The sequence below is a fragment of the Shewanella sp. S23-S33 genome (assembly GCF_043359565.1).
GTDB classification, from domain to species: Bacteria; Pseudomonadota; Gammaproteobacteria; order Enterobacterales; family Shewanellaceae; genus Shewanella; species Shewanella oncorhynchi.
Genome location: NZ_JBHFFD010000021.1, coordinates 1 through 115343, shown reverse-complemented (window position 1 = coordinate 115343; position 115343 = coordinate 1). Strand labels below are relative to the sequence as shown.

Sequence of the window (115343 nt, the reverse complement as noted above, 5' to 3'; positions counted from 1 at the left end):
TGTTCGAGCCGTTAGCGGCGGGGATGGATTATGAAGCGACCTTGACCGACAACAAAACGGTATTGGTCGTCGACGTTGGCGGCGGTACAACGGACTGCTCTGTGGTAAAAATGGGACCCGCCCATAAACAAAAAGCGGATCGCAGTGAAGATTTCCTCGGTCACAGCGGCCAGCGGATCGGCGGTAACGATCTTGATATCGCCCTTGCAATGAATGCCTTTATGCCGCACTTTGGTTTAGGTTCCTTGATGATCAATGGCAAACCTATGCCCAGTAAAACCTTTTGGAATGCGGTTGCAGTGAATGATATTAGCGCCCAGCGAGAATTCAGTACCTTAAGTAGCCGTAAATTGATTGATGAATTGGTTAAAGAAGCCGAGCAGCCACAGTTACTGAAGCGATTGTTAAAGGTGCAACAGCAGCAGTTAAGTTATCAACTGGTTCGCCAAGCCGAGCGTGCGAAAATTGCACTGTCAGATACCGATAATACTGATGTTAATCTGGATTTCATCGAAGCTGCGCTGCACGCGGGTGTGAGTCGTGAATTGTTTGAAAATGCCATTGAGCCGTCGCTGACGAAAGTGGAAGCCCTGATGCACCAAGCGCTCGCGCAAGCGGCAAAAACTTTGGCAGCAACAAATGTCGCGGTAAACCGCTCAGCAACAGAGGATTTATCCGCTGAAGCAGAGTGCAAACCCGATGTGATTTACGTGACGGGGGGGACGGCACGAAGCCCTGCGATTTATGCGAAAATCGCTGGTATCTATCCCGATATTCCGGTCGTGGTCGGCGATCACTTTGGCTCAGTGACAGCCGGATTAACCCGCTGGGCACAAAAGCTATTCGCTACGCATTAATATATAAGCGCTAACATATCAGCACTAATGTAAAAGGATGTATGAATGAAAACTCTGTTGAAGTGTGCGTTTGCGGCCTCTGTAGGTCTATTGCTTGCGGGTTGTGGTGACGATGTGGGTAAGGTGAGCTTAGGGCTTTTTACCACTAAAGATGTGATTATTGATGCTAAAAACGATCCTAAAATACCTGGGGTGACTTGCCATATCAGTCGTATCGAAGCCAATTTAGATTTTGCTGATCCGTCCGATATGGGGATCAGTTGCCGTCAAACTGGGCCAATTACTGCGGCCGATCTGGCGAAGATAGACATGGGGAAACACGGCGAAGTGATTTTCACTGAATCCCTGAGTATTTTATTTAAGTCATTAAAAGTGCGCCGGATTTATGATGCACAAAATCAGACTCTGTTGTATTTGTCCTATTCGACGAAAGAGACCAATGGCAGCCATAAACATGCGCTCTCAACAGTGCCGCTTTATGGCTCTGCGGCTTGGGTCGATCCTGCATTAAGTATTGGAACGAAAGCGCATTAATCGCCCTAGAGTTTATGATTTAGCGGTTTATTTGCTATAAGCATAATGATATTGCAGTAAACATTCGTATTTGTGTCAGTATCGATAAGAGAAGGGGCGGAATATTTATTCCGCCCCTTTTTTATATTCAGCTAGCACTTAGCACATTAAATATCGTTACTTAGCTTTGGCCGCCAATACAGCGTTAAAACGTTCAAACCCAGCACTGAGATCGGCGATTAAATCAGCGGGATCTTCTAAACCAATATGTAAACGGATCAAAGGTTTGCTCGCATCCCATTGCGTTGCTGAGCGGATTTTTTCAATACCGAAAATGCCGAGGATTAAACTCTCGTAGCCGCCCCAAGAAAAGCCCATCTTAAAGTGACTCATATTTTCAACCAGTGCGGTGACCGCATCGCCATCGCCCTGTTTTAAGATAAAGGAGAACAAGCCGTTGGAGGCACTAAAGTCGCGTTTAAAGAATTCGTGCCCAGGGCATGTATCAAACGCTGGATGACGTAGATGATCGACTTCTGGCCGGGTTTTCAACCAGTTGGCCACTTGCAGGGCATTTTTTTCATGTTGCGCCATACGCACGCCTAAGGTACGTAGGCCGCGGGCAGCAAGGTACACATCGTCTGGCGATGTGGTTTGTCCCATCAAATAGCTGTGTTCACGTAATTGTGGCCAGTATTTTTCGTTGGCCGTGGCCGTGCCTATCATCACATCCGAGTGACCGACGATATATTTGGTCGCCGCTTGAATTGAGATATCTACACCCATTTCAAAGGGTTTGCTATTGATGGGCGAGGCCCAAGTGTTGTCCAGCATAGTGATCAACCCATGTTCGTGGGCGATGCGGCACAAGGTCGGTACATCTTGCACTTCCATGGTGATGGAGCCCGGAGACTCTAAAAACAGAACCTTAGTATTGGGGCGAATGAGGTCGCGAATGCCTGCGCCAATCAGCGGATCGTAGTAAGTGGTTTCGATACCAAAACCGCCGAGAATATGGGTGCACAGATCCCGCGTTGGCTCATACACGCTATCAACCATTAACAGGTGATCGCCCGTTTTTAAAAATGACAGTAGCGCCGCACTGATCGCCGCAGCGCCAGAAGGATACAGCGCCGTACCGACGCCGCCTTCTAGTTCGGCAATCGCGGCCTGAAAGGCAAAATGGGTTGGGGTGCCACGGCGGCCATAAAACATCTCGCCATTGGTTTTATTTTTTGCGGCGTGGCGCATTTCATCCATGGTTTCGAAGACGATAGTCGAAGCGCGAAAGACGGGCGGATTGATCACGCCTTTGGTCCATTTTTTGTCTCGACCTAAGCTGACGATTTGGGTGGCTTGATGATGTTTATCTGTCATTGGATCATTACCTTGGCATTTAGGTTGAACGAAGAGGTTGAACAATTTGGAGAATAATTGGCGTTTCTTATCGATTGTTATGACGGTCATCTTAGCATCTGCCCGCATAAATGACAGGAGGCGCGTGATGAGTTTGGCTCATGTTATTGGCCTCCTGTATTTTAGCTGTTGAGATTATGACGCAGGGCTTAAAAGCTGTAACACGCTTAATTTAAAGGTAAGGTAACAAGGATATCCACACCATTATGTTCGCTGCGATTACGGGCAAGGATTTGTCCTTGGTGGAACTCGGCGACCAATCGCGCGATATACAGACCTAAGCCTAGGTGGGGTTTATCTTGGGCTTGATTAATCCGCACCGACACCATGGAATCGAAAATCTGCTCCGACATATCAATGGGCAGTTCAGGCCCTAAGTTACTGATAAGCAGAGTTGCTTGCTTACCCACTTGGGTGAGTGTGACTTCGATAGCACTGTCTTTATGGCAAAACTCAATGGCGTTGGCGATAAGTTTGTCCATTAACTGGGCGATATATTCTGGCACCCCTTGCATCATCAGTGGTTGTTCGGGCACTTTCACACTAAAGCCTTGTTCTGGATAGGTCATTTGATAACCTTGCATACAACCGCTGACCACTTGGGAGAGTGGGAACTTGGTGATATCGGCCTGCGTTAAACTCTGTTCTAAGCGTGTTGCCTCGCTCATGTTGTTTAAAATCATGCTTAAGCGGCTGACACCTTCTTGGGCGCGGTCGACATATTTTTGCGTGTCTTTATCTAAGGTCTGCAGGTTTAAATGCTCAAGGGATGAACGCACCACAGCCACGGGCGTGCGCAACTCATGGGACAGGCGCGACGACATGTTTTCTAGATAGTGAGTGTACTGCCCCAGTCGCCCCACAATGCTAGAGAAGCTACGGGACAGATCGCCAATTTCATCCCGAGCCTTCGACGGTTTGAGGTGATTACGCACACGGCCTTGGCTATCGATGGCATTTTCGGCTTCATCGCGCAATTTACGAATGCGGTTAGAAATACTCGAGGCGAAGAAGAACAGCGCCAAGGTGCCCATACTCATTATGGTCAAAATCACGTTAAAGAGTTTTTCCAGCGCTCGGTTGCGTAGGGTTCGAATTCCGTGGGTGGTTTCTTCGGCGACGACGGCACCCATCACATTGTTATCAATCCAAATGGGGCTCGCAGCGGCGAGTACCACAGCTTTGTTGTCTGGGGTTAACCGCCAAGTCGAACTTTGCTGACCTGCGAGGGCTTTTTGGATATGACTACCGTCAAGCTCGGTGGAATCTTGTAAGGAATCAATAAAGTCTTTGGGCGGTTTTGTGAGAATTTTATAGTACAGCGGATGCAGATAATCACGCTTGAAGGTATCCCACAGCGCGGTGCTCTTTTCATCTTCTAAGGTGCGGGTCCATACACTGTCATTCGCGCGAATGTCACCGGATTTTGCCAGTACGCGGCCGTGTTTATCGACCACCCAAATACGTGAGCTATAGTGGCTCATACCTTTGATAATACTTTCAATTTCCGGTGATGGTACCAGCACAGTGCCGAGATTGTCGACCGTATCTAAGGCCGAGGTGCCGACAACTGCAGCCACATCACGGTATTTGCTGTCGTTGACATCGGCAATGGCAAATCCGAGTTTGCTGCCGACCATGTCTAAGGGAATACGCAGCTCGACATTGTAGCCCACATCTGTCGTCGCCCATTGTCCTTGGATGCGCACCTCAGGTGTGACGGGTACAGTTTGCTTAGGATTAGCGGGTAATTCGAAGGCGCTGATCCAGCCGGGTTGAGTCGTGGCAACGATATAGCGTTTGAATTTATTGTCGGGCGCGAGTGTTGCAATCGAGAGATGATCGTTTCTATCGACACTTAGGGCATTTTTACCCCGCAGTACCACTGTTGGATCAATGACTTGAAAAAAAGCATACAGATAACCATCGTATTGTCCGACCATGTGGGTAAAGCTTAAGGTCAGAGGGGCGTTCGGATCGGCACGCATAATTTGGTGCGCCTCACCGTATTGGATAAATCTGTGCTGATATTCCTGCCATTCGTTGAGTTTGCCGTCGAGTAGAATCGCCCCCGCCAGTGGATAGGCGTATAGATCGCGGCTTTTTTCCACTTGCTTTAAAAAACTCGCTTGCCCATCGAACAATTTTGGCCGCTCGTGCAGCGCTGTGGCCAGTGCTTGAGTGGTGCCTTCTAAGGTGCGTTCTTGGCCGTGGCGAAGATACTTTTCCATTTCCCACACATATTGATACCCCAGCCAAGGTAGGCAGAGCAAGAACAGGCTAAGGCCGATGACTTTAGTGCGTAGACCAAAGGGGAAACGTGTCATAAGTTAGGGATCAGCATTAATGGGTTTAAAAGTTCATTTATCCAAGGTTATCTGGTTCAACGCCGCGCGCTTAAAGGTTGGTTAAGCCATAGATCAGGCTAAGCTGTCCCAGCGATAACCCATACCATAGACAGTATCAATACAATCAAACTCTGGCGCGGTAGCGATAAACTTTTTTCGAATGCGTTTCACATGGGAGGTGATCGTGCTGTCATCGACAAAGATTTTAGCCTCTTGCATTAATTCATGGCGACTGCGTACATGGCCTGGATGTTTGGCTAACGCATGCACCATCCAAAATTCGGTCACAGTAAGTTCGATTGGTAACTGGTTCCAATAGACTTGCATGCGGTTGGCATCAATGGTCAGTGGGCCACGTTCGAGCAGGTTTTCCTGCGCCGTTTGGCCGGCCGCAAGTTCAGAGCGTCGAAATAATGCGGCTAAGCGTGCGGTTAAATGCGGAAAACTCACTTCTTTACTCAAGTAATCATCGGCGCCTAAACGCAGACCACACACAGTATCAAAGTCACTGTCACGGGCGGTTAAAAAGATGATCGGCAGCGTGCTCGACATGGCGCGCAATGACTGACATAGCATAAAGCCGCCGTCAATTTCATTACCTAAGCCGATGTCGATAATGGCTAAATCCGGTAAACGGGTATTAAAGGCTAGCATGGCCGATGGTCTGTCGGCGTAGGTTTGCACGCTGTAACCGTGTTGTTGCAGCACGTCCTTGTAATTCTCGCGAATGGCCGCTTCATCTTCCACTATGGCGATACGCTTCATAGAGCCGTATTCCTATTGACTTGGGGGAGTAAGTTTTCGTGACTATACAGGATTTTACCCGAGAAAAAAGGCCACAAATGCAATTGCCATTTTGTTGCCACAATTGATAGTTGTATTGCCATTTTCCATCCCTGCTCATGCCATTCCACTTGTGTTTAATAGTCCCATTCAGTTTTGTACCCGTTTGACCTGATGTGGTGTTGAGTGGATTGCTTCAGGTACGAGTCCAAGCTCAGCTAATAATCAAAAAGGAATGAGATGATGAAAAAGACACTAATTAATCTATTGGTTTTGAGTTTATTAAGCGCACCTATAGCCAGTGTGTCCGCGCGGGTTTCACTGCAAAACCAAGTGATAGGACAAGACCTCACCCTAGAAAATGATGTCTATGCTAGCGGTATAGCGATGGATGACGAATACGCAAGCGAGGACGAACAACCGGAAGCCCTCATTGGCCTCGGTGGTGGAGCCTTAGTGGGGGCGTTAGTCGGTGGTCCAGTGGGGGCTATTATTGGTGCGTTCACTGGCACCTTAATTGGCAAATCAGTCAGCGATACAGACACTCTGCACGTTCAGCAAAGACAGATCCATTTGCAAGAGTCCCAGTTATCCGAGTGGAGTGTAAAACAGCAAGCCGCCGAAAAACGGGCGAGCGAATATACCAAGGCGCAGCAAGAGCTGGATGAGTTGCTATCCGCGCAACGTCAATTGCTCAGTGAACTCGCCTTGGGGCTTAGCGTACAGTTTCGTACCGGTTCCTCTGAGGTTGAATCGCATTTTTTGCCTCAATTAGATGATGTGGCTGAGGTGATGAATTTGTCACCAGAACTCAATCTTGAGCTGAAGGGCTATGCCGACCGCCGTGGTGATGAGAGTTACAACCAAGCCCTTTCTGAGCAGCGTCTACTGGAGGTGCGTGGCTACCTGATTAAGCAAGGCGTCACTGCCGAGCGTATGACCACTCAAGCCTTTGGCGCTTTATCGCCTTTGCAAGCCGACCAAGACAGAGAATCGGATGTGTTCGACCGCCGCGTGACATTAACACTACAGCCTCATTTGGCCTTGACGGCCAGGCACGCTGCTGACTAGCGGTCAATTTAAGCTGTCCATTTTACGTCGTTCATATTAACGACAACCAACATCAGTTCATATTTGTTAATAGAGGAAGCCTTTGTGATGATCACAGGGAAAAGGGTAAAAGAAGTGAGTGAAGCGGTAGCGGTATTGCTGATCAGTGCCGCCGTGTGTTGGGGTTTGCCCTTTGTGGCATTAGCTTCGCCGAATAGTACCAGCACATTGTCTGCGCCACAGAATATGGCTTCGGCATTGGTCGGGCAACATAGTGCTCACAGAACGGCAGAGTCACACATCATTAATTACGATGATATCACGCAGGGGCTGTTGCTTTATCGCCAGCCGAGCGGTGCTTGGGTGCCATCTTTGCCGCTCGATACACAAGTGTCGATGCAAGTCTCTGGCTTAAGTAATCGCGTGAGCGTGAAACAGGTTTTTCGCAACAATACTGAATTTGTGTTGAATGGGCAATATTTGTTCCCGCTGCCCAATGAGGCTGCGGTGGATTCGTTGCGATTACATATAGGCCAGAGAGTGATCGAAGGGCAAATTCATCCTAAGGCCGATGCCAAGCAGATTTTTGAGCAAGCGAAAGCTGAAGGCAAACGTGCCAGCTTAGTGAGCCAAGAGCGGCCTAATATGTTTACGACCGAAGTCGCAAACCTAGCACCTCAAGAGGAGCTGATTGTAGAAATCAGCTATCAGGAGACCATTAAATATGAAGATGGTTTGTTTAGTTTACGTTTTCCGCTGGTGGTCGCGCCCCGTTATATTCCGGGATTAACATCGGATTCAAGTGCTAGCGATTCACATGATCCTATGGCACAGGTGCGCCAATCAAGCCGAGTGACAAGTTCGCAGGTGTTTGATGCTGACCGGATTGTGGCACCAGTGCGGCATACGGCCAGTGGACGCGATCCTGTGCTGAAGGCAGACATTCAAGTTTTACTCGCAAAGGGGGTTGATAGAGCGTCCATTGAGAGTCCTTACCATGACATCAAACTCAAGCAAGACAACAGCGGCGCGGTCGATGTATCGCTGGCGCAACGTGTGCCTGCTAATCGGGATTTTGTGTTGCAATGGCGAGTACAGCAGGGCACTAGCCCAATGGCTTGGGTGTTTAATCAGCAAGGTAAAACCCATAAGCTCGATGGCGAAAATCTGTCTCAGGATACACTTGAGACAAGTAAAACCAGCGGCGTAAATGATGATAATTACAGTCTCGTCATGGTGTTGCCTCCTAAGGTTGAAAAGAGTACTCAGCCGAGTTTGCCCCGTGAATTAATTTTAGTGATTGATACTTCGGGCTCTATGGCGGGGGATTCTATCGTTCAAGCTAAAAATGCACTGTTATACGCGTTAAAAGGACTGAAGCCGGAGGACAGTTTTAACATTATCGAATTTAACTCCAGTTTGTCTCAGTTCTCAGCAGTGCCATTACCGGCGACCTCGTCGAATTTGTCACGGGCCCGTCAGTTTGTGAGCCGTTTACAGGCCGATGGTGGCACTGAAATGGCGTTGGCACTGGATGCTGCCTTGCCAAAATCCTTGGGCAGTGTATCGCTTGATGCAACGCAGCCTTTGCGCCAAGTGATCTTTATGACCGACGGCTCTGTGGGCAATGAACAAGCGTTATTTGATTTGATCCGTTATCAAATAGGTGAAAGCCGCCTCTTTACTGTCGGCATAGGCTCGGCACCTAATTCTCACTTTATGCAAAGGGCGGCTGAACTCGGTCGTGGCACTTTTACCTATATTGGCAAAGTGGATGAAGTCGATGAAAAGATCAGCGCCTTACTCAGCAAAATTCAATATCCAGTGTTAACCGATATTCAAGTGCGTTTTGATGATGGCAGTGTGCCCGATTACTGGCCATCACCGATTGCCGATCTGTACCGCGGTGAGCCAGTGCTCGTGAGTCTAAAGCGCAGCGCCCGTGAGCCACAGGAGTTAGTGATTTCAGGACGCCAAGGGCATCAAAACTGGCAACAGTCGCTCTCGCTGCAGGACAACTCCGCAGGATTGATGACCCATCAAGGTGCGGGTTTAGATTTGCTGTGGGCGCGTAAACAGATTGGTGCATTGGAGTTGAGTAAAAATGGCGCGAATGATGACAAGGTCAAACAGCAAGTGACGGCCTTATCAATGAATTATCACTTAGTCAGCGACTATACCAGCTTAGTGGCGGTGGACTTAACCCCAATTGATTCAACTGCAATGAGCCGTGATGCCGTGGTTCGTCAGCACTTGCCCTTAGGTTGGCAACCTTTTGGAGCCTTGCCGCAAACCGCGACTTCAAGCCGTTTGGATATGTTATTAGGTGCGCTGACCTTGCTACTCGCTTTGATTCTTACAGGATCGATTCTTCGACAAAGACGTGAAGAGAACGCGGCCTTGGTGGCACTTGCCAGTGAACGATGAGCGACGAGTTAAGCGCGATGAGCAAACGCAGAACACAGCGATTTTTAGTGGTGGGATTATTTTTAATTGGCGCAACATTGTTAGGAAAGGGACTCTATATGCAAGCTAAAGCACACTTTGCCCAGTATTTGATTGAACAGGCGTGGACTAAAACCTTGGCTGATGGCCAATCCCATAAACCTTGGTCATGGGCGGATACCTATCCCGTGGCAAAGCTGTCTATTCATCGTGAGCAAGTGGCGGCGAACAACAATATTGAAGCAGAGCTTAATGACAGTTTATATGTTCTTGCGGGGGCTTCTGGGCGAAATTTGGCCTTTGGTCCGAGTCTGGTGTTGTCCAGTGCGCCAGCGGGGCAAAAAGGCAATACTGTGATTGCCGGCCACAGGGATACGCATTTTGCGATACTCAATGGCATGGCGGTGGGGCGTCGATTATCGTTACAAACGCTTAAAGGTAATCACATTATTTATGAAGTGGTGGCGACTCAGGTCGTACATGAAACAGAAACTCACTTTATGGCGCCATCCGATGATAATCGCTTAACGTTAATTACGTGTTATCCCTTCGATTCACTTCAAGGCGGTGCTGAACTGCGGTTTGTGGTGCAGGCGATCCCCGTCGAAAATGAGTCGATGGAAACACTCGGTACGAATGTATCCGTTTCAATAGGGAGTGGCGTACAAGGGAATATTGGAACTGTTTCTCGCAGTTTCAAACATTAATCTGAAATCTCATTTAAATCCTTCATGTAGCTTTCAAAAAATGCTCTTTTGTTAATCATCTTAGCCTGAAGCTGAATTATCGGCTTCAGGCTAAGTTATAACCATCAGTTACTGATAGGCAGCACACGATTTCGTCCTAAGCGTTTGGCTTCATAAAGTAATTTGTCTGCCGCTTCAATCAATTGCATACCCGTTTGTTTTTCTTGCCATTGGGCGACACCAAAGGAAGCACTGATATTATTAATGCGTTCGTCTTTGCGTCTGTCTTTTAAACTGAGTTTTTCGAGTCCACGGCGCATAGCTTCGGCCAGTTGCCTTGCGATACGTAGCTGACTTTTAGGGACAATAATCGCAAATTCTTCACCGCCAAACCGATACAGTTTCGTGCCATCGCGGCAGGATTCCTGTAGTCGTTTCGCCACGGCGCGTAACACTTGGTCGCCGAGCTGGTGGCCATAGGTGTCGTTAAACACTTTAAAATGGTCGATATCGGCCAAGATCACACAAGTGCCTAAGGGGGCTTGGGCTATCATTCCTGCAAAATCAGTGTCAAAGGCGCGGCGATTAAAGCAGCCCGTCAGTGCATCGTAGAGAACGTCTTTTTCTGTTTGTTCAAGTTTTTTCTTTAGTGCGTCTATTTCGGTTTGAGCCTTCTGCAGCTGACCGGTAAAGAACTCTGTGCTCGAGCGAATATTGTCCGACTCTTTCACTAAGCTGCGGACCAGATCGAGTACTTGCTCAACGCTAAAGCCTTCGTCTTCGATGCGGTTGAGCTTTTCAAAATTACTTTCGATACGTGACTGGAAGTCATTGGCATCTAGATTGGTATCTTTGAGTGATTGGGAAAGCTCAGTCACCATAGCATCCAGATTTTGGCGCATTTCTCTGACATCGAGTTCAACTGGGTCGGCAACATATTGGCGATACAAGATTTCGCTACTGACAGGAGGGCAAGTATTGTATTGGGCAATAACAGTATCGAGTTGTTGATTTAACTCCGGATTTTGTTCACCAACATAAGTGTACCAAAGCGCATAGTTAACGGGGGTGGTCGGAATTTTATGTTTGAGCATCAGAGGCACTGCTTTTTTGAGGTTCAGTGCAGCGGCTTGTAATAACTCTAGCGACATATTGTTACCTTACTCAATGAAAATACACGGATATTTTAAAATTTCGCTATTTTTTATTCTGTTGCAGTCAGATTTAGGTCAACGACAAGAATATCGGTTAGATGGAGACATGATTACCGTTAACTCCTGGATGCAGCGACTCCGTTTGCGCTAAGACTTCCATCATAAATTAAAGGTGATATGGTAAAGTCTATCCTTAAAACCAAATAATGATAATAACTTGGGAGAAAGTTGTGAAAAATTTAATCATAACCACAAGTCTGTTGGCCACTATCTCATTACCTGTCTTTGCTGAAACGGCATTTGTGAAAAGTCTCGATCTCGTGCAATACCGAACCGATGTGAAAACCTTAGCGAGCGATGCTTTTGGGGGACGCGCGCCCTTATCTGAAGGAGAGACGTTAACTTTAGACTATTTAGTGACAGCATTTAAAGATATGGGTCTCAAACCCGGATTTGGCGATAGCTATTTACAGGCGGTTCCTTTGGCGCAAATTAGTGCCGATCAAAACATGCAGCTTGATATCGGCGGACTTAAATTTGCCAATGGCAGTGAATTTACCGCGAGAACCCAAAGAATCGCTGAAACCGTGAGCCTGAATAAAAGCGATGTGGTATTTGTTGGCTATGGTATCAATGCACCCGAATATGGCTGGAATGATTATCAAGGGTTAGATGTAAAAGGCAAAACGGTCATCGTACTCGTGAATGACCCCGGCTTTGCGACCCAAGATCCAACAATATTTAAAGGCAATGCTATGACCTATTATGGTCGCTGGACTTATAAATATGAGGAAGCGGCGCGTCAAGGCGCTGAGGCCGTGTTTATTGTTCACGAAACAGCGCCTGCCGCCTATGGCTGGGGAGTGGTGCAAAACTCCAACACGGGCACTAAGTTTACTCTGGTCGATGCCAATAATAACCAAGGTCAAGTGGGCGTGATGGGCTGGGTTCAGCACGAAACCGCACAAAAAATCTTTGCCAAAGCGGGATTGGATTTCGATACCTTAAAACGGCAAGCAGCCAAGCCAGACTTTAAACCAATCCCCCTTAAGTTGACGGCACAACTCACGTTAAACAATAAAATTGAACGCGCCGAGTCCCATAACGTTGCGGCTTTACTACCCGGTAAAACGCGCCCAAATGAAGTGGTGATGATGCATGCCCATTGGGATCACCTCGGTACTGTGATTGAAGACGGTAAGTCAGAGATTTTAAACGGTGCGGTCGATAATGCCAGCGGTGTGGCGGGGGGTTTAGCGTTAGCGCGTTACTTCAAACAGCAAGCTAGCACGGCGCCACTGGATCGCTCGGTGCTCTTCAGTGCCTTTACTGCAGAAGAAACGGGTCTGATTGGTGCACAGCATTTTGCTCAGCATCCCAGTGTGCCAACCAAAAATATCGTCGCCTTTTTAAATATCGATGGCATGAATGTAAATAAAGGCGTGGATTACATTTTGCGCTATGGGGAAGGGGTATCTGAGTTGGAGCAATACTTAGATAAAGCTGCCAAAGCCCAAGACCGTTCGGTAAAAGCGGATCCAAGACCACAGAATGGATTGATGTTTAGATCAGACCATTTTGCGCTGGCCCAGCAAGGTGTACCAGGATTGTTATTTATGAGTCTTGGGGATACAGATCCTGACTATATTGCACATAAATATCACCAAGGAGCCGATGATTATGATCCAAATTGGACGTTGGAGGGCGTGAGTCAAGACCTAGACTTGATCGCCAGTATGATAACCACTTTAGCGAATGGTTCAGATTGGCCCCATTGGCTTGAATCATCAGACTTTAAAGCCAAACGTGAGCAGGATGGCCGTAAATAGGTTTAATGGGTTGGATCATGAGGGCGTCCAGTAGGCGCCCTTATTTTTTAGCACTAATTTGGGCCAGGGTTCGGGCAACTGTTTGAGCTAGAAGGGGTGTTTAATACAATATGGGAAGAGATTTTTTATAGAATTAAAATTAAAAGGAATAGCTGATAGAAAGCATAGGGCCAATAAAATTGTAATAGATGTTGTAATCGGCGATTTGAGTATCTTTATTCGGCGAATTTTGGGCGATATCAACGTCAACTTTATAGTAGTTATAGGCCACGCTCATACGCCAGTTTGGGGTGATTTGTGCATTAACCCCCACTTTAATATCAACCAGTTCGCCTTTGACATCATTGAGTTTGATGTAAAAATACTGTGCATGGCTGGTGATTTGCCAACCAGGAACAAATTCATACTGACCATATATGCCAATGTCGGGCAGTGGCGCAGTGACATTTTCGTCAACAATGCGCGGAATTGCTTGGCTACCGCAGACATTATTGAGTAATTCCGATGAAGCGCAAACACCAATCACCCCTTCAAAACCTGTCTTGATAAACATAGTATGTAAACCAAGTGATAGACCGACATCATAGTTACTGCCTTGAAATACATCATAGCCATAGCCGAAGCGCAGTACATCAATGTTTAAGGTTGAATTTAGATTACCGCCTGCTTTGATATCGTAAATGGTGTCGTTAATCTCGAGCTGGAAGGGTTTCGTTAAGGCTTGGGTTTCGGCGTTACGATGAAGCTGTTTCCAGTCTAGGTAGATATTGTGCCGTTCGTTAAAGTGATAATTTAACTCGATAAAGGGTAAAAATTCGTTTTCTGCAAGTTGTAGATCGGACTCATAATCTAAGGTGAAATTATTACCCGAAATAGGGTTAGTGACTTCCATATTGGTGTCTGATTGCGAATAAAAGCCGCCTAACTGAATAGTAAAATCATCGGCTTGCACTTGAGTGCTGAGCAGTGACGCTATGATTAGGGGTAATAGGCGGATCGACATGTTAAGGAGTGACTCCTGCATTATTCTTATTATGTTTAGCGATAAGGTCAGAATTTAGTGCCATAAAAAAACAACATTTGGAGTTTAACAGCAAATTTTTTAATGTGAACAAAATGTTTTAAAAAATGCAAAAAATTGTGATTCAAAACAAAAGTAGAGCTGGTTCTCGTGAGGTTGAATGAAATTTGAGTGAGCGATCACATCAATTGTGGATTGAAAGACTAAGGGCAAGTGCTTCCTGAACGGCTTTAGGATTGTTGTGTTGGATGGGGCGAGATACAAATGGATATAGACACAAACATGGTGGAGAATCATCGATATTGAGAATATCTAGCGGTACGATCCCGCTAGATATTGATATGTCCTAGTACTTCTATTTCGTCTCGATAGAGGACGATAGAGGTGACGGGGTAGAAGTCTCAGCCTCTACGCTATCAGCCACGATTTTTGGGCTACTTGGTTCATCTTTATTAAACATGCCTAAACGGATGCGAATAAAATGCAAAATTTGCGCGGCAATATCCACATTCAAACAGGACTCTAAGCCCTCAAACCCAGGAGATGAGTTAGCCTCACAAATTTTGTAATGGCCGTTATCAAACAATAAATCGATACCTGCAACATCAAGATCGAGAATATTGGCTGTTTGGGTGGCAAGCCATTCAATTTCAGGAGTGATCTGAAATGGACGCGCTGAACCACCGGCACTGACATTGGCTTTGAAGCTGTCTTCTTGACCACGTCTTTCATAGCAACCCGCCACACGACCACCAATAGTGAATACGCGTAGATCGCGCCCATGACTGTTAGCGATAAACTCTTGCAGAATGATGTTAGCGTTTTTATTGGTCGCTTCAATCAACTGCATTAAATCGTCAAATTCACGCGCCTTATGGGATAAAAACACACCACTGCCCTGTGAGCCTGAAAGTGTTTTTATCACCACAGGAAAACCGAGATGGCGTTCTACGAGGGCGATATCGACGGGGAATTTAACCAACATGGTTTTAGGCGTAGGCAGATTCTTCTCGGCCAACAATTGTTGGGAGAATAACTTGTCTTTAACGATTTCAATGGCTTTAGATGGATTGAGGCAATATACCCCTAATCTTTCTAAGTGACGAATAATGGCTAAAGCAAAGTAGGTCGTGCCTGAGCCCATTCGCGGAATGATAAAATCGGGCAGCTCGACGGCTTGCCCATTCAATAAAATACTCTTGTTATCTTCTCTGGTGACAGTCAGATCAAATTCATCAGGTGCGTAAACTTCCAACTCTATGTTATCGGCTTTTGCTGCCGCCAGTAGACGCTCAATTTCATACCATTCAGGTTTTAGCTGAGTCGCGGTTTCTTTATATAAAATCCAACCACGCATTTAGTAGCAAACCTTAATCTTCATTCTTTATCCTCGGGTTCAGGTTCATCCTGAACATCATCTTCAATATCAAATACAGCCTCAGCCTCTATTTCTATCTCGGGTTTGGTTGCAGGCAAATGCACTGTACCAACCACGGCATAAAAGGGTTTCCCCATGGCGAGCCTGCGATACTTTACCCAGATCTGCTCTAACAAGCTACTGGGGGCGATATTTCCTTTGGCGACTTCCACAAATTGGGCTTCATCAGAGGTGCAAGGCAGCGTTTTCCCTTCCGCTAAATTCTTCATCGCATGACCATGCAATTCAAGGAGTTCAGCTTCTTTATTGGTAAAATCGCCGCTTCGTTTAAAGCCTTTGGGGAAATTAGCGTCGTCGTAGAAACGTTTTTGAGAGACAAAACTGGCAGCAACTGAGCCGTTAAACGTCTCAGAACCCTTGTTAGCGTTAAAAAAAGACTGTTCAGACATGGCAGATACCCTCTAGTTTTTGATATACAAAGATTTGCAACTGGAGTATTGGCTAGTATTATTGATTTATAAATCAAAAAAATTTGCCTATGTTGGTCAAGAATTTTTATGGATACCGATTTACTAAAAACCTTTCTCGAAGTCTCCCGTACTCGCCATTTTGGTAAAGCGGCTGAGAATCTTTACCTCACCCGAAGCGCTGTGAGCTTTAGGGTGAAACAGCTTGAGAGCATTTTGGGTGTCGCCTTATTTGAACGGCAACGTAATAATATTCAGCCCACGCCAGCAGGCGAACGTATGCTTGGTCATGCCGAGGCGGTGTTAACAGCATGGGAGCGGGCTAAGCAAGATGTTTCCCTCAGCCAGTTACAGTCGACTCAGCTTGCCATTGGTGCAGGGCCGAATATTTGGGACGCTTACTTGCAAGGTTATTTACAGGGACTGCATGTCGGTTTACCTGGCGTGGCGTTGCGCACCGAAGTGCTACCCGCGAATGCAATGACGCGTCAGCTAATGGACCGTACCCTAGATATTGCGATTTCATTCGATCCGCCAAAGCTTGATCAATTTGAGATAGTGCAACTGGGGCAAATTAATTTGTTGTTGGTGTCGAGCTTAAAAGGTCAAACGGTAAAAGCGGTTGTGCCGGGGCAATATGTAAAAGTCGATTGGGGTACGGCGTTCAATATTGTTCACGCACAGGAATATGCCTCGCTGCCAGTGCCAACGCTGCACACGAGTTCAGCACGTATTGCGTTAGATTTCATCTTGAATAATGGCGGCTGCGCATTTTTACCTGAGCATCTAGTGCAACATGCATTGCGCGGCGGCGAATTGCATCTCGTCAGCGGCGCGAATGCCATTTCACGAAATGTGTATCTTGCGTATTGGGCTGAGAATGACCGCTTAGCCCAGATCAAACAAGCCATCGACTTTTTAAGGGACGATGGCTCAATGGTTGTTCATGCGACGGTTTAGAAACTAAGAATTAAAGCACTAGCGGCGTTAATACAACCAGCCAAGTTAATCCACAAAGCGCAAGACTCATAAAGACGGCAGCCGAGGCAATGTCCTTGGCTTGGCCACTTAACGGGTGTATTTCACTGCCGACACGGTCAACCACAGCTTCAATCGCCGAGTTTAATAGCTCAACAATCAACACGATAAACAACGTGAAAATCAGCATAAGGCGTTCAATAGTGCTGATATCAACCCATAAGGCTACGGGTAACATGACTATCGTTAAGATTAATTCCTGTCTGAAGGCGGCTTCGTGGATCCAAGCGGCCTTTAGGCCCTTCATCGAAAATCCCGTCGCTCTGAATATGCGCTTAATACCGTGATTATTGGCTGGTTTCATAGTGTTTCCAATTGACGTTAGCGACAAAGCGCTGAGGTTCTGCTCATTCAAAACAGGGGGGAATAAACCCTACTGTTGTCTTTGTTAACATTTGACTGAGTCATAAATTTGGCCGCAGTATAGCCTGAGATGAAAAGTGCATAAACAATTAACTGAGCAAATTTGATCATCAACATTCGTTGTTAACTTAGGGAGTTAGTGACTTTTGCGGTTATTTTAGTGCAACTTTAGCCGTGCGGCCTAAGCTTGATGAAGGATATATTGCAGCGTGGGCAAGGGAATGACTCATACAAACCCGTTACGAAATTTAACATTTAATCATTTCATCCGTTTTAGTGCTTTTAAGCTCAGCTTGCTCATACTTTGCGGTTTAGCTCTTTCGGTTAACGCACAAACCTCACCACCTGCGATACAACTTGCTACCGAGTTTGATGCGACTCGAACTTCGCAAGATATTAATATTCAAAATTTTTTGATTAGTGAGAAACTCGACGGGGTTCGAGGTTACTGGAATGGCAAGGAATTATTCACTCGGCAGGGAAATGCCATCGCTACACCTATTTGGTTTACTGTAAATTTTCCGAATTATCCTCTCGATGGTGAATTATGGCTTGGGCGAGGTCAGTTTGAAGCTATGTCGAGTTTAGTTCGACAAGCCTCAGCGAAGGATGATGATTGGCGCAAAGTGCGATTTATGGTGTTCGATGTCCCTAAGGCGAGTGGCGACTTTCAGCATCGCTATCAATTTGCGCTGACTGAACTGAGTGGCAAATCGAATTATCTTGAAGTCATAGTGCAGTTCCAAGTAGAAAGCCTTGAAGCCCTGTATCAAAAACTCGATGCCTTAGTTGCAAAAGGCGCCGAAGGCTTGATGCTGCATCGCAGTTCCGCGACTTATATTAGTGGCCGCAATCCTCATCTGATGAAGTTAAAACCTTATTATGATGCTGAAGCTACTGTTATCGCTTATATCCCTGGTAAAGGTCAATTTGTAGGGCAGATGGGCGCATTAAAAGTGCAAACCCCAGACGGCCGAATTTTTAGTATTGGCACAGGTTTTAGTCTCGCAGAGCGCCAACATCCCCCTGCAGTGGGCACTATCATCACCTATAAATACCTTGGGCTTACCGTTAACGGTTTACCGCGGTTTGCCAGTTTTTTACGGGTAAGAACCGATGTTGAAACTGAGTAGCCGTTCCTAGTAAATCAAATTGCGCATAAGTCTTTACGCTGAGTAATGCGCAATTGATATTTTGATAGTATTATTCGTAATAGGCGACTGTCGATAATAGTTGTTCACTGAAATTAAAAATATCATCTACAGAGTTAATAGGATGACGAGTTTCATTTTTATTTTCATCCACTAATCCTAGATACTTTTGTTTAGCATTGAAGTGTAAGCGGCATAAGGGTTTTCGGTTATTATCATCCAATAGTATGCCAAAGTAACTTTGGGTATCCCTTGCGATGATTCGATTAACTTCTATTTTTTGCCTCAATATAGCTTTTATCACATTGAAACCGTCAATTTCTTCTTCAGTAGTAACTACTTTAATTTTTTCATCATTGGATGGGATTGGGGTATCGATTAAATTTTTGTTTTCATCAGTTGGTTTATCATTGCCAATAGCGGATTTTAAACGTTCATTAATGCTGTCGTTGAGAAATTGCCTTAGTGCTTTATGAGTAATTTCAGCAAATTGATGTTTTACTTTAGGTGTAAGAACCCCATCATAAGCCCTTGAGGCAAAAAAGCGAATAAACTCTTCTTCAGGTTCTTTAAATTGCTCACTAATAATACGTTTTATCTGACTCAAGTATTTTAGTTCTCCTGCCGCGCTGACTATTGAGTTAACGTCGAACGAGTTTTTAGTCAGCTTTTTAACTTCAGGAATTAAGTGTTCATCAATATTTTCAAGATCTAAGATCAGAAATGGTTTTTCATCCATTTTGTTAGGAGCATCAAGATCGGTATAAAATTGATATTCAGTACCGTTTGTAAGAATAGCTAAGCGTGCGTTTGTGACAGAAAAATAACGAAATAGTTGTGACGCATGCTTTATGGACAGCTTTTCATTGTACTTTTTGCATTCAATAAGGATTTGCACTTCACCTTCCTTAATTAATGCGTAGTCAACTTTCTCACCTTTTTTACCTATAGTATCTGCCGTAAATTCTGGGACAACTTCGCTAGGATTAAAAACATCATATCCTAGAACTGTATGCAAAAATGGCATGACTAAGGCATTCTTAGTCGCTTCCTCAGTTTGAAGGCTATTAGCAATTTGAGGGATGCGTTTTGATAGAACATCGATTCGTTCAATAAAATCCATTTTACTTTTCCTCTTCTTGTACTTTGTGGTGTATTTTTTATTTGAGCGAGTATGCGGTGAACATTCAGTTTTATTTTAAACCGTACTCTGACATATAAACCTAGTCGATAAAAAATCCTTAGCAAGGAGGCTAATTTGTTTCTGTGCTGTTTATCGTATATTTTACGGGTTAGGTTAAATTTTGTGCGTGCTTGGTATGTATATGGCTCAAGGGGAATATTTTAGCTGAGGTGACACCCTTAACTTTCGGATCGTAGCGCGCATTTTATTTTTGATAATGGTTTGGCGTAAGAATATTTTTGTATTTATAGGTTTAACATGTTGTATTTATAGGTAAATAATTAATTTATTAAGCTGCTTATCATATTAAGTTTACATCTAGGTTTAAGCACATTAGATAACTTATTGATAATACTAAGCTATAAGGTATTCATGTTAAAAAATCAAAGTGTACGGCGAATATTGATGGTTTGTATGGGTAATATTTGTCGCTCACCGACGGCAGAGGCGGTTTGTCGTTTTAAGATTGCTGAGCGCAGGCTTAATATTGAGGTGGATTCGGCGGGTACTATTGGTTATCACCAAGGGGATAAGCCCGATAGCCGCGCTATTGAGGCTGGTAAAAAGCGGGGTTTTAGTTTCGAGGGCATGCGGGCGCGGCAGGTGGTGAATGATGATTTTGAGCATTTTGATTTAATTCTAGCTGCGGATAATGCCAATTTGGCGGATCTGCTTAGCCGTTGTCCGGTTGAGTATCAACACAAGTTACAGTTAATGTTGTCCTATGCTGATACGCAAATAACGGAAGTACCAGATCCTTACTATGGCGGCGCACAGGGTTTTGAACTAGTGCTCGATCTCCTCGAGCAGAGTATGGAAGCTTTATTAGATCAATTGACCGAAAAGTTCCGTTGAGATGCGTATTTCCATTTACGGTTTGGGTTTTATGATAAGTTCGGGTAAATCCCCTTATGCGAGATAACGATGAAAGTAATGGATTCTGAAAACCGAGTATGGTTCCTTTTGGAGCATGAAGGTCGCTTGTACTTGAATGCAAATTGCAACATGAGTGCATTTGGCTATAGCTATATGATCCAGCTCAATGGTCAGGAACTGCAAAATTATGAAGGTGGTGGCCGCGAGTATCTAAATAATCTTGCTCACGATATTCATTATTCTGTTCCAATCGCAAAAGACACAACGTCAATTTACAAAGGTCGTGAAGTTTCAAAACAGCTAGCTGGTTTAGCAACAGAAGCGATTAAAGCGTGGTGTGCTTAAAATCGGTTAACTCTAAAATGCCCCAAAGCTTGTTTCAAAGTTTAAAATGCAAGTAGGGCGAATAAAGTTGTGGCTATAAAAAAGCTAATGTGATGAGGTTACTTTCAACCTAGAAGTCATGCCAGTCCGAACTTTCAATAAAGCCACAGCAAAGTAAACATCATCATAAAGTCATTAATAGATATCAGTATAGTTTGACTACAAACATCAATGGTTGTGGGCTGCTTGCCTTACAAGGTTAAGTTGGTAAGATGTTGTTCATAAAGAAAATGAAATCGTTGTACATCTAAGGACATATATGGAAATTTCATTACTTGCCGATAATCCCTCTGCGATAGGCACGGTAGCTAGTTGGTATTTCAACGAATGGTGCCAAGACAATGGTAGCTATACCAAGGAGGAAGTCGTTGAAAAAGTCTCTGCATCAATAAATCGTGATACCGCGCCTATTCTGATCATTGGAAAAGTAAATGGTGTTCTTGCTGGTTCAGCAGAGCTAAAAATTCGAGAAATGGACATATACCCAGAATTTGAATTTTGGCTTGGTGGTGTTTACGTCACTCAGCAGGCTAGGGGACAGGGTGTCGCCTCAAAACTTGTGAAAGAGATAATATCGCTAGCACATAAAATAGGCGTGAAAAAATTATATCTTCAAACAGAAGATTTAACTGGAGGTTTATACTTACATCATGGGTTTAAGCCTATAGAACAAGTGAATTATAAAGGTATAAATGTATTGGTTATGGGCACAAACATCGGTGAATAACAAGTTTGTGAAGGTACTCTGCGGCTCAATTGAGGGAAGCAAGTGGAACGACATGGTCATATTTCACAGGGCTACCTAAGTAGGTCAAAGCATCCCCAAATGGCATCATTTTTAATCTTAGAATTTTAGTCAGTACAAGAAAATAGATTTCCTGTTTCAACAGTAAGAACCAGTTGTGTTCTGTTTCAGTCAAAGTGTTTATAAAGTCATTAGCAAGGCCATATAATCAGATGCTGAGTGACTCTTTACAGAATCTAATGATGAAAATGAGTCGAAATCTTCCAAATTTTGACAGTTATTGTTGAATCAATGGCTACCAAATAAGAATAGGCCGCGTGTAGTTGCGACCGATTTTACGATCGCTTAGTTAGTTCCTGTCCACGCTTGGTCCTCGCAGACTTCAGATCAATGTTGAACTCTTGATATCACATTATGCTTTTTACCGCTGTTATCGTCGTGTCGTGCGGCGAGCTTTTTTGCAAATAAAATAAACCTCCTGCCTCACGCTTGACAATAAGTGAAACGTAAACAATCTTTTAACATGGAATATTTTCAGAAGGTTACTTTTCTTTCTGCAGAATAGAATTATTTTCACTACGGGAACACAGGAGTGTTTAACCCTTCCACTGAGATAACTAGGTTTCATTTGAGGTGATCCTCAATGAATAATCTAGACTCAAGGTATCGTGATAAAACGCAATCATGAAAAGGAATTTCAATGAAAGACGTTAATATTTATCCGTATCAATCAATCTGTTCAGACCTGCTCAGTAAGCCAGAGACTGCGATCAAAACAGCAAACTTCAATTTTAATATCGAAACCCATTTATTTGGATTTGGTTGAGGTCAAGTCTTGTACGCTATTTGTATCGTGACATCACGCCTGCAGTGGCGGGTGTTGTGAAAGCCCTGATTTTAAGTCGTTAAAGAAAGTGGAGTTGTAAACGTTTTAAGCATTGAATAAGTCCCAATAACAAGGAGAGTTAATTTCATGTCTATCAAATCTTTTAGCTACAGTACGCTTTTTTTGTGTATGAGTGCTGCTGTACATGCAGAAGCACCAGTAGAGACAAAAGCAGCTATAACGCTACCCACGTTAAGCCCTGTTATGCCGCTGGAAATTACAGCAAAATCCCCGGTCTCACTCGAAAGCCTGCAACATGATTTTGATGATTTTTCTTGGCAATCGTTTATTGCACTTAACTGGCCAGCAAATGCCGATGGCACACCCAATACTATGTCCACCATTGGGCAAAAAACTAACCAGCCAGTCGTGTGGCTGCATTGGAAGGAAAGCCGGGAGATTTTTTTACCCGATGGCGTAAAACCACCTGGGTGGGATCAGTCCAATAATGTGCCGGATGTTTGCAAAAGTATTGATCCAAAGTCCATTCCTGAAGGGACTATTTATTTAACGCAAGTGGGGAAGACCCCGAATGTGTTGGATGAAAGCGGTGAGCCTTTTACAACGGGTCCATTGATTGACCAAAACGGGCTTTATACCCGTTATGAAATATTAACCAATGAAACTATGTTCAATTTTATTTTGAACAATAACCTTTACAGCAAAAAAGGACAGAAACAGTTTAATGCCGATGTCGACTTTACCGCGAGCGACAGTAAAACCGGGCAGGTAGGTTCTATTATGCTTAAAGCCTCATGGATAAAAATGGGCGGCAAGTTTGATTCGACGAATTACTATACAACTTACGCGCTAGTTTATAACAATCCCGAAGAGCAACACGGGGTTAAGCCAGCTTGTGCGCTTGAGCAAGTCGGGTTAGTGGGTTTTCACATTGCCCACAAAACCGCAGACGAACCACAATGGATTTGGTCTACCTTTGAGCATGTCGCTAATGCGCCAACACAAGGTGAGTCAGCATCATTGTCGGCATATAATTTTTACGATGCTAAATGTACTGACTGCAAAGTGAATGAACCACCAGCACGCCCGTGGGATCCGGCAAACCCGCACACTAAACCAACTCAAGTGGAACGCGTCATTCCTATCACTGCCGATGCTAAAGCCTTAAATGCCAGTTATCACGCAGCACTCGACGCTGTAGTGCCGGGATCGGTATGGAAGAACTACGAATTGATCAGTACGCAATGGCCTACCGATGCCAAAAATCCCACCGATCCAACGGGCGTGCCTGCTCCCTCATTTTTAGCGAACACCACGCTCGAAACTTATATCCAAGGTTCGGTAAAGCAAACATCAAGCAGCTGTATGGCTTGTCACAATAATGCGGCAACCACTAACGGTAATTTTGCAGATTTCACTTACTTGCTGCAACGCGCGCAATAATTTACGAAAGGAACTCATCATGACTGATATTACAGGCGCGACTGCCGACTCTATGAATCATTTTATTGGGTTGAGCGCGGTATTAACCGGCTTTGCTACCAGTATTATTGCCCCGACATTGGATCCCGTGGATATTAAATCTGAATACTTAGCCGTGTTTATGCAAAAAATAACTGAAGAATCGAAGGACCCAACTTTAGTTACAACTATTCTGCAAAAATTTGCGGCGTTAAAAGCGCAGCAATTATCAGATCAACAAATTGGTACGCAAATGCTGGCGCCAGACAACGGAGCTAATTTTGTGTTGGCCTGTCGTAAATTGATTTTTATGTGGTACTCAGGTGCATGGCCAACCATTATTCCCGCGACGGATAAAGATCCGGAGACCACAGTTAGCGATATGATTTCGGCAAAAAGCTATACCACAGGTTTAGTCTGGCAAGTTATGCAGGCTCATCCGATGGGGGATTCAAATTATCGCTATGGCTATTGGGCGAAACCACCTGCTGTACTGTCGGCATATACGGGTCATCAAGGAGGTGCAGTATGAGCACTCAAACCAATTACGATGTCATTATTGTGGGATCAGGTATTGCCGGCTCTATCATGGCTTATCAATTGGGGATGGCGGGGAAAAAAGTATTAATCCTCGAAGCAGGGCAGGAAGTGCCTGTTGACCGCAGTGGTTACATGGAAACCTTCTTTAAAGCCAATGCCAAAACACCTGAGTCACCTTATCCTCCAACCACACAAAATCCAGCGGCATCGACGGCGGATAACCCACTCGGATTGCCTGATCCTGCGAAGGAGAATGTGCCGCGTTATACCGTGTTGCAAATTGGCGCATGGCGTAATCCAAAGCAATGTTATTTTGATTACACGCCGCAGCCTGAACATTTGAAACCTGACAGCCCTGAAGCAAAGTTTGCTTTTGCGAGTTCCTATGAGCGTATTGGCGGCGGCACAACTTGGCATTGGCTAGGAACCAGTTTGCATTTATTGCCTAATGATTTTGAGTTGCAAACCCAGTATAAGCAGGGCGTGGATTGGCCCGGTGGAAAACAATTTTACCAAGCGCTGGTTCCTTATTATGAACAGGCGACCAATGAGATTGGCGTCGCCGGTGACAAAGAGGCGATGGATCAGCTTTATCGCGGATTTCATGTTTCACCGGATGGTGTTTATGGGCCGAATTACGATTACCCAATGCCTGGCATTGTTTCATCTTTAGTTGATCAACAATATGAACAAGCTGTGAGCGATATGGTGTACGACAATATTCAATTGTCAGTCACGCCAACCCCTCAGGGGCGCAATTCATTACCGGGTGAACGCCGTCAATGTGCGGGGAATACAAATTGTATTCCTATTTGCCCAATACAAGCCAAATACGATGCCACTGTGACGCTCGGGCGAGCATTGCAAACCGGCAATGTTGATGTGTTTTATCGGCACGTCGCGACAAATGTTCAAGTGGATGAAAATACAAAGGATGTTGTTGGTATTGATTATGTGACCTATCAAACTCACGGAGGGATAGCGACGGGCGGCGGTACCGTTACGGGTAAAAAATATGTGATTGCAGCTCACGCGATTGAGACGCCTAAATTATTGCTCATGTCTAAACGTAATAAAGCCTGTCCGAACGGCGTCGCCAACCATAGCGATCAAGTGGGGCGTAATTTGATGGATCACATTATGTATTTGGCCTGGGGTCTGGCGAAAGATCCTGTCTATGGTTTTCGGGGGCCTTTATCTACTGCGGGTATCGAAAGTTTACGCGATGGCGCCTTTCGTAAAGACCGTGCCGCCTATCGTATTGAAATCGGCAATGAAGGTTGGCAGTGGGCAGCAAATGATCCATTCACGACCTTAGCTGATTTTGTATTTGGGCAAAATAATTCGCAATTAAATGGGGATTCTGTCAATCAGCAGGGGATTCCATTACGGTTTGATCCCGCCATGTCTGCGAATAGCGCCTTATTTGGTGCCTCACTGGTGAATACCTTGAATGGTATTTACACACGGCAAATTCGTATGGGCTATTTAATTGAACAATTACCTGATCCGGAAAACCGTGTCGAGTTGTCGGAGACGCTGAAAGATAACTTAGGTTTGCCGCGCCCCAAATTAACCTATCGTGTACGCGAGGATTATGTGCGCAATGCGTTCGTGTCGGCTAAAGATATTTCGACCAAACTCTTTGACGCCCTTGATGCGCGGGAATATACCAAGGCTCCGCCTGCGCCGGTATTTTATGGTGATAAGAGTCAAGTAACGTCGAATAATTTTGAATATCAGGGCCATAATTTTACGTTTTACGGTGCTGGACACATTGTGGGGACGTATCGAATGGGGGACTGCAGAGATACGTCGGTGGTGAATCCTCGTCAGCAATCTTGGGATCATAGCAATCTGTTTTTAGTCGGTAGCGGAGTGTTTCCTACGGTTGCAACGGGTAATCCAACCCTCACTTTGGCTGCGTTGGCATTCCAGGCTGCAGATCATGTTTTGGAAGACCTTAAAATAAGTTAAAAAAAGTTGTAATTATTTATTAGCTTGCTGTTAATTTCCATTGAAAACCGCGTGCAAATTGGCGCGGTTTTTGGCTAACTGAATATACCTTCATATTACGCTAACTGGCATTTTCCTACTCATAATGCAGTTTATTGTCATCGTATTTAAAATCAAAATATTACAGTTTTTTATGTTGATAATTAGTTTGAAAACTGTGTATGCGTGTGTTGTCGGATAGTATGTCTGATAGAAAACTGATAAGTTTCACTCAAACTGAGCGTTAATTGGGCGTGCTTTAATAAGCGAATAAAGTTAATTTTTATGATTACTTATCAAAAGGTTAGATGAAAAAATGACTGCTAAGAAATATATCGTTGTCAATCCACATGAAAGCGAGTTTCCTAACCCCATTACGTTCAAAAAAGGTGATTCTCTTACCGTTGGAGACAAATATGCAGGCCCTGAAGGCTGGGATCTCTGGTTCCTTTGCACTACGCCAGGGCAAGATGCTGGTTGGGTTCCTGGTCAAGTGATTCAGCGCCTAAAAAATGCCAACGGGCTGGCGCTTGAGGACTATACGGCAAGAGAACTTAATGTGCATGAAGGTGAACAACTCATTGGCACACGAATGTTGAATGGCTGGGTATGGTGTATAAAAGCTGTCAGTGAAGAATCAGGGTGGGTACCATTAGAAAACTTGAAAGAAGTGGTAGATCCATCCCGCGACTAAAGCACCTTTGCTGTGCCGTCAAACCCAAGATGGCTCCTTGGTGTATTGTGCCAAGAGGATGATGACTGGCTGATATTGAGATCTTATATCAGGCACGCAGAAGTCATTGGCGTAAAAGTTTTTTTTAACGCGAAAGTTTCGTTTCTGATAATAAAAAAGCCAGTATATTCAATATACTGGCTTTAACTTTAAACTTGATGAATGAGCGCCATAAGCTGGAATATAAAAGTCATCAGCATCTTGTCTTTAACAAACTATGCGCCTTATATTCCAAATGCAGAGTGACAGGCTGACTAGTCGTTATGACGTTTGCCTGAACGTTTAAGTCTCTCTGCTGCCAGTTTGGTTTCTTTCTCTGCTTCTTTTTCGGCCATGATACGGGCGACTTCAATCTTTTCAAGCTCTGCCATCGCAGGCGTTTCTAGCGAGAGTAAGCCTATTTTCCCCGAGCGATATTCATGCAGTAATAACTCTGATGCCTTGTGCATATCGATGCGACCACCGGGACGCAGCGCACCACGTTTACGGCCGATTTCCTCGAGAAGTGCGACATCATCCTTGGGTAATTCACTTAAGTTATAGCGCTCACAAATCTCTTTTGGATAAGCGGTTAAGAAATACTTGGCGGCGAACAGGGCCACATCTTCATATTCCATCGCCGTATCTTTAATCGCGCCAGTGACGGCAAGGCGATAGCTGCTCGCTTCGTTATCCACTTTGGGCCATAAAATACCTGGGGTATCCGACAGCACGATACCGTTACGTAAATTGATCCGTTGCTGGGTTTTGGTTACCGCAGGTTCGTTACCAGTTTTGGCGATAACACGGCCAGCTAAGGTATTGATAATGGTAGATTTCCCAACATTGGGTATCCCCATGATCATAGTGCGAATGTCTTTTTCGGTTTTATCGCGACTTGGCACTAGCTTACGGCAGAGATCAGGGATTTTTTTCACCATTGCCGCTTGCAGTGTCGTGATCGCTGTGGCTTTGACGCCTTGCTCACGCTCTAAGTATTCAATCCATTGTGCGGTGATCTCTGGATCGGCCAGATCAGATTTATTGAGCAGTTTGATACAAGGTTTGTCGCCTCGAAGCTGAGCCACCATGGGGTTTTCGCTACTGTAGGGAATACGCGCGTCCAGCACTTCAATAACAAGATCGACCTGAGGCATTGCCTCTTCAATCTCCTTGCGTGCCTTGTGCATATGCCCCGGATACCACTGAATTGCCATGATAACGCCTTGTCCTAAATAACTTAAAGAACGGCTATTCTACCTTGAAGGTGGCGAATGTCATAAAAAAAGCGCCCTAAGGCGCTTTAATCGCTTAATCCTTGACTGTCTCTTGCGATTGTTACTTGTATTAATAGGCTGAATTAAGGCTTAGATCACCCCGAGTTCGCGCAATCTTTCCATCAGATAACTGTCAGCGGTATAGCGATCCGATAGCACGACTGCAGGGTTTGGATGTAAAAATAACGGTAAAGAGATCCGTGACTTGGTTTTATCCGTACCTTCAGGATTGATGACGCGGTGTGATGTCGATGGGAAATAGCCGCCAGAGGCTTCCTGTAACATGTCACCGATATTGATAATAATGTTGCCAAAATCGCTTGGGACATCTAACCAAGTGCCATCTTTGGCTTTCACTTGTAACCCAGGCTCATTGGCTGCAGGTAACACTGTGATAAGGTTAATATCTTCGTGGGCCGCGGCGCGAATGGCGCCCATTTCTTCACTGCCCGTCATCGGCGGGTAATGCAGAATGCGCAGCAAGGTTTTTTGGCTGTTGGCGATCATTTCTGGCAATGGCATCGAAAACTTGGCTTTTACGTCTTCTGGTGAGTAGGTTTCGATCCACTCTAATAGTTCTGCAGCCAGTGCGTTGGCTTTATCGTAATAGGCGAGAATATTGGCACGCAGTGAATCGGGGATACGGCCCCAAGGGTACACGTGGTAGTACTCTTTAATGTCTTTGACTGTGTTGCCTTTGGCGGTTTCAGAAATCGACGCAGGGAAGAAACCGTCGTGGGTTTCTTTTTTAAACATATAGTCGTTTTTGGCTTCTGAATTAAAAAAGGCTTGCCACTCGGTGTAGATGTCTTCAACTAAGCGCTTATCAATCGGATGATTAGATAAAACACCAAAGCCAGTTTCCCGAAGTGATTCAACGAATTGCTGGGCACTGTTTTCAGCGCGATAATCAATGGTTTCTAATTTCATTTTGGTTTCTACTTGTTATATTTAGTTGTAATTTGACCCGCTGCAAGTGTAGCCGTGCGCTGATGTGGGTGCAAATACTCAGCGACTGTGATCTGGATCAACTGCCGTATTTTCCGTCATTTATGCAGTTGCTTATATGAGTACTTAATATGAACACTTATATTAGTACTTACTTGAGTGGTAAGATTTTAGTCACCAAATCCGTTAGTATGAGTATTAGATTTGTTGTGATTGGATTGATGTCAGCTGCATTTTGAAGCCGAGTGCAAGAAATCTTGCTTGGAGTGGGTCTTATGTTGGCTTCCTTATAAATCAGCTTCTTAATCAAAGAATATTGAAATACACAACGACGTGAGTCGAAAGGGCATTAATATGAATAAACTGACCGATTTTGAACGCTATGTTATCGAAGAGAAAGGCACTGAACGCCCCTTTAGTGGTGAGTATTATGAGCACGATGCTAAGGGTTTGTATTTATGCAAAAAATGCCATGCCCCCTTGTATCGCTCTGAGCATAAATTTAATGCCCATTGTGGCTGGCCTGCCTTCGATGATGAAATTGCCGGCGCTGTAACCCGCCATATAGACGCTGACGGCCGCAGAACCGAGATTGTTTGTAGCCAGTGCGGCGGTCACTTGGGGCATGTCTTTGAAGGTGAAATGTTAACACCTAACAATATCCGTCACTGTGTTAACTCCGTATCTATGGTGTTCAAAGGGATGGATGATGCTGTTGAACCAGCACCTAATCACTTTGCGACTTTTGGTGCTGGGTGTTTTTGGTGCGTCGAAGCGATTTTTAAAAGCCTAAAGGGCGTGGTGAATGTCACTTCTGGCTATGCTGGCGGTGATGCCCATGATGCCGATTATAAATCTGTTTGCTCGGGCCAAACCGGCCATGCAGAGGTTGTGCATATCGAGTTCAACCCTGAGGAAATTGATTTTACGACGTTATTACAGGTCTTTTTTGAGAGCCATGATCCGACCACGCTTAATCGCCAAGGTAATGATAAGGGGCCACAATATCGCTCAGTGGTGTTTACCCATAATGCTGAGCAGATAGAGCAAACTACCGCTATGCTGACTCAGTTAGCAGCAGCCAAGGTTTTTGATGCGCCGATAGTGACCCAAGTTTCAGCATTTGATACTTTTTATCCCGCTGAAAATTATCACAACGACTACTTCGCTTTACACGGTGAGCAGCCCTATTGTCAGATGGTCGTGCGTCCTAAAGTCGAAAAAGTGAAAGCCTTGTTTACAAGATTGCAGAAGGCTTAAGCGATTTAGCACAGGGTGTTAAATACAAAGACGCCACCGATAAAGGTGGCGTTTTTTTATGGGTTTTCTAAAGTGCAAAACCTAGTTGTTCTCTTAACAAGCAGCTTAGCTATGGGTTTAACGATTAGCGTAACTTTTGATTAGCTACTGACGCAACTATCGGCTTTCAGTTAACCATTGGGCGTATTGTTTGGTGTAATAGCTGACAATCAAATCTGCACCCGCCCGCTTTAAGCCGATAAACGTTTCAGTCACCACCGCACGCTCATCCAACGCGCCCGCAAGGGCGGCAAATTTAATGCCCGCATATTCACCGCCGACTTGATAGGCGGCGAGTGGCAAGTGGGTTTCTTGTCTTAAACGGCTGAGCACATCTAAGTAGGGTGTGCCGGGTTTAACCATCAGGATATCGGCGCCTTCGGCTTCATCTAATGAGGCTTCTAACAGGGCTTGACGACCATTAGCATAATCCAGTTGATATCCCTTGCGATTTCCACTGAGTTCACAATCGACCGCGGCTCTAAAAGGACCGTAGAAGGAAGAGGCGAATTTTGCCGAGTGGGCCAGAATCGCCACATGTTCAAAACCTGCGGCATCGAGCCCTTGGCGAATGGCTTTCACTTGACCGTCCATCATGGCCGATGGTGCTAACATATCAGCGCCCGCTTTGGCGGCTGTTATCGATTGCTTAACTAAATTTTCGACTGTGAGATCGTTGCAGACTTCATTATTGTGCACCACGCCGCAATGGCCGTGATCTGTGTATTCACAAAAACAAATGTCGGGGATCACCATCATCTCAGGCACGGTAGCTTTAATGGTGCGCACCATACGGGCGAGTAAACCATTGTCGTCCCATGTATCGCTGCCCTTATCATCTTTAGTGTGGGAAATCCCAAAGGGCATCACATAGCGGATCCCGAGGGCGTAAAGCTCGCGAACTTCATCCGCCAGTGCGCTCTCAGGTAAACGGCTGATGCCAGGTAGCGTGGAGATAGGCACTGCATGGGTGATGTGCTCTTCAATGAACAGGGGATGGATAAGATCGCTCAGCGAAATATGGGTTTCGCGCAGCAGATCGCGCATTGCTTCTGAATTACGTAAGCGTCTTAAGCGACGCAATGGAGGCGTGTTTAACATGAAATGTCCTTATCGAAGGCGGGTTAAAGCAATCGTACAATACTAAGGGAATGGCAAGGGATAAATTCGCCCCTTACTTTTCTGCTCTGACAATCAAAGTTGAAAAAGTTTCCCCAAGCGAGCTATATTCATTAATGAGTTTATTGATCATTGACTTAGATCACATAAATTCATCTCGTCCAGATTTGCGACTGAATATCATGAGGGCGCTATTTTAGCTGAGTTGCTTGCTTAGCCCTTTGTTTTCGGACATTTGATGTTATTATTTGCGCCAGTTTTCTCATGGCATATTCGCGCAATACAGATTATGTAAATTTGATGCGAAATCTTGCCCGCTAATCCGGTTTTGAAATGACAATAACACATGAACACTCTGCTTGTATTCTTGCCTTAGACACTTGTACCGAATCCTGCTCAGCTGCGCTGCAATACCAAGGTCAGATTTATGCTGAACTTGCCGATGCACCGCGTGAACACAGTCAACGTCTGCTGCCTATGGTCGATTCAGTGCTCAAGCAAGCGGGCATTCGCTTAGATAAAGTGACTGCGATTGCTTACGGACGAGGCCCTGGCAGTTTTACGGGGATCCGCATCTGCACTAGCATGACGCAAGGTCTGGCACTGGGGTTAGATTTGCCTGTGATTGGTATTTCAACCTTAGCGGCAATGGCACAAATGGCGATTAGCGAGCATCAAGCCGAGCAAGTTTTGTGCACCATTGATGCGCGCATGGGCGAAGTGTATTGGGGCCAGTTTGTGGCCGTTGACGGTATTGCAACGCTTGTCGGTAAAGAAGTGGTCAGTTCACCTGCGGACGTACAACTTCAGCTCGATACTCAAGCGCCAATTGTGGGCTGCGGCACAGGTTTTGATGCTTATCCCGATTTGCTGGCACTCGGCAAGGGGATTTTAGCTCTCGAGGCCGTGAAATATCCCGATGCAAAGGCTATGCTGATATTGGCTGAAGCAGGCATAAAAGCTGGACTGACAACCTCGGTCGATCAGCTTGAACCTGTGTACTTACGTGATACAGTCACATGGAAAAAGTTACCCGGTCGTGAATAAGCTGTTCTTTGCCTGAGTATCTGCGATAGAATCTCAGGCAATTAATGCTAAGCATTCTTTACGATGAATGGCTTAACGATGAATAGTGCAAACTTAAGGCTTCTTGATGCAAGTTAATGTGAATCAAATGAGTTTGACGAATGCTGTAGCGAGTAATAGACCCGCTATCGCTCAGGGGCTGACTGCGCCTGAATCGTCACGCCCAGTGATTGAGCAAGATGCCGTCGAAGCCCTTAGTTTAGAAACTCAGCCTAAAAGTAAAAGCGCAGCAGGAAATTTACAGTCAAGGCTTGGTGCGCACCTCGAGTATGAGCAAGATACTCGCGGCCATCAGGGAGCGATTGCCCAATATTTACAAACCCAACATGCCGCCAAACGCGATGAAATTCAGCAAATGGTGGGTGTGGACTTGTATGCTTGAGCATCAAAAAACGTCTTCTAGTTCAACCTCGCGATTTTCCTCTTCTAAACTGACAGGCTTAGCCACAAGCGGTGTGCCAAGCCGTGGTTTGTTTATTATCGAGCTAGTTTTAGCTTTATTGATAACTCGAATTCCCTATTTGAGCGTGCCGTTTAAATGGCTTGAAAGCTATTTTCATGAACTGTCCCATGGCATTGCAACGATTTTAAGCTCGGGCGTGGTCAGCCATATTCAGTTGTTTCCAAACGGCGCAGGATTTTGTTTTAGCCAAGGCGGCTCGCCGATGTTTATTGGCTTTGCTGGGTATTTTGGTGCAGCCTGCTGGGGATATTTAATCTATTTATTAGCGACTTGGCCAAAGGGGATCCGCGTGAGTTTTGCCTTGCTAGGTGCCTTAGTTGTGCTAAGCGGCTTGCTTTGGGGCAGGGATATTCTCACGTTAGCGATTTTAGCTGTGCTGACTATTATTTTGTTGTTACCGCTTAAACTCAGTCAAAACAAAATGTTGACTCAGTTTTTGCGTATTATTGGCTTGATTATCATGCTTAATGCACTTGCGAGTCCGACAGTGTTGCTCGGGCTTGATGGTCAAGGTGATGCAGTGATGTTGGCCGAGCGTTCTTGGATCCCCGCGTGGATTTGGGTGGGATTATGGTTATTAACCAGTGCCTGCGCTTTGTATTTTGCGTGGCGCCGCGTAGATAATGCCGCAAGTCGTTAGTTCTCAAGCTTGTTTAATGCCTCAGTCGTCTAGTGTTTTACTCATCTTTTTTCTGCTTTGAACTTTGTTGATTTAGGTAAAGGTGATTTTGCTCATCACTTTGAGCTATAAACACTTATGTCGCTTAAAGCTTAGTTTTCCGACTTCTATTCCTTGGATTTTTGGCCATTGGCTGCTAGGTTAAGCCTTCGGTATCCATGGAGAATTACAATGAAAAAAGTCACCTTAGTTGCCAGTCTGCTGCTTGCTGGTTTATGTTCGAGTGTTACCTATGCCGATGAAAGCTTAGATAAAGTCTTAAAAAGCGATTTTCGTCAGGCTAAAAATGCCAGCCGTGACGTTTATCGTCATCCCGCTGAAACCTTAACTTTTTTTGGCATTACCCCAAAACAGACTGTGATTGAACTCTGGCCGGGTAATGGCTGGTACAGTGAAATATTAGGGCCTTATCTTGCTAAAGAGGGCCAATATATCGCAGCCAGTTTCGAAACGGCTCCTGCGACAGATACTCCCGGAAATCGTTATCGCGCGAACGCGGGTACTAAGTATGCTGCGTGGATGACGGCCAATAAAGACGTCATGGGCAATGCTAAGATTGTTACCTTCGATCCTCCACATAAGATGGATTTAGGCGCTGACGGTAGTGCTGATCTGGTATTAACCTTCCGAAATCTACATAACTGGGCATCGACAGAACAGTTGGAAAACGTGTTTGCCGCGTCTTATAAAGTGTTGAAGGACGGCGGTATCTTTGGCGTGGTAGAGCATAGAGCCAACGAAGGAATGAACTTCAGCACTGGCTATATGGATCAAGCAGCTATGGTTGCTTTAGCCAAAAAAGCAGGTTTTACCTTAGTTGAAAGTGCAGAAATCAATGCGAACCCCAAAGATACGAAAGATTACGCCAAAGGTGTTTGGACGCTACCGCCCTCTTTTGCCTTGGGTGATACCGATAAAGAAAAATACCAAGCGATCGGTGAAAGTGACCGTATGACACTTAAATTTGTCAAAAAATCATCTTAATTACCTGACATCAGAGGCATTATGTGGCAATCTTTCGCCCCCAAAAATCAAATCGAATTTGTATTACCTCATATTAAGGTCGCGGGTCGATTATGGGGGGCGAAGGATAAACCTTTATTGCTTGCCTTACATGGTTGGTTAGATAACGCCAACAGTTTTGAACCCTTAGCAGCACATTTACTTGATTATCAAGTGCTTGCCATTGATTGGCCAGGACACGGCTTTTCTGCACATAGGCCGGGACACTATCCGCTGCATTGGATTGATTATTTGTATGATTTAGACGCGTTGTTAACGGCATTACCGCAAAAGCCAGCGGCAATGATTGGGCATTCGCTCGGCGGTATAATCGCCTCAGCTTACACGGCGACGTTTCCCGAAAAGGTTAACAAGCTGGTATTGATCGAAGCGTTAAGCCCCTTGTCTGAGTTGCCAACGCAAGCTAAGGCGCGATTGAAAAAAAGCTTCTATCAGCATGAGAAGTATTTAACTCAGAAGCATGGGCAGGCAAAGATTTACGACAGTATAGATACTGCGGTGCGGGCGAGGACACATTTAACAGGACTTGCCGAACCTTGGTGTCGTTTGTTGCTCGATCGTAATATGAAGCCCGAAGGTGATGGCATAGGTTGGCGTAGTGATCCTCGATTAAGATTAGATTCACCCCAACGATTAACCTTCGCCCAAGTTGATGCCTTGATGCAGGACATCAATGTTGAAACCTTATTAATTTGTGGCAAACAGGGATTTAGCCAGTTGCAGAGCGCGATACCTAAGGCCAGAACGTGGTTCAAGTATTTGTCTGAGCACATAATTGAGGGCGATCATCATGTGCATATGGACAATGCCGAAGGCGTTGCACGTTTGATCCGCAAATTCGTTTAATAGGTTGCTCATATGGGTATAAAAAAGACGCTAGGTTTTTTGTTTTTTTTATGTGATGATGATCAAAATTAAAACGCTCGTATGATTTATGACGAGTAAATCAATAACTATAAAATGTAAGCCGGTATTTTAACTCGGTATTTATCGAGTCTTGACGCTTGTATGGATATTGTTTCCGCAGTTGTGGGGATTTAGGAGAGAGTAGTGGATCAGCCTTGGATTAATCATTTGCCAGAAGATGTGCCTGCTGAAATTAATGTGGAACAATACTCATCGCTTGTCGATATGTTCGAGACAGCGGTGGCTAAGTATGAAGATCAACCTGCATTTATCAACATGGGTGCCACGCTAACCTATCGTAAATTGGAAGAACGCAGCCGAGCATTCGCTGCGTATTTACAAAATGAATTAAAGCTTGAAAAGGGCGACCGTGTCGCTTTGATGATGCCAAACCTGTTGCAGTATCCCATTGCACTGTTTGGTGTTTTGCGTGCAGGTATGGTGGTTGTTAACGTTAACCCACTTTATACACCGCGCGAACTTAAACATCAGTTGATTGACTCTGGCGCTAAAGCCATTGTGGTGGTGTCAAACTTCGCCCGCACTTTAGAAGAAGTGGTCGATCAAACTCCCGTTGAAAGCGTGATTATCACCAGTTTAGGTGATCAATTAAGTGCACCAAAACGTACCTTAGTGAACTTTGTTGTGAAGTACATCAAGAAGTTAGTGCCAAAATACGATTTACCCCATGCCTTATCAATGCGCGATACCTTATCAACGGGTCGTCGCATGCAATACATCAAACCTGAAGTTACTAACGATGACTTAGCATTTTTACAATACACTGGTGGCACCACTGGGGTCTCTAAAGGCGCTATGTTGACCCATGGTAATATTGTCGCAAACGTATTGCAGGCCGATGGTGCATATTCTCCCGCTTTAAACGATGGCAGTGAGTTTGTGGTAACGGCCTTGCCGTTGTATCACATCTTCGCCTTGACCGTGAATTGCCTGCTGTTTTTGCACAAAGGTAGTCAGAATTTACTCATCACCAATCCTCGCGATATCCCAGGATTTGTGGCTGAGTTGAAAAAGTATCCTTTTACCGCATTAACTGGGGTGAATACCTTATTTAACGCTTTAGTGAACAGTGATGATTTTTCCCAGTTGGATTTCTCTCGCTTAAAACTCTCTATCGGTGGCGGCATGGCGGTACAGAAAGCCGTGGCGGATAAATGGCAAACCATTACTAAAACCCGTTTACTTGAAGGTTATGGTCTGACGGAAGCCTCACCCTTATTAACCTGTTGTCCATATAACTTAGACGGTTATAACGGTTCAATTGGTTTTCCTGCACCTTCGACACTGATCCAAATCCGTAATGATGACGGCAAGGTATTAGCCCAAGGCGAAACCGGCGAGCTGTTTGGTAAAGGTCCTCAGGTGATGAAAGGCTATTGGCAACGTCCTGAAGAAACCGCCAAAGTGATCGACACTGACGGTTGGTTAGCCACGGGTGATATTGGTTATATGGATGAGAAAGGTTTCTTCTATATTGTCGACCGTAAGAAGGATATGATCTTAGTATCAGGCTTTAACGTATTCCCTAACGAAGTCGAAGAAGTGGTCGCACTTCATCCAAAAGTGATTGAAGTGGCTGCCGTTGGTGTGCCAAACGACGCCAGTGGCGAGTTAGTGAAGGTATTTGTGGTGGCAAAAGATAAATCTTTAACCGCTGAAGACATCATTAAGCACTGCCGTATTCATTTAACGGGATATAAAGTGCCGAAGCTGGTAGAATTTAGGGACGAGTTACCTAAAACCAACGTGGGTAAAATCTTGCGACGAGAGCTTAGAGACGAAGCTAAGCGCGCGTAAGATTGAAGCCGGCATTTGCCGGCTTTTGTTTTTATGGACTGTGATTGACCCACAGGATCTGGAGAAGAATTTGTCAGCGTTTCAATATGTGAGTGATGAAGCAAGCCTTAATGCCCTCGTTGCCCAATATAAACAGAGTAAGATACTCGTGTTAGATACCGAGTTTGTTCGTACTCGTACTTATTATGCCAAGTTAGGTTTGATCCAAGCCTATGATGGTAAAACCTTAGCTTTGATTGATCCGGTGGCTTTACCTGATTTAGCCCAGTTTTGGGCGCTGTTATCGGACCCGAATATCGTTAAGCTAGTGCATTCCTGCAGTGAAGACTTAGAAGTTTTTGCCCACTATGGCAAATGTCAGCCTACGCCTTTGTTTGATAGCCAAATTGCCGCCTCTTTGTGTGGTATGGGTCATGGGGTGGGTTATGCCAAGTTAGTTGAAACTTGCCTTGGTGAAGTGATCGATAAAGGTGAGTCGCGTACAGATTGGATCCGTCGTCCTTTAACGGAAGCCCAGTTAAGCTACGCCGCCAATGACGTCCTGTATTTGTATCAGCTCTATCCTCAACTGGAAGCGAAACTCAGCGCCCAAGGGCGTTTAGCTTGGTTATACGAGGAAGGGGAAAGGATGACTCAGGGCAGGCTTGCCGATCCTGATCTCGATACAGCCTATTTGAAAGTGAAAAATGCTTTTCAACTCACTGAAATTCAATTGGCTTACCTTAAAGTGCTCGCCAAATGGCGCCTTGAAAAAGCCTTAGTCCGTGATTTAGCCTTAGGTTTTGTGATCAAAGATCATGGTCTTATTGCATTAGCGAAGAAGCAACCTAAAACTTCGGCTGATTTGTTTAAGCTCAATGACTTGACCGAACAGGAAAAACGCATTCACGGCAAAGATTTATTACGTGTGCTACAAACTGCGGATTTGGTTAATTTACCCGAGTTAGTGGATGTATTGGCGTTAAAATCAGGCTACAAATCGGCCTTTAAAGCGATTAAAAGCTGTTTGGTCGAATTATGCGAAAAGCATGATGTGCCGCAGGAAATGCTCGGTTCTAAACGTCATATCCATGAGTTTTTGCAATGGCGTTGGGATAAGCAACAAGGGGATTTACCGGCAGTGTTATGCGGTTGGCGAGGGGAATTGGCAACTGAGGCTTTAGCAAAGCTTGAGGTCTAGTGCTTAATATTTCGTACTTGAAGCTATCGCTGAAAAACATCCACATCAAAATGTCATCTTCAATTGAAGATGACATTTTTTGTGTCATCGACTTATCTGTCAGGCAAAGTGACGTTAAGCTCGAGTACCGACAGGTTGGCGTCGTTTTGATCTAACTGCACAGAAACTTGATCATCAGAAATCGGCACATATTTGCGAATAACGGCAATGATCTCTTGTTTCATCTGTGGGAAATAATCGGGAGTGTCCCTTTGTCCACGTTGATGAGCCACGATGATCTGTAGGCGCTCTTTTGCCATTACCGCAGTGCTAGGCTTTTTCTTGCTTTTGAAATAGTCGAGTAAAGACATAATTAGCTACCAAATATCCGTTGTAAGAAACCTTTCTTTTCTTCCGTAATAAAGCGCACTGGTACATCTTCACCCAGTAAGCGTGCGACTGTATCACTGTAGGCTAAACCTGCATCACTTTCTTGGTCAATAATCACTGGTACGCCTGAGTTAGAGGCTTTCAGTACAGATTGTGACTCAGGAATAACGCCGAGTAACTCAATGGCCAGAATTTCTTGAACATCGTCGACACTTAACATTTCGCCCGATTTTACACGGCTCGGTGAATAACGAGTCAAGAGTAAATATTCTTTTATCGGCTCTAGATTCAGTTCTGCGCGGCGTGATTTGCTTTGCAACATACCTAAAATACGGTCTGAATCGCGCACTGAACTGACTTCTGGGTTAGTAGTCACAATGGCGATATCGGCAAAATACAATGCCATCATAGCGCCTTGCTCAATCCCTGCGGGAGAGTCACACAGAATAAACTCAAAGTCTTTGGCCAAATCGTCTAGAACACGGCCGACGCCTTCTTTGGTCAGTGCATCTTTATCACGGGTCTGTGAAGCGGGTAAAACGAATAACTTATCGCAGCGTTTATCTTTGATCAGCGCTTGATTTAAATTGGCTTCACCATTGATCACATTAACGAAGTCATAAACAACACGACGCTCGCAACCCATGATCAAGTCTAAGTTTCGTAAACCTATATCGAAATCAATAACGACTGTCTTGTGTCCTTGCATGGCAAGACCGGTCGCAATTGCAGCACTCGATGTGGTTTTACCTACGCCGCCTTTACCTGAAGTGACAACAATAATTTGTGCCATGTTTCTCTCTATCCTTTGTTCTGCCATTTAGAGGGGCAATGATTCAACCATAAGCGACTCACCGTTTAGGCGAATGCAGCCGCTTTTATCTGAGCTATGTTGTTGTAGATTTTCAGCGAGCCAATATTGCCCTGCTATTGAAACGAGTTCGGCCTCCAGAGAGTGGGCAATGATAACGGCGCTGGTATCGCCCGCGGCGCCTGCCATGGCTTTCCCTCGTAATGCGCCATAGATATGAATGCTACCATCTGCGATGACTTCTGCGCCATTGCCTACCGCACCAAATATGATTAAATCACCATTTTTTGCATAGACTTGTTGGCCTGAACGAATATTTTGCTTCACTATTTTAGTTTGGCGCGGGGCCGGCGGCGGGGTACTGCTCTGTTTTCCCGCTTTGACTATGGCAAGGCCTAAGTCTTTTGCTTGTTTACTGAGTACGGTTGTCGCGCCCGTTATGCCAACAATCACTAATTGACGTGAGATCAGCAGATCCTTTAACGCACTTAAATTCAAGCTGTCGTGCTGAATGGCACTCAGATTGACGACTAAAGGAGCACCCAGAAAAAACTGAGGAGCCTGTGCCAATTTATGGTCTAATTCAGTCATGACAGCTTGTAAATCGCTGCTATTAATATGAAGCACTGAAAGAGTAAAAGAAGCGCCTTTTAACTCTAAGCTAGGTTTTGACATCCCGGCACTATTCTCCAGAAATCATCAGTCGGTTCGCTGATTTTACAATTAAATTACTAGGCGACCATGTTATAGTGTGCCCCATTGACTGGCAAGTTTGAACTATTGGATATTTGATTCTTATGCTATGTGCCGTTTATAAAAGTAGCCGAAAGGCTGATACTTATTTATTTGTGAAGAAAAGAGATTGTTTTGACGATGTTCCAGTGCCTTTGATGGAAATGTTTGGCGTGCCAAAGTTGGTGATGGTGTTTCCTATCGCTAAACGCGACGCGTTAGGTATGGCAGATATACATAAAGTCAGAGCGGCCATGGCAGAAAATGGCTTTTATTTACAAATTCCGCCACCTCAGGTGAATTTATTGGCTGAGCATAAGCTGAGCCTTGGGATCAAAGATTAACTAGGCAGCATCAAGACGCTGCTAATGAGCTCTGGCGCGTCAAACCACACTCGTTAATCTCAGTGGCATTGCGTATCTGACGACAAATTAGTGTAAAATAGCCCGCATTGAGCGGGTTTTTTATTAAGAAGATACAGTTAATCATGGCATTTTGGCAGAGTAAAACATTAGCGCAGATGAGCACAACCGAGTGGGAATCCCTGTGTGACGGTTGTGGTAAATGTTGTTTAAACAAGTTGATAGATGATGAAACCGAAGACTTGTATTACACCAATGCAGCTTGCCTTTTGCTCGATCATCAAACGGCAGGCTGTCTGCATTACAGTGACCGTTTCACCCATGTCCCCCAATGTACAGTGATCACGATTGATAATATCCATGAGCTAACTTGGTTGCCCGACAGTTGTGCCTATCGCCGTCTAGCGGCAGGGCGTGAGCTACCGAGCTGGCATCCGCTGCTCACAGGCTCCAAAGAAGCGATGCATTTAGCGGGTATGTCGATCCAAGGCAAGGTGGTGGATGAAAGACGCGTGAAGGATATTGAAGATCATATCGTGCTATGGCCACTTAAAGACGTGGATTAACAGACGTGAATTCATTTTGCCGTAGCGTTATCGATTGAAAATTAACTTATTAATTGAAACGACACTTGTTGATTGGAAAGTGATCGTCAGAATGAAAACAACAAGGGAGCGATTATCGCTCCCTTGTGCATTTTGGGTGTTAAGTGAATTTAAATTCCATCAAATAATGCTCGACTAGATTTTTAATCCCACCATCAACTGATCAAGTTGACCAGCTGTTGCTTGCAGCTCATCACAACCTGAAACCGACTGGTTGGCCGATTGCTCCACATCGTGTGATTGGTTGCGAATTTCCATTAAGTTAGTCGCAATCTCGTTGGCCACTGCCGATTGCTCTTCGGCCGAGGTCGCAATTAGCACACTCATTTCAAACACTTTGTTGCTGTGGTGGGCGATAAACTCTAAGTCTTTACCCGTTTGCAGTACGTGTTGTTTTCCTTCATTGGCTTGATTCACAGTACGCGACATCACTTGTGTCAGATTGCGAGTACCCGATTGCAGTGATTCGATCATGGTTTTGATTTCAACCGTTGCGGCCTGAGTTCTCCCCGCTAAAGTACGTACCTCATCGGCCACCACGGCAAAGCCACGACCTTGTTCACCTGCGCGTGCCGCTTCAATCGCCGCGTTGAGGGCCAGTAGGTTGGTTTGCTGGGAAATCGCATTAATGGTTGATACCACTTCATCAATTTTACTGGCGTTGTCATTGAGTACACCCACCGCATTTGAGGCCGCAGAGATTTCATCCGATAACACGTCAATAGCTTTGACTGTGGTTTCAATATCTTTCCCGCCCGCGCTAACCTGTTGATTGGCTTCTTGGGTTTCAGCTGAGGATTGTTCGGCATTGCGGGCAACTTCTTTCACTGCGGCAGTCATTTCTTCCATTGCCGTCGCTAAGGAGTCCAGATGTTGTCTCTGGTTTACCGCCAAGGATTGACCTTGTTGCGCTGTGCTACGAAACGATGATACAATTTCGCGTATTTTAGCGGTCGATTCTGCGATTTGCTTTACTAAGGTATGTTGACGTTCTACTAAGGTATCTATGCTGATGGCTAAGATACTGAACTCGTCTTTTACTTCGAAGAAGTTTAAACGCCCCGTTAAATCACCCGATGCGGCCCGTTTTAATGCCATCACCGTCGTATAAAGTGCGCCGCCTACGAAGGTTGAAATGTAATAGCTGAACAAAAATAGCACAAATAAGAGTGCCGCCATTAGGCCATAAACCAGTAGGTTATCGTTGGCGAGCAAGGCATCAATTTCTTTGCTGTCTAGGGGAATAATCGTGATCAGGTTTTGATCGTTAACCCGACTCACAGCTCTAGGTTGCTTACCGCTATCATCGATACCACCGCCACTGCGAGCGATGGATTGGGCTTTGCTATCGGCTTCATTTACCGAAACAATGCTGACATTACCTTCAATTTCGCGACTAAGTTGATTAAGGATAGTTTGGCGTTCTTGCTCTGGTAGTTTGTTATATAAGCTGCCAGTGACTTGGTTGATTTGTTGTGAAGCATTTTGCAAACTGTTGAGCTGTCCTTGAATTAAGGTTTGCTGGGATTGGTTATCTAGGAAAAGCGCCAGTCCGACAATCATTAACATGGGAACGATAGAGAGAATAGCGAATTTAGTTTTTAAGGTCATATGGATAAGATATTGATCTATCCAGCGAAATTTTACTTCTTTCATGAGTGCCTCGATAAAATGGGCCATGAACCGAATTTATATCGGTCAGTTTGCCATAGACTTTATAGTTTTCTGTTTTGTAATGATTTATATGGTTAATGTAGTCTAATTGCAGTCGTTATTGTGTTGTTTGCTGCAATTTTGGCAAGGTACAGGTGTTAGTTTACAGTTTAGTTACAAATGCTGCTAGTGGCTGAAAGCGGAAGTTGTTTACGTCAGAATCGAGGTTTGGGTTTCCCCTTGAGCAAAACTCAGGTTCCAAACTGGGGTAACACATGAATTTGCATGATAAAAACCCCCAATAAGCCCTAGTAATATGCCGCTCGCTCGCGTAAAATTTCTATCCTTTTATTTCGTTATAGCTAGCAAAGCGTCTGGCATTAACGCCCGATAACCTGAGCACCCAAATAGCCTGAAAGTTTGGCGCCCATAGCACTTGTTTATCAAGCGCGACTATGCAGTGGAAGAGAAAATGCAGCAGTTAACTGAGATCGTAGAACAAGCCTTAGTCATTATTGACCAGGCCAGTGATCTAAAAGCACTGGATGATATCCGTGTCGATTACCTTGGTAAGAAAGGTAAGATCACCGACATGATGAAAATGATGGGTAGCTTAAGCCCTGAAGAAAAGCCAGCCTTTGGCCAAGCGGTCAATGATGCTAAACAGGCGATTCAACAAAAATTAACTGAGCGCATCGATGGTCTGAAAAGTTCGGAATTGGAAGCCAAATTAATCGCCGAAAAGATTGATGTGACTTTGCCAGGCCGCACCCAAGAGATCGGTGGCTTACATCCTGTGACTCGAACCATTGAGCGCATCGAAACCTTTTTCGGGGAATTAGGGTTCTCGGTAAAGCAGGGGCCTGAAATTGAAGATGATTTCCACAATTTCGACGCACTGAATATCTCTGAGCACCATCCTGCGCGTGCTGATCATGATACCTTTTATTTCAATCCTAAACTGATGCTGCGTACCCAAACTTCGGGCGTGCAAATCCGTACTATGGAAACTGAAAAGCCACCATTACGCATTATTTCTCCTGGTCGTGTTTATCGTAACGATTACGACCAAACTCACACGCCTATGTTCCACCAAGTGGAAGGGTTGTTGGTTGATGAGCATGTTAACTTTGCTGAATTGAAAGGCATTTTGCATGACTTCCTGCGTAATTTCTTCGAAGAAGATCTGCAAGTGCGTTTCCGTCCATCTTACTTCCCATTCACTGAACCTTCAGCGGAAGTGGACGTGATGGGCAAAAATGGTAAATGGCTAGAAGTGCTTGGCTGCGGTATGGTACATCCGAATGTACTGCGCAGCGTTGGCATAGATCCAGAAAAATACTCTGGTTTTGCTTTTGGTATGGGTGTCGAGCGCTTAACTATGTTGCGTTACGGCGTAAACGATTTACGTGCGTTTTTTGAAAACGACCTACGTTTCCTGAAGCAATTTAAATAACGGAGCTGTAATAGCATGAAATTTAGCGAATCTTGGCTTCGTGAATGGGTAAACCCTTCAGTCAGCCGTGAAGCATTATCCCACCAGATCACTATGGCTGGTCTCGAAGTCGATGACGTTGAAGCCGTAGCTGCCGACTTTAGCGGTGTCGTGATTGGTGAAGTGGTTGAGTGTGGTCAGCATCCCGATGCCGATAAACTGCGCGTGACCAAAATCAACGTCGGTGGTAGCGAACTAATCGATATCGTCTGCGGTGCACCAAACTGCCGTCAGGGTCTTAAAGTGGCCGTGGCTATGGTTGGCGCCGTATTACCTGGCGATTTCAAAATCAAGAAAGCCAAGCTGCGTGGCATGCCATCAGAAGGTATGTTGTGTTCATACAGCGAGCTTGGCATCAACGTCGAAAGTGATGGCATCATCGAATTGCCATTGGACGCGCCACTCGGCACTGACATCCGCGATTATCTGCAACTGAATGATGCCGTTATCGATGTAGACTTAACGGCTAACCGTGCCGATTGCTTAGGTATGGCAGGTCTTGCCCGTGAAGTGGGCGTGTTAAACCGCCAAACAGTAGTTGAGCCACAGTGGCAAGCCGTCACGCCAACGACAGATGCAAAGGTCACGATTAACGTTAACGCGCCTGCAGCGTGTCCACGTTACTTAGGCCGTGTGGTTAAAAACGTCAATGTGAAAGCGCCTACGCCATTATGGATGCAGGAAAAACTGCGCCGGAGCGGTATTCGCTCTATCGATCCTATCGTTGATATCACTAACTTTGTGTTGATTGAATTCGGTCAACCTATGCACGCTTTCGATCTTGCCAAATTAACAGGCGATATCCAAGTGCGTTTAGGCACTGGCGAAGAGAAAATCACTCTGCTTGATGGCAGCGAGGTCACGATTCCATGCGATACCTTAGTGATCGCCGATGATGTGCGTCCATTAGCCCTTGCAGGCGTGTTTGGCGGCGAATACTCAGGCGTGAGCGACACGACCCAAGACATACTGCTTGAATGTGCCTTCTTCGCGCCGCTTGCCATTATGGGGAAGTCACGTCGTTTAGGTTTGCACACAGATTCATCACACCGCTTTGAGCGTGGTGTTGACCCTGAGATGCAACACAAGGTTATCGACCGTGCTACGCGTTTAGTACTGGATATCTGTGGTGGTGAAGCTGGCCCTATCGTTGAGGCTAAATCAGAGGCTGATTTACCCAAACCTGCACAAATCGTTTTACGTCGTAGCAAGTTAGATCGAATTTTAGGCCACCATGTACCAGACACAGATGTGGTCGAAATTCTACAACGTCTCGGCTTCAGTGTGGTTGTGGGCCAAGATAGTTGGCAGGTCACTACCGCGACTTATCGTTTTGATATGGCGATTGAAGAAGATTTGATCGAAGAAGTTGCCCGTATTTACGGTTATAACAATATCCCGAATACGGCGCCTGTTGCTGCGCTGCGTATGTCAGATCATAAAGAATCTGACTTAAGCCTAAAACGCGTGCGTGCCTTATTGGTCGCTCGTGGTTTCCAAGAAGCGGTAACCTACAGCTTTGTCGATCCAAAACTGCAAAATCTGGTTCATCCTGGTTTAGACGCTATGGTGTTACCAAACCCAATTTCCAGTGAAATGTCGGCCATGCGCCTGTCAATGTTCACCGGTTTATTGGCCGCCGTTGGCTACAACCAAAGTCGTCAACAGAGTCGCGTGAGACTTTTTGAAACTGGCCTGCGCTTTGTTCCTGATATCAATGCAGAATCCGGTGTAAGACAGCAAGCAATGCTCGCTTGTGTCATTACTGGGCTCCAAAATGATGAACATTGGGCTATGGAATCGAAAACTGTTGATTTTTTCGACCTTAAAGGTGATTTAGAAGCAATTATCGGCTTGACAGTTTCCGCATCAGAATTTAGCTTTAGAGGAGCGACGCATTCTGCTCTCCATCCGGGGCAATGTGCTGAAATATTGAGAAATGATCGAGTGATCGGTCATATAGGTGCTATCCATCCTAGTTTGGAGAAGCCTTTTGGACTCAATGGTAAAACCATCGTTTTTGAGTTGGAATTGGATGCTTTATTGCATACCAGTTTGCCGCTAGCCCAAGCTGTATCTAAGTTTCCAGCTAATCGTCGTGACATCGCAGTCGTAGTAGATGAGAGTGTATCTGCAGGTGATGTAATGAAATTGATAAGAAAAGTTGGCGAAAATCAGTTGGTTGGCATAAACTTGTTCGATGTATACTTAGGTAAAGGTGTTGAACCTGGCAAGAAGAGCCTGGCGATAGCACTTACATTACAAGACACTACTCGTACGCTTGAGGAAAAAGAGATTGCTGAGACCGTTGGTTCAGTCGTTTCTGCCCTTAAGTCCGAGTTCAACGCATCGTTGAGGGATTAAAGTATGGCACTTACCAAAGCCGAAATGGCAGAACATCTTTTTGAAACACTCGGAATGAACAAACGTGTCGCCAAAGAGATGGTTGAGTCGTTCTTTGAAGAGATTCGGGGCGCACTTGAAAGTGGTGAGCAGGTCAAGTTATCTGGCTTTGGCAACTTTGACCTTAGGGACAAGAATCAAAGACCGGGAAGGAACCCAAAAACAGGCGAAGATATCCCAATTTCTGCTCGTCGTGTCGTGACTTTCCGTCCCGGCCAAAAGCTGAAAACTCGTGTAGAAGCAGCAAACACGGGTAAGTAATTTCGTTTGTTTGATGGGAAAGCCACTCCTTAGAGAGTGGCTTTCCTGTTTATTTTTTTGTGTAATATCTCCATTATTTCTATCCACTGTCTGAGGTGAATTCTTTGTCAAGACAGCCCAAACATTTTGACCGTCGTTTTAAACTCGCCTTATTACACCCTAGATACTGGGCCACTTGGTTAGTGATTGGTCTATTAGTGATTTTCGGACTCATGGCCGCATGGCTGCGTGATCCTATTGCAAGATTATTGGCAAAAATAGTGATGCCAATTGCCAAAAAGCCCATTAGCGTTGCGAGAGCCAACTTAAGGGCGTGCTTTCCTGAACAATCTTCCGCCGAGATTGAAGTGTTAATCCGTGAGAACGTGCAAAACTTCGTTTTGGTGTTGTTAGCACAGGGCGAATTGCTGGTGCGCTCAAAAGCGCATTTACGTCGTAGAGTCAATTTAATCGGCTTTGAGCATGTGACTAAAGCGCAGGCTGCGGGGCAGCCGATCATTTTTATCATGCCCCATGTGTGGCCAATTGATTATGCTGGTTTACGCCTTAACCTTGAGTTGCCTATGGTGACTATGGCCAAAGCCCATAAAAACGGCTTATTCAATTGGTTTAGTAATCGTGTACGCAGCAGTTGTGGTGGCCATGTGTATATGCGCGAGGCGGGCATTCGGGCGTTATTGGCTGAGCTTAAGCGCGGTAACAGTTTCTTTTATCTGCCCGATGAAGACTTAGGTCCTGAACAAAGCGTGTTTGCGCCTTTTTTAGGCACAGTGAAGGCAACGCTACCTGTTGTTGGGCGTTTAGCGCAGGCGGGGAATGCCCAAGTGCTGCCAGTAAAGATTGGCTACAATCAAACGTCACGCCAATTTGATCTCACTGTGATGACGGCCGTTGCGCCTGAAGACATGGTGGGCAAAGAAAATGAGGCGTTGGCACTGAACAAAGTGGTCGAGCAAGTTATCTTAGCTTACCCAGAGCAGTATATGTGGTTCCTGCGCGTTCTCAAGACGCGCCCAGAGGGTGAAGCTTCTATCTACAGCTGATGTAGCGTGACTGAAATAGTGTGGTTTAAAATGGCTTTGAGCTCTGTGTGCTCGAAGCCATTTTTGTGTTGAAGAGCGTTCTTTATTGATAGCATTCTTTATTTATAGAGCGTTTTATCAATAGCGTTGTCGTTAACAATGCGTATCGTGGATGATTAATCCTCGTTCTGCTCCATCTCAAGTTGCATCAGTAACATATCTTCGCCATCGAGTACGCGAGTACGAAAGCTTTGACATGCAGGGCAGACGACCGTGCGCTCACTCAGTACGGATTCAGTCTGGCAGTCTTGGCAAAGTATCACTAGCGGCTGAATTTGCATATTGAGTAGGGCTTCTTTGCAAATCCCATCGAGCTTGAACGTATCGAAGGCCGTTTGTAGCAGGCTAGGTTCAACCCCGCTCATGACTCCCAGTTTGATATCCACTCGGGTGATTTTATCGGCATGATTGGCCAGCGCGTGCTGTTCGCATTGCTCAATCAGGGCACTCACAATCGAATATTCGTGCATCAGCAAATCCTTGGCAGCAGTTCACCTTGGGGAAGATCGAGATAACGTTTAGTATTCCAAGGTGTTCTTAGCACGACTTTCCCCACTAAATCATCACTCACAGTGCCGATTATCGCTGCATGCTCACAGCGCCCAAAGCGTTGCATGATCTCGAGCGCACCTAAGGCGATGTCGTTGGGAACGGCGAGGATGAAAGTGCCTTCGTTGGCAAGATCCATGGCTTCGAAACCATAGAGTTCGCACAGACCTTTGACTTCATCGCTGACGGGAATACTGGTTTCATTCACTGTGATGCCAACATTGGAGGCAACAGCCCATTCGTTGAGCACCGCCGATAAGCCGCCGCGAGTCGCATCGCGCATCGCATGAATGGGAATATTGGCGGCGATCAATTGCTCGACTATCGGCCAGAGCGTCGCGCAGTCACTTTGCAATGCCGATTCGAGTGTGAGTCCTTCTCGCGCCATTAAAATCGCTGCACCGTGGCAGCCAATATCACGGGAGACAATAATGGCATCGCCCACGGTGACATTCGCCGCGGAAATATTGGGACGCAAGATACGACCAATGCCTGAGGTATTAATAAATAAACCATCGGCGCACCCCTTGGGTACGACTTTAGTGTCGCCGCAGACAATCCGTGCACCACTGTGTTTTAATTCTTTCGCCATACTGCGGACAATCGTAGTTAAATCCTTGATAGAAAAGCCTTCTTCGATGATCACACTACAACTCAAATACTGAGGTTCTGCGCCCATCATAGCAAGATCGTTGACTGTGCCTGCGATGGCGAGTTTGCCGATATCACCACCGGCAAAAAATAAAGGGGATACGGTGAAAGAGTCTGTGGTAAAGGCGTTGGCACCGTGCAAATCGAGTTTGGCAGCGTCTTCTTCGCTGCGAAGGATTGGGTTATCAAACTCGGCAAAAAACAGATCACGGATCAGTTTATTCATTTCTTTGCCGCCACCGCCGTGGCTGAGTTGAATGGATTTATCTTTAAGCGTATCAGCCATGATGTAGTTCCTTGATATCGATACCTTGATAGCGGTAATAGGCATTGCAAGCACCTTCGGAGCTGACCATGCAACTGCCTAAGGGTGTTTCGGGATTGCAGCCGCGGCCAAAAACTTTACAGTCCTTTGGTTTAGCAAGCCCACGAAGTATATCGCCGCACTGGCAGGCTTTATGATCGTCAATTTCCTTCACAGGTAGGCGGTCTTTAAAGCGCAGTTCGGCGTCCCTGTGGGCATATTCGGGTTTAAGCTGCAGCGCTGAATTGGGGATTGGGCCTAGTCCACGCCAGCGAAATTGCGGTCTGACATTGAAGAATTGATTTACTTTGGCCTGCGCCGTGAGGTTGCCGTCCTGTGAAACTGCGCGGCTGTATTGGATATCGAGCTCAGCTTTACCCGCGGCTTTTTGGCGCACAATCCGTAAAATCGACTCCATCACATCGACGGGCTCAAATCCTGCGACCACTACGGGCGTGCCATAGTTTTCGACTGTGCTGCGATAGATTTTTGCGCCACTGATCACGCTCACATGGGCTGGGCCGATAAAGGCGTTGACCCTCGCTTTTGGGTCGTGCATCACGGCATCAATTGCGGGGGGCACTAATACATGATTGATATGAAATAGTAGATTTTCGAGTTTTTCTTGTTCGGCCAGTTGTAACAAAATTGCTGTCATTGGGGTTGAGGTTTCAAAGCCAATGGCGAAGAACACTACGGTTTTATCGGGATTATCGCGGGCAATTTTGAGCGTATCTAAGGGATCGTAAATTGGGCGAATATCGCAGCCCTTGGCCCTAAAACTGGCTAAAGAGCCTTGAGAACCAGGCACGCGGATCATATCACCCAGCGTCACAAGAATAACATTTTCTTGGGAGGCAAGCGCCGCGGCTTGGTCAATGCGCTCTTTAGGCATAATGCACACTGGGCAGCCAGGACCATGGATAAATTCAATATTATCCGGCAGTAAATCTAGCAAGCCGTATTTCATAATCGTATGAGTATGGCCACCACAGACTTCCATGATATTGATTTGTTGCTTAACCAATTTAGCGGTTAACTGAATATCCCGTGCTAAATTGGCAATCGTTTGGGGATCGCGAAAGCCTTGATAGAGGTGTTTTAGTTCAAGCATGCTTTTTCCTCGGTGCACTCGATAGGGGTGCGCCTTGCGATTTAATCCTGCACTGCTGATGGTCAGTGTATGGCTTCATTTTCAAGCTTAGTGACGATTTCTTTGTATAGATCAATGCTTTGCTGCGCATCTTTCTTATCAATTTTGTTCATCACAAAACCAATATGGATAAGTACATAGTCGCCAATTTCCAGTGGCTCATTCATTAAATGACTGCTGACATCGCGGCGCACACCTAAGGTGTCGACTGTGACGCTCTGGCGCTCAATATCGACCGCCACGACTTGGGAAGGTATGGACAAGCACATTATTGTGCACCTCGAATGTTGTCTTTAAGCCAAGCGGCTACAGCCTGCATGGAGTCGCCATCTTTAATTGAGACTTCAATAATTTGAGTTGCTGGATTGAGTTTTTTAAGCTGCGCTCTGGCTTCGTCCATCTTGAAATCAAAATAGGGCAGTAGATCGCACTTAGTGATAAAAACTACATCGGCGCGGCGGAACATCACAGGATATTTTTCAATCTTATCATCGCCTTCTGGCACTGATAGCAGCACGATATTTTTGTGAGTGCCCACATCATAACTGGCTGGGCAGACGAGATTACCGACGTTTTCGACAAAGCAAATATCGAGTCCTTCAAGCGGCAGATGATGTAGGGCACCGTGCACCATAAAGGCGTCGAGGTGACAGGCGCTGCCCGTTTGAATTTGATAGGCCTTAATGCCTTTAGCGATGAGGCGGTCGGCATCGCGGGAGGTTTCTAAGTCGCCCTCGATCACCGCATAGTTGAGCTTAGTGTATTCTTTGAGATTTTCTAATAGGGTGGTTTTGCCACTGCCCGGGCTACTCATGATGTTGAAGGCAGTAATGTTATGTGCCTCAAAGTGGGCGCGGTTATGACCTGCTTCGACATCATTTTTATCTAAAATTTTGTGGATGACTGACAAGGTTTTTTTATCGTTTAACTGAGGATTTGTGTGTAACTCTTGATGGCTATGCTCATGAGTATGTGAATGGTCATGATTATGCTCATGGCTATGGGCATGCGCGCCTAGATGATCATGGTCGTGGCGGGTAAGGGAGCAGCCGCAGTCTTTACACATTTTACCTCTCCTTGTATCGGCAGAGTACAAGGACTTTGCCTGACAAATAATGATTGATGTACGAATCGTTAATTTGGTTACGCTAATGTTGAGTGTGATACAAATTGCGCTACGGATCTTTGATGTTCGTCAGGTTTATGGGGATAAAAATGGCGAGCGAACATCAGGGGTTATCAAATAAGTAAGGTTATTGACTCTGATGAATGCCATACCAAAGTTGGCCTAGGGCGATGCCGCCATCATTGATGGGGATCTGTTGACTGGATAACACTTTATTTCCTTGGGCGCTGAGCTTGCTCAGGCAGTATTCCAATAGATATTTATTTTGAAATACGCCACCGCAGAGCACGGTTGGGAGGTGTTGATACTGGGCAGTATAATCACAGATAGCATCACCTAATGTGTGTAAAAAGGCGCGGGCGATGGCATAGCATCTATTGTCTGTTAGCGGTTGTGCTGTAATCAATTCAACAATTTGCTTGAACATCTCACTGCTGCGCCACTGGTCGATGTCAAGAGGTAAGTTAAGCGAAATGACTTCAAGGGCTAATGCATCGGCGCGATTGGCCGCGGCTTCTATCGCCATGCCCGCTTGACCTTCAAACAGTGTGGTTTCGATTAAGCCTAAGGCGCAGGCGAGGGCATCGAACAGTCGTCCGACAGAGGAGGTTTTTATCGCACTGCCGTTCTGCCAGATCTTATGTAAGTTAGTCAGAGTGTTTGGGTGCATGTTGTTTAATATAGGTAATTGCAATGCGAGTACAGCATTGAGGCTCATTTGCTCGAATAATAATGCCAGTAACAACCTCACGGGGTGCTTAATGGCTTGCTCGCCACCTAGCAGCGCTATGGGCTCAAAATGGGCCAGTCGCTGCGCTTTATCGAGCGTAGTTAATAGCACTTCACCGCCCCATAAACTGCCATCGTCGCCAAGCCCAGTACCGTCAAAACTAAAGCCCAATACGGGATCTCTATATTGATTAACCGCCATTACGCTGAGCACATGGGCATGGTGGTGTTGCACTGATAAACATTGATTTTGACGGGTATCGCTGAGTTGTACAGTCGAGTTTGAGTGCATTTCAGCCCAGCGTGACGGGGCATAATCTGGGTGTTTATCGCGAATAATAAGATTTGGCGTAAAGTGATACAACCGAGCAAAAGTGGCTAAGGTGCGCTCAAAATAGTGCTCGGCGCTGACACTGAACAGGTCGCCAATATGGGGACTTAAAAACACATTATTGCCAAAGCCTAAGGCGATGGCATTTTTTTGCTGTGCGCCCACGGCTAAAATTGATTGGGTTAGCGGTGTATCAAGTGGAAAACTTAAGGGCGCATAGCCGCGGGCGAGACGCAGCACTTGTACCTCTGCGGAGGAATCCATGTGCGGCTGGATCACTTGCACCACACTGTCATCACAGCCATTAATAATCGGCCGATTATGATCGACTATCGCATCCACCACATGGCTTAAGTGACTAATAAGCTCATCACAATCAGTGATGATAGGTTCACCGGAAACATTGGCGCTGGTTGCAATTAATGGCCCTTTGAAGAGACCTAATAGCAAATGATGTAGCGGTGTGTAGGGTAAAAATACCCCGAGTTTATTCAGATTGGGGGCGACAGCTAAGCTGAGATCATGTTCGGCTCGGCTGCTCATCAGCACTATGGGCCTTTCCTGCGAACTCAGCACTCGCCACTCGGCATCCGTCCCTGTGACATAGTGCTGCGCCATGGTGATATCCGCCATCATCACCGCTAGCGGCTTGGCTTGGCGCTGTTTTCGCAGCCTGAGTGCGTTGACGGCATTGTCACTTCGGGCATCACAGATTAAGTGAAATCCACCCAATCCTTTAATTGCCAGAATCTGCCCTTGGCGTAATCTGTCAGCCGCTGCTGTCAGTACCGCAAGGTCCGTACTCAATTCAGGTGCGCTGAGATTTGAGGCATTGGGAAGGATGTATTCCCCTTGCGGTGTTTTTAAACTGAGTCTGGGGCCACAGGCGGGGCAACTTATGGGCTGAGCATGGTAGCGACGGTCGAGTGGGTTTTGATATTCTTTGGCGCACTCGGGACACATGTCAAAATCGGCCATGGCGGTGTGGTGTCTATCATAGGGTAAAGCATTGATAATCGTGTATCGAGGGCCACAGTTAGTGCAGTTGGTAAAGGCATAGCCAAAGTGACGGTTATCAGGATTATGCATATCGTTCAAGCAATCTTGGCAGGTGCTTTTATCCGCCGATACCGCCACCAGTGCACCTATCGGTGAACTTGGGTCATCGTCCTCATGGCTGTCGCTTTTTATAATCTCAAACGTGGTTTCGCTTAATAAAATCGGCAGTGGTATTTGGCTGATATTGTCGATACGGGCGAGTGGCGGCGGGGTGGTATTGAGTACTGCGATAAAGCGAGTGAGGTTTTCATCATTACCTTGCAGCTCAATGGTCACGCCCTTGGCATTGTTGAGCACTGTGCCCGTCAGTTGAAACTCAAGGGCATAACGATAGACAAAGGGGCGAAATCCCACCCCTTGTACTATGCCAGTGATCTGCAACTGACAACGCTTTAACGTGGCTCCCTTGTGGACAAGGTATTCCAACGCGAGCCTTCGTTTTATCTGCAGGTCACTGTGCTTTTTGTGGCGACTATTATGCCTATGTGGCTTCATGCGTTGTGACTTAACTTTTGGCCTCCTAATCATGGGCATTCAGTTGGCGCTGCTTAACGTAAAGTGCCCCAACGGCTAAGTTATCGCCGTCTAAATCTAGGCTGCGATTGATCACCAATGGAAAGTTTTTGCCTAAGCGTAAGCTGATGCGTTTGCACAGGGTTTCATTGATTAATTCATTGCCCGCTAAGGCTATATTGTGCACGCCGATATTTAAGTCGATATGCTCGATCCAGTTAGATAAATAGTCCGCCAGCGAGTCTTGCATCGCAAAGGCGAGCTGACTCGGATCGTCATTACCCGCAATACGAAAACTTAAGACAGTGCCTAAGGTTTTACACCAATTTAGGCTGCGGTGGGCTTCACCTTTGGTCAGCGGATAATCGATACGCGGTGCATTAGCACCGTGGTAGCGCATGGCGGCGGCCATGAGTGCATCGCTGAGCCTTGCTTGGCTTTGCGTTTCATCTTGGGGATTGAGGCCAATTAAAATGGCGGCAATTGCCCACAAACTTTGCAAGTTGTCCCGTTTGCCGTGAAGCTTTAGGCTTAAAAGTTTTAGGTAATCTTCGGGGAACAGGCTCTTAAATTTTTGCGCTACGGCTTTTTGCGGACTGCTGTCCAGTTGATGGAAGATTTCGTAACCGTTATCGGGCAGCTCGGGCAGGGCAAAGAAGAGTTCGGTGTCGCCCTTATTATCGCAGGTGACAATTTGACTGGCGTGGGTATGGCTTAAGTAAATGACCGCGGCATTTTTTGCCTGTTTATGACTGGTAAATTTACCGTTGAGCAGCGCACTAAATAGCGCAGCGTCTGCAAGGGTGTGATTTTCTGTGTTGACTGTATTTTGATTATTATCGCTTAGCATACTAGTGCAATGAATATCACTGTCTTCACTTGACGGTACTTGAGTCAATACTGCCACACTCAGTTCGCCTTGGTGCGATCGTGAACGTTTCGCCGCTTGCCATTGGGCTTGATAGCCGTGAAAACTGACTTTTCCCCTTAAGGGTTCTGGAGCGATAAAGTGCTTGGTTTGAAACTGTGTTGAGCTTAAATCGTGACTGGCGATTTGTGCCCAAGCACCATCGACCCACGCTAGCTTCGGCCTATTATGCGGCCCTTTAATGTAAACCCAATCGATCCCTTTTTGTCGTAATACTTCCCCGAGCACTAAGATCACTCGGCTGTAGGCAAAGCAAATGTCGTACAGTGGCGCACTGAGTTTGTCGTGTTCTTGCGTGGGTCTCGCGCAGATAAGTGGCTTTTCAATACTCGAAAGCGCGAGCACTTGCGCATCGTTCAGGCAGAAATGGGCGTTTAGCGTATTGGGATTACAAATTAACAGTTGTGGCCGCTCGCCTAAGGGCTGAGCAAACGGTGTCAGACTAAGTTGCAGATTATCGGCGGCCGCTAATGTCAGTGGGCCTTGTGTCAGCAGTCCCTGTGCCATGGCTTTAATATCTGACAAGGTTAACGCTTTTTGTGCGGACGTTAATTGTGTTTCGCCCTTGCAGCAAGGGCAAATTAAATCGAGTGTGCCAAACTTAGCCGACTGATTATCGCCAATCAACGGATAACAATGCTGGCAAAAAGGCACTATGGCAGGGCTTGATCCAGACTGTGGAAAGGGCAGTAAGGTTTTACTGCCTTGGGGCTCGTCGATGACTTTAATACTAGAGTCAATCAACCAAGCGGAAATCAAAAAGTCCGCGGCAATGGCATCGGCCAATTGTTCTAGTTGGTTTTGCTCGCCCTGAGCTTCAATAAAATAGCTTTGGGGGCCAAAGTCATGTTGGCCACTATATTGACCTGAGCTATGTTGACCATCACAGCCTATGCTGATATTTAGTTCATCATAATTTAGGTATTGATTACATAAATGTGCGTACAAAGGCACCTGACGTGAGCAGGTAAAATCAAATCTGATGTTTTTCATCTTCTATATACTTTCACCAGTAGTAACGCCACGTTTATAAGAGTCAGGGATCAGCGAGTCGATACTATGCTCGGCAACACGCGTCGCAGTGAACCCAAGGGAGGCTAAGTGGGATAACAAGCTTGATTCCATTAAAGGTACCGCGGCGGCGACTTTAGGGGTCAAGCCTAGCACCATAGGTTCGAGCACGGTTGGGGTGACGCCCAGCACAAAGGTTTTAGGCCTGTCGCCAACCATTTCCATCATATTGAGGGTTTGCAGCATTTCGACTTCATGGGCGCTGCCTTGCCAGTCGATTTCCTTGGGTGCCTTATCAAAATCGAAGAAGTAGACTTCGCCCGCTTCTACGCCATTGGCGTTAACAGTATCGACCACGATTAAATAATCGTATTGGCAAATAATAGGGATAAGTCCCTGAGCCAAGGTGCCGCCGTCGAGCAGCTTTAGCTGGTGGGACTCATGGGTAAACTGATAATTATCAGCTATATAATTGACAAAATGTACGCCGATGCCTTCATCGGCGTACAGGACATTGCCAATACCGAGTAGCAATATCTTCATTGGACTCCTAGTGGTGTGAGTCTGGCTTTGGGTAGTCATAGCCAGAGACAATCGAGTCAACTGAGTTATGTTTGAAGCGTATCCCTGACCAAACCGCCATATAGACGTGGATAACCACAAAGATAACAAATGCCCAAGTAAGGTAGTGATGCCAAATCCTAACTTGTGCTAGCCCACCCATTTGTGCCGTGATCCAAGCGGCGCTGCCCCAAAGCATGCCACCTAAACCTTGGTGATACACATTGGCATACAACACCAGACCCGTTATACATATCACAAGAGCGACCAGTGAGATTGCTACATAAGTCACAAATTGCAGCGGTCCATAGACACCGGCTTTATGTAAGTGCCCCATCCATAAGTAAGATTTCAGCTGAGTGATCCAGCTTTTTACACTCATCACATCGCGAAATGAGCGCCGCTCAATGTCGCTTCGGCTGAAAAAATACAGGTAGAAGCGGACTAAGGTGATTGCGGTTAGTACAAAACCGCAAATCAGATGAGCGAAGCGGATCCAGCCTTGTACGAGTACGTCCGTACTTTCAGGCGCCACCAGAAACGGCCAAGCAATATAGAATCCGGTGATCACTAGCACCAGAATTGACAGTGCCCTGAGCCAGTGAAAAATCCGTATTGCCGGACTAAAAATCAGTGTCCGAATGCGGGTTGCAGAATGGTTCATTTTGCGTTCCCTCCCTCGATTATTGACCATTGGGACTGACACGGAACTCGCTCAATGCTTGGCCTTTGAAATCCATCACGTGTACAGAACACGCCATGCAAGGGTCAAATGAGTGAATAATACGTATCACCTCAAGGGGCTTAGTAGGATCTTCCAGTTTCAAGCCAATTAAAGAGGCTTCATAGGGACCCATTTTTCCGTTGGCATCCACAGGACCTGCGTTCCAGGTCGTCGGTACCACGGCTTGATAGTTCTCAATCACTCCATTTTTAATGCGGATCCAGTGGCTTAACATGCCGCGTGGCGCCTCGATCATAGCGTGACCTACATACTCTTTATTTGGATCAATATTGGGTTTTACATAGGTAGATTCATCGGACTGGATATTCGTCAGCAGCGCATCAAAGGTTTTTAACCCTTCTTGGGCGACGATGACTGTCTGCAACATACGGGCTGCAGTGCGACCTAAAGTGGTAAATAGAGCCGCTACGGGTAGACCTGTGCGAGCGAGCAGGCCATTGACCGAATCCACGACCACCTTGTTACCGCGGGCATAACTCACCAATAGGCAGGCGAGTGGACCCACTTCGACAGGCTCACCTTGATAACGGGGAGATTTCACCCATGAGTATTTGCCATCACCATCCAGTGTTGGCAATTTGCCGTAGACAGTGTCGCGTTCAACAAAACCAGTGTAATTAGGAATCGTTGTACCGTCATAGGGATGTTGCGGTGCATCGGCGCTATACCAAGCGTGGCTGACGTCTTCGGCAATCAGATCTGGATTCACATCACTGACGCCAGCAAGGTCGCCATTCATGATCACGCCTTGATTAAACATGTATTCGCCATTGGCTAACACAAAGTCATCGGTCGCCATGAAGTTTTTCACGTTTACGCCGCCCAACACGCTAGGTTCAGTACCAAAGGCTTCGGCCGCCATCACGATATCTGCTTGATAGGCACGCAGAATAAAGTCAGTTACTGTCGCATGTTTTTGCTTCCATTCCTGTAGGCGAGCAGGGCTGAGCATGTCGCGCACCGAAGTTACACCACCGACAACAACGGATTGTGGATGTGGTGATTTACCACCAAATATGGCTAGCATTTCTGCCGCAACACGTTGTACTTCAAGCGCTTTAAGGTAGTGAGATAGCGCGATAAGGTTTTGCTCTGGGGTAAATTTATAGGTGCCGTTGCCCCAATAAGCGTTGGCAAATGGACCTAATTTTCCCGTTTCGACAAAGCCTTTAACTCTTTCTTGTACCGCTTTTAAATCACCTTCACCCGCCGCTATGGGATGGTCTGTGTATTTCAGGGCAACTTGTGCCGCTTTAGCAGGATCGGCGCTCAGTGCAGAAACCACATCAACCCAATCTAAGCCGTGTAGATGGTAAAAATGGACAATATGGTCGTGCATGTATAAAGAGGTTTGCATTAATGAACGTAAGTATCTTGCGTTCAATGGAATTTGAATTCCTAACGCATTTTCAACCGCTTCAGTACCGCAGCGGTAGTGGGAATAGGTACATACGCCACAGATACGTTGCACAATAAGGCCAACATCCATAGGCGTGCGGCCTTTGAGAATGACTTCAATACCGCGCCAAAGTGTGGAGGATGACCAAGCCTTGTTGATGACGTTATTTTCATCAACTTCGACTTCGATACGTAAGTGACCCTCGATACGTGTGATAGGGTCGATAACAACGCGCTTGCTCATGGGTTATTCCTCCAGCGGTTTGGCAAAAATACTGGCAACGGCATGGGCTCCAATGCCCACCACAGTCGCGCCTAAAATCACCGCACCAATAGTATCTGCGGTCGCATCCAATCCATGGAGGAGTTGACGGCCAAGGGGTTTTTCAAAGTCAGCCATATCGTCCCAGAAGTTAGGTTCTGAGCAACCCATACAACCGTGTCCAGCGAGTACTGGCCAGCTAGTGTGATGGTTAAAGCGCTCGGTTGGGCAGTTGTTGTAGGTGTAAGGACCTTTACAACCGACTTTATAAAGGCAGTAGCCTTCTTTCGCACCGTGATCGCCAAATTCTTCAACAAACTCACCGGCATCGAAGCGGCCGCGGCGTTCACAGTTATCGTGTACCCGTGCGCCGTAAGCCCATTTAGGTCTATTAAACATATCCAGCGCAGGTAATTTTCCGAACATGATGAAGTACATCAAAGTGCCGACTATGTTCTTTTCACTCGGTGGGCAACCGCCTAAGTTAATCACGGGTTTACTGACCACTTCATGCACGCCTTTAGCCCCCGTTGGGTTTGGATAAGCGGCTTGCACCCCACCAAACGCCGCACAAGTGCCAACAGAGATAATCGCGGCGGCGCCTTCTGCAGCATGCTTGATGATTTCTAATCCCGTGTGGCCTTTACAACCCACAGTTAAGAAACTGCCGTTATTTGCAGTCGGAATCGCCCCTTCAACGGCCAGTAAATAGCGGCCCTTGTAGGTTTCGAGTGCATGTTCGAGGTTTTCTTCGGCTTGCCAACCCGCTGCAGCCATTAAGGTTTCGTGATATTCCAAGGAAATATGATCGAAAATCAGTGAGTCTAGATTGGGGGTATCGGTACGAATTAAAGATTCGGAGCAGCCAGTACATTCGGCCATATGTAACCAGATTAAGGGTACACGATCGGCTAATTCTGCAGCTTCGGCTACTAAGTTACTAAAGGGGAGGGGTAATGCGAGCATGCTCGTCACCATGGCACTCCACTTCATAAAATCACGGCGACTAATGCCGTGCTGTTGCATTTTCTCAATCAGCGATTGTTGTTGACGGGGAGCGAATTGGCGTAACGCATCTAAGCGCGCCTTTCCCTGTTCATATAGGGCTGCATGTGTGTCCATGGGTCAACCTTTTTTGTTATTTAAATGTAAATTGGTAAGGGTTTACATAATTGACAGTGCCAGTTTAGGCCGTTGGAGTGTAAAGATTATTGATGTATATCAAGAATTTTTAAGAGATGTGACCGAACTGATTTTGACATTTAATTAACATGACACAGATCTGATTTCACTTTTTCTAATGGGACAAAATGTCTCACATTTGCCATTTTGGATGAAATCGGTCACTTAATCAGCGCTCATGTGATTAAGGCGATGCAGATGACTATGGTTCATTCGCGTGGTGAGTCTGGGCGAGCAGGTTAATTAAACTTATATAAGCTTGTTTAAGAAAACCTTAAGATTCAGTTAATAGATTCGAACGTAATCGTTAATGCGGAATATGCTATGAAGAAAATATTATTGTTACTCAGTTTATTGGCCGCAGGCGTACAAGCCGCGCCATCGCTGGACTATCAAGTGTTTAACGCGCAAAACCAAGCTGTTTCCCTGAGTGAGTTTAAAGGCAAAGTCGTCTATGTCGATTTTTGGGCATCCTGGTGTGGCCCTTGCCGTAAATCGTTTCCTTGGATGAATGAGATCCAAAAAAAGTATCAAGATCAAGGTTTGGCCGTCGTGGCAATCAATCTAGATACAGATAACGAGTTAGCCCAAGAATTCTTAAAACAAGTCCCTGCCAATTTTTCAGTGCGTTTCAATTCAGAAGGTGATGTCGCGCGCAGTTTCGATTTGCTGGGCATGCCGAGCAGTTTTATGTTCAATCGACAAGGTCAGTTAGTACAGCATCATGTTGGCTTTTATGCCGATAAAACCGCTGAATACGAGCAAGAGCTCGTCAATTTACTGAAGGAGTAATTTATGCTTAAACCCGCATTAGTCGCAGTAACGCTCATCATAGGTTTGAGTGGATGTTCAAGTTTAGGAGTGCAGCCGTGGGAGAAAGGCCAGTTGGCCCGCAGCGATATGGCGCTCGACAGTGAGAAGCTCGATCTTGCACTCGATGATCATATTTATTTTAGTAAAGAAGGCAGTAGCGGCGGTCGTGCATTTGCCGGTGGCGGATGTGGCTGTAACTAAACTCTCCGTTGGTGTTATTTGCCTTTAGATGTTACGAATAAATGTAACGCACAGATGTAATGAACAGACGTACTAAAACAAATGTGACGAGCAGATGTTCTAAAATCTGGGGCGAAATCCCGCGGTATTGAATAGATGGAAGTGACCTACAGGTGTTGTCAGCTATGACCCAAAAAAAGAACCAAATAAATACAAGACAATCGAAGCAGATAGCGGGTGCTCTCGCATTAGCCAGTTGTGGACTGTTTGCAACAAGTGGCCATGCGACTGAATTATCTAAAAAAGCTGACGACTGGAAGATCGATGCTGCGTTAATGTATTACGGTGAGCAAGATAGAGTACAAGCCATCGAAGCCATAGGTACAGCGCAAAAAGCCTTTGGCGATGACAGTGTGCTGGATCTCAAACTCGTGGTTGACAGTCTAACGGGACCTTCAGCATCGGGCGCTGTGGCCCAAAGTACCAGCCAAACGTTTACTCGACCATCTGGTAATGGTCAATATCATGTTTCAGCGGGGGAAACGCCGTTAGATGACACCTTTCACGATACTCGCGTACAAGCCAATGTCGGTTGGAGTGAAGTGCTAACACCAGATTGGAAACTCAATGTTGGCGCATATGGCTCGAAAGAGTTTGATTATATGTCAATGGGCATCAATGCCGGAATTGAGCGAGGGTTTAATAAAGACAACACCACTTTATTTTTAGGTACGGCTTATAGTTTCGATGTGGTTGACCCCGTTGGCGGTCGTCCGGTGGATTTATCTTCGATGGTCATTCGCGATAACTTCACCAGTGAGGAAGCTTATCGAAGCGCATTCGATGCGACTCGTCAAGGTGGCAGTGATAATAAGCAGACCGCGGATGTGATGTTAGGTATCACCCAAGTGCTTAGTCAGCGCTGGTTGTTGCAGGCCAATTACGGCTTGTCGAGTGTGAATGGCTATTTAACGGATCCCTACAAGGTGCTCAGTGTGGTGGATAACAACGGCATTACTCAGGATTTATTGTATGAGAGCCGCCCCGATTCGCGCTTGAAGCACAGTTTTTACGTGATGACCAAAGGCGCATTAGATGCGGGTGTGGTGGATTTTTCCTATCGTTATAATACCGATGACTGGGACCTCACATCACATACCTTAGAAACCCATTACCGTTATTACTTTACGGGCAACTTCTATGGACAATTACATCTGCGCTATTACAAACAAACTGCGGCTAACTTCTATCAACCTTTCTTGATGGCGGATACGCCACTGCCTGAGTTTGCTAGTGCCGATTATCGTATCGGTGATATGTCGGCATATACGATTGGGGTTAAATTTGGCCATAGATTATCAGGCGGTCATGAGATGTCGTATCGCTTAGAGTATTACCAACAGGACCCGAAAAATAACGGCGCTACGATTCCTGGAGAGCTGCAAAACTTCGATCTGTTTCCGACTCAGAAGGCAATTACAGCACAGTTTAGTTATTCTTTTTAATACGAAATAATGCTACTGGCTCAGGTAGCAAGGCGTTAAACTGTATGGGTAGCTTAGCTACCCATACTCAATTTGCGCCTGAACTTATTCAATCGGAATCCCAGTGGGATGCCATGTGAAGAGGTGATTTATGATGTCGACATCGTCCCTAAAGACCGCACCTTATTCGTTGCAACGCCGTGATTGGGGTTATGTGGGTGAATTTAGGGCCATGGCGAGTCCCTGTGAAATACTCATTGGGTGCGATCAACTTGATATTGTAGACGATATGTTGGACATGGCTGTCACTGAGGCGCTGCGTATCGAACATAAGTACAGTCGCTTTATCGCGCAGAATTGTCTGTGGCAATTAAACCATGCCAATGGTCATAAGCAGCTTATCGATGAAGAAACCTGGCAGTTATTGGCTTTTGCTAAACAATGTTTTCAGCTCAGTGATGGACTCTTTGATATTTCTGCTGGGCCGTTAATGGAACTGTGGCGCTTTGATCCCAAAGCCCAATTGCCCGAACATGGCCGCATACTTGCCGCGAAAGCCTTAGTGGGGTTTGAGCGCATCGAGTTTGATTCGCGTCATATTGAGATGCCAACAGGTATGAAATTGGATTTTGGTGGTATCGCAAAAGAATATGCGGTCGACAGAGTCGCCTATGAGTTAGCCGAATGTTATCCAGACATTCCAGTGTTAGTGAATTTTGGCGGTGATATCGCTTGTCCCGTGTCCAAAGTGACGCCATGGCAAGTGGGAATTGAAGATCCACGACACCTTGACCACGCTGCGAGTGTACTGGCGATTAGTCAGGGTGCATTAGCGACCAGTGGCGATACGCGGCGCTTTTTTGAAGTCGATGGCAAGCGTTACGGCCATATTGTCGACCCACGCACTGGCTATCCCGTTATCCATGCGCCGCGCTCTGTGACTGTGTTAGGGCCAAACTGCGTGACTGCAGGTATGCTCGCCACTATGGCTATGCTGCAGGGGCGAGACGCGGAAGATTTTTTACAGCAACAAGATGTTAAGTTCAGTATTTTCCGTTAGGGCTCAGTTAAGGACATTGAATGCGTATTATGTTGGTTGAAGACAATGAGTTATTAGCCCAAGGGATTTGCTTGAGTTTGGCAAAGCTGGGTATGCAAGTTGATCACCTTAATAGTTATCAGCAAGCCTTGCTGGGGGTTAAAAATGAAAGCTTCAGTGCCATAGTGCTCGATCTGGGATTGCCTGACGGTAATGGTAAAGAGTTACTTAAAGCTTGGCGCCAGCAGGGAGTGTCAATTCCCACAATAGTTCTGACCGCTAATACGGATTTTGACACTAAGCTCGAATGTTTAGACATGGGCGCCGATGATTATCTCGGTAAACCTTTTGATGTGCGTGAATTAGCCGCGCGCATTCGTGCTATCGTCAGGCGTCAGTATGGGCTCGATCACAACAGTTTGATTATTGGTGCTTTGTGTATCGATTTAAATACCCGTGAAGTGACATTTCGCGATCAAAATGTGCTGCTTTCACGGCGTGAATTTCAATTACTGCTCGAACTCGCTCAGTCGGCAGGGCGTGTATTGACCCGCAGCCAGTTAGAACAGTTAACCTATGGCTGGGATGAAGTCGGCAGTAATTCAATAGAAGTGCATATCCACCATCTGCGCAAAAAACTTGCCAATGAATTAATCAAAACCGTGCGTGGAATTGGCTATACCTTGATTGAAATAAATTAATTTTAAGCGTTAAGTGACAAGCTCCACGTTTGTGGGTACTGATAACGCAGTGATGACTTGAAGCATAGTCGTTAGGAAAAAGAAGTGATTCGATTAAAGGGGCTAGATGTGTATTCACTGCGTTTGGTACTGACATTATTAATTTTGTCAGGTATTTCAGTATCCGTCGCTGTGTCTAGCTGGTTGAGCACTCGGGATTCTAAGCATCAAATCGAAGAACTCTTCGATGCGCAAATGCTCCAAACCGCTAAAATGTTGGAGTTGTTCTATCATACTGAGCCCAATGCAACAGCTCAGGATCTCGTCATACCCCAAGTGCTCCACGTTCCCGATAGCCAGATCAGTTCCTTTGCCGAAAAGGCCGATGCGCTGAAACTGGCCTATGAGCATAAATTGGCGTTTCAAATCTGGAGTGAGGCGGGTGAAGCCTTAGTTTTATCGGATAATATTGGTCATCAACCTATCAGTCGATTCGTACAGGGTTATCATAAGAAAGTGTTCGAAGGAGAACTCTGGCATGTGTTCAGTTTTTTTTCGGTTAAAAATCATGTTTGGATTGTCACAGCTCAACAGGATGAAGTACGCCAAGAGCTCGTATCGCAAATCATGCATAACGCCGTTATTGTGCCTTTAATGGTAGTGCCTTTAACATTAATTATTGTTAGCTTCTTGTTTTATCTCTTGTTTCGCCCATTAAAAACCTTTGAAAGAGAATTAATTGGACGGGCGCCCAACGATTTGACCCCGTTGACTATGTCATTGCCTAAAGAATTAGTCCCTGTTCGGCGCGCATTGAACTTATATATCAATAGTATCGCGCGATTTATCGCCCGTGAGCGTCGTTTTAGCGCCGATGCGGCCCATGAGCTTAAAACGCCATTATCTGTGATTAAATTACATCAACATGGCTTAGAGAGTCTGATTGATGATGATCCGCAGCAGAAATTCCATTTAGCTGCGATAGATGCTGGCGTAGTGCACATGAGTCATACCGTTGAACAATTACTCGTATTAGCAAGGGTGGACTCGATTAATGAGCTTAATGTGTCATCCCACGCCATTTTGCCTATGGTCGAAGATGCGCTTAATCAATTAATGCCACAAATCACAGATTATGAATGGAATATCGATATCGCATCCAATCTAACGGTGACCTGTGATCGTTTTTATTTGCTACTTGTACTGAAGAATATTATCGAAAATGCCTGTAAATACAGTCCACAGGAATCGGAGATTTCAGTGTCGGCCCATGCTTTGGATGATGAAATCTGTATTTGTGTCGCGGATCGAGGCCAAGGCATGACAGAGCCGCAGATTGCCAATGCGACAGAACGTTTTTATCGTGTGAATGAAAATGAAGGCATAGGCGCGGGATTAGGTTTGTCTATCTGCTATCACATCATAGAATTGCACCAAGGTCGTTTAGTGATTGCGCCTAGGGATCAAGGTGGATTATCTGTGACACTTTTTCTGCCAAAATAGTTCAGGCAATGAAATGTTAAAATAGATCCGCAGTTTCAGTGACATCAGCTCAGTTGTTTTGATACATTTAAGCGGGTAAAATTTTGAATTTTCCTGCTGTCTTAGTGTTAATCCTTAGGCTTACCAACGGATTGATTCGCTTATTGTGATATTTCATCTATGATCATCAACACTTAGTTGAGGTGTAAAAAGGCTCATTTTACTTTCAATAATGTAGCATTTGGATCACTTAATTTGTTTTTGTAACTTTGAAAACAGAAATAAGCATGATAATGTTATTTTAATATTCATTTTTGGTATAAGCTTATTCTCAAATAGTATTGTGTAGAAGGGGTTAACTGCATCTTTATTTATGAGTTTTTTTCTCCTTCTGATATCTTTCGCGATATGTAAGCAACTGTTTTTTTTCATCCCTAAATCAGAGTGAAAAAAATTCACTGTATACATAAAAAACATTGATTTCTTAGTTTATTTTTTAGGTTACCTATCTATGGTTAGCTTGTTGCGTTGCCCATCGTCCAAACCTTATTCGTCACTCATATGTTCACTGACGCTAGGCGCTGTAGTCGCCCTGTCTGGTGTCGCGTACGCTGAAGAGACAAAACCCGCCGAGGCAGTTCCTGTGGTTACTCCACCGAAAGTGATTTCTCAGCCCAGTACAAAAAATCAAATCAGATTCACTAAGACAGGCGCTTTTGATAGCGAAACTGTCGTGAAGATTGCAAAACGTTTGGCAGCGAAACCTTATGTGACCCTCAAAGATCCTTTGCCAGCTGGCCTTGCTAAACTGTCATACGATGAGTACAGAGATATTCGTTTTAACCCGACTGCGTCTATTTGGCGTGATCAGGGCGTGCCATTTCAAATGCAAATGTTCCACCGTGGTTTCTATTTTCAAGATCTGATCGAGATTGCGATTGTAGAAGGTCAGAATGCAACGCACTTAGCCTATGAGCCTAAATATTTCACCGCGGGTGAAGTGATTACTCAAGCGCTGCCGAATGACGACATTGGCTACTCAGGATTTCGTATTCATAACCAATTGAATACGAATGGTGTATTTGACGAGCTTATGGTATTCCAAGGTGCGAGTTATTTCCGCGCTTTAGGTAAAGGTAACGCCTATGGCTTATCTTCCCGTGGTTTGGCGTTAAAAACGGCTGACGCTGAAGGGGAAGAATTCCCGATATTTCGCGCCTTCTGGGTTGAGCGTCCACACAATGACAGCAACTTGATTGTTGTGCATGCCTTGCTAGATAGCCCAAGCGTAGCAGGTGCTTATACTTTTTCTGTCCGTCCCGGTGATAACACCTTGATTGATGTAGAAGCGACACTGTTTCCTCGAGTTGAGCTGAGCAAAGTTGGTTTAGCACCCAGCACTAGCATGTTCTTACATTCACTCAATGGTCGTCACGACACCGATGATTTTAGACCTGAAGTACATGATTCTGATGGTTTATTGATGTTAAATGGTCGTGGTGAGCATTTATGGCGCCCATTGGCTAATCCACGTCAGTTACAAGTCAGTGCGTTTTCTGACAACTCGCCTCAGGGATTTGGTCTGATCCAACGTGAGCGTGACTATGCGTCATATCAAGATTTAGAAGCCCATTACGAACGTCGCCCAAGCCTATGGATTGAGCCTGTGGGTAATTGGGGGCAAGGTTCAGTGGTGTTGACTGAAATTCCGACAGAGTCTGAAATTCATGACAACATTGTTAGTTATTGGAAACCACGTCAGCCTATTCCTGCTGGCGGTGAATTTCATTTTGCCTATCGCATGAGTTGGGGTGAAGAACCTGCTGCGAAAGTCGGTGCCGTACATATTTCTCGCTCTGCCAGTGGTCGTGCCGATATTGCTAAGGCGACTCCAAGACGTTTATTTGTGGTCGACTATCAAGTTGAAGGTCCGATGACAGATGAAATGCCAGTCGCTAAAGTTGAAGCTTCTGGTGGTGTGGTCACGAACGTGGTGATTGCCCGTAATGCCGCTAAAAATGGCTATCGCTTAGCTTTTGAATTAGAGCCAGAAGATAAAGATCTTATCGAACTGCGCGCTGAACTTAAGTTCCCAACTCCTCGTCAGGTTGAAACCTGGCTCTATCGCTGGACGCTTTAAGGTTCATGACGGAGCAACATGATATGACTGTATCCGATAACTCGGTACTCGAGACGGAAGTCCTCGTGGGTGGTAGTGCTATGCCAAATGAACGGCCTGGCGCTATGGAACCCCAAAATTTAAGTAAGATGCCAGAGGGATTCCCTCGCCGTAGCACTGTGGCTGATGGGGTACGCTCGCGTACCTACCGTCGTGTGTTTGTGGTGGGTGGGGCTTTATTATTATCTTTGTTTGCTATCTATGAAATGGGGGCGGTATTTAGCATTGGCGGAATTACTCCTCTGGAATATTTAGTGCTAGTGCTGTTTGCGGTTAACTTCTGCTGGATTGCTTTGGCGTTTTGTAGCGGTATTGCAGGTTTTTTAATTTTACTGCGAAAACCGCGGGCAAAAGATTTGCAAGTGACTGAACTGCATACGCGAACCGCGATTTTGATGCCGACCTATAACGAATCTCCTGATAGGGTATTCTCGGCGGTTTCAGTAATGGCTGAAACCTTGTCGCAAACGGGTCATGGTCATGCTTTTGATTGGTTTATCTTAAGTGATACTACCGATCCCGATATTGCTTTGCTCGAAGAGCAGGCGTTTCTGGTGTTACGTCAAGAAACCCATAAGCATTCGCGGGTGTATTACCGTCGCCGTCGTAAAAACGTCGCCCGTAAAGCGGGTAACGTAGCCGATTTTTGCCGTCGTTGGGGGTCGCGCTATGATCACTTGTTAGTGCTTGATGCCGACAGTTTGATGGAGTCTTCAACCATCACTGGCTTAGCTCAGCGCATGCAGGCCGATCCTGATGCGGGTTTGATCCAAACGATTCCGTCGTTGATCAATGGCACCACTTTAATGGCCCGTTTACAGCAATTTGCGGCGCGTATTTATGGTCCGGTAATTGGTACCGGGTTAGGCTGGTGGGTACAAAAAGAAGGTAACTTCTGGGGCCACAACGCCATTATCCGCACCGAAGCCTTTATGACCGCAGCGGGATTACCCAACCTTAAGGGTAAGCCACCTTTTGGTGGTCATATCATGAGCCATGACTTTGTTGAAGCTGCGCTGATCCGCCGTGCGGGCTGGAGTGTGGTTATTGCCTATGATTTACCGGGTTCATACGAAGAATGTCCACCGTCGATTATCGACTTAGCCGTGCGTGATCGTCGCTGGTGCCAAGGTAACTTGCAGCATTCGCGTATTTTGCCGACTAAAGGTTTGCACTGGGTAAGCCGTTTACATTTACTGACGGGTATCATGGCTTATTTGTCATCTCCTTTCTGGTTGATGTTGATTTTGACTGGTTTGATGTTAGCCCTGCAGGCACACTTTATTCGACCTGAATATTTCACCGATCAATTTTCACTGTTCCCGACTTGGCCCATCATGGACTCGGATAGGGCATTAAGATTGTTCTACATTACTATGGGGGTTTTGTTTGGCCCTAAAGTATTCGGTGTCTTGTTGCTGCTTAAAGACGGTGAGTTTGCTCGCAGTGTTGGTGGTCGAATTAAAGCGATATTCAGTGTGATCTTTGAGGTTATACTTTCAGCGCTGATTGCACCTATCATGATGTTTATCCATTGTGGTGCTGTGATGTCAATTCTGATGGGGCGTGACAGTGGTTGGTCGCCGCAACGTCGTGATGACGGCAGTATGCCTTGGATGACGTTAATCTATCGTCACCGCTGGCATATGCTGGCAGGTGTGATGTTAGGTTATGCGGCTATTTTGGATTCTTTGACTTTGTTAGCTTGGATGAGTCCGGCGTTGATCGGTCTGTGGATTGCTGTGCCTATTTCGGCATGGACAGGTTCAGTTAAAATTGGCGAAGTGTTCAAGCGTGCTGGTATTCTTGCAACACCAGAAGAACGTAACCCTGCGCAAATTTGTCTGCAAGCGCAAGAAGCGCGCGCCGCTTACCAAAGACACATTGCTGAGCCTTGGACGTTAGCACAGGTACTTAAAGACCCTGCGTTGATGGAATTGCATTTAGCCATGGTGGATAAACAGCCTTTGCGTGCTGCGGGTACACCAATTGAAGCGATGGAAGCCATAGTGCATGTGAAGGTGCATGAAGCTCGTTGTCAACAGAGCGCATTAGCTTTACTCAATCGTCAAGAAATGGCGATGGTGTTGGCAAATCCTTTGATGTTACGTAGCCTACAGAAATTACCAGAGCAATTTGTCGAAGAAGATCTCGTGTCTTTTTGCTAACGAGCACTTGCTCAGCATATTTATGCGAGTTTGTTTGATATCAATGCCACTGACGACCTCAGTGGCATTTTTCTTTTCATTATCTGGAGTTAACCCCTAGTAATTAATTGATCTCCATGGAATAGTCATATAACAGTGTTGTTGACTGATATAACCGCTGGCTCTCAGGTGACCTTAAAAATAGCTAAGGGAGTATTTATGATATTGAAAAAGATCATTCGTTATTTGCCCCCATCCATGCGTGTAACGCTAAACGTGAGAGAACTCAAATTGATAGAGCAGGAGTTCAACATCGCGAACTTGAAAGCACAGCAGATTAACCCGATGCCGACCATGCGTAATCTCGCGCAACTATTATTCAGCCTTTTTTTCTGTATTCCAGTGATGTTAGTGCTAAAGGTAAGTGCAGCTGATGGCGCTCAATCCCTAACATCAAATTCGAGTATTGCTGCGCAGCCAAATCTTGAGGGTAACGCTGAAGATCTTACTGCTGTGCTGCCGCTTGCGGCCTTAGTGCCACAGGTGTTGCTATTGGATCTCGCCGGCGTTAATCCAGTATTTGGCCAGCATTATCGTGACTTAACACTTTCTCCTAATACCTCATCTACTGCTGATTTAGTACGAATCCAAGCTGATGTTACCGGTTACTGGCATTATGTGATGACATCCGCTGAATGTAACAACGCTGGAGCTCCAGGGACTGTTTCATCCGTTATTCCAGTGGATCCCCAATATCAAAGGGTGCTTAAGCAAATCGCCCATTTAGTGCAATTGGACACAATTGAACCATGGGAAACTTTAGTGCTAGATGAAAAGTTAACCTTAGGAATGAGTCATCAGATCGTTGATACCATAGCAAAGCGTATGTGGATATTGGGAGACTTAGCCACTGAGCCTAGAGTGAATCAAGTTTATACCGAAGAACTTATGATTGGCATTAAGCGCTTTCAGCAAAAGCATGGGCTAAAACAGGACGGGGTGATAGGTAAGCAGACCTTATTTTGGGTGAACCAATCGCCAAGGGCGAGGGCGGTACTATTAGCTAAAAACACTATTCGACAAAGAGTGTTTGAACGTAAATTAGAGCCGAGTTATTTGCTGATTAATGTGCCCGCTTTTGAGATGACGTTGGTCGATAATGGTACGCCAGTGTTAAGTTCCAAGGTCATTGTGGGTAAATCTTCTCGGCAAACACCGATTTTGGACAGTCAGATTTCTAGCGTGGTGCTTAACCCTAGTTGGCGAGTGCCTAGCAGCATTTTACGGCGGGACATTCTGCCGCAAATTCAGCGAAATGGTCATTATCTTAATGAACGTCAATTTGATGTGTACGATTATAACGGTCAACGGGTACAACGCATGCCAGAGGAATGGCAGGCCTTAGCCAGCGCTTCGTTTCCCTATCAGCTTGTACAACGCCCTGGGGCGAAGAATGCATTAGGTAAATATAAGTTTCACTTTGATAACAGTTTCAGTGTCTATTTACATGGAACTTCTGAGCCAAGTCTCTTTAAAAAGGACGATAGGGCACTATCATCTGGGTGTATTCGTATTGAAAAAGCCACTGAATTAGCCCAGTGGTTTAAAGAGCATTTAGTAAAAGACAAACGTTTATGGGACAAGTTAGCCCCTGGTATTACTGAACCTCAGTGGTTTTCACTTTCCGAAAAGTTGCCCGTGCATCTGGTTTACTGGACTGCATGGTTAGACGATAGTGGGCAGGAGCAATACCGTCGCGACATTTATGATTTGGAACCTGAGCTGACGAATGCTGTGCCTGCCACGGTTTTGGAACAACATTAACGTTTTTGTGCTGTAAAGTTGAGCAAGATAAGCATCTGAACTCGCTTGGCATTTTGAAATCCTACTCAGAATGGGGTTGGCAAAACTTGATCTTAGGGCTTATTCAGTATAATTTGCCTTACTAGTGACCAAAAAGCATACAAAAGGTGATCATGTGACTTTAATATGTCCTGCCCGTAGGCAGTTATTGTTAGGCCTTAGTGGTGTGGCATTATGTTCCTTCATTCCCTCAAAAGCGGTTGCCAGCCGTTCAACCAAAGGGATCCGCGAGTTAAGTTTGTTTAATCGTCATACTGGCGAGCGTGATGACGGTAGTTATTGGGTAGATGGTCATTATCAGAGCAAGGTGTTAGACAATTTTAATCATTTGCTGCGGGATCATCGTCAGAATGTGGCAGCGCCTATGGATAAGCGCTTATTTGATTTACTCCACTCGCTCAAAACAACCTTGAATACCAACGATGAAATCCATGTGATTTCCGGTTACCGTTCACCAAAAACCAATGCCATGCTCGTGAGCCACAGTGGCGGAGTTGCTAAGAAGAGTTATCACATGCGCGGCATGGCGATGGACATAGCGATCCCTAGCATTAAACTAAAAACCCTCAGAGAAGCGGCTTTATCCCTGAAACTCGGTGGCGTGGGTTATTATCCTAATTCTGGCTTTGTGCACGTCGATTGTGGTCCGGTAAGGCACTGGTAGCAATGATTTGTTGTTGGATCTGCTGATAAAAATCTTGTTCCAAGGCTTGCGATTCGATCAAGTAATGTCTGAGCAGCGGGATAAATTGTTGATTGAGTTTGTTCATTTCTCTATGTTGTTGCCAATCACAGATCAATAGGCTGAGACGTTGTGAAAATTGATATTGTCTTTGCCTCTGCGACTCAATATCGACAGACTCAATAATTTGCATAAGTAAGATCAAGCTGCGGTTTTTTTGTTGGGTGCAGGCAAGCAATTCTAAGAATTTTAATTCGAGGGTATTTTGCTGATAAGGAACGGTTTCGATAAGAGAGACGAGTTCACGGGCCAGTTGGCATGAAAGTCTATTTTCTTGTTGTAACTGGTATAGCGCATGACGCATTTTTTGACACAGCAGTTATCGAAATTTGCCCGAGCTTAACAGGCTTCTCAATTTCCCAGTGTGATCTAGATCTCGTGTTTTTTGTTTGAGATCAAAGCCTTTTCTCTGCCGTAACAGCCAAGATACAAGTTCCTCAATTTGATAAATAGCGGTCTGTTTTGCTAACGCTGACGCCGATAAATAGAGGGCTTGCGGTATTCTTGTGCGCCTTGGGTATCTATGTTAGTATTCGCGCGCTTTATATGAGCCGTCATTGGTCGAAAATGCCGGCAACTTTTTACTCTAAATTTAAGTGAGAAACACATGTCTTACACTATCCAAGCACAAACCCGCACTGAAATAGGGAAAGGTTCGAGCCGCCGCCTACGCCATGCTGGTAAAGTACCTGCTGTTATTTATGGCCAAGGCAAAGAGCCAGTTTCTATTGTTTTTGATCACAAAGATATCATTAACATTCAAGCTAATGCTGACTTCTACACTTCTACTCTGACTATCGTTGTTGATGGTAAAGAAGTGGGTGTTCGTGCACAAGCTATGCAACGCCACGTGTTCAAGCCAATCATTGAACATGTTGACTTCGTTTACGCTTAATTGTCGTAACTGAAGCAAAAAGCGCCTAAGGGCGCTTTTTTTGTGGCTGATTTTTAGTTGTTTGTATTTATAGGTAGACACTTAGGCTTTACCCAAACAACCTCAACATACTGTAACGCGTATTTTGAGGTTGTTTGGCTAGAGTAATTGGATGCTAATTTTGTAGTATCAATATTTTGGTATTCATATTGGTATTCATATGGTTATTTGATATTGAAGTTGTAATAGATATCAAGTGATTGGCCTAAAGTGCCTGACACGGTTTCTAGATAGAGTTGTGAGAGCAAGTAATACCTGACTGTCATTTCGTAACCAGGGTTAAATACACCTACTCCGTATTTCACCATTAAGTTATCGCCGATAAAGCCACTGATCGCCACACGCCCTTCATCATTAGTGTCGAGTTGCACGTTAGAGAAACCAAATTCTTCAATGAGTCCTGTCGCAGTATTCCCTAGGTTGTTAATTGCGCCACCGCCCACCTGTGAGCCTAAACCGAGTGCCGCGCCCATCATCAGCGAGTTATTTTGCTCATTGTTGGCGCTGTTAAAGCCACTGCCTTTGATAATGTAAGACAAGATTTCGGCCTGCTCTTTGGCGGGATTGGAGAATAAGGTCACCACTGGGCGTGATGGCGTGCCTGTGACGCGTACACCTGCCACTAAGTCTTCAGTCTTAATTTCCCGTATCGCTTCAATATTCAGGTTTGGTAATGACGTTGGCCCCACAAATTGCACTTCACCAGTACGGATTTTTAGGGTTTGGCCCATAAACTTGTAGCTACCTTGATTGACTTTGATATTACCGAAGAGCAAAGGAGGACGGAAAGCTTGCTGCTGTAGCTTTAAGGTCCCTTGGAGTTTACCTTTGAGACCCATACCATCAATTCTGAGTTCGTTCCCCACACTGATATTCAGATCTGCAACGATGGCGTAGGGGCTAGTTTTAGGCTGAGTGGCGGCAATGGAATCGTCAAATACCACGTCTTCGGAGGCTGCGACACCGCCTTCCGCTAATGGCACAATTTTAATGTTGCCAGAAGGCACCGCTATTTTTCCTTTTACTGCTAGTTGCTTACTGTTGAAGGTTAAGTTGATCTCGGGGGAGACATCGAGAATAGCCAGTGGTGGTTGGATCACGGCGAGCTTATCGCCTTCGAGGGCTAACTCGCCACTAAATTGACCTTGGGGCCATTGCAGTTGACCATTCACTCTGCCTAAACCATTGCCCATCATCCAGCGTCCCTTAAGCTGCGCTTGTTGACCCGCAAATGACATCGACATGTCAATTTTGTCGATTAATGTTGGGTTTGCTGTTAGGGCTAAGGCGCCCTCAGTTAAGGCCATGCTCCCCGATACTTCGGGCGCATCTAGACTACCCGCAAAGTTAAGTTGACTCGTCAGCAAACCTTGCACTGTATTTAATTGAGGAAAAAACTCTCCAAGTGGCTGCAAGTTGATTTGCTTGATATTGGCATAACCTGACAGGGTGCGATCGGGTGTGACATTGACGTTAATCTCACTCTGCCAACTGGCCACGCCTTCTGATTCAAAATCTAAAACCGTCGCCAGCCGTTTTGCATCTAAGGTCGCTTTTAATGACAGGTTTTGGTAATTAATGGTGACTTCACGATTTTTATCCCGTTTTAGCATAATGCTGCCGGGGGCAAAATCAAAGTTCACATCGGCAGTAGGCTTACGGCCAGCAGCCCATGCAACATTGGCTAATAGCGATGCAGGGCCGTTCCAACGCATATTCGTTGGTAATATTGGGACAAGTAATTGCCCTGGATTACCTGAGTAGCTCACCTGTGCGCTGCCTTTTTTACCTATTGGTGTATTACTGTTTAGGCAGATACGGCTATTGGGATTCATGAGGCAAAAGGGCGTAATGCTGCCTTGATTCTTGATTTGGTCCCAAGCCAGATTAATGGTGTTATCGAGCTGCCATAGGCCTACGGGCGTGTTGAGATTTAAACGATCAACATCGAGCTGTAGCCGTGACTTCTTCACATCGTATTGGCTGCTCATCGTTGCATCGAGCCCAAGATCGCCCGTGGCGTTGAGAGTGAGTTTTTGAGCGTTAATGGTACCTTTCGCCCCGAGTGTCACTGTATCTAAATTTTGTTCTGCAATCTGTAAGGTTTTTGATTTTAGCGAGATAGCAAATTCATGTTGATCTAGCGGCTTGTAATAGGCCTTTAAATTAGATTCCTGCAGTTTAATGTTTTGATAGTAAAGTTCTGCCAGCTGCGCTGTAAGCTCGACCTGGGGGTGTTTCTCGTCACCAGTGACATTGATCTGCGCTTGTAGTTGGCCGCTGGCCTTAGGTAACCATAGGCCAAAGTCGGGCACTTGTAATTCACCTTGGAGATCCCAATTGGCATTGGCTTCGCCTTTGAGTGCCAGAGTTGAACCTAGTACTTTGGCGTTCAGCCCTTTAGCACTGACATACAGGGAGTCATTCACACTGATATCCCCTGTAATGTCGAAGGGATAACCTTGCAAAGTGCCAGTGAGCTCAGTATCGCTAAGGGATACTTGCCAACGGGGGTCTGCAAATGAGCCTTTAGTGCGTAATTTTCCTGAAATCAAACTGTCCGGTAAACCCGTTGTACTTTGCGCTGTATCCGTTTGTGGCAGCTGTATTTCTTGTAATTTGACGTCATTGATCCAGAGATTAGCGTTCCAGCTAATGGTTTTTTGATAATCGAGTTCGCCCGTGAGTTTGACCTTACCAATCGCGCCCATTACATCAAGATTATTGATGGTTAACTTAGCATCTTGATGTTGGATGTCAGTGTCTATGTCGAGCACTTTGTGAAAGGGTGTGATCAGTTGGCCAGTAAGACTCGCCTCTTGCCGATTGAGGTCGCCTTGGCTATCGAGTGTGGCATCGCTTACCGAGTATTCAGGGTTCTTCAGTGGCCACTGAAGCTTTGTTTGTTCAAGTTTCACCTTGTAGGGCAGGTTAGGGTCTTGCAGTGTTATTTGGCCATCTAGAGCAAAGTCGGCATCGCCCTTGGCGACGGCATTCACCTGAAGTTGCCCTAAACTTTGGCTCAGCTTTAACGTTAATACTTGATGAGTGAGATCTGGCAATTCGACTAGTTGGTTAAGGGTGAGATTTGCCTCTAAATCGAGTGGATAATCTTTATCAAGTGTTAGGCTGCCTGTGATATCGGCGCTGCCATCGGTGTGGCTAATGGCGAGATGGTCTAAGGTCAATTGGTATTCACGGAAACGGCCTTGTAGTTCTGCATGGCTAAAAACATCTTTACGATCGCCGATTTGCAGTGTGGTGTTGTCTAACGTTAGGGCATTGACTGTCACAGGGAAAGGCATAAATACTTGTGGCAATTGTGCTAAAGCCCATTCAGCCTCTTTTGTTAGCGACGGACTGGCCGATGGTGTCTGTGTAGTATTCTTAGCAGTGCTGGGATTTGCTGCATTCGTTACCGCTGCCGTGCTGGCTTGCGTTGCTACATCGGTTGATGCAGGGATCAGTATGAATAATCCTTCGCTGGATAGCTGTTTAACCGACAAGCCTTCGGTAAACCATTGTGCTTCTGCGTTAAGACGATTAGCGGTAAATTGCATATCATCCACTTGGATATTAACGCCATTGAGTTCAGCAGAATCTAAAACAATATCAAAGGGTAATAGGAGCTCGCTGGGTTCTTCATCAAGTGGCGCGACTGGTGCTTCGTTTGAGTCTGCAGAAAGCGCTAGGGTATCAATAGTGACATCGACTTTAGCTGCAGATAAGCTATTCATGCATAAGCGTTTTTGTAGCAAACAGGCGGGTTGCCACAGTAAATGCAGATCCTCAAGTTGCACGTTTATTCCGGCCATAGACCAAGCCGCGTGTGATAGGGCTAAGTCTTTGTTAATGGAACCAGAGGTATAAGTCAGTTCAAGATCGGGTACAAATTGATCGGCTAAACCCACGGTAATGCGCGAGCCAAATTCAGTGCCGAGTAATAGGGCGATTAACACTAAAAGCCCTAATGGCACATAGATAATAATCCGAGTCCAGAGTTTGAACTGCCGCCACAGTCTTTGAATGAATGACACCGATGGGGTGACAGAGGTCACTATGGTTTCAGTGGCCTCGGCTTCATTGACTTCAGTGATGGGATTATCAACGATATCTTGTTCGCTTGGCTTATTATGCTCTGGGGGCTGGCTCATAGATCTGTCCCCATGGTTAGGTGAATTCGCCATGATCTTTCAATGGTCTCAGTTTCTTTCAATCCGACCCCTAAATCTAATTTGATTGGACCAATCGGGGAGATCCAATGGATACCGCCACCGACAGATACGACAGGTTCAAATTGATTATTATCGAAGGCGTTACCCGCATCGATAAATGTGCCGACCCGCCAAGTGGGGGTCACATAATATTGATATTCCAAACTACCAACCATTAAATAGCGGCCACCGATAACCTCGCGATTGGTTTTTCCATCGTCAGCAACATAGTCTAAATAGGGGCCGAGTTCTTGATAACCATAGCCGCGCACACTCTGATCGCCACCGGCAAAATAGCGTAGTGATGGTGGGATAGAGGCAAGATCATTCTCGTTAGCTAAGTTGGCAGCTAAATCAATACGAGCGACGATTCTGTGGTTATCGAAGAAGGTATCAATCCATTTAAATTTAGCTTGCAAGCGGGCTAGGCGGGTTTCTGATCCTAAATAGGGATCGGCATAGTCTAGGCTGTAAATTTGTCTAAACCCGGATTTAGGATCCAGTGAGTTATCCCCCCGGCTAGTCCGAGAAAAGTTAATTCCTGCCAGATAAAACGACGGCATATAATCGACGTCAGACTGAGTATATTCTTCGCGTATGGCCTCTAACGAATAACTCATCAGCCATTGATTTTCTAGTCTTTGCTGACGTAATAGTCCCAGAAGGTACTTAGTCGACTCGAGCTGGCCTGTGTTACTAAAATCACGATTCTCGGCGTCATATACTTGAGTCACACCGTATTTGTCCCGCAGCAAACCGAGGCGGATCTTCAATTGATCGTCTAAGGGATGTGTGAGCGGAATTGTATAAGTGGTTAATAACTTTGGTCTATCGGGCGACCATTCGAGACTGGTTTCTTGGGAATGCCCGTATTTATTGATTTGTGGTGTACGCCAAGTCACACGCACCCTCGGATCAAAGGCTTGATCTGTTTTGCCAATATCACCACCAAAACCGAGTTCAATTGCGTGACTTGCCTTAGGCGTTAATTCGACTCGCATTGGAATATGGTTATCTTCGACGTTATCGATTTGCGGGATCACTTTGATATTGGCGAAATAACCAGTATCTAATAACTGACGATTCAAGGCGCTTACACGGCGAGTTGAGTATGAAGCACCTTCTTTAAAGGGGATAAGATCCTCTAATATATCGGGTTCTAAGTTATGGCCATCGAAACTGACTTGGCCAAATCGGTAACGTTTACCTGAATCAAAATGCAAACTTACCTGTGCGGTATTAATATCGCGGTTAACTTTAATTTGTGATTCAGTAAACTCGCCATCGAAGTAACCTCGTGCCAAGGCTAAGGTGACGAGTTGCGATTTTACGTCGCTGTAAACACCGTGATTTAACACATCGCCAGGTTTAATGTTGACCTTTGCGAGCCATTGATCGAAGGCTCGGTCATCAAGCATTTCACCACTAAAATTAATATCAACCCACTGAACAATGGTTGGCTCGCCGGGGCTGATTTCAAGTTTTAATTCCCACGGTCCCTTGTCATGCTCAATCAGCTTTTCTTCTACTTCACCGTGATAGTAACCCATGGATTCTAAGGCAGTGCTGATATTGTCATCGACATTAAACAAAAAGGCACGGCGCTGCACCTCAGATTCAGGTAAAGCGCCTAAGTGAGCAACTATGTTGCTTCGCAGCGCTTCATTTACGCCTGTAACAGATAATTTGATAAAATCATCTGCTGCCGCGACTGATGTGACTGAAATCAGACTCAGAAACAAGCAAAGACGAATGTAATGTGAGGTGATTTGCAAAAATGGCTGCACTTTATAGTCCCTGTGATTTGGCATCATTGTCGCCAGAATAAAACCAACAGGCAAGGAGATGATTGAAATTACACGATGAAATGGTTACAAAGGACGCTACTTTTTAAGGGGATGTAAAGAATGAAAACAAAATTAGCCACCTTTAGTTTAATTATTTCGGGCCTACTTTTTATGTCACATAACACCTTTGCCAATGATAAACCGTTCGCCATTGCGATCCATGGCGGTGCGGGGACGATTTCTAAAGCTAATCTCACCCCTGAACAACGCCAAGCCTACAAAGATAAGTTAAAGGAAGCGGTCGATAAAGGCTCAAAAGTCTTAGAGGAGGGCGGTGACAGCTTAGTGGCAGTACAAACCGCAATTAATATCCTTGAAAATAGTGCTCTGTTTAATGCTGGTATAGGCGCGGTTTATACCTATGACGGCGGACATGAATTAGATGCCTCTATTATGGATGGCAAAACCATGAATGCTGGCGCTGTCGCTGGAGTGCGTCATATTGCCAATCCAATTGACTTAGCCTTGGCCGTGATGAATAAATCTGAGCACGTGATGCTCTCGGGCGCAGGAGCGGAAGAATTTGCCCTGACTCAAGGCTTTACTTTAGTGCCAAACCATCATTTTGATACTGACGAGCGTTATCAGCAATTACTCGATGCACGGCAAAAACTGCAAGTTGCGGCTAAATCTGAACAAGTTGCTAATGTTGAGATGAAGGACCTCGATTACAAATTTGGTACCGTTGGTGCTGTCGCCTTAGATAAAAAGGGTAACTTAGCTGCAGGTACATCGACCGGTGGTATGACGGCAAAACGCTTTGGTCGTATCGGTGACTCTCCTGTCATCGGTGCTGGCACTTATGCTGAAAACGGTGTTTGTGCCGTATCGGCAACGGGTCATGGTGAATTCTTTATCCGTTACCTCGTCGCGGGGGATATTTGTGCCAAGGTGAAATATCAGCAAAAATCTATCATTCAGGCTGCAGATGAAGTTATTAATCAACGTCTTATCACTGCTGGCGGTTCGGGGGGGGTGATTGCAGTCGATCAGCGTGGCAATATTGCTACGCCATTTAATACCGAAGGTATGTACCGCGCCACCCGTAGTAATGGTGAGCCAGCCCAAGTGCTAATTTGGCATGATCAATAATGTCATTGGTAGAAGCATCTAGGTTTATAACTGACATGACTTAGAAACGTTAAAACTTAAAAAACTTAAAAAGCGAGTGCCGCAAAAGTGGACTCGCTTTTATTTTTATATCTTAATTTTACTAATGCATTGAAAAGTAACCAGATAAATATCATTAAGCAGTATGGCTTATGATGTTTATCTGAGTGGGCGGTTTGAGTTGGCCTAATAATTAGCGTTGTTTTAACCTTTGAAATTCAAATCTAGCAGTATAGAAGCCTAGATTTCTATATATCCAAATGATCTATTATTACCGTTTAATATATCAAATAGTTATTAATTCATTATCCATCGACCCATAAAGGCATAGAATCCGGCTCAGACAATGCATTAAATGGGAGTCATTGATGGAACAATTACCGATATTGAATTTAAGTGATTGGCATGCCGGTGGACAACGTCGTAACGCTTTTATTACTAAGCTTGCCGATGCTGCCAGAAGAATAGGGTTTTTCTATCTCACCGGCCACGGCATTGAGCTTGCTAGACAGCAGCACGTACTTAAGTTAGCGGCAGATTTCTTTGCGCTGCCCGTCGTAGATAAACTTGCGGTGAAAATGGCTAATACACCGCATTTTCGCGGTTATACCCGTTTGCAAGGTGAATTGACCTTAGGGAAACCGGACTTGCGGGAACAGTTTGATATCATGCAAGAAGAAGTGGCTAACCCTCAGCAGTCTGATGTGCCTATATGGTGGCAGCTACAGGGGCCTAATCAATGGCCGTCACAATTACCACAGATGAAATCGACTTTATTGGCATGGCAACAGGATTTAGCCGATACCAGTGTCACACTATTGAGGGCTTTAGCTGTTGCGCTAGAGCAGCCAGAAAGCGCCTTTGATGCCACGATCGAAGCGGGTCCTTATCAGCATATGAAGCTTATTCGCTATCCCAGCGCGGATGGACAGACTTCAGGCCAAGGTGTAGGGGCACACAAAGATCCTGGCTATTTGACCTTAGTGCTGCAAGATAAGCAATCCGGTTTAGAGGTTCAGACTGACAACGGTTGGTTAAGCATACCGCCATTAGAAGACGCCTTTGTGGTGAATATAGGTGAATTACTTGAGTTGGCTTCTAATGGGTATTTAAAGGCAACCAACCATAGGGTGACTAGCCCGCCTGCTGGGGTCGAGCGCTACTCGTGTGCCTTTTTTATGGCGGCGCAGTTGAATGCGACAGTTCCTTTGTTACCTTTGCCAAAGCATCTGGCGAACCAAGCTCAAGGACCGGCAAGCGATCCATTAAATCCTCTTTTCCACCAAGTGGGCCAGAACGTATTAAAAGGGCGTTTGCGCTCTCATCCCGACGTTGCTCAAGCACATTACGCCTCATTCGCTCATGCCATTTAATGGTTATTAGGATCTATTATGCAATTTAAAACTAAATTACTTCACACCCATTATGCCGCTGATAACTCGACGGGCGCTCTTACAACTCCTATCTATCAAAGTAGCACCTTCGCCTACGGTAGTGCCGAGGATGGTCGAGCCCGTTTTGCAGGTGAGCAACCGGGCTTTATCTACAGTCGCATGGCGAATCCGACAGTGCAGGCGCTTGAATATCAATTAGCACAACTGGAAGGGGCTGATGAAGCACTCGTTGTTGCGAGTGGGATGGCGGCAATCAGCAGTATTTTCTATGCCTTAGCGAGTCAATGCGATGAAATCGCATTTATCGACCCCGTATACGGTGGCACTGCGGCATTTTTAATCCAAACGTTAACCCGCGCGGGTATTACTGTGCGCCGTTATCAAGATGATGATCATTTATTGGCAGAGATTACCGCCGAAACAAAAATGATTTTATTTGAGCCCATCACTAATCCGACCTTAAAAGTCAGTGACTACCGTAAGGTTAAGCTTGCCGCCGAAAAAGTGGGCGCTATAACCATTTGTGATAATACGTTTTTAACCCCGTATTTATTCAAACCGCTGGAACATGGCATTGATATTGTGATGCACTGTGCCACTAAGTATTTAAGCGGTCATGGCGATTTAATCGCAGGTGTTGTCGCTGGACCTAAGGCATTAATGCAACCTATCCGCACTATAGCACTTAAACATATCGGCGCTGCGATTGGGCCACAGGAAGCCTATTTATTACAGCGAGGCTTACGTACCTTAGCACTTAGAATGGATGCACATCTTGCGGGCGCGGCTAAGGTCGCCGCTTTTCTTGCAAGCCATCCGAGCGTTGCAAAAGTTTATTACCCAGGGCTAGCAGAGGATCAAGGTCATCAAGTTCTGAGTGAAACCATCAACGCTTTTGGCGGTATGGTGAGTATTGAGCTCGAAGGCGGTTTTAATCGAGCTGCGCAGTTTTTAGATCATTTGAACTTGTTTACTCAAGCGGTCAGTTTAGGCGACTTAGAGAGCCTTGCCTGCCACCCCGCTAGTACCACTCATGCCGCTATGGATGCTGCGAGTCGGCTAGCTTCAGGGGTGAATGACAACCTGATTAGATTGAGCATTGGCGTCGAAGATCCTCAAGATTTGATTGCCGATCTTGAGCAAGCCTTAGCCATTTAAGCATATTGATACTAGCCATCCCCAGTTAAATTGATTGGGGATTTCAAAAGTATAATGTTATTAATTTCGTCTATATAAAGTTAATTCCCGTAATTTTTTACGTTTTTTTTACGCGTCAGAATTGTTTTCGTCTGTTAAAGTGAAAATCTGTATGGCATAACGACTTACATTTTGATGGAAAAACTAAGTGTTTTTAAACTCTCTGTTAGGTTGAGCTTTATTTCTGAGTGCTTACTCGCTATTTGCTTGTATTTACCCTCTTGGAGGGTGTCATCTAAAGCATTATTATTGTACTCCAACTCGTTGTCGTTATGATTACACTTCAATGTTGTTTTAAATATGCGTATATGGCTGCATTTTTTGAAGCTATTCGTGTTAATTTTTTATTTAACGCTCCTTATTATTCCCTCCCAATGATAGATGTGGCTGTTCTTATTAATCTAATCGCTTTTATTGTCATAGCCATTGTCGTGACGATAAGTCTACTTGCAGCCCACCTTAAACGACAACAAAGAGTATTCGGGGAAGCTCTATTTCCTAACCTAACTCTGTTATCGATTGCATATAATTTTAGAACAGGACGTGAGCGCTTGCATTTTATGATACCTAATAAATTATTCATTAAGTCTTTCACGATAAATATCTAAAGGTGAGTTAGAATGATTGCAGTCAGTGGAATACAGAAATCTAGCTCTCGATTTCATACCATAATTCATCTATGTAGCTTTTTGATTGTCATATATAGCTTCACCATGTTGATGCCTATCGCTGTTGCATTATTTTATAAAGATGGATATATCACTCCATTTTTAATCACATTCCTCCTTTCCCTTTTTATTGGTGTGGTCGGTTGGAGGATGACAAGTGAGGAAAATAAAAATCTGCAAAAACGTGATGGCTTCATGGTCGCTTGTTTATTTTGGCTGATATTTTCCTTAATGAGTGCATTACCTTTTCTTCTTGATAGACGATTGGACTTGAGTTTAACCGATGCCATGTTTGAAGGTGTGTCTGGCATTACGACGACTGGAGCCTCGATTTTTTCAGATATTGATCAACTACCCAAATCGATTTTATTTTATCGAGCACAGCTTAATTTCCTCGGTGGGTTAGGGATAATTGTTTTGGCCGTTGCAATTATGCCATTTCTTGGTATTGGTGGCGCAAAATTATATCAATCTGAGATGCCAGGTCCCATGAAAGAGGAAAAGATGACGCCCCGCCTTGCGGATACGGCTCGAAATTTATGGGGGCTTTATAGCGTACTTGCCTTAGGTTGTGCAGTTGCTTATAAACTTGCAGGAATGAATTGGTTTAATGCCATATGTCATAGTCTATCTACCGTTTCATTGGGTGGATTTTCCACACATAGTGACAGCTTAGGATATTATAACAGTGCTGCAATTGAGCTTGTGGGTGGTGTGTTTTCAATACTTGCAGCAATCAATTTCGCCTTATACTACATAGTGTTAGTTCGGCGAAGCTTCAAGCCTATTTGGTATAATGCGGAGGTTCGATTTTTTATTCTCATATTATCTATCGTTATTGGGATCGCTTGTTTAGAGCTGAATCGTACTCAAACTTTTGATATTAAAGATTCATTGGTACATGGATTTTTTCAAACAGTTTCAGTTATGACTGACAATGGATTAGCCTCTGCAGGTTATCCTAATTGGCCCAGTCATATTGTGCTTTTATTATTAGGCGCGAGCTTTTTTGGTGGATGCTTTGGTTCTACTTGTGGCGGTATTAAAGCTGTCAGATTTTTACTTTTGTACCGTCAAGGGATCCGAGAAATTCATCAATTGGTTCATCCGAATGCCATTTTAACGACAAAGATCAGTGGCCAAGTCGTTTCAGACAGAGTTATTCGTTCAGTATGGGGATTATTTTTCCTGTACATATTTTTTACTTGCGTTTTTGTATGGGGATTGGTCGCCATTGGACATGATTTTGCCACCGCCTTTGGAACCGTCGCTGCGTGCATTAATAATATGGGAATTGGTTATGGTGACACTGCATCTGGATTTGGCACGTTAAAAGATGCGGCTAAATGGCTGATGTGTGTCGCTATGCTTTTTGGGCGATTAGAAATATTTCCTGTACTCATCATTTTCTCACGGGCATTCTGGCGATTTTAATTTTAAGTGTATTTTATGGTTAATTTGTCGAATTGACTGGGAGGGGCAGTAAATGAAATGGTTATTAACATCTATATTACTCATTATGCTAGTAGGGTGTCAGAAATCGCCAGTTTATACCAAGTTAGAAGGCCTTGCGCAGGGGACGAGTTGGCATGTGACATTTTGGAGTAAAGACAAGATAAATAGTACAGAGATAAATCGCGAGATTGAGCGGCAATTGGCAGAAATAGATCTTCATATGTCTACTTATCGTTCAGATTCAGTGATTTCTCGTTTTAACAGTATGCACTCTGCTATGGCGGTCGGGGATGATATTTTAGGGCTCATAGGGATAGCCAAGGAGGTCACTTCAAAAACGGAGGGTTGTTATGATTTGACCATTAAACCATTATTCGATTTGTGGGGATTTACCCATAATCAATTAACTATTCCTACAGAAAGTGCACTTCAACAGACATTAACCTATGTTGGCTTACATCATTTAAGTATTGATAATCAAATGTTAACTAAAGATTTACCAGAGGTACATCTTGATTTATCTTCGATTGGACAGGGATATAGTGTTGGCAAAGTTGCAGATGTGCTAAAGCGATACAATATCGATAATTATTTGGTAGAGATTGGCGGCGAAATGGTCGTACACGGCAGTAAACTCGATGGTTCTGCTTGGAAAATCGCGATTGAAAAACCACTGCCCGAACAGCGAACAATGCAAAAGGTTCTGCTTATTGATTTCCCTCAAGCGATCATGACATCGGGTACATATCGTCATTATTTTGATCATTTAGGGCAGCGTTATTCACATATTATTGATGCGCGAACCGGTAAACCCGTAACCCATAACACAGTATCTGTAACTGTATTGGCAACGGATCCGGCTAGAGCAGATGCTTGGTCTACAGCGCTATTATGTTTAGGAAGTCAAGAAGGATTAGTCGTCGCTAATCAGAATGATATAAAAGCATTATTTATTGATGACAATAAAGGTGTACTTAAAGAGATTAAGACTGATAGCTATAATAAAATGAAAAATATAGAGCTTAATTAATCTACAATATCATCGCTAGGTCATGTGTTAATGCCAGTTAGTATTTCTAGCTGGCATTTTTATTTTACTTTTATAGCTAATGCCATGGTTTATTGTGGCCTTATTTACCACTGATTATGATGACTTTTACGTATTCTTTACGGGATTAGTCATTTGAACTCTAGAGACTTTACGCGGTTAATTCATATATTTGTCCTGTTACTCACTTTCTTAAGGACAAATTATATGGACTGGATATTTCTAATACTTTCCATAGCACTTTTCATCTACTTAGCAGTGGCAATGTTTGCCCCTAATAAGTTTTAGGAGTCGTTATGTTTGAAATTACCCTTATTTTTACTACTGCGCTTGGGCTCGCATGGCTGTTGGGATCCTATATGACAGGAGTTTTCTCTGGTCAGTCCCATTTTTCAGATCGTTTATTTAATCCCATTGAAAAGTGGATTTATCGGGCTATAGGCGTAAATGCCCATTCGGGGATGACATGGAAATCCTATGGTGCGGCGTTTCTTATCAGCAACTTGGTACTTGGCATTTTGGCGTTTCTTATCCTTAAATTCCAACATGTGTTACCGCTTAACCCCGATGGCATAGGACCATTATCTTGGGATCTGGCTTTACACACTGCGGTGTCATTCCTCACCAATACCAATCAACAGCACTATTCCGGGCAGGCTCAGCTCAGTTATTTATCCCAAGGATTTGTCATTGTTACGCTGCAATTTGTCACTCCAGCCATGGCGCTGGCGGTTTGTGTGGCGATTTTGCGGGGAATGTTAGGTGGGTTGAATAATGACAGCGCCAAAGAGGGTGAGGCTCGAAATCTGGGTAACTATTATGTTGACCTAGTGCGCGGTGTACTCAGACTTATGCTGCCATTAGCGGCTATTGTGGCGCTGTTACTGACTTGGCAAGGCGTACCGAGTAGTTTTGACGGTGCGCAAAAAGTAAACACCTTAGATTCTGCATCGCATATCACTGAGCAGGTCGTTCCGATTGGCCCTGTAGCATCTATGGTGGCCATTAAGCAGTTAGGTACTAATGGCGGGGGCTGGTATGGCCCCAACAGCAGTAACCCGCTAGAAAACCCAACGCCAGTCAGTAATGCAATCGAGACCATTGCCTTAGTGCTGATCCCTATGGCCGTCGTCTTTATGGCTGGCGGAATGCTAAGACGCAAAAAATTTACCTTGATGGCTTTGGTGGCTATGGGTTTATTAAGCGTCAGTTTTCTTGGGGCAACTGTGTACAGCGAGTTGCAACCCAACGCCGCCTTTGCGGGATTAAGCGCCCAAGGGCCTAATATGGAGGGTAAAGAAGTTCGCTTTGGACCTGAGCTTTCGGCGCTATGGGCTTCTTTTACCACACAAACCTCTAACGGTTCGGTCAATGCCATGCACGATTCATTCAATCCAATCGGGGGATTGATGACGCGATCAGGCATGTTACTTAATGCGATATGGGGCGGTATTGGCTGCGGTTTCGTTAATTTTATCGTTTATGTGTGGATTGCTGTTTTCTTATCGGGATTGATGATTGGCCGTACGCCAGAGATATTTGGTCGTAAGCTCGAAACCCGTGAAATCACCCTTTTGGGAAGTCTATTAGTTTTACCTACCTTGTGCGTCTTAGGTTTGACGGCGATCACTGTGGCGATCCCGAGTATTACGGGCAACAGTAACCCCGGCTTTCATGGGATTTCGCAAGTCTTTTACGAATATACCTCCGCTTTTGCTAATAACGGTTCGGGTTTTGAAGGTTTAGGTGATAACACGCCTTGGTGGAATATCAGTTGCGTTATCGCCTTACTGCTTGGTCGATATCTGCCGCTGTTTTTACCGCTGGCGATTGCGGGGATGATGTCGAGTAAAAGAGTGAGCCCTGACAGTAACGCGAGCTTGAAGCTCGAGAGTCCCACCTTTTGTTTCACCCTTATTGCTGTGATTTTAATCATTAACTTCTTGTCTTTCTTACCTGCGGCGGTATTAGGGCCTATTGGCGAAGCTTTAGAACTTGCCACTATGAGTCTGGAGAAATAGTCATGCATAAACCTGCTCAAATATTAGATAGCGCCGGCGTGAAGCAAGCTGCCTTTGGTGCTGTAAAGAAAATGTCCTTAGTGAGTATGGCTGGCAACCCTGTGATGTTCGTAGTGATGGTCGGCGCTTTACTCGCCGCTTTGATCACTGGACAAAAGTTCTTCAATGGCGAGACGGTTGGTTTTGAGTTAGCCACGACCCTTATTCTTTTGCTTACCGTGTGGTTTTCTAACTTTGCGGAATCCGTGGCAGAGGCAAGGGGTCGCGGACAAGCGGCCAGCTTAAAGTCGGCGAAAGAGGCCTTGCAGGCTCGGCGTATACGCCACGGTGAGTTGGAATCAGTATCCGCAACTTTGCTTGTCAAAGGCGATAAGGTGAAGGTTTTACAGGGTGATTATATTCCTGCCGATGGTGAAATCATTGAAGGGATAGCCACGATCAACGAATCGGCGATTACCGGTGAATCTGCGGCTGTGCTGCGTGAAGCGGGTACAGATCATTCCGGTGTGATTGGCGGCACTAAGGTACTTACGGGTGAAATTACCGTGCTGGTTGCCAACGATCCTGGGAATAGCTTCTTAGATCGTATGATAGGGCTGGTCGAAGGGGCGAAGCGTCAGAAAACACCGAACGAAACGGCGTTGACTGTGCTACTTGCATCATTGACTGCGGTTTTCCTCATCGTGGTGGTGACTTTGCCACCCATGGCGGGTTTCGTCGGTGCAAGCCTTGATTACACTATGTTAATTGCGCTGTTAGTGTGTTTGATCCCTACGACGATTGGTGGCTTGTTACCTGCCATTGGTATTGCAGGCATGAACCGCGCCTTAGCCGCCAATGTGGTCGCTAAATCGGGTAAAGCCGTGGAAGTTGCGGGGGATATCGATACGTTACTGCTAGATAAAACTGGCACTATCACTTTCGGTGATCGTCAAGCGACCGCATTTTTACCCGTGAAAGGCATTGCAGCTGAGATGTTGCGTGATGCGGCGGTGCTGTCTTCCCTCGATGACCCCACCCCTGAAGGGAAATCTGTACTCAAATTGGCCATAGATTTGGGCGCGGTGTTACCCGTCAAACCTACGGATGCGACTTTTATCCCATTTACACCGGAGACTCGGGTTTCTGGGGTCATTTTAACCGATGGTATTCAAGGCATTAAAGGCGCGGGCGATGCGATGCAGTTTTGGGCGCAGCAGCATCAAATTCACTGGCCTGAATCTGTTAACGCGCTTATCCGCAAAGTGGCTTTGCAGGGGGGCACTCCCTTAGTCGTCGCCAGTGGCACGCACATTTTAGGGGTTATAGCCTTAAGTGACGTGATTAAGCCAGGCGTTGCGGAGCGGTTTGCCCGTTTAAGGGCGCTCGGTGTACGGACCATCATGGTGACAGGGGATAATCCGCTAACGGCTGGCGTGATTGCCGCCGAAGCTGGGGTTGATGATTTTGTCGCTGAAGCTAAACCTGAGGATAAACTTGCCCTTATTCGCGCAGAGCAGGCCAAAGGTCGATTAGTGGCTATGGTGGGGGATGGTACTAACGATGCGCCGGCATTAGCGCAGGCCGATGTAGGTCTTGCGATGAACTCAGGTACCCAAGCCGCTAAAGAAGCTGGCAATATGGTGGACTTGGATTCAGATCCCACTAAATTACTGGCTATCGTTGAAGTCGGAAAACAATTGCTGATCACCCGCGGCGCCTTGACTACATTTTCTCTCTCTAATGATGTGGCTAAGTATTTTGCCATTATTCCAGCGGTATTTGCGGGGGCTTTGCCTGCGATTGGTGCACTGGATCTGATGCAGCTTCACAGCCCAACCTCAGCCGTACTCGCAGCGCTCGTATTTAATGCTCTTATCATTCCCGCCTTAATTCCATTGGCATTAAAAGGCATCAAGCTCAGACCCATAAGTGCCGAAAAATTACTGCGAAATAACATGCTGATTTATGGCTTAGGTGGGGTGGTTTTACCCTTTGTCGGCATTAAAGCGCTCGACTCAATCATTGCCCTTATGCTCTAGGAGACAGTAATGAATTCAATCGTATATACCACTAAAACTCAGCATGCCGTTATGGGATTGAGAGCCAGTCTTGCCCTGTTATTTGTGTGTGGTGTTGTCTATACCGGCACTGTGACTCAGCTCGGTGGCGCTTTATTTCCCGTACAAGCTAAGGGCAGTGTGATCCACAGGGATAATGTCGCTATAGGTTCTGAGTTCATCGCTCAGCCCTTTGTTAATCCTGCCTATTTTTATAGTCGGCCGAGCGCTGTCGGTTACGATCCTATGGCGACAGGTGGTAGTAACCTTGCGCCGAGTAACCCGGCGTTACGTGAACGTGTGATGGCAACGAGCCAAGAAATCCAAGTCAGGGAATCCGTTCAGGCCGCAGATATTCCAGTGGATTTACTCGCCACATCGGGGGCGGGACTGGATCCTCATATTTCACCCGCAGCGGCCAAACTGCAAGTCGCGCGCGTGGCTCAGGCTCGACAGTTAACCGAACCACAAGTGTTGACCTTAGTGGCGCAATTTATCGAACCACCGCAGTGGGGCATTTTTGGGCAAGCGCGCGTCAATGTGCTCAAGCTCAACCTCGCTCTCGACCAGATTGCTAAACACGCTCAATAAAACAATATTCTACTGAATTTAAGGATAAATTTTTATGTTACCGATTAAGTCTGCTCCTTGTTCGCGCCTCTGTGCGGGTGTGATGATGGCATTATCTTCACTCTCTATGAGCGCGCTTGCCAGCACTGAGACTCATGGGGGCAATGCCTCTTGGCAGAGTCAAGGGAGTGTGATGCTCATCAGTGATTATGCGTTTCGCGGTATTTCTCAAACTGATGAAGGACCTGCAGTTCAAGCAGGGTATACCTTAAACCATGATTCTGGCTGGTATGGCTCGCTTTGGGGCAGTAACATCGAATTTGGGGATGGAAGTTTAGAACTCGACTTGTCCGCTGGCTGGGCTAAAGATTGGGATAATGGCTTAACAACGGACCTAGGCGTGATACGTTACCAATACTCTCAGGACGATACCGACCTGAGTTATAACGAAATTTATGCTGTGGTAAGCTACGCCGATGCTAAGTTAGGGCTGGTTTATTCTCCTGATTATTTTGGCGAGAATGTGGACGATTTTCAGTATGTTTACGCCAGTTATGAACCGCAGCTGTTCTCTAATGTAAGTCTAGTACTGCATCTTGGGAGCAATTTTTTTGCTTCTCAGCAAGATATGGCACTGTTTTTAGGTTCTATGGCCGCTAGCAATAGCCACTATTTAGATTGGCGAGTTGGGCTGAACCTCAATATGACTGAGCAGGATGTGTTGAGTGTCGGTTATGTCGATACGGATTTATCGCAGAGTCAGTGCCAGTCCCTGTGTGATGCGCGCTGGATAGTGAGTCTTTCAAGGAGTTTCTAATCGTGGTACCAATCAGTCAAACACAGCAAGCCAATGCGCTCTTAAGTCAGATACAGCAAAATGATAAAGGTAAACTGACGGTTTTTCTTGGGGCGGCACCTGGCGTGGGCAAGACCTATGCAATGCTCAGTGCGGCAAGGGAAATGGCCCAGCAAGGTGTCGATTTGCTGGTTGGACTGGTGGAAACCCATGGGCGTGCCGATACCGAGGCCATGGTAGCGGGTTTTGAGGTATTGGCACGTAAACCCATTGATTATCATCATAATCGTTTAACGGAATTCGATTTGGATGCAGCGCTGCTTCGTCGGCCTAAGCTTATCTTAGTCGATGAGTTGGCCCACACGAATGTCCCCGGTAGTCGCCATAAACGGCGCTATCAAGACGTCGCAGAATTATTAGCTGCGGGCATTGATGTCTATACCACAGTCAATATCCAACATTTGGTCAGTTTGAATGATCTGGTTTTGCAAATTACTCAAGTGCGGGTACGGGAAACCGTCCCCGATCGCTTCCTTGATGAAGCCCATGAAATTATATTTGTTGATTTACCGCCATCAACACTCATCGAACGCTTACAGCAAGGCAAAGTTTATCTGCCAGAGTATGCTCGCTCGGCTTTAGATGCTTTTTTTTCGGTCTCGAATTTGACGGCACTGCGCGAATTGGCAATGAAAAAAGTCATAGAGCGAGTCGATGCAAAACTGATTTGTGAACTCGATGCCAAAGCACAGGGAACAGATTTTGTTCTCAAAGACAGATTGTTGGTTTTAGTGAGTAACAGCAGTGATCATCAGTATTTGATCCGCATAGGTCGGCAGATTGCCGAGCGGCGGCAAATTCCTTGGTTAGTGCTTTGGGTCGATACCGGCAAAGCGCTGGGCCTTTATCAGCGGAAAAGGCTAAATGAGGCCTTTGCCTTAGCGAAGGAACTTGGCGCGCAGACCGAAGTATTACGCGACACGAGCAGTTATCAGGCCATTTTACCTTACATAGCCCTGCATCGAATTAACACAGTATTAGTCGGCGCGGGTGTGAAACGCACCTATCCTTGGTGGCGTAAAAGACTGTATCAACGCTTGATTGAGTCTGGTTTACCTGTTGAGGTGAGTGTCTATCACGCACCCGAAAACCAAATGCAAGTACGAGATCCTATTACGCCTAAAGCCAGTTTTGGTGATCTTCGAGGCCATATTCTTGGGCTGATTGGCGTGGTGGTTATTTTTCCGCTGGTGGCATTTTTAGATGCTTGGCTCAGTAATGGCAATCTGGTGTTGTTATATGTTTTCTTGATTGTCAGCATTGGTTTAACCTATGGCGCTAGGCCTGCCATGGCAACCGCGGTGTGGTCTTTTTTCAGCTTTAATTTCTTTCTTACTGATCCCAAATTTACTATGAATGTAAATAGTCAGGATGATATTGCCACTTTAATCTTTTTGATGTGTATAGGGCTTATCAGTGGCCCTGCGGCATCTCGGATCAGAAATCAGTTTATTTTACTGCGTGAGTCAAATCGTTATGCTGAAACCTTAAAAGATGTTGCCCAAGAATTATCGGTCGCCGATGATGAAAAAGCCCTTTGGCAAACGATAGGGCGCAAGATTGCTGGTTCAGTGAATGCTGATTGTTATATTGTTTTGCAGCGTAAAGATGGTCAGCGATCCTATTTACCACTGTTGAATACGCCATTTAACGACCTTGATTTAGCCGCAATCGATTGGACCTTGCGCCATGGGCAAGCGGCGGGGCGTTTGAGCGATACCTTGAGCGCATCGGGTGTGAGTGTGTTCCCCATTGAACTTGAAGGTACGACGATTGGCGCGGCGATTTTAGATTGGCAACCTACGGTCAACGAACTCAGTCCGTTTGATAGAGAGCTTATTTTAGCCATGTTACAGCAAGGCGCTAATACATGGCGGCGTATTCAGTTAGTGTCAGATCTTGAATCGGCACGGGTGAAAACAGAAATTGAGCAGTTACGTTCCGCATTATTATCGTCAGTGTCTCACGATCTAAAATCACCACTCTCAGCCATGATGGGGGCGGCGGAGAGCTTAAAATTATTGAATAAACAATTGCTAGAGGCTGACCGCAACGAGCTACTTGATACTATTTTGCAAGAAAGCCGTCGCTTGGACAGCTATATCCAAAATCTACTCGATATGACACGCCTGGGTCATGGCACTTTGAGCATAGAGCGTGATTGGGTTTCGGCAGATGACATTATTGGCAGCGTACTTGGCAGGCTTAAACGCTATTTCCCTAATGCAATCGTTGAATATCACAGAGAGAAAGAACCCCCACTTCTCTTTGTGCATGCGGCGCTGATTGAACAAGGATTATTTAACATTCTAGAGAATGCTGTTCGATTTTCACCACCAGAAGAGCCTATTTGTATTGAATTAACCATTTTTAATCACCGTTGCTGTATTGCCATTGAAGACAGAGGGCCGGGGATTCCCGCCAGTCATAGGGATCAAATTTTCGATATGTTTTATGTGGTTGCCGATGGCGATCAGAAAAAACAGAATACAGGTATGGGGCTGGCTATTTGCAAAGGCATGATAGCTGCACACGGCGGTAGTGTTCGCGTTACCGATTGCCTACAGGGGCAAGGTACTCGTTTTGAAGTTGAATTGCCGTTAGACTATCCCGTTCCTGGCTAATCATTTTCAGCCAAAATATCCTTAATAAACCACAGAATGGACTAGAGACGTGGCAATAAAAATCGTGGTTATCGATGATGAGACCCAAATACGCCGCATGCTGCGGATTGCACTCACCAGTGAGGGCTATGACGTTACCGAAGCTGAAAATGGTCAGCAAGGGCTCGCAGCTGTCGCTCGACAGCAACCTGAATTAGTGATTTTGGATTTAGGCTTGCCGGATATGGAAGGCCATCAAGTGCTACAGGAGTTACGGGGATGGTCCGATGTTGCTGTGATTGTATTGTCGGTTCGCAATCAAGATAAAGAAAAAGTCGCAGCATTAGATGCAGGCGCGCAGGATTATGTGACCAAACCCTTTAGTGTGGAAGAGTTACTGGCAAGGGTGCGAGCGATTTTAAGGGACCATATCAAACCTGAAAAATTACCCATATTAGATGACGGCAAGTTGCAGATTGATTTAAGTCGCAGGCTGGTTAAAGTTGATCATCAAATTGTTGAACTCACACCCAAAGAATACGCAGTATTGTCTAAATTGGCGTCGTCACCTAACTGCGTTGTCACTCAGACTCAGTTGCTCAAAGAAATTTGGGGGCCCGCTCATACAGAAGACACACATTATCTACGAATTGTGGTCAGTCACTTAAGGCAAAAATTAGGCGACTCCCCGAGTGAACCTCAGTATGTGCGGACTGAGCCCGGTGTGGGTTATCGCTTTTATATCGACTTATAGCTTGTATCAATAGCGAATTAAAACGCGTTGGAATGACAAGTAAAATGATCACCGAAGACTGATGGCATTACCTGCCTCAATCGGATACTTGCCTGATTTCAGTTTGTAGTGTTCGCTTCAGTTAACTCTAAGTCGCTATTTCTGGCTGCCTTTGTTGACGCTATTTTTGTCCTGTTAGCTCTTGTTGACATTGGATTATACCAATCGTATTAAATATCTGTTCATTCAGCGGGAGTTCAATGCGCTTTAGACAAGGCGAAGGCTTGAAGGCATAGTGGTGCTCTGTCGAAAGCCTTAAACGTAGTGTAAAGCGATTTGCCATGTAGTGAACATCAGCCGCCCTTCGGGAGCCACACAGGCATCCCACTTCGGTGTTGCATTGACTTAAAAGGGAATAACCATTTCTGCGTCAATGCGCCTTGGAGTGAGATGCCTGTGAGGCTCTGAACTGATTAGATATTTAATGTGATTGGTATTATGCACTAGATAAGCCCAATCGATATAAATCGCACATTCTTGCCGATATTTTGACTAGACTACAAACGTAGGGTTAATTCGAGGGAAAGACTATGGACTTAATTAAAATCCGCGACCATATGGATCGTCAGCCCGTGTTGCTGCGCGCTAATATGTCGCTTGCGACTGCGGTCGAAAAGCTGTTAGATAATAATAAAATGGGCGCAGCAGTGGTTGATGATACGGGCGATTTGGTGGGCTTTTTATCCCAGCAGGATTGTTTGGCTGTAATGATCAAAAGTAGCTATCACTGTGATATGACCTCAGTGGTGAAGGATTGCATGCGCACTGAAGTGCTGTTCGTTGGGCCAGATGACAGTATTTTGCAGCTCGCCGAACAAATGCTAGGGCCTAAACCTAAAGTGTATCCAGTGGTTGAACATGGCAAAGTAATTGGCACGATTAATCGCACCAATGTGCTCAAAGCCATGAATATCTATATGCAACAATGTTATCTGTCACCGGTTTAATCTAAGTCGAGCCAGTGCGAAACTGACACGCCATATACTGAGTGCAGAGTAAATTAGCAATACCATTACGCCACTTTCCTTGCTAGGATCGCCGTTTTTGATGCTAGCAATGGAATTTGGATTTGAACTCAGACAAACATCCGCTATCGAACGCCTTTCTTAATCTTTGTTATCAGAGCGACGCGTCGCGGATCCGTCGTCGTTTATTTAAGCTCAATAAAGAAGCCGACTCAGATAAAAAGACCCAAGTCTTAGCTCAGCTGAGCGAGCAAGCGCAGGCGGCGTTTGAGAAGGTTGAGCAGCGTCGTAACGCTCGGCCTAAAATCCACTATCCTGAAAACCTGCCCGTTTCCTTGATGCGCGATGATATTGCACGTGCGATTGCGGGCAATCAAGTGGTGATCATCGCCGGTGAAACGGGCTCGGGTAAAACGACCCAGTTACCTAAAATCTGTTTGGAATTAGGCCTAGGTTGCCGTGGCATGATAGGCCACACCCAGCCACGACGTTTAGCCGCCCGCAGTGTGGCGAGCCGAGTCGCCGAAGAATTACAAAGTCCGCTCGGTGAAGTGGTTGGCTTTAAAGTGCGTTTTGCCGATGCGCTTAAGAGTGACTCTTATATCAAGTTGATGACCGACGGTATTTTACTGGCGGAATTAACCTCCGATCGCAATCTCGATCAATACGATACCATCATCATAGATGAGGCCCACGAGCGCAGCCTCAACATCGATTTTATTCTGGGCTACCTCAAACAAATTCTCAAAAGACGCCCCGATCTCAAAGTTATTATCACATCGGCGACCATAGACGTTGAGCGTTTTTCTAAGCATTTCAACAATGCGCCTATTATCGAAGTGTCGGGCCGTACCTTTCCGGTCGAAACCCGTTACCGACCCTTAGTGCAAGATAGCGATGCCGATTTAGATCAAATCGAAGGCATTTTTGCCGCCGTCGATGAGTTGGTGGCCGAAGGGCTGGGCGACATTCTGATCTTTATGAACGGCGAGCGGGAAATTCGCGATACGGCCGAACAATTAAGTCGGCGTAATTACCGCGATACCGAAATTTTGCCGCTGTACGCACGTTTATCTTACGGTGAGCAGTCTAAAGTCTTCAGTAGTCACAGAGGTCGGCGGATTGTATTAGCGACCAACGTGGCGGAAACCTCGCTGACTGTGCCGGGCATTCGCTACGTTATCGATCCAGGTACGGCGCGTATCAGCCGCTATAGCTATCGCACTAAGGTGCAGCGTTTACCGATTGAACCTATCTCGCAAGCGAGCGCCAATCAGCGTCAAGGCCGTTGTGGTCGGGTGGGGCCGGGTATTTGTATTCGTTTGTACGATGAGGCGGATTTTAATAATCGTCCGGCCTTTACCGATCCTGAAATCTTGCGCACTAACTTGGCTTCGGTCATTTTGCAGATGCTCGCCATCGGTTTGGGTGATATCGCCGGTTTCCCTTTTATCGAGCCACCCGATCCACGCCATATCCGCGATGGTTTCCTGTTGCTCGAAGAATTACAAGCGGTTGAGAGTAAACACGGCAAGCTAGTGCTGACACCACTTGGGCGCAACTTGGCGCAAATTCCTGTGGATCCGCGTTTGGCGCGTATGGTGGTCGAGAGTCAGCAGTTAGGTTGTTTGAACGAAGTGCTAGTGATTGCCGCGGGCTTATCGATTCAAGATCCCCGCGAACGTCCGATGGAGAAGAAGCAAGCCAGTGATGAAGCCCATCGCCGTTTTGCCGATCCCAGTTCCGATTTCGTTAGCTGGATAAACCTGTGGCAGCACTTAAAAGATCAACAAAAAGAGTTATCTGCTAGTCAGTTCCGTAAAAAGTGCCGCGATGAATATTTGGCCTATTTGCGCGTTCGCGAGTGGCAGGATTTATACGCCCAGCTTAAACAAGCCGTGCACGATTTAAAGTGGCGCTTAAACGATACGCCAGCCAATTACGACAGCTTGCACCGCGCGCTCTTATCGGGCTTATTGAGTCATGTTGGTTTTAAAGATAACAATAACGAGTACTTAGGTGCCCGTAATCGTAAATTCTTTGTGTTTCCCGGTTCGCCACTGGCCAAAAAAGGCCCTAAGTGGATCATGGCGGCTGAGCTTACCGAAACCTCACGCTTATTCGCTCGCTGCTGCGCCAAAATCGAACCCGAATGGCTAGAGCCCTTAGCGGCGCATTTGATCAAGAAAAGCTATGTGGAGCCCCATTTTGAGGCAAAACCTGGCAGTGTTATCGCCCTTGAGAATCAAGTGCTCTACGGCTTGACGGTTGTTCACCGTCGTAAAGTGCAATACGGCCCCATCGATCCCGTTGAAGCGCGTGAGATTTTTATCCGCAGCGCTTTGGCTGAAGGGCAGTTACAGACCCAAGAAGCGTTTTTTGTCGCTAACCAAAAGCTGCTCGAAGACATTGAATCACTCGAACATAAATCCCGTCGCCGCGATATTTTGGTGGACGAGCAAGTGTTGGTGGATTTTTACGAGCCGCGGATCCCCGAGGGGATTTACAACGCCCAGCTGTTTTTTGGCTGGTGGAAGAAGGCCAAGCGCGAGCAACCGGATTTACTCGATTTCAGCAAAGCGCTGTTAATGCAGCGCAATGCCGACCATATTTCGACCTTGGATTTCCCCGATACGTGGCACAAGGGCAATTTGCGCCTGCAGCTAAGTTATCACTTTGAACCCGCGGCGGCGGATGATGGTGTGTCGGTGCACATTCCGGTGGCGCTACTTAATCAAATCGACGATAGCGATTTTGATTGGCTAGTGGCTGGGCTGAGGGAAGAAAAGTGCATCGCGCTGATCAAATCTTTGCCTAAGAGTTTACGGCGTAACTTTGTGCCCGCGCCTGACTATGCCCGCGCTTGTGTGCAGGCCATGGTGCCTTTTAGCGCCAGTTTGCTCGAGGCCATGTGTAAACAATTATTGCGCATGAGTGGCACGCGCATATCGCCGGATGATTTTGATTTAACGCAACTGCCTGCGCATTTGCAGATGAACTTTAAAATCGAAGACGATAAAAACAACTTAGTCGCTGAAGGTCGGGTGCTCGATACTTTAAAAGCCGAGTTGCAGGGCGTGGTGGCTAAGGCCATTCGTCAGGTGGCGGATAAAGGTATAGAGCAAGAAGCGTTAACTGAGTGGTCCTTTGGCGATTTGCCGCAGCAATATCAGCAGCAAAAAGGCAATTACCAAGTGCGGGCGTTTCCGGCGCTGATCGATAAAAAAGACAGTGTTGCGATCAAATTATTTGATGATGAATTTGAGGCCTTAGATGCCCATCGCCAAGGTCTGCGACGCTTATTGCTGCTAAACATTCCATCACCGGTGAAACACTTACAGCAAGCTTTGCCGAATAAGGCGAAATTGGCGATGTATTTCAATCCCTTCGGTCAAGTGCAAATCTTAATTGATGACATTATTGCCGCCGCTGTGCAGCAATTGTTGGATGAAAAAGCCCTCGATGTGCGTAATCAAGCCCAATTTGAGCAGGCAAAGGATTGGGTTCGCCAAGAACTCAACCCGACCGCCGAGCAAATTGCTTTGAAGGTTGAGCAGATTTTGACCTTGTATCAGAGCATTAAAAAGCGTCTTAAGGGCAAAATTAGCTTAGACATTGCCTTTGCTATGAGTGATATTCAAAGCCAATTAGACAAGTTAGTGTTTAAAGGGTTTGTCGAATCTTGTGGTTGGAATCGTTTAGCTGATGTGGCGCGTTACTTAAAAGCGATTGAAATCCGTGTCGAGAAGTTGCCCGTTGATCCGACTCGTGACCGTTTGCATATGCAGAGCATTAACAAGGTACAGGAAGCATTGAACGCACAACTGGCGAAAGTGCCACGTGCTATGCCGACACCACCTGCGTTAATCGAGGCGCGCTGGATGATTGAAGAGTACCGTGTCTCTTGTTTTGCACAGGTGTTAGGCACGGCATATCCGATATCTGAAAAGCGCATTTTGAATCATATTCAACAGGTTTAATAGACTGATTTAAAGGTCGAGCTGAGCGCCTTTGTCCGATTAATGTAACAATAACGCGATCAAAAAATGACTAAACAAACCGAGAAAACTAACCATTTTCTCGGTTTTTTATTTTCCTATACTTACGCTTCTCACGCGATATACCCCCACTGATGCGCCATGAAACGGGCCTTCTTTAACGTTATATCTACTCATGTCATTCATGTCCTAGTTATTTCCTAGTACCAAAGTTATTTCCTAGTACCAAAGTTATTTACTCACATCAAAGTTATCTACTTATTCTAGAGTCATCATTCTTCAATGGCTGAAAGTGACCACCTCAGATAAAACCAAGTGATCAACTGTGAGAGATACTGCTCGGCATATAAAATGAGCGCTTTTTTGGGGTGGCAGCGATGCTTTTATGCCGAATATCTTTCTTTTGGGATCAAGTCGTTATCTCGCATGTTTTAACACCTTTCTATTGCCTACTCCTTTATGAATACTCAGGTTTTTTTGGCGGTTTTTCTGTTGTTTTCTTGCAGTGATTTATCCATTTCAGTCGCTTATTAATCATAAAATAAATTCAATAATCTAATTTGTAATAGCAAAAAACGTTTAAAAACTGAGATCTGACGAATACTCACATCAAATTGATGATCTGGATCAAGCATCATCCGCTTTACCAATTTGGAGGTATACATTTTGTTAACAACTAAAAGGTATGATCGCTTCGTGATCCAAAGATGCAATAGATATACATAAAACCTGCCGCTGGCGATTTTTTGCAGCGCATTCAAAGTGGCAGGAACACACCTCTTGGAGGATGCATGAGTGCTAGCACCGCAGAAGAAAAATCCTTAGAACTGAAAATCTTTATCTTTTTAACCGTGTTTCTCGCACCGTTATTGTCCGTACTACTGGTCAGTGGTCTGGGCTTTGCTATTTGGTTCAGCCAAATTTTGACGGGTCCACCGGGCGCTGGTTAAACGTAACATCATCAAATAGTTAAAAATAAGAGTGGAATGTCGGATGAGCAAAGAACTCCATATCACCAGTTTAGTGGTGCAGGTCTTACCGCAGAAAATGGCAGATGTTAGACAACAGATAATGACCATTGAAAATGCCGAACTTTCCGTCAACAACGAAGTGAAATTGGTCGTCGTGATCGAAGGCGAGACGCAACGCGCCTTGATGGACAGTATCGAAGCGATCAATGCCATTCCGGGCGTGTTATCAGCCACTATGGTTTACCACCAGAGTGAAGTGCTCGAAGAGGGTGAAGAATGAATATGAACAGACGTGACTTTATCAAGGCCAATGCAGTGATTGCCGCTGCAGGCGCCGCTGGTTTAGCCTTGCCCGCAGGCGCAAGCAACTTAATTACCAGCTCAGAACAAACCAAATTAGAGTGGAATAAAGCCCCATGCCGTTTTTGCGGCACGGGCTGCTCTGTGATTGTCGCAACTCGCGACGGCAAAGTGGTTGCCACCCATGGCGATGCCAACAGTGAAGTGAACCGTGGGCTCAACTGTATCAAGGGCTATTTCCTGTCGAAAATCATGTATGGCAGCGATCGCTTAACCACGCCTATGCTGCGGATGACAGATGGCAAATACGACAAGCACGGTGAGTTTTCGCCCATCAGTTGGGACAGTGCCTTCGACATCATGGCGCAAAAATGGAAAGAGACCATCAAAGCCAAAGGGCCAACTGCTGTGGGCATGTTTGGCTCGGGCCAATGGACTGTGTGGGAAGGTTATGCTGCCGTTAAGTTGATGAAAGCGGGGTTTGGATCGAATAATATCGATCCGAATGCGCGTCACTGTATGGCGTCAGCCGTGGTCGGGTTTATGCGCACCTTCGGTATCGACGAACCTATGGGTTGCTATGACGATATGGAAGCCGCCGATGCCTTCGTCCTTTGGGGCTCGAATATGGCGGAGATGCACCCGATCCTCTGGAGTCGAGTGACAGACAGACGTCTCAGTGCCAGCCATGTAAAAGTGGCCGTGTTGTCGACGTTTGAACACAGATCCTTCGATTTGGCCGACTTGCCGATCGTGTTCACCCCGCAAACCGATTTAGCCATTTTGAACTACATAGCTAACTACATCATTCAGAATGATAAAGTGAACTGGGACTTCGTGAAGAAACACGTTAACTTCCGTCAGGGCACAACAGATATTGGTTATGGTTTGCGTCCGACACATCCCCTTGAGAAAAAAGCGAAAAATGTTAAAACGGCGGGGGATTCAACCCCAATTGATTTTGAGACCTTTAAAGCCTTCGTGGCGGATTATAGCGTCGAAAAAGTCAGTAAGTTGTCGGGCGTGCCCGAGGATAAACTGATTGCGCTGGCCAAGCTGTATGCCGATCCCGACATCAAAGTGACCTCATTTTGGACCATGGGTTTTAACCAACATACCCGAGGTGTGTGGTGTAACAACCTGATTTATAACATTCATCTCTTGATGGGTAAAATTTCAACCCCAGGTAACAGTCCATTCTCTTTGACGGGTCAACCATCAGCCTGTGGCACGGCCCGTGAAGTGGGGACGTTTTCCCATCGCTTACCCGCCGATATGGTCGTGACCAATCCTGAACACAGAAAGCATGCCGAAGACATTTGGAAGATCCCAAGCGGCATTATTCCACCTAAACCCGGTTATCACGCTGTCGAGCAAAACCGTCGTCTAAAAGATGGCGACTTAAATTGTTACTGGGTGCAAGTGAACAACAATATGCAGGCGGGCCCAAACATCAATGAAGAAGGTTTACCGGGTTACCGTAACCCTGTCAACTTTATCGTGGTGTCCGATGCCTATCCGACGGTGACGACTCAAGCGGCCGATTTGATTTTGCCCACCGCTATGTGGGTGGAAAAAGAGGGCGCCTACGGTAACGCCGAGCGCCGTACTCAGTTTTGGCATCAAATGGTGCAGGCACCGGGTGAGTCCCATTCGGATCTGTGGCAATTGATGGAGTTTGCGAAGCGTTTCACCACAGACGAAGTCTGGCCTAAGGATGTATTAGCGGCGAACCCTGAGTTCAAAGGGAAAACCCTATTCGAAGTCCTGTATCAGAACGGTAATGTTGATAAGTTCCCGCTGGCGGATGCCGATCCTAAGTATTTGAACGATGAGGCTAAACATTTTGGCTTCTATGTCCAAAAAGGCTTATTCGAGGAATATGCGACCTTTGGCCGCGGCCATGGCCACGATCTCGCCCCATTTGATGTTTACCATGAGGCTCATGGTCTGCGTTGGCCTGTGGTCGATGGTAAAGAAACCAAGTGGCGCTTCCGTGAAGGCACAGATCCTTATGTTAAAGCAGGTAAGGGCTTTGAGTTTTACGGTCATCCCGATGGTCGTGCGGTGATTTTCGCTTTGCCCTATGAACCTGCCGCAGAAGCGCCCGATGAAGAATATGATATCTGGTTGTCGACGGGTCGAGTGTTGGAACACTGGCATTCGGGTTCTATGACCCAACGTGTGCCTGAGCTATATCGTGCCTTCCCCGATGCCGTATGTTTTATGCACCCTGAAGATGCGAAAAAACGCGGTCTGCGCCGTGGCGATGAAATTCGCGTTGTGTCCCGTCGCGGTGAAATTAAGACCCGAGTCGAAACCCGTGGCCGCAATAAACCGCCCGTGGGTTTAGTGTTCGTGCCTTGGTTTGATGCTAGCCAGCTCATTAATAAAGTCACTTTAGATGCGACAGATCCCTTGTCAAAACAAACTGACTTTAAAAAGTGTGCGGTGAAGATCGTCAAGGTTTAAGGAGAACACGATGAAAACCCTAAAATTAGTCTCAGCGATCGGTTTATTGGTATTTGGCTCATTCATCATGACAAGTGTGTCTGCCGCCAGTATTCCCGAAGATAAAATTGATACCCTGCGCCAAGCGCCTATCAATGTCGAGCCTACGCCACCTGCGATGCAAAGTGTGCGTAATACCGATGTGAAGGAAGTGCGCAGCTATCCCATGCAACCACCGGTGATCCCACACAAGATCGACGGCTATCAGCTTGATCTTAAAGTGAACAAGTGTATGGCTTGCCATGCTCGTAGCCGCATTGGGGACTCGCAAGCGCCTATGGTCAGCGTCACGCATTTTATGGACAGGGACAATAACTTCTTAGCCGAGTTATCGCCGCGCCGCTATTTCTGCACTCAGTGTCATGTGCCGCAGTTAGATGCCAAGTTACTGGTCGAAAACGACTTTGTGGATATGGAACATCTGATCAAAGCCAACACTGAGCAGAAAAAACACTAGGAGTTAGCATGTTAGATAAACTGAAAAAAATCTGGCAGGTACTCAATCGTCCGAGTGTGCATTACAGTTTAGGTTTTTTGACCTTAGGTGGTTTTGTGGCTGGCGTGATTTTCTGGGGCGGGTTTAACACTGCCCTAGAAGTGACCAACCAAGAAGCTTTCTGTATTGGTTGCCATGAGATGGAAAATAACGTCTATCAAGAGTTACAGACGACGATTCATTTCACTAACCGCAGTGGCGTGCGGGCGACGTGTCCCGATTGCCACGTACCGCATAACTGGACCGATAAAATTGCCCGTAAGATGCAGGCATCTAAGGAAGTGTGGGGTAAGGTTTTTGGGACGATTAATACCCGTGAGAAGTTTGAAGATAAGCGTCGTGAACTGGCAGAACATGAGTGGGCAAGGTTAAAGGCCAATGATTCGCTCGAGTGTCGTAACTGCCATAACTTCACTTACATGGACTTTACTCGCCAATCACCCAGAGCGGCGCAGATGCACTCAACGTCACTGGCAAGCGGCGAAAAGACCTGTATCGACTGCCACAAGGGGATTGCTCATCATCTCCCTGACATGGCCGGTGTGAAGGGGTTTTAATCTAGGGCGCAGTGTTTATCCGTGTGACTTAGCCTTGCTAAGTTGGACAACTCCAGCAAAAGGCCAAGCGTACTCCACGCTTGGCCTTTTTATTGGCACGTCACTATTTTTTAGGGATGCTTCAATAGGGTGTTATTCAGTCCGATTAGCGCGCTACAATCGGGCTGGGATAGTCTTGCTTGTATGAGAGGTAAAGAGATCATGATGGAAGATCAGCCGCAACTTGAAAAACTGTTAGAAGATATTTTATGTACCAGCCCGAGTCTGTTTGAAATAGTGCAGGGGGTGAGGCAGGAGGTCAAAACCGCCGCTACTACATCGTCGCGGGCCATTACTGAAGCCGTTAAGTACGGCGGTATACTCTTTAGCACCAAAGCCAGTTTTGGTGGTGTGTTTGCCTATAAACAGCATGTTTCATTGGAGTTTAGCTTAGGCGCGAATCTTAGCGATCCACACAAGGTACTTGAAGGCAGTGGCAAGTTTCGTCGCCATATTAAGTTGGTGTCAATCGATGATATTGCTGCCAAGCGAGTCGCGGAATATATTGCGCAGGCGTTGAGTCTGGTGGATTAATGGTTGTTTAGCCGCATGATGTGACTAAAAACGGACGAACAAAAAGGAGCTGAATATTCAGCTCCTTTCGTTTTGCTAAGGCTTAATAGAGATGTCTTAGCTATGCAGTCCCAATTAAAGGGAGATTAGAAGTTCGCAGTGCGCGGTGCACGTGGGAAAGGGATAACATCACGAATGTTGTTCACGCCCGTCACGTAAGACACTAAACGCTCAAACCCTAGACCAAAACCTGCATGTGGCACTGTGCCATAACGGCGCATATCACGGTACCACCAGTAATCTTCTTGGTTCAGATCCATTTCGGCTAGACGCATATCTAGCACGTCTAAACGCTCTTCACGTTGAGAGCCACCGATGATCTCACCAATACCTGGAGCTAACACGTCCATCGCGGCAACAGTTTTACCGTCATCGTTTAAGCGCATGTAGAAGGCTTTGATATCTTTTGGATAGTTCTTCACTACCACAGGGGCTTTGAAGTGTTCTTCGGCTAAGTAACGCTCATGCTCAGAAGATAAATCGATGCCCCAAGACACTGGGAACTCGAAGGTTCTGCCACAGTTTTGCAGAATTTCAACCGCATCCGTGTAATCCACTTGAGCAAAATCGCTTGAAACGAAAGATTGCAGACGGTCGATCACAGTCTTATCAACGTGTTGGGCGAAGAAGGTTAAATCGTCCATACGCTCAGTCAATACGGCATTGAACGCGTATTTCAACATAGCTTCGGCAAGGCCTGCGATGTCGTTTAAGTTAGCGAAGGCGACTTCAGGCTCAACCATCCAGAATTCCGCTAAGTGGCGGCTGGTGTTTGAGTTTTCAGCACGGAAAGTCGGGCCAAAGGTATACACTTTTGACAGTGCACAGGCGTAGGTTTCAGCATTCAATTGGCCAGATACGGTCAGGAAAGCTTCTTTACCGAAGAAATCTTTATCGTAATCGACTTTACCCGCTTCAGTACGCGGCAGGTTTTCCATATCTAAGGTCGATACGCGGAACATCTCACCGGCGCCTTCGCAATCTGATGCTGTGATAAGTGGGGTCGATACCCAAATAAAGCCTTCTTCGTGGTAGAAGCGGTGAATCGCTTGAGATAGACAGTTACGTACGCGAGCAACGGCACCAATAATGTTAGTGCGTGGGCGTAAGTGCGCTAATTCGCGTAAATGTTCAATTGAGTGACGCTTAGCGGCCATTGGGTAAGTGTCTGGATCATCAACCCAGCCAGCGACTTCAAGTTCAGTCACTTGCAGCTCAAATGCTTGGCCTGCACCTGGAGATTCCACCACGTCGCCAGTCATTACAACAGAGCAACCCGCAGTCAGCTTTAACACTTCGTTGTCGTAATTATCTAAGCTATTGGGCACGACACCTTGGATAGGATTAAAGCAAGAGCCGTCGTAAACAGCTAAAAAAGAGATGCCGGCTTTAGAGTCACGACGGGTTCTGACCCAGCCACGCACTGTGACTTTAGAACCGACGGCGTGCTCACCTTTAAATACAGATGCGACAGATGCAATGCTCATTGTTGCTTAATTCTCCAACGAAACGTTTTATATGAAAATTTTGGAGGTTTATATTACCTTGCTGGTGGCTTTTCTCAAGCTGAAAAAGGTATCCTGAGGTTAATAATATCGATATTGAGCGATATAGTGAGTTAAACGGCGGGAGGCGGTATGAGCAAGACTAGAATATTTCAAATTATCCTTGCGACCTTATCCATTTTAGGCTGGGCAATAGCCGTCTATGCGCTATTAGTGTTTGGTGACGCGAGACCCGATCGCGAAGTTGGCGATTATTTAAGCCGCGGTGCGACATTTAGAGTCCATTGGGATCCACATGAAACCCAATTATTGCAGTATTTGATTTGGGTTTGTGGCGGTATTAGTTTGGTCAGTTTAGCGTTTAACTATTATGTCGCCCACCACAGTCGTATGGGCTATTGGTTTAATATTCCCATGTTGCTGTTAACCTCTATTGTCGCCGGTTTGTATATCCACTTGGTGGTTTAAGCTAGGCATCATTGTTTGGCTAATTTAACAGTTTGGCTTTTTAACGGTTTAGCAATGGCAAGTGAAGTCAGAGGATATCGGCAGGAATGCTTAATTGGCGGCACAGATGGTCGATAATCGCGGCAGTCGCACCCCAGATAAACCGTTGTTGATAGGGAATAAAATGCACGCTGTAATAGCGCCCTTGGCGTAAAAAGCGTTTTTGGTGGCGATTATTCGGTTCAATAAAAAAGCTTAATGGCACGGTAAAGCAATCGGCTACCTCACCGGGATCGAGTTTTAAATCAAATGCCTGCTTGATAATGCCTATCACAGGAGTGATTTCAAACCCTGTGAAGGTATTATGGGCTGGAAACGTGCCCACCACCTCGACGTTATGCCTTGAGAGTCCAATTTCCTCTTCTGCTTCCCTTAACGCGGCCGCAATCGCATCAATATCATAGGGCTCAATTTTACCGCCTGGGAAACTGATCTGCCCCGGATGGGCGCGCAGATGCATAGGTCTTTGGGTCAAAATTAGATTCAGCTCACCGTTAATCTCCAGCAGTGGGATCAAAACCGCAGCTTTGCGTAATCCAAGGTGAGGGAATGCCGCCGGATCTTGCTGCGCTAACGGGTGCAGATTAAATCTGAGTCTAAATTCCGCTTGATCCATCGACGTTCTCGTGACTGTTTAGTATTAAAGCTTACGGCTTTTGTGACGCAGCGCCAAGCAAAGGTAAAATACGGCTGATCTTATCAAAGGTTTCTTGGTACTCGGCATCCACTTCTGAATCCGCCACTATGCCGCCGCCAGCCCAGCAATAGAGTTTGCCCTGTTCGGCCACAATAGTGCGAATGGTGATGCTGGTATCCATTTGACCGTCTTGGCTGATATAACCCATAGATCCACAATAAAGGCTGCGCCGTGAAGGTTCGAGCTCTTCGATAATTTCCATGGCACGAATTTTCGGTGCGCCGGTAATTGAGCCGCCGGGAAACGCCGCGCGCAGTAAATCACTCGCCGTGAATCGGCTATCAAGCTTGGCCGTCACCGTACTGACTAAGTGATGCACGGCAGGAAAGCTTTCAATCTCAAACAGATGCGGTACACGTACTGAGCCTGCCGCCGCCACTTTGCCGATATCATTACGCAGTAAATCGACAATCATGACATTTTCGGCGCGATCCTTTGGTGAGTTTGCCAGTGTATTGGCGGCTTTCACATCCAATGCGGGATCGGTATGACGCGGCAGTGTGCCTTTGATAGGTTTGGTTTGAATATCGTCACCGCGAAGCTGAATAAAGCGCTCGGGTGAAATCGATAAAACCGTGTTTTGCGGCAGACGCATAAAGGCCGAGAAGGGCGCTTTATTGGCATTGCGCAGTTGGCTATAGGCCGACCACTCATCGCCTTGATAATGGGCTTCAAATCTTTGGGTTAAATTTATTTGATAGCAATCGCCGCTGTGCAAATAGGCTTGAACTGTTGCAAACTTGGCCGTGTATTGGGCCTTATCGATTTGTGCTGTCCATGGGCCAGTGAGCATGAATTCGGCGGTATTTGGCTTTTTGGTGATTTTATCTTGAATTTTATTCAACTCAATGTCGAGTGCCGCTTCACCTAAATAATGCAGCAAATGCCAACACTGGTCTTGGTAATCAAAAACTAACGCCCAGTCGTAAAAGCCGATGTTCATCTCTGGCAGTTGAATATCTTGCTTGGCCGTTATCGGCAGGGATTCAATTCTGCGGCCTAAATCGTAGCTAAAACTGCCCATTGCGCCACCACTAAAGGGCAGAACGCAATCAAAAGATTTTGAATACCAATGGGTTAATAAAGTGTTGAGTAACTCGAAGGGATCACGGTTTGGGTCTATTGCCTCGGGTAAGCTCAAGCTCGTATCGATGAGCTTTATATCGCTACGCTCGCCCTGAGTCACTAACGTTGCGATAGGATTGGCGCAAATGATGTCGAATCTGGCGTCTTGATGCGGCGCGTTCGCCGAATCTAACAGAATTGCCCAAGTGTCATTTGCAAAGTGTTCGAACAGTGCTGCGGTACTTAATGTCCAGTCAAGTTGGCGTGATGCAAGCTGTTTTGACGCCCTAATTGCCATCGATTAACCCTATTCAAAATGTGATGTAGCCCAAAAAGATGTGAAAGAGTATCATATTGGCCCAGAAAGAATTAAACAAAAACAAGTTAGGCCGCAAAGGCTGCTGGAGCGCTCCTACTATGTCATCTCACCATAAAATGTCTGAAACTTCTGTGATTAAACAAGCCGACTTTATTGAAAGTGTGGCGGATGCTTTGCAATACATTTCTTATTACCACCCGAAGGATTTTGTTGATGCCATGAGCCAAGCTTATGAGCGTGAACAAAGTGCGGCGGCGAAGGATGCGATTGCCCAGATCTTAATTAACTCGCGTATGTCGGCCGAAGGTAAACGTCCTCTGTGTCAAGACACTGGGATTGTGACCACTTTCGTGAAAGTGGGTATGGGTGTCCAATGGGACAAAACCGATATGACGATCCAGGAAATGGTCGACGAAGGTGTTCGTCGTGCCTATACCAATCCTGATAACCCACTGCGCGCATCAATAGTGTCAGATCCTGCGGGCAGCCGTAAAAATACCAAAGATAACACCCCATCTGTAGTGCATATCGACATGGTGCCAGGCAACCACATCGAAGTGGCGATTGCGGCTAAAGGCGGCGGCAGTGAAAACAAAGCGAAGATGGTAATGTTAAACCCATCTGATGATATCGCCGCTTGGGTAGAAAAAACGCTACCGACCATGGGCGCGGGCTGGTGTCCACCGGGAATGCTGGGTATAGGCATTGGCGGCACAGCAGAAAAAGCGGCCGTATTAGCCAAAGAAGCGCTGATGGAAAGCGTGGATATCCATGAGTTGATGGCCCGTGGCGCGCAAACGACCGAAGAAAAGCTGCGTTTAGACATTTTTGAGCGCGCGAATAGCTTAGGCATAGGTGCACAAGGTCTTGGCGGGTTAACCACAGTGTTAGACGTTAAAATCAAATCGGCGCCCACCCATGCGGCGTCAAAGCCAGTGGTGATGATCCCGAACTGCGCTGCTACACGCCACGTACATTTCCATTTAGATGGCTCAGGTCCTGCGGAATTAACGCCACCATCATTGGCCGATTGGCCAGAAATCACCCGTGAAGTGGGTGATGATGTGCGCCGCGTTAACTTAGATACTGTGACTCAAGCGGATATTGAGCAGTGGCAGAGCGGTGAAACCATTCTGCTGAGCGGTAAAATGCTCACAGGTCGCGATGCTGCCCATAAGCGCATTCAAAGCCTGATTGAAAGCGGTGAAGGTCTGCCAGAAGGCGTGGACTTTACCGGTAAGTTTATTTACTACGTTGGCCCAGTTGATCCAGTCGGTGCTGAAGTTGTCGGTCCTGCGGGTCCAACCACAGCAACCCGTATGGATAAATTCACTGACTTAATGTTAGAGAAAACGGGCTTGATGGGCATGATAGGTAAAGCTGAGCGCGGCCCTGCGACAGTTGAATCGATCAAAAAACACAAAGCGGTATATCTGATGGCCGTTGGCGGCGCTGCATATTTAGTGTCTAAAGCGATTAAACATTCTCGCGTCGTGGCCTTTGCTGATTTGGGCATGGAAGCGATTTACGAGTTTGATGTGCAAGATATGCCAGTGACTGTGGCTGTGGATTCGCATGGTGTGAACGCCCATGAAACTGGCCCAGCAATTTGGAAAGTGAATATCGCCAACGCGAAAGCGTAAAGGTGAGGATGCAGCGGATTGAACTTGATGGCTTTTTAAGCAAAACAGCTTAAGTTTGAGTTCTGATATCTGTTCTTGAGGTAAAACGTTGCGCCACTGACATTTTGTCACAAAAAAATACGCTCAGGTTCGCCATTTGGCTTGCCTGAGCGTTTTTGTTTCGATAGTGTGGCAAGCTTATCTTCGAAAGATACGATCTCAGATCGTTTTTTAACATTCGTGTTTGCAGCAATGATGATTATCGAATATTTGCAAGCCTCGAACCTGTTCAACAAAAGACGGACATAACAATGAAAATAGCTCCTCTCCTATTGGCGCTCGGCGCTGCGGGACTGGCGTTATCAGCCCAAGCGGCCGATCCAACGCCTTTTACTGTGCAACAACTCATTAAACTCAATAAGATGCACTCTGCGACTGTGTCCCATGATGGCACTAAATTAGTTTATGGTCTTAAAACGGTAAACGATAAGGGAGAGGCCAGCTCGGATCTGTATCTATTAGATTTGATAGACACGAAGGCGAAACCACTGCAATTGACCTCTGCCACGGGCACTGAGCACGATGTGAGCTTCGCCAATGACGACAAGTCGATTTATTTCCTTGCCAGTCGCAGTGGTTCAAGCCAGTTATTTCAACTGCCATTAACGGGCGGTGAAGCGGTACAAGTTTCTGATTTACCTTTGGATATTGATGGCTACAAATTATCAAACGACGGTAAACAAGTTGTACTCAGCATGCGTGTATTCCCCGAGTGTAAGGACTTAGCCTGCTCAAAGGATAAATTTACCGCCGAAGCTGAGCGTAAATCGACTGGCCGTGAATACAAGCAGTTAATGGTTCGCCATTGGGATACGTGGGAAGACCACGCCCGTAACCACTTATTTGTTGGCGCTGTAAACGGTGAAAAACTGACTAAAGTAGTGGATGTGACTCAAGGTTTAGATACTGAAACGCCGCCAAAACCTTTCTCGGGTATGGAAGAAGTAACTTTCACCCCAGACGGTAAGTTTGTGGTTTATAGCGCGAAAGCCCCTAGCAAAGATCAAGCTTGGACCACTAACTATGATTTGTGGCAAGTGCCAGTGACAGGCGGCACCGCAACCAACTTAACCAAAGACAATCTTGCATGGGATGCGCAGCCAACATTTTCGAGCGATGGTCGTTACATGGCCTATTTAGCAATGAAAAAACCGGGTTTTGAAGCAGATCGTTACGGCATTATGCTGCGCGATACTAGCACAGGCCAAACCAAAGAAGTTGCGCCATTATGGGATCGCAGCCCAAGCTCACTGATGTTTGCTCCTGACAATCGTACCTTGTATGTGACGGCACAAGACCTAGGTCAAGTCTCTATTTTCCAAGTGAATACCCAATTTGGCGATGTGCGTTCTGTCTACAGTGATGGCACGAACAGTTTAATTGCGGTCACTAACGAACAACTGATTTTCGATAGCAAAACCTTAGTTGAACCGGGCGATCTCTATAGCATTACGACTGAAGGTGAAGGGCTTAAACGTCTGACCGAAGTGAATAAAGACAAATTGGCCGAGATCAAGTTTGGTAAGTTTGAACAGTTCAGCTTTAAAGGTTGGAATAACGAAGACGTTTACGGTTACTGGATCAAACCGGCGAACTTCCAAGAAGGGAAAAAATACCCAATTGCCTATCTCGTTCACGGTGGGCCGCAAGGTTCATTTGGTAATGCCTTCAGTGGTCGTTGGAATGCCCAATTATGGGCGGGTGCGGGTTATGGCGTCGTTATGGTGGATTTCCACGGCTCTACTGGTTACGGCCAAGCCTTTACTGATTCAATCAGCCAAGATTGGGGTGGTAAGCCATTAGAAGATCTGCAAAAAGGCCTAGCAGCGGTGAGCCAGCAACAAAAATGGCTCGATCCGCAAAACACCTGTGCGCTCGGCGGTTCTTACGGCGGCTACATGATGAACTGGATCCAAGGTAACTGGAACGACGGTTTCAAGTGCTTAGTTAACCACGCGGGTCTGTTCGATATGCGTTCTATGTATTACGTGACCGAAGAAGTGTGGTTCGCAGAGCATGAGTTTGGTGGCACTTATTCAGATAACAAAGCGTTATATGAGAAGTTTAACCCAGTGAATTATGTTGAAAACTGGAAAACACCCATGCTGGTTATCCACGGTGAGAAGGACTTCCGCGTCCCTTATGGTCAAGGTTTAGCGGCATTCAGTTTTATGCAGCGTAAAGGGATCCCATCAGAGTTATTGATTTTCCCTGATGAAAACCATTGGATCTTAAAACCTGAAAACTTAGAGCAATGGTATGCTAATGTCTTCGGTTGGATGGACCGCTGGACTAAGCAATAACGACCAGTGCGTTTATGGGCTTTGCAGCGACGAAAGCCCATAGAAGCAAGGCTCGCCCGATAGGGTTATCATCGGCGAGTTGACTATTAGAGTGTTTTAAGCGGAGCGCTTTAAATAAGCTAAGCGTTTTCAATTAAGTGCACTTTGTTCAGCGTTTTAACAAAGCCAGAACTCTGTTCTGG

At 45.8% G+C, this 115343-nt stretch carries 97 protein-coding genes (1 of these 97 running past the window's edge); 64 read left to right on the top strand and 33 right to left on the bottom strand.

From position 1 onward, the window contains the following. Both yegD and ACHA99_RS06555 read left to right on the top strand, forming a co-directional pair. Positions 1 to 857, top strand: partial view of a molecular chaperone gene (yegD, locus tag ACHA99_RS06560; protein WP_168823987.1) — the 3' portion only. 610 nt of this gene lie to the left of the window's left edge; the window shows 857 of its 1467 coding nt (coding positions 611-1467); the start codon falls outside the window, past its left edge; it ends in the stop codon at positions 855 to 857. 45 nt (positions 858 to 902) lie between these two features. Continuing rightward, a complete protein-coding gene (locus ACHA99_RS06555) occupies positions 903 to 1391 on the top strand; it encodes a CreA family protein (RefSeq protein WP_113941505.1) in 489 nt (162 codons plus the stop codon). 156 nt (positions 1392 to 1547) lie between these two features. Here the strand turns inward: ACHA99_RS06555 and ACHA99_RS06550 are convergent, their stop codons facing one another. From ACHA99_RS06550 to pdsR, 3 genes are all read right to left on the bottom strand, one after another. After that, on the bottom strand, positions 1548 to 2747 hold the full coding sequence (locus ACHA99_RS06550; protein WP_028760270.1) for a cystathionine beta-lyase: 1200 nt from the start codon (positions 2745 to 2747) through the stop codon (positions 1548 to 1550). Between the two features lie 206 nt (positions 2748 to 2953). Further along, complete coding sequence (gene pdsS / locus ACHA99_RS06545) at positions 2954 to 5113, bottom strand: proteobacterial dedicated sortase system histidine kinase (RefSeq protein WP_028760269.1); 2160 nt, start codon at positions 5111 to 5113, stop codon at positions 2954 to 2956. A gap of 93 nt (positions 5114 to 5206) precedes the next feature. After that, complete coding sequence (pdsR, locus tag ACHA99_RS06540) at positions 5207 to 5899, bottom strand: proteobacterial dedicated sortase system response regulator (protein ID WP_263181825.1); 693 nt, start codon at positions 5897 to 5899, stop codon at positions 5207 to 5209. A 258-nt stretch (positions 5900 to 6157) separates the two neighbouring features. Here pdsR and pdsO point away from each other — a divergent pair, with 258 nt between their 5' ends. The 3 genes from pdsO (at position 6158) to ACHA99_RS06525 (ending at position 10119) form a co-directional block, all read left to right on the top strand. Continuing rightward, positions 6158 to 6988, top strand: coding sequence for a sortase-associated OmpA-like protein PdsO (gene pdsO / locus ACHA99_RS06535; protein WP_393941772.1), 831 nt, complete (start codon positions 6158 to 6160; stop codon positions 6986 to 6988). Between the two features lie 87 nt (positions 6989 to 7075). Beyond that, positions 7076 to 9394: a marine proteobacterial sortase target protein gene (locus ACHA99_RS06530; protein WP_393941770.1), complete on the top strand. Its 2319-nt coding sequence runs from the start codon at positions 7076 to 7078 to the stop codon at positions 9392 to 9394. A gap of 17 nt (positions 9395 to 9411) precedes the next feature. Then, the gene (locus tag ACHA99_RS06525) at positions 9412 to 10119 is read left to right on the top strand and encodes a class GN sortase (protein ID WP_393941768.1); all 708 of its coding nucleotides are present in this window, start codon (positions 9412 to 9414) and stop codon (positions 10117 to 10119) included. A 104-nt stretch (positions 10120 to 10223) separates the two neighbouring features. Here the strand turns inward: ACHA99_RS06525 and ACHA99_RS06520 are convergent, their stop codons facing one another. Beyond that, positions 10224 to 11249, bottom strand: coding sequence for a GGDEF domain-containing protein (locus tag ACHA99_RS06520; protein WP_028760265.1), 1026 nt, complete (start codon positions 11247 to 11249; stop codon positions 10224 to 10226). Positions 11250 to 11458: 209 nt separating this feature from the next. Here ACHA99_RS06520 and ACHA99_RS06515 point away from each other — a divergent pair, with 209 nt between their 5' ends. Then, complete coding sequence (locus ACHA99_RS06515) at positions 11459 to 13081, top strand: M28 family metallopeptidase (RefSeq protein ID WP_393941766.1); 1623 nt, start codon at positions 11459 to 11461, stop codon at positions 13079 to 13081. A 139-nt stretch (positions 13082 to 13220) separates the two neighbouring features. On the opposite strand, the gene ACHA99_RS06510 is transcribed toward ACHA99_RS06515, so the two are convergent. From ACHA99_RS06510 to ACHA99_RS06500, 3 genes are all read right to left on the bottom strand, one after another. Next, positions 13221 to 14084: a hypothetical protein gene (locus ACHA99_RS06510; protein ID WP_028760263.1), complete on the bottom strand. Its 864-nt coding sequence runs from the start codon at positions 14082 to 14084 to the stop codon at positions 13221 to 13223. A gap of 373 nt (positions 14085 to 14457) precedes the next feature. After that, entirely contained in the window at positions 14458 to 15459 is a 1002-nt protein-coding gene (locus ACHA99_RS06505) for a RimK family alpha-L-glutamate ligase (RefSeq protein ID WP_113941500.1), read from the bottom strand. Between the two features lie 20 nt (positions 15460 to 15479). Continuing rightward, positions 15480 to 15929 carry a DUF413 domain-containing protein gene (locus ACHA99_RS06500; protein ID WP_028760261.1) on the bottom strand — a complete coding sequence of 150 codons (450 nt, stop codon included), beginning with the start codon at positions 15927 to 15929 and terminating at the stop codon, positions 15480 to 15482. A gap of 108 nt (positions 15930 to 16037) precedes the next feature. Between ACHA99_RS06500 and hdfR the strand changes: the two genes are divergently transcribed. Next, positions 16038 to 16907 (top strand): HTH-type transcriptional regulator HdfR, encoded by an 870-nt coding sequence (gene hdfR, locus ACHA99_RS06495; protein ID WP_263138275.1) that lies wholly within the window; start codon positions 16038 to 16040, stop codon positions 16905 to 16907. 10 nt (positions 16908 to 16917) lie between these two features. On the opposite strand, the gene ACHA99_RS06490 is transcribed toward hdfR, so the two are convergent. Then, a complete protein-coding gene (locus ACHA99_RS06490; RefSeq protein ID WP_028760259.1) occupies positions 16918 to 17289 on the bottom strand; it encodes a diacylglycerol kinase in 372 nt (123 codons plus the stop codon). Between the two features lie 280 nt (positions 17290 to 17569). Between ACHA99_RS06490 and ACHA99_RS06485 the strand changes: the two genes are divergently transcribed. Then, positions 17570 to 18481 (top strand): DNA ligase, encoded by a 912-nt coding sequence (locus tag ACHA99_RS06485; protein ID WP_393941762.1) that lies wholly within the window; start codon positions 17570 to 17572, stop codon positions 18479 to 18481. Positions 18482 to 18551: 70 nt separating this feature from the next. Here the strand turns inward: ACHA99_RS06485 and ACHA99_RS06480 are convergent, their stop codons facing one another. Further along, positions 18552 to 19622 (bottom strand): type I restriction endonuclease, encoded by a 1071-nt coding sequence (locus ACHA99_RS06480; protein WP_131525545.1) that lies wholly within the window; start codon positions 19620 to 19622, stop codon positions 18552 to 18554. A gap of 432 nt (positions 19623 to 20054) precedes the next feature. Here ACHA99_RS06480 and ACHA99_RS06475 point away from each other — a divergent pair, with 432 nt between their 5' ends. From ACHA99_RS06475 to ACHA99_RS06445, 7 genes are all read left to right on the top strand, one after another. Further along, on the top strand, positions 20055 to 20537 hold the full coding sequence (locus tag ACHA99_RS06475) for a low molecular weight protein-tyrosine-phosphatase (protein ID WP_393941760.1): 483 nt from the start codon (positions 20055 to 20057) through the stop codon (positions 20535 to 20537). A 78-nt stretch (positions 20538 to 20615) separates the two neighbouring features. Then, positions 20616 to 20903 (top strand): hypothetical protein, encoded by a 288-nt coding sequence (locus ACHA99_RS06470; RefSeq protein ID WP_393941758.1) that lies wholly within the window; start codon positions 20616 to 20618, stop codon positions 20901 to 20903. 298 nt (positions 20904 to 21201) lie between these two features. Beyond that, the gene (locus ACHA99_RS06465; protein ID WP_393941756.1) at positions 21202 to 21669 is read left to right on the top strand and encodes a GNAT family N-acetyltransferase; all 468 of its coding nucleotides are present in this window, start codon (positions 21202 to 21204) and stop codon (positions 21667 to 21669) included. A gap of 991 nt (positions 21670 to 22660) precedes the next feature. After that, positions 22661 to 23977, top strand: coding sequence for a hypothetical protein (locus tag ACHA99_RS06460; RefSeq protein ID WP_393941754.1), 1317 nt, complete (start codon positions 22661 to 22663; stop codon positions 23975 to 23977). Between the two features lie 19 nt (positions 23978 to 23996). Next, the gene (locus ACHA99_RS06455; protein WP_263163068.1) at positions 23997 to 24527 is read left to right on the top strand and encodes a hypothetical protein; all 531 of its coding nucleotides are present in this window, start codon (positions 23997 to 23999) and stop codon (positions 24525 to 24527) included. Next, a complete protein-coding gene (locus ACHA99_RS06450; protein ID WP_393941752.1) occupies positions 24524 to 26512 on the top strand; it encodes a GMC family oxidoreductase in 1989 nt (662 codons plus the stop codon). The genes ACHA99_RS06455 and ACHA99_RS06450 overlap by 4 nt, the downstream gene beginning before the upstream one ends. Positions 26513 to 26846: 334 nt before the next feature. Then, the gene (locus tag ACHA99_RS06445) at positions 26847 to 27224 is read left to right on the top strand and encodes an SH3 domain-containing protein (protein ID WP_393941750.1); all 378 of its coding nucleotides are present in this window, start codon (positions 26847 to 26849) and stop codon (positions 27222 to 27224) included. 293 nt (positions 27225 to 27517) lie between these two features. Here the strand turns inward: ACHA99_RS06445 and ylqF are convergent, their stop codons facing one another. Beyond that, positions 27518 to 28459 carry a ribosome biogenesis GTPase YlqF gene (gene ylqF / locus ACHA99_RS06440; RefSeq protein WP_393941748.1) on the bottom strand — a complete coding sequence of 314 codons (942 nt, stop codon included), beginning with the start codon at positions 28457 to 28459 and terminating at the stop codon, positions 27518 to 27520. A gap of 150 nt (positions 28460 to 28609) precedes the next feature. Then, positions 28610 to 29449, bottom strand: a complete 840-nt coding sequence (locus ACHA99_RS06435; protein WP_113939512.1) for an isopenicillin N synthase family oxygenase — start codon at positions 29447 to 29449, stop codon at positions 28610 to 28612. Positions 29450 to 29821: 372 nt separating this feature from the next. On the opposite strand from ACHA99_RS06435, the gene ACHA99_RS06430 reads away from it, so the two are divergent. Further along, positions 29822 to 30727 carry a bifunctional methionine sulfoxide reductase B/A protein gene (locus tag ACHA99_RS06430; RefSeq protein WP_393941746.1) on the top strand — a complete coding sequence of 302 codons (906 nt, stop codon included), beginning with the start codon at positions 29822 to 29824 and terminating at the stop codon, positions 30725 to 30727. Between the two features lie 156 nt (positions 30728 to 30883). Here the strand turns inward: ACHA99_RS06430 and hemB are convergent, their stop codons facing one another. After that, a complete protein-coding gene (hemB, locus tag ACHA99_RS06425) occupies positions 30884 to 31867 on the bottom strand; it encodes a porphobilinogen synthase (protein WP_028760201.1) in 984 nt (327 codons plus the stop codon). Between the two features lie 351 nt (positions 31868 to 32218). On the opposite strand from hemB, the gene tsaB reads away from it, so the two are divergent. The 7 genes from tsaB (at position 32219) to rnd (ending at position 39040) form a co-directional block, all read left to right on the top strand. Next, entirely contained in the window at positions 32219 to 32932 is a 714-nt protein-coding gene (gene tsaB / locus ACHA99_RS06420) for a tRNA (adenosine(37)-N6)-threonylcarbamoyltransferase complex dimerization subunit type 1 TsaB (protein WP_393941743.1), read from the top strand. A 106-nt stretch (positions 32933 to 33038) separates the two neighbouring features. After that, on the top strand, positions 33039 to 33353 hold the full coding sequence (locus ACHA99_RS06415) for a hypothetical protein (RefSeq protein ID WP_006081355.1): 315 nt from the start codon (positions 33039 to 33041) through the stop codon (positions 33351 to 33353). Next, positions 33346 to 34074 (top strand): M50 family metallopeptidase, encoded by a 729-nt coding sequence (locus tag ACHA99_RS06410; protein ID WP_393941741.1) that lies wholly within the window; start codon positions 33346 to 33348, stop codon positions 34072 to 34074. The genes ACHA99_RS06415 and ACHA99_RS06410 overlap by 8 nt, the downstream gene beginning before the upstream one ends. 210 nt (positions 34075 to 34284) lie before the next feature. Beyond that, on the top strand, positions 34285 to 35097 hold the full coding sequence (locus tag ACHA99_RS06405) for a class I SAM-dependent methyltransferase (RefSeq protein ID WP_212599827.1): 813 nt from the start codon (positions 34285 to 34287) through the stop codon (positions 35095 to 35097). Positions 35098 to 35118: 21 nt separating this feature from the next. Further along, positions 35119 to 35982 (top strand): alpha/beta fold hydrolase, encoded by an 864-nt coding sequence (locus ACHA99_RS06400; protein WP_393941739.1) that lies wholly within the window; start codon positions 35119 to 35121, stop codon positions 35980 to 35982. A gap of 204 nt (positions 35983 to 36186) precedes the next feature. Then, a complete protein-coding gene (fadD, locus tag ACHA99_RS06395) occupies positions 36187 to 37860 on the top strand; it encodes a long-chain-fatty-acid--CoA ligase FadD (protein WP_028760195.1) in 1674 nt (557 codons plus the stop codon). Positions 37861 to 37930: 70 nt separating this feature from the next. Continuing rightward, complete coding sequence (gene rnd, locus ACHA99_RS06390) at positions 37931 to 39040, top strand: ribonuclease D (RefSeq protein WP_028760194.1); 1110 nt, start codon at positions 37931 to 37933, stop codon at positions 39038 to 39040. Positions 39041 to 39132: 92 nt separating this feature from the next. Here rnd and minE read toward each other — a convergent pair whose 3' ends face one another. The 3 genes from minE to minC are packed head-to-tail and all read right to left on the bottom strand — an operon-like array spanning position 39133 to position 40895. Further along, on the bottom strand, positions 39133 to 39390 hold the full coding sequence (gene minE / locus ACHA99_RS06385) for a cell division topological specificity factor MinE (RefSeq protein WP_028760193.1): 258 nt from the start codon (positions 39388 to 39390) through the stop codon (positions 39133 to 39135). A 2-nt stretch (positions 39391 to 39392) separates the two neighbouring features. After that, complete coding sequence (gene minD / locus ACHA99_RS06380) at positions 39393 to 40202, bottom strand: septum site-determining protein MinD (RefSeq protein WP_006086391.1); 810 nt, start codon at positions 40200 to 40202, stop codon at positions 39393 to 39395. A 27-nt stretch (positions 40203 to 40229) separates the two neighbouring features. Continuing rightward, positions 40230 to 40895 carry a septum site-determining protein MinC gene (gene minC / locus ACHA99_RS06375; RefSeq protein ID WP_006086392.1) on the bottom strand — a complete coding sequence of 222 codons (666 nt, stop codon included), beginning with the start codon at positions 40893 to 40895 and terminating at the stop codon, positions 40230 to 40232. A 122-nt stretch (positions 40896 to 41017) separates the two neighbouring features. On the opposite strand from minC, the gene ACHA99_RS06370 reads away from it, so the two are divergent. Continuing rightward, on the top strand, positions 41018 to 41296 hold the full coding sequence (locus ACHA99_RS06370; protein ID WP_028760191.1) for a YcgL domain-containing protein: 279 nt from the start codon (positions 41018 to 41020) through the stop codon (positions 41294 to 41296). A 143-nt stretch (positions 41297 to 41439) separates the two neighbouring features. Further along, positions 41440 to 41880: a YcgN family cysteine cluster protein gene (locus tag ACHA99_RS06365; protein ID WP_219250509.1), complete on the top strand. Its 441-nt coding sequence runs from the start codon at positions 41440 to 41442 to the stop codon at positions 41878 to 41880. A 174-nt stretch (positions 41881 to 42054) separates the two neighbouring features. Here the strand turns inward: ACHA99_RS06365 and ACHA99_RS06360 are convergent, their stop codons facing one another. Beyond that, positions 42055 to 43575 carry a methyl-accepting chemotaxis protein gene (locus tag ACHA99_RS06360; protein ID WP_393941734.1) on the bottom strand — a complete coding sequence of 507 codons (1521 nt, stop codon included), beginning with the start codon at positions 43573 to 43575 and terminating at the stop codon, positions 42055 to 42057. Between the two features lie 469 nt (positions 43576 to 44044). Here ACHA99_RS06360 and pheS point away from each other — a divergent pair, with 469 nt between their 5' ends. From pheS to lpxM, 4 genes are all read left to right on the top strand, one after another. Next, positions 44045 to 45028: a phenylalanine--tRNA ligase subunit alpha gene (pheS, locus tag ACHA99_RS06355; RefSeq protein ID WP_006081368.1), complete on the top strand. Its 984-nt coding sequence runs from the start codon at positions 44045 to 44047 to the stop codon at positions 45026 to 45028. A 15-nt stretch (positions 45029 to 45043) separates the two neighbouring features. Next, positions 45044 to 47431 carry a phenylalanine--tRNA ligase subunit beta gene (gene pheT, locus ACHA99_RS06350; protein ID WP_393941733.1) on the top strand — a complete coding sequence of 796 codons (2388 nt, stop codon included), beginning with the start codon at positions 45044 to 45046 and terminating at the stop codon, positions 47429 to 47431. A 3-nt stretch (positions 47432 to 47434) separates the two neighbouring features. Further along, positions 47435 to 47731, top strand: coding sequence for an integration host factor subunit alpha (gene ihfA, locus ACHA99_RS06345; RefSeq protein ID WP_006081370.1), 297 nt, complete (start codon positions 47435 to 47437; stop codon positions 47729 to 47731). 104 nt (positions 47732 to 47835) lie between these two features. Beyond that, entirely contained in the window at positions 47836 to 48774 is a 939-nt protein-coding gene (gene lpxM / locus ACHA99_RS06340) for a lauroyl-Kdo(2)-lipid IV(A) myristoyltransferase (protein ID WP_131525470.1), read from the top strand. Positions 48775 to 48929: 155 nt separating this feature from the next. Here the strand turns inward: lpxM and hypA are convergent, their stop codons facing one another. From hypA to hyaA, 11 genes are all read right to left on the bottom strand, one after another. Then, a complete protein-coding gene (gene hypA, locus ACHA99_RS06335) occupies positions 48930 to 49283 on the bottom strand; it encodes a hydrogenase maturation nickel metallochaperone HypA (protein WP_028760186.1) in 354 nt (117 codons plus the stop codon). Beyond that, positions 49283 to 50299 (bottom strand): hydrogenase expression/formation protein HypE, encoded by a 1017-nt coding sequence (gene hypE, locus ACHA99_RS06330; protein WP_263138288.1) that lies wholly within the window; start codon positions 50297 to 50299, stop codon positions 49283 to 49285. The genes hypA and hypE overlap by 1 nt, the downstream gene beginning before the upstream one ends. Next, positions 50292 to 51431 carry a hydrogenase formation protein HypD gene (hypD, locus tag ACHA99_RS06325; RefSeq protein WP_263185160.1) on the bottom strand — a complete coding sequence of 380 codons (1140 nt, stop codon included), beginning with the start codon at positions 51429 to 51431 and terminating at the stop codon, positions 50292 to 50294. The genes hypE and hypD overlap by 8 nt, the downstream gene beginning before the upstream one ends. A 62-nt stretch (positions 51432 to 51493) precedes the next feature. Further along, positions 51494 to 51739, bottom strand: coding sequence for a HypC/HybG/HupF family hydrogenase formation chaperone (locus ACHA99_RS06320; protein ID WP_393941729.1), 246 nt, complete (start codon positions 51737 to 51739; stop codon positions 51494 to 51496). Then, positions 51739 to 52536, bottom strand: a complete 798-nt coding sequence (gene hypB, locus ACHA99_RS06315) for a hydrogenase nickel incorporation protein HypB (protein WP_113939527.1) — start codon at positions 52534 to 52536, stop codon at positions 51739 to 51741. The genes ACHA99_RS06320 and hypB overlap by 1 nt, the downstream gene beginning before the upstream one ends. A 187-nt stretch (positions 52537 to 52723) precedes the next feature. Beyond that, entirely contained in the window at positions 52724 to 55141 is a 2418-nt protein-coding gene (gene hypF / locus ACHA99_RS06310) for a carbamoyltransferase HypF (protein ID WP_393941727.1), read from the bottom strand. A 94-nt stretch (positions 55142 to 55235) separates the two neighbouring features. After that, a complete protein-coding gene (locus ACHA99_RS06305) occupies positions 55236 to 57149 on the bottom strand; it encodes a NiFe hydrogenase (RefSeq protein WP_393941725.1) in 1914 nt (637 codons plus the stop codon). Positions 57150 to 57152: 3 nt separating this feature from the next. Continuing rightward, positions 57153 to 57710, bottom strand: coding sequence for a HyaD/HybD family hydrogenase maturation endopeptidase (locus ACHA99_RS06300; RefSeq protein ID WP_028760179.1), 558 nt, complete (start codon positions 57708 to 57710; stop codon positions 57153 to 57155). A 7-nt stretch (positions 57711 to 57717) separates the two neighbouring features. Continuing rightward, positions 57718 to 58392, bottom strand: a complete 675-nt coding sequence (gene cybH, locus ACHA99_RS06295) for a Ni/Fe-hydrogenase, b-type cytochrome subunit (protein ID WP_028760178.1) — start codon at positions 58390 to 58392, stop codon at positions 57718 to 57720. A gap of 19 nt (positions 58393 to 58411) precedes the next feature. Further along, positions 58412 to 60115, bottom strand: coding sequence for a nickel-dependent hydrogenase large subunit (gene hyaB / locus ACHA99_RS06290; protein ID WP_028760177.1), 1704 nt, complete (start codon positions 60113 to 60115; stop codon positions 58412 to 58414). Between the two features lie 3 nt (positions 60116 to 60118). Then, a complete protein-coding gene (gene hyaA, locus ACHA99_RS06285; RefSeq protein WP_028760176.1) occupies positions 60119 to 61255 on the bottom strand; it encodes a nickel-dependent hydrogenase small subunit in 1137 nt (378 codons plus the stop codon). 384 nt (positions 61256 to 61639) lie between these two features. Here hyaA and ACHA99_RS06280 point away from each other — a divergent pair, with 384 nt between their 5' ends. The 10 genes from ACHA99_RS06280 to ACHA99_RS06235 all read left to right on the top strand — a co-directional run bounded on the left by ACHA99_RS06280 (position 61640) and on the right by ACHA99_RS06235 (position 73846). Then, positions 61640 to 62107, top strand: a complete 468-nt coding sequence (locus ACHA99_RS06280) for a TlpA disulfide reductase family protein (RefSeq protein ID WP_393941721.1) — start codon at positions 61640 to 61642, stop codon at positions 62105 to 62107. A 3-nt stretch (positions 62108 to 62110) separates the two neighbouring features. Continuing rightward, entirely contained in the window at positions 62111 to 62329 is a 219-nt protein-coding gene (locus ACHA99_RS06275; RefSeq protein ID WP_028760174.1) for a DUF4266 domain-containing protein, read from the top strand. Positions 62330 to 62493: 164 nt separating this feature from the next. Further along, the gene (locus tag ACHA99_RS06270) at positions 62494 to 63813 is read left to right on the top strand and encodes a DUF3570 domain-containing protein (protein ID WP_393941719.1); all 1320 of its coding nucleotides are present in this window, start codon (positions 62494 to 62496) and stop codon (positions 63811 to 63813) included. Positions 63814 to 63943: 130 nt separating this feature from the next. Then, on the top strand, positions 63944 to 64852 hold the full coding sequence (locus ACHA99_RS06265) for an FAD:protein FMN transferase (protein WP_393941717.1): 909 nt from the start codon (positions 63944 to 63946) through the stop codon (positions 64850 to 64852). 20 nt (positions 64853 to 64872) lie between these two features. Continuing rightward, the gene (locus tag ACHA99_RS06260; protein WP_028760171.1) at positions 64873 to 65532 is read left to right on the top strand and encodes a response regulator transcription factor; all 660 of its coding nucleotides are present in this window, start codon (positions 64873 to 64875) and stop codon (positions 65530 to 65532) included. An 84-nt stretch (positions 65533 to 65616) separates the two neighbouring features. Next, positions 65617 to 67014, top strand: coding sequence for an ATP-binding protein (locus ACHA99_RS06255; RefSeq protein ID WP_173245233.1), 1398 nt, complete (start codon positions 65617 to 65619; stop codon positions 67012 to 67014). Positions 67015 to 67504: 490 nt separating this feature from the next. Further along, positions 67505 to 69133 carry a glucan biosynthesis protein G gene (locus ACHA99_RS06250; RefSeq protein ID WP_049821716.1) on the top strand — a complete coding sequence of 543 codons (1629 nt, stop codon included), beginning with the start codon at positions 67505 to 67507 and terminating at the stop codon, positions 69131 to 69133. Positions 69134 to 69156: 23 nt separating this feature from the next. Beyond that, positions 69157 to 71340: a glucans biosynthesis glucosyltransferase MdoH gene (gene mdoH / locus ACHA99_RS06245; RefSeq protein ID WP_105252289.1), complete on the top strand. Its 2184-nt coding sequence runs from the start codon at positions 69157 to 69159 to the stop codon at positions 71338 to 71340. Positions 71341 to 71664: 324 nt separating this feature from the next. Further along, a complete protein-coding gene (locus ACHA99_RS06240; RefSeq protein WP_393941837.1) occupies positions 71665 to 73143 on the top strand; it encodes a murein L,D-transpeptidase in 1479 nt (492 codons plus the stop codon). Between the two features lie 154 nt (positions 73144 to 73297). Then, positions 73298 to 73846 (top strand): DUF882 domain-containing protein, encoded by a 549-nt coding sequence (locus tag ACHA99_RS06235; RefSeq protein ID WP_263176351.1) that lies wholly within the window; start codon positions 73298 to 73300, stop codon positions 73844 to 73846. Here ACHA99_RS06235 and ACHA99_RS06230 read toward each other — a convergent pair. After that, positions 73797 to 74228, bottom strand: coding sequence for a hypothetical protein (locus ACHA99_RS06230; protein WP_106650352.1), 432 nt, complete (start codon positions 74226 to 74228; stop codon positions 73797 to 73799). The two genes, ACHA99_RS06235 and ACHA99_RS06230, sit on opposite strands and share 50 nt — an antisense overlap. A 303-nt stretch (positions 74229 to 74531) precedes the next feature. On the opposite strand from ACHA99_RS06230, the gene rplY reads away from it, so the two are divergent. Further along, the gene (gene rplY, locus ACHA99_RS06225) at positions 74532 to 74819 is read left to right on the top strand and encodes a 50S ribosomal protein L25 (protein WP_028760163.1); all 288 of its coding nucleotides are present in this window, start codon (positions 74532 to 74534) and stop codon (positions 74817 to 74819) included. A gap of 203 nt (positions 74820 to 75022) precedes the next feature. On the opposite strand, the gene ACHA99_RS06220 is transcribed toward rplY, so the two are convergent. Continuing rightward, the gene (locus ACHA99_RS06220) at positions 75023 to 79012 is read right to left on the bottom strand and encodes a translocation/assembly module TamB domain-containing protein (protein WP_393941712.1); all 3990 of its coding nucleotides are present in this window, start codon (positions 79010 to 79012) and stop codon (positions 75023 to 75025) included. After that, positions 79009 to 80859 carry an autotransporter assembly complex family protein gene (locus ACHA99_RS06215; RefSeq protein WP_028760161.1) on the bottom strand — a complete coding sequence of 617 codons (1851 nt, stop codon included), beginning with the start codon at positions 80857 to 80859 and terminating at the stop codon, positions 79009 to 79011. The genes ACHA99_RS06220 and ACHA99_RS06215 overlap by 4 nt, the downstream gene beginning before the upstream one ends. Before the next feature lie 120 nt (positions 80860 to 80979). Between ACHA99_RS06215 and ACHA99_RS06210 the strand changes: the two genes are divergently transcribed. The 21 genes from ACHA99_RS06210 to ACHA99_RS06110 all read left to right on the top strand — a co-directional run bounded on the left by ACHA99_RS06210 (position 80980) and on the right by ACHA99_RS06110 (position 107044). Then, positions 80980 to 82011 (top strand): isoaspartyl peptidase/L-asparaginase family protein, encoded by a 1032-nt coding sequence (locus ACHA99_RS06210; RefSeq protein WP_263144772.1) that lies wholly within the window; start codon positions 80980 to 80982, stop codon positions 82009 to 82011. A 386-nt stretch (positions 82012 to 82397) separates the two neighbouring features. Beyond that, positions 82398 to 83402, top strand: a complete 1005-nt coding sequence (locus tag ACHA99_RS06205; protein ID WP_263176353.1) for an isopenicillin N synthase family oxygenase — start codon at positions 82398 to 82400, stop codon at positions 83400 to 83402. An 18-nt stretch (positions 83403 to 83420) separates the two neighbouring features. Then, a complete protein-coding gene (locus ACHA99_RS06200) occupies positions 83421 to 84581 on the top strand; it encodes a trans-sulfuration enzyme family protein (RefSeq protein ID WP_393941709.1) in 1161 nt (386 codons plus the stop codon). Positions 84582 to 84862: 281 nt separating this feature from the next. Then, positions 84863 to 85228 carry a DUF4118 domain-containing protein gene (locus ACHA99_RS06195; RefSeq protein ID WP_393941835.1) on the top strand — a complete coding sequence of 122 codons (366 nt, stop codon included), beginning with the start codon at positions 84863 to 84865 and terminating at the stop codon, positions 85226 to 85228. A 12-nt stretch (positions 85229 to 85240) separates the two neighbouring features. Then, the gene (locus tag ACHA99_RS06190; RefSeq protein ID WP_393941707.1) at positions 85241 to 86722 is read left to right on the top strand and encodes a TrkH family potassium uptake protein; all 1482 of its coding nucleotides are present in this window, start codon (positions 85241 to 85243) and stop codon (positions 86720 to 86722) included. Between the two features lie 52 nt (positions 86723 to 86774). After that, positions 86775 to 87773: an FAD:protein FMN transferase gene (locus ACHA99_RS06185; RefSeq protein WP_393941705.1), complete on the top strand. Its 999-nt coding sequence runs from the start codon at positions 86775 to 86777 to the stop codon at positions 87771 to 87773. Between the two features lie 225 nt (positions 87774 to 87998). Next, a complete protein-coding gene (locus ACHA99_RS06180) occupies positions 87999 to 88079 on the top strand; it encodes a potassium-transporting ATPase subunit F (RefSeq protein ID WP_105252297.1) in 81 nt (26 codons plus the stop codon). Positions 88080 to 88087: 8 nt separating this feature from the next. Continuing rightward, entirely contained in the window at positions 88088 to 89812 is a 1725-nt protein-coding gene (gene kdpA, locus ACHA99_RS06175; protein WP_393941703.1) for a potassium-transporting ATPase subunit KdpA, read from the top strand. A gap of 2 nt (positions 89813 to 89814) precedes the next feature. Continuing rightward, complete coding sequence (kdpB, locus tag ACHA99_RS06170; RefSeq protein ID WP_393941701.1) at positions 89815 to 91833, top strand: potassium-transporting ATPase subunit KdpB; 2019 nt, start codon at positions 89815 to 89817, stop codon at positions 91831 to 91833. Positions 91834 to 91842: 9 nt separating this feature from the next. Then, complete coding sequence (gene kdpC / locus ACHA99_RS06165; protein WP_393941699.1) at positions 91843 to 92442, top strand: potassium-transporting ATPase subunit KdpC; 600 nt, start codon at positions 91843 to 91845, stop codon at positions 92440 to 92442. A 34-nt stretch (positions 92443 to 92476) separates the two neighbouring features. Next, positions 92477 to 93238: a TorF family putative porin gene (locus ACHA99_RS06160; RefSeq protein WP_393941697.1), complete on the top strand. Its 762-nt coding sequence runs from the start codon at positions 92477 to 92479 to the stop codon at positions 93236 to 93238. Between the two features lie 2 nt (positions 93239 to 93240). Continuing rightward, positions 93241 to 95901 (top strand): ATP-binding protein, encoded by a 2661-nt coding sequence (locus tag ACHA99_RS06155; protein WP_393941695.1) that lies wholly within the window; start codon positions 93241 to 93243, stop codon positions 95899 to 95901. Between the two features lie 49 nt (positions 95902 to 95950). Beyond that, positions 95951 to 96634, top strand: coding sequence for a response regulator (locus ACHA99_RS06150; protein WP_028760150.1), 684 nt, complete (start codon positions 95951 to 95953; stop codon positions 96632 to 96634). Between the two features lie 569 nt (positions 96635 to 97203). Further along, on the top strand, positions 97204 to 97620 hold the full coding sequence (locus ACHA99_RS06145; protein WP_028760149.1) for a CBS domain-containing protein: 417 nt from the start codon (positions 97204 to 97206) through the stop codon (positions 97618 to 97620). A gap of 122 nt (positions 97621 to 97742) precedes the next feature. Next, the gene (hrpA, locus tag ACHA99_RS06140) at positions 97743 to 101618 is read left to right on the top strand and encodes an ATP-dependent RNA helicase HrpA (RefSeq protein ID WP_393941692.1); all 3876 of its coding nucleotides are present in this window, start codon (positions 97743 to 97745) and stop codon (positions 101616 to 101618) included. 809 nt (positions 101619 to 102427) lie between these two features. Continuing rightward, complete coding sequence (locus ACHA99_RS06135; RefSeq protein WP_028760147.1) at positions 102428 to 102586, top strand: nitrate reductase; 159 nt, start codon at positions 102428 to 102430, stop codon at positions 102584 to 102586. 43 nt (positions 102587 to 102629) lie between these two features. Further along, a complete protein-coding gene (locus tag ACHA99_RS06130; RefSeq protein WP_028760146.1) occupies positions 102630 to 102887 on the top strand; it encodes a chaperone NapD in 258 nt (85 codons plus the stop codon). 2 nt (positions 102888 to 102889) lie between these two features. After that, positions 102890 to 105379: a nitrate reductase catalytic subunit NapA gene (gene napA / locus ACHA99_RS06125; protein WP_393941832.1), complete on the top strand. Its 2490-nt coding sequence runs from the start codon at positions 102890 to 102892 to the stop codon at positions 105377 to 105379. Positions 105380 to 105389: 10 nt separating this feature from the next. Then, a complete protein-coding gene (locus tag ACHA99_RS06120; RefSeq protein ID WP_028760144.1) occupies positions 105390 to 105875 on the top strand; it encodes a nitrate reductase cytochrome c-type subunit in 486 nt (161 codons plus the stop codon). A gap of 8 nt (positions 105876 to 105883) precedes the next feature. Next, a complete protein-coding gene (locus tag ACHA99_RS06115) occupies positions 105884 to 106471 on the top strand; it encodes a cytochrome c3 family protein (RefSeq protein WP_028760143.1) in 588 nt (195 codons plus the stop codon). A gap of 183 nt (positions 106472 to 106654) precedes the next feature. Then, positions 106655 to 107044 carry a DUF1801 domain-containing protein gene (locus ACHA99_RS06110; RefSeq protein ID WP_393941689.1) on the top strand — a complete coding sequence of 130 codons (390 nt, stop codon included), beginning with the start codon at positions 106655 to 106657 and terminating at the stop codon, positions 107042 to 107044. 125 nt (positions 107045 to 107169) lie between these two features. Here the strand turns inward: ACHA99_RS06110 and asnS are convergent, their stop codons facing one another. Further along, a complete protein-coding gene (asnS, locus tag ACHA99_RS06105) occupies positions 107170 to 108570 on the bottom strand; it encodes an asparagine--tRNA ligase (RefSeq protein WP_105252305.1) in 1401 nt (466 codons plus the stop codon). Between the two features lie 150 nt (positions 108571 to 108720). Here asnS and ACHA99_RS06100 point away from each other — a divergent pair, with 150 nt between their 5' ends. Then, on the top strand, positions 108721 to 109056 hold the full coding sequence (locus tag ACHA99_RS06100; protein ID WP_393941687.1) for a hypothetical protein: 336 nt from the start codon (positions 108721 to 108723) through the stop codon (positions 109054 to 109056). A gap of 67 nt (positions 109057 to 109123) precedes the next feature. Here ACHA99_RS06100 and ACHA99_RS06095 read toward each other — a convergent pair whose 3' ends face one another. Then, on the bottom strand, positions 109124 to 109711 hold the full coding sequence (locus ACHA99_RS06095; RefSeq protein WP_393941685.1) for a CoA pyrophosphatase: 588 nt from the start codon (positions 109709 to 109711) through the stop codon (positions 109124 to 109126). Between the two features lie 31 nt (positions 109712 to 109742). After that, the gene (gene pabB / locus ACHA99_RS06090) at positions 109743 to 111155 is read right to left on the bottom strand and encodes an aminodeoxychorismate synthase component I (RefSeq protein WP_338257677.1); all 1413 of its coding nucleotides are present in this window, start codon (positions 111153 to 111155) and stop codon (positions 109743 to 109745) included. A gap of 119 nt (positions 111156 to 111274) precedes the next feature. Between pabB and ACHA99_RS06085 the strand changes: the two genes are divergently transcribed. Further along, complete coding sequence (locus tag ACHA99_RS06085; RefSeq protein WP_219233691.1) at positions 111275 to 112819, top strand: fumarate hydratase; 1545 nt, start codon at positions 111275 to 111277, stop codon at positions 112817 to 112819. Between the two features lie 290 nt (positions 112820 to 113109). Continuing rightward, a complete protein-coding gene (locus ACHA99_RS06080) occupies positions 113110 to 115161 on the top strand; it encodes a S9 family peptidase (protein WP_113939551.1) in 2052 nt (683 codons plus the stop codon). Positions 115162 to 115343: the final 182 nt, after the last annotated feature.

What these genes read in the sequence shown, in the direction of transcription:
- ACHA99_RS06220 (WP_393941712.1), bottom strand. Translation starts at nt 79,012, where the DNA reads ATGAGCCAGCCCCCAGAGCATAATAAGCCAAGCGAACAAGATATCGTT.
- ACHA99_RS06475 (WP_393941760.1), top strand. Translation starts at nt 20,055, where the DNA reads ATGTTAAAAAATCAAAGTGTACGGCGAATATTGATGGTTTGTATGGGT.
- ACHA99_RS06305 (WP_393941725.1), bottom strand. Translation starts at nt 57,149, where the DNA reads ATGAAAAACATCAGATTTGATTTTACCTGCTCACGTCAGGTGCCTTTG.
- pdsS (WP_028760269.1), bottom strand. Translation starts at nt 5,113, where the DNA reads ATGACACGTTTCCCCTTTGGTCTACGCACTAAAGTCATCGGCCTTAGC.
- ACHA99_RS06205 (WP_263176353.1), top strand. Translation starts at nt 82,398, where the DNA reads ATGGAACAATTACCGATATTGAATTTAAGTGATTGGCATGCCGGTGGA.
- ACHA99_RS06445 (WP_393941750.1), top strand. Translation starts at nt 26,847, where the DNA reads ATGACTGCTAAGAAATATATCGTTGTCAATCCACATGAAAGCGAGTTT.
- ACHA99_RS06110 (WP_393941689.1), top strand. Translation starts at nt 106,655, where the DNA reads ATGAGAGGTAAAGAGATCATGATGGAAGATCAGCCGCAACTTGAAAAA.
- ylqF (WP_393941748.1), bottom strand. Translation starts at nt 28,459, where the DNA reads ATGGCAATTCAGTGGTATCCGGGGCATATGCACAAGGCACGCAAGGAG.
- ACHA99_RS06480 (WP_131525545.1), bottom strand. Translation starts at nt 19,622, where the DNA reads ATGGATTTTATTGAACGAATCGATGTTCTATCAAAACGCATCCCTCAA.
- kdpC (WP_393941699.1), top strand. Translation starts at nt 91,843, where the DNA reads ATGAATTCAATCGTATATACCACTAAAACTCAGCATGCCGTTATGGGA.
- ACHA99_RS06185 (WP_393941705.1), top strand. Translation starts at nt 86,775, where the DNA reads ATGAAATGGTTATTAACATCTATATTACTCATTATGCTAGTAGGGTGT.
- hypB (WP_113939527.1), bottom strand. Translation starts at nt 52,536, where the DNA reads ATGTGTAAAGACTGCGGCTGCTCCCTTACCCGCCACGACCATGATCAT.
- minD (WP_006086391.1), bottom strand. Translation starts at nt 40,202, where the DNA reads ATGGCACAAATTATTGTTGTCACTTCAGGTAAAGGCGGCGTAGGTAAA.
- ACHA99_RS06405 (WP_212599827.1), top strand. Translation starts at nt 34,285, where the DNA reads ATGAAAAAAGTCACCTTAGTTGCCAGTCTGCTGCTTGCTGGTTTATGT.
- ACHA99_RS06550 (WP_028760270.1), bottom strand. Translation starts at nt 2,747, where the DNA reads ATGACAGATAAACATCATCAAGCCACCCAAATCGTCAGCTTAGGTCGA.
- napA (WP_393941832.1), top strand. Translation starts at nt 102,890, where the DNA reads ATGAACAGACGTGACTTTATCAAGGCCAATGCAGTGATTGCCGCTGCA.
- ACHA99_RS06530 (WP_393941770.1), top strand. Translation starts at nt 7,076, where the DNA reads ATGATCACAGGGAAAAGGGTAAAAGAAGTGAGTGAAGCGGTAGCGGTA.
- ACHA99_RS06515 (WP_393941766.1), top strand. Translation starts at nt 11,459, where the DNA reads ATGATAATAACTTGGGAGAAAGTTGTGAAAAATTTAATCATAACCACA.
- rplY (WP_028760163.1), top strand. Translation starts at nt 74,532, where the DNA reads ATGTCTTACACTATCCAAGCACAAACCCGCACTGAAATAGGGAAAGGT.
- ACHA99_RS06400 (WP_393941739.1), top strand. Translation starts at nt 35,119, where the DNA reads ATGTGGCAATCTTTCGCCCCCAAAAATCAAATCGAATTTGTATTACCT.
- ACHA99_RS06365 (WP_219250509.1), top strand. Translation starts at nt 41,440, where the DNA reads ATGGCATTTTGGCAGAGTAAAACATTAGCGCAGATGAGCACAACCGAG.
- hypA (WP_028760186.1), bottom strand. Translation starts at nt 49,283, where the DNA reads ATGCACGAATATTCGATTGTGAGTGCCCTGATTGAGCAATGCGAACAG.
- ACHA99_RS06095 (WP_393941685.1), bottom strand. Translation starts at nt 109,711, where the DNA reads ATGGATCAAGCGGAATTTAGACTCAGATTTAATCTGCACCCGTTAGCG.
- ACHA99_RS06490 (WP_028760259.1), bottom strand. Translation starts at nt 17,289, where the DNA reads ATGAAACCAGCCAATAATCACGGTATTAAGCGCATATTCAGAGCGACG.
- ACHA99_RS06415 (WP_006081355.1), top strand. Translation starts at nt 33,039, where the DNA reads ATGCAAGTTAATGTGAATCAAATGAGTTTGACGAATGCTGTAGCGAGT.
- ACHA99_RS06160 (WP_393941697.1), top strand. Translation starts at nt 92,477, where the DNA reads ATGTTACCGATTAAGTCTGCTCCTTGTTCGCGCCTCTGTGCGGGTGTG.
- pabB (WP_338257677.1), bottom strand. Translation starts at nt 111,155, where the DNA reads ATGGCAATTAGGGCGTCAAAACAGCTTGCATCACGCCAACTTGACTGG.
- pheS (WP_006081368.1), top strand. Translation starts at nt 44,045, where the DNA reads ATGCAGCAGTTAACTGAGATCGTAGAACAAGCCTTAGTCATTATTGAC.
- ACHA99_RS06410 (WP_393941741.1), top strand. Translation starts at nt 33,346, where the DNA reads ATGCTTGAGCATCAAAAAACGTCTTCTAGTTCAACCTCGCGATTTTCC.
- ACHA99_RS06430 (WP_393941746.1), top strand. Translation starts at nt 29,822, where the DNA reads ATGAATAAACTGACCGATTTTGAACGCTATGTTATCGAAGAGAAAGGC.
- ACHA99_RS06470 (WP_393941758.1), top strand. Translation starts at nt 20,616, where the DNA reads ATGGATTCTGAAAACCGAGTATGGTTCCTTTTGGAGCATGAAGGTCGC.
- hyaA (WP_028760176.1), bottom strand. Translation starts at nt 61,255, where the DNA reads ATGGACACACATGCAGCCCTATATGAACAGGGAAAGGCGCGCTTAGAT.
- ACHA99_RS06085 (WP_219233691.1), top strand. Translation starts at nt 111,275, where the DNA reads ATGTCATCTCACCATAAAATGTCTGAAACTTCTGTGATTAAACAAGCC.
- ACHA99_RS06115 (WP_028760143.1), top strand. Translation starts at nt 105,884, where the DNA reads ATGTTAGATAAACTGAAAAAAATCTGGCAGGTACTCAATCGTCCGAGT.
- ACHA99_RS06260 (WP_028760171.1), top strand. Translation starts at nt 64,873, where the DNA reads ATGCGTATTATGTTGGTTGAAGACAATGAGTTATTAGCCCAAGGGATT.
- ACHA99_RS06485 (WP_393941762.1), top strand. Translation starts at nt 17,570, where the DNA reads ATGACTCATACAAACCCGTTACGAAATTTAACATTTAATCATTTCATC.
- ACHA99_RS06525 (WP_393941768.1), top strand. Translation starts at nt 9,412, where the DNA reads ATGAGCAAACGCAGAACACAGCGATTTTTAGTGGTGGGATTATTTTTA.
- ihfA (WP_006081370.1), top strand. Translation starts at nt 47,435, where the DNA reads ATGGCACTTACCAAAGCCGAAATGGCAGAACATCTTTTTGAAACACTC.
- pheT (WP_393941733.1), top strand. Translation starts at nt 45,044, where the DNA reads ATGAAATTTAGCGAATCTTGGCTTCGTGAATGGGTAAACCCTTCAGTC.
- ACHA99_RS06080 (WP_113939551.1), top strand. Translation starts at nt 113,110, where the DNA reads ATGAAAATAGCTCCTCTCCTATTGGCGCTCGGCGCTGCGGGACTGGCG.
- ACHA99_RS06510 (WP_028760263.1), bottom strand. Translation starts at nt 14,084, where the DNA reads ATGTCGATCCGCCTATTACCCCTAATCATAGCGTCACTGCTCAGCACT.
- pdsR (WP_263181825.1), bottom strand. Translation starts at nt 5,899, where the DNA reads ATGAAGCGTATCGCCATAGTGGAAGATGAAGCGGCCATTCGCGAGAAT.
- hypE (WP_263138288.1), bottom strand. Translation starts at nt 50,299, where the DNA reads ATGGCTGATACGCTTAAAGATAAATCCATTCAACTCAGCCACGGCGGT.
- ACHA99_RS06230 (WP_106650352.1), bottom strand. Translation starts at nt 74,228, where the DNA reads ATGCGTCATGCGCTATACCAGTTACAACAAGAAAATAGACTTTCATGC.
- ACHA99_RS06460 (WP_393941754.1), top strand. Translation starts at nt 22,661, where the DNA reads ATGTCTATCAAATCTTTTAGCTACAGTACGCTTTTTTTGTGTATGAGT.
- ACHA99_RS06275 (WP_028760174.1), top strand. Translation starts at nt 62,111, where the DNA reads ATGCTTAAACCCGCATTAGTCGCAGTAACGCTCATCATAGGTTTGAGT.
- ACHA99_RS06100 (WP_393941687.1), top strand. Translation starts at nt 108,721, where the DNA reads ATGAGCAAGACTAGAATATTTCAAATTATCCTTGCGACCTTATCCATT.
- tsaB (WP_393941743.1), top strand. Translation starts at nt 32,219, where the DNA reads ATGACAATAACACATGAACACTCTGCTTGTATTCTTGCCTTAGACACT.
- ACHA99_RS06320 (WP_393941729.1), bottom strand. Translation starts at nt 51,739, where the DNA reads ATGTGCTTGTCCATACCTTCCCAAGTCGTGGCGGTCGATATTGAGCGC.
- ACHA99_RS06455 (WP_263163068.1), top strand. Translation starts at nt 23,997, where the DNA reads ATGACTGATATTACAGGCGCGACTGCCGACTCTATGAATCATTTTATT.
- ACHA99_RS06265 (WP_393941717.1), top strand. Translation starts at nt 63,944, where the DNA reads ATGATGTCGACATCGTCCCTAAAGACCGCACCTTATTCGTTGCAACGC.
- ACHA99_RS06270 (WP_393941719.1), top strand. Translation starts at nt 62,494, where the DNA reads ATGACCCAAAAAAAGAACCAAATAAATACAAGACAATCGAAGCAGATA.
- ACHA99_RS06200 (WP_393941709.1), top strand. Translation starts at nt 83,421, where the DNA reads ATGCAATTTAAAACTAAATTACTTCACACCCATTATGCCGCTGATAAC.
- asnS (WP_105252305.1), bottom strand. Translation starts at nt 108,570, where the DNA reads ATGAGCATTGCATCTGTCGCATCTGTATTTAAAGGTGAGCACGCCGTC.
- ACHA99_RS06555 (WP_113941505.1), top strand. Translation starts at nt 903, where the DNA reads ATGAAAACTCTGTTGAAGTGTGCGTTTGCGGCCTCTGTAGGTCTATTG.
- hyaB (WP_028760177.1), bottom strand. Translation starts at nt 60,115, where the DNA reads ATGAGCAAGCGCGTTGTTATCGACCCTATCACACGTATCGAGGGTCAC.
- ACHA99_RS06300 (WP_028760179.1), bottom strand. Translation starts at nt 57,710, where the DNA reads ATGAAGATATTGCTACTCGGTATTGGCAATGTCCTGTACGCCGATGAA.
- pdsO (WP_393941772.1), top strand. Translation starts at nt 6,158, where the DNA reads ATGATGAAAAAGACACTAATTAATCTATTGGTTTTGAGTTTATTAAGC.
- ACHA99_RS06135 (WP_028760147.1), top strand. Translation starts at nt 102,428, where the DNA reads ATGAGTGCTAGCACCGCAGAAGAAAAATCCTTAGAACTGAAAATCTTT.
- ACHA99_RS06130 (WP_028760146.1), top strand. Translation starts at nt 102,630, where the DNA reads ATGAGCAAAGAACTCCATATCACCAGTTTAGTGGTGCAGGTCTTACCG.
- ACHA99_RS06240 (WP_393941837.1), top strand. Translation starts at nt 71,665, where the DNA reads ATGCCGACCATGCGTAATCTCGCGCAACTATTATTCAGCCTTTTTTTC.
- ACHA99_RS06210 (WP_263144772.1), top strand. Translation starts at nt 80,980, where the DNA reads ATGAAAACAAAATTAGCCACCTTTAGTTTAATTATTTCGGGCCTACTT.
- ACHA99_RS06465 (WP_393941756.1), top strand. Translation starts at nt 21,202, where the DNA reads ATGGAAATTTCATTACTTGCCGATAATCCCTCTGCGATAGGCACGGTA.
- ACHA99_RS06180 (WP_105252297.1), top strand. Translation starts at nt 87,999, where the DNA reads ATGGACTGGATATTTCTAATACTTTCCATAGCACTTTTCATCTACTTA.
- ACHA99_RS06370 (WP_028760191.1), top strand. Translation starts at nt 41,018, where the DNA reads ATGCTATGTGCCGTTTATAAAAGTAGCCGAAAGGCTGATACTTATTTA.
- ACHA99_RS06120 (WP_028760144.1), top strand. Translation starts at nt 105,390, where the DNA reads ATGAAAACCCTAAAATTAGTCTCAGCGATCGGTTTATTGGTATTTGGC.
- minC (WP_006086392.1), bottom strand. Translation starts at nt 40,895, where the DNA reads ATGTCAAAACCTAGCTTAGAGTTAAAAGGCGCTTCTTTTACTCTTTCA.
- ACHA99_RS06520 (WP_028760265.1), bottom strand. Translation starts at nt 11,249, where the DNA reads ATGTCGCTAGAGTTATTACAAGCCGCTGCACTGAACCTCAAAAAAGCA.
- minE (WP_028760193.1), bottom strand. Translation starts at nt 39,390, where the DNA reads ATGTCTTTACTCGACTATTTCAAAAGCAAGAAAAAGCCTAGCACTGCG.
- ACHA99_RS06280 (WP_393941721.1), top strand. Translation starts at nt 61,640, where the DNA reads ATGAAGAAAATATTATTGTTACTCAGTTTATTGGCCGCAGGCGTACAA.
- cybH (WP_028760178.1), bottom strand. Translation starts at nt 58,392, where the DNA reads ATGAACCATTCTGCAACCCGCATTCGGACACTGATTTTTAGTCCGGCA.
- hemB (WP_028760201.1), bottom strand. Translation starts at nt 31,867, where the DNA reads ATGTTAAACACGCCTCCATTGCGTCGCTTAAGACGCTTACGTAATTCA.
- ACHA99_RS06500 (WP_028760261.1), bottom strand. Translation starts at nt 15,929, where the DNA reads ATGTCTGAACAGTCTTTTTTTAACGCTAACAAGGGTTCTGAGACGTTT.
- hdfR (WP_263138275.1), top strand. Translation starts at nt 16,038, where the DNA reads ATGGATACCGATTTACTAAAAACCTTTCTCGAAGTCTCCCGTACTCGC.
- ACHA99_RS06190 (WP_393941707.1), top strand. Translation starts at nt 85,241, where the DNA reads ATGATTGCAGTCAGTGGAATACAGAAATCTAGCTCTCGATTTCATACC.
- ACHA99_RS06250 (WP_049821716.1), top strand. Translation starts at nt 67,505, where the DNA reads ATGGTTAGCTTGTTGCGTTGCCCATCGTCCAAACCTTATTCGTCACTC.
- ACHA99_RS06435 (WP_113939512.1), bottom strand. Translation starts at nt 29,449, where the DNA reads ATGAAATTAGAAACCATTGATTATCGCGCTGAAAACAGTGCCCAGCAA.
- hypD (WP_263185160.1), bottom strand. Translation starts at nt 51,431, where the DNA reads ATGCTTGAACTAAAACACCTCTATCAAGGCTTTCGCGATCCCCAAACG.
- ACHA99_RS06360 (WP_393941734.1), bottom strand. Translation starts at nt 43,575, where the DNA reads ATGAAAGAAGTAAAATTTCGCTGGATAGATCAATATCTTATCCATATG.
- ACHA99_RS06505 (WP_113941500.1), bottom strand. Translation starts at nt 15,459, where the DNA reads ATGCGTGGTTGGATTTTATATAAAGAAACCGCGACTCAGCTAAAACCT.
- ACHA99_RS06450 (WP_393941752.1), top strand. Translation starts at nt 24,524, where the DNA reads ATGAGCACTCAAACCAATTACGATGTCATTATTGTGGGATCAGGTATT.
- kdpB (WP_393941701.1), top strand. Translation starts at nt 89,815, where the DNA reads ATGCATAAACCTGCTCAAATATTAGATAGCGCCGGCGTGAAGCAAGCT.
- kdpA (WP_393941703.1), top strand. Translation starts at nt 88,088, where the DNA reads ATGTTTGAAATTACCCTTATTTTTACTACTGCGCTTGGGCTCGCATGG.
- ACHA99_RS06145 (WP_028760149.1), top strand. Translation starts at nt 97,204, where the DNA reads ATGGACTTAATTAAAATCCGCGACCATATGGATCGTCAGCCCGTGTTG.
- mdoH (WP_105252289.1), top strand. Translation starts at nt 69,157, where the DNA reads ATGACTGTATCCGATAACTCGGTACTCGAGACGGAAGTCCTCGTGGGT.